The organism is Haloarcula mannanilytica (assembly GCF_005406125.1).
GTDB classification, from domain to species: domain Archaea; phylum Halobacteriota; class Halobacteria; order Halobacteriales; family Haloarculaceae; genus Haloarcula; species Haloarcula mannanilytica.
On sequence record NZ_BIXZ01000003.1, the window covers coordinates 223,326 to 305,109 of the forward strand.

The following is an 81,784-nucleotide window of genomic DNA, read 5'->3' on the forward strand; positions in this document are numbered from 1 at the left end:
GTCTCGGCGGAACCGTCGCGACTCGAACGTCGGTCACCGATCTAGAGACCAGAGTTGGCCCGAACCGCAGGCTTTCGGCCGTGAACGGAGCCAAGAGCTGCGATGAAACCATGTGTAAAATACCAATTTCCATTAATAACAATTTTATATAATGTATGTGAATGTCCCGACTGTATGTCTGATAGAGAGCCAACCGCGGCTGAAGAACGAATCATCGACGAACTAGACGCCGTATTACCGGGCGAATTCGACCGGCGGAAGTTCCTGCACGGCACCGCCGCAACGATAGGCGCGGCGATGTTCGCCGGGTGTTCCGGCGACGGCGGGGGCGGCGGTGACGGCAGCAGCGGAGGAAGTACTCCGACCGAGGCTTCCGGCGGCGGGACCACATCGACCGAGGCGAACGGCTTCATGGACGAGACGGATGCCGTCTTCACGACGCCCTGGAAGATAGAGCCGTCGTGGGGACACACGCACGTGGCCGAAGGACGAGGGTACTGGGAGGACGCCGGTGTTCCGAATATTGACGGTGTCCGTGGGAACGGCTCGGACACCGAGTCCCAGAACATCGGGACTGGTAACAAACCGATGGGCATCGCGTCGATGACCACGGCACTCAGCGTCTACCCCGAGACGGAAAACACCGAAGCGCTGGACATGAGCATGGTCGGTCTCGCCCGTGGGCGGCCGCTTCTCTCACTCATCTGGCGCAAGGACATGATGGAGAACCGCGAGGATATCGCCGGCAAGACGATCCTCGCCGCGTCCGGGTTCGCTGCGGCGACGATCCAGGTGTACCCGAACCTCGTTGGCGTCGATCCGAGCGAAGTGACGCTCCAAGAAGGGACCGAAGAGGTCGCCGCGCCGCGCCTCGCCAACGGCGAAGTCGCCGCAGTCTGGGGGTCCATCGACCTCCTACCCGTCTACCAGCAGGAGGTCGACGCAGAACTGGGCGTCACCCCACTGACGGCCTTCGGCGGTTTCCCTGGCTTCCCCATCTGGGTGAACAATAGCTGGTACGAAAACAAGGAGAACGCGCCCGAGTTCATGGGCCAGGTCATGACGGGCTACTTCAAGGCCCTGAAGTGGGGGCTGCTCAACCAGTCGGAGTACCTCGACTACCTCAAGAACGAGGTTAACCAGAACCTCCAGACCTGGACGGAAGACGAACTCACGGGCCAGCACGAGGTGAACTGCGCCCAGGCCGTCACGCTCAACATGAAAGACGAAGGCCTCGGCTACTTCACCGAGGACGGCGTCGCCAACGTGCTCGAAAACGCCGGCCCGGCGCTCGTTGACAATCCCGACGCGCTCCCGTCTGCAAGCGAGATAGTCATCTCGGAGCCCTGGGAGAACACAGAAAAGGTCACGTTCACTGACGAGGAGTGGGATCAACTCGGAGAGACAGCCGGTATGATTTGGGACCTATTCGAAGAGGCCGAGGCCAACAACTGAAAGTTCACCATCGATGGACCGACCCTCGCGCGGAAGTGGTCCGCGACCCGCCCCGAATCCCTTCGAGGCGGTGCATCGACGAGCGATTCGACGGCGGTGACGGCCGGAAACAAGTCACTCTACTAATCAGTTACGCTTATGTGGTGGGAAAAACCATCAACAAATAATAATGAATAACAAAATAGAACAGCAATCCAGAACCGACGACGCTGAGTCGGTGGATCACACGATTTCGTTCGACAGTGTCGACAAGGTATATGGCGCAGATGCAGTCGCAGAGGAATCCGTGGTCGCGTTGCAAGACATCGATCTGGACGTGGAACGCGGCGAGTTCGTGTCGGTGGTCGGCCCCTCCGGCTGCGGGAAGACGACGCTGTTACACATGGCTGCAGGCATCCTTGAGCCGACGGACGGCTCGGTCCAAATAAACGGGGTCGACGTACAGAGTTCACAGCACGAGCGCAAGGAAGTCGGCCTCGTCTTCCAGCATCCGGTCGCTCTCGAATGGCGGACGGTTCGGAAGAACATCATGCTCCCCGTTCAGATCCTGAAGGAAAACGGGGCTATCGACAAGGACATGAGTCACTACGAGGACCGGGCCGACGAACTCCTCTCGCTTGTCGGACTGGAAGGGTTCGGTGACGCCTACCCCAACGAACTGTCCGGCGGGATGCAACAGCGGGTCACCATCAGCCAGTCGCTGATCTACAACCCGTCAGTGCTCCTGATGGACGAACCGTTCGGGTCGCTGGACGCGATGACGAAGGACGAACTCAACCTCGAACTGCTCCGCATCTGGCGCGAGACGGAGAAAACCATCCTGTTCATCACCCATGATTTGGACGAAGCGGTGTTCCTCTCCGACCGAGTCGTCGTGCTTTCCCCACGCCCGGGTGAGGTCGCAGATGTCATCGACATCGATCTCGACAGGCCCCGGGGCGAGGACACTCGGGGCTCCACTCGATTCGTCGAACTGTCTGCTGAACTCCACCAGTACTTCAAGAGCCTGCAATGATCGGGAACGCCGTGCGAAAACTGGGCAACGGGATCACCGGCGGGGGTCGGTTCAGCTTCGACAACGACAGACTCACCCGCTGGGTGCTCTCCGGATTCGGCCTCGTCCTACTGCTCGCGTTCTGGGAAGCGGTTACGACGGTGCTGTCGCTTAACCCGAAGTACTTCCCCGGACCGATGGGTGTGGTGAACGAACTCATCCGCATCTGGCCGGCTATCGTCGCTGCCCTGCCGAACACGCTCTCGGCCGCGCTGGTCGGGTATCTGCTGGCGCTCGCACTCTCTATCGTCATCGCGATTCCACTCGTCGCCAGCGACCGCCTCCTGAACGCGCTGATGCCGTTCATCATCGGGACGAACACCGTCCCCCGTATCGCGATGACCCCGCTCGTGATTTACTGGGTTAGCTTCTACAGCGTCTCGATGCTCTACCTCGCGAACTACGTGATGGCGGTCTGGGTCGCGTTCTTCCCGATGCTGATCGCCGCCATCGACGGGTTCCGGAGCATCGACGAAGACACCGAGAACATGCTCGAAGTGTACGGCGCGACGACCTGGCAGGAGTTCAAGTACGTTCGGTTCAAGAACGGCCTTCCGTTCATCTTCGACGGCATGAAAATCGGATTCGTCCTGGCGATGATCGGAGCGGTCGTCGGCGAGTTCGTCAGTGGGACCTTCGGTATCGGCTCACAGGCCGCCTCGGCCATCGGCCGGACGAGCATCGCCCGGGCGTTCGCCATCGTCCTCGTGCTTGGGCTGATCAGCACCGGCGTGGTCCTGATTGTCTACCTGATCGAGAGTAAAATGATCTTCTGGCGCGAATCGTCGATTATGGGGGACGAGTAATATGTCGGGACTCTCCGAACGGCAGTTCGCGCTGGCCAAGCGGTGGCTCAAGCGCCAGTTCCCGACGCTGGTTACCGGCGTCCTGTTCATCGTCCTCTGGGAGGGTATCGCCCGAATCATCGGCAACAACCGCATCGTCGCGGACATCGGATATACGGTTAGTTCCCTGCAGGCGCAGGCCGATACTATTGTCGTGCGTGTCTCAGAGACGTTCTCCTCAGTCGTAGTCGCGTTCATCCTGGCAGTGGTACTGGGTGTCCTTCTCGGCATGATTATCGCCGAAATATACACGCTCAGGCAGATGACGATGCCGCTCATCATTTTCGCGTACGCCGTCCCGCACCCGGTACTCGCGCCGATGTTCATCATCTGGTTCCTCGTTGGCGGCAGCTTCACGCTGTTTACGTTCACCGGTCCGTCGGCGTACATCTTCCCGGCTATGACCGCCGCGGACGCGCAGATAGCCATCGGCATCAACGGGGTCAGTACGTTCGGTGCCTGGGTCGGCTTCTTCCCGGTGTTCATCAGCACTATAACCGGGATGAACGAACTCGAAGAGCGCTACCAGCACCTCGGGACGGTGCTCGGTGCGACCCGCTGGCAGATGGTGAAGTACTTCCGGTTCTGGCGGGCCCTGCCCAACATCGCGAGCAGCATCAAGTCGACGGTGCAACTCTCCATCGTTGGCGTCATCGTCGCCGAATTCATCGCCTCGTCTTCGGGTATCGGCTACCAGATCATCCTGGCTTGGAAGACCGGTGACCTGGGCTACATGTTCGGCGTCGTCCTGGTCATCATGCTTGTCTCGTACACGTTCTTCCAGCTCGCGGTCTGGACTGTGAAGTACGTGACCCCGCCGGGATCGACCACCTGACGCCATCGGCGGACCCCCTCGCTGAATCTCTCTGCGGGACCGTCACGGGCACGCTGGCTGCCGCATGGGAACCTTTAGGCCGGTGCGGGTCGACTCATGACCCATGCGGATCGACGTACACACCCACTACCTGCCGGAGCAGTTCGTTGACCTCTTGCTGGACATGGACACCCCCGTGGGTCTCGAAACGGACGGCGACCGGCTATATATGCGCCACCAGTTCTCCGGGACGGCGAGCGTCGCATCCGGAAACCGCATTCCGGTCAACGAGGGGTTTATCGACCTCGACGCCCGCCTCGCGTGGATGGACGCGCACAATATCGACCGAACGCTCGTCTCCGTCTCAACGCCAAACCCGCTGGCTTCAGCGTTTACGACCGACCAGTCGACGCGGCTTATTCACGCTATCAACGACGGCTTCGCGGACGCGGCGGCAGCCTCTTCGGACCGCCTCACCGGGCTGGGCATGCTCCCACTCCGGGACCCGGAGGCGGCCAGGGCAGAGGTCGACCGAATCGTCTCCACCTCGGGTCTCTGTGGCGTTGCACTCCCGACCGCCCTCCCCGACGGTAAGCTCTCTGCTCCCGAACTGAAGCCCGTCTTCGACGCCATCGACGACCATGACCTGACAGCATTCGTCCATCCACATGGCAACCGGCTCAGCGAGATGCTTGACGAGACTGAGTCCTTCCTCAACCCGCTTGTCGTCTTCCCCACTGATACGACACTCCAGGTCGCCCGGCTCATCTACGACGGCTTCTTCGATGACCACGATTTCGATGTTGTCCTCGCGCATATGGGTGGCGCCCTGCTCCATCTCGCCGGGCGACTCGACCGGGGTCGCCGGGAGATAGACGATCCCGCTGCGCGGCCCGACCGACCCATCATCGAGTACTTGCAGGAGTTCTACTACGATACCATCTCGTTTCACCGGCCCGCTTTCACCGCAGCGGTCGAAACGGTCGGCATCGACCACTTCGTGTTCGGGACGGACTACCCGTTCGACGAGGAGGACATCGACACAGCACTGGCCGACATCAGCGCCGTCGTCTCAGCCGAGGGAGACAGGGAGCGCGTGATGGGAACGACCGCGACGGACTTGTTCGACCTGTGAGCGCGACCGTGCAGGCATGGATTTTTACGGGACGAACTGGCTGCGGAGAAACTACCTGCTCCGTACTTGGTGAACTGAACGAAAGAAACGAACGCAACGAATAAAACGAACGCATTGATAGCAACGAGTGTGTTTACCTCAATGATTGTAACGAACAGTTGGTTTTAACTTCGTCGTAATCCTCTCACCGAGTGAAACGACCGCATCAAACGTGGCGAACTAAACGACCAAAACAACCAAAACGAACGAAACGAACACAACGAGATAAACGAAGACAATGGCCGACACCAATACCGCACGAATCACGGTGGCGAATCAGAAGGGAGGCGCTGGGAAGACGACTGACGTTATTCACACAGGCGGGGCGCTAGCTGCCCGGGGCTACGATGTCCTCCTGGTCGATATCGACTACCATGGGGGGCTCACCTGCTCGCTTGACTACGACGATCTGTACTACGATACCGACCGCACGACGCTGTTTGACGTACTCGATTTCGACCAGATGGAGTCGGTGAACGACATCATCGTCGAGCACGAGGAATTCGACATCCTTCCCGCGAGCGAGAAGCTCGCGAACAACAAGAACATCCAGACCCTGCTTGAAGCGCCGAAAAGTCGGGAACGACTGGAGATGACTCTCGACGAACTCGACAAGGACTACGACTACATCATCGTCGACACGCCGCCGTCCCTGAACGTCCTTACCGATAACGCCCTCGTCGCGACCGGGAACGTTGTCATCCCCGTCATTCCCGAGAAGCTCAACGCCAACAGTCTCCAGATTTTCGCAAAGCAGCTGAGCTCCCTCGAACAGGCGTACGGAGACATCAATCGGCTCGCGATTGTCTGTAACCGTGTCGAGCAGAACGCCGAACACCGCGACACTATCGAGGAGATCAAGTCGGCGTACTCACTCCCAGTGTTCGAGATTCCGAAGCGGACCGATCTCTCCCAGTCAATTGGCGAGGGGGTGTCCGTCTTCGGCTTCGGGAAGGAGAACAAGCGCGTCGAGGATGCACGCGACCTGTTCAACGATATCGCCGACCTGTTCGACGAGACGTTCGAGAAGACCGCGCCTGAAGAGGTGGAAGCATGACCGACGGTTGGGGCGACGCTTCCGGCATCGAGGGCAACTACGAAGAAGACGATGCGGTCGATTCCGACGAAACGAGTGAGGTGAGTGAAACGGTTGAAACCAGTTCATCGACCGAAACGACCGAATCGAGTTCAACGAGCGAAACGAGCGAAACGAAGACGAACATCAAGGACGAATGGAACGGGCGGACGATATACATACCCGACGATGTCCTCGACGAGATGGAGGATACCTACCTCGAATCCCAGCTGAAGCTCCGCAAGGCGGGCCAGGACGAGTTCAAGAAGAACCGCCACTTCTACCCGCTACTCGTGCAGTTCGGTGTTGAAGCGCTCTCTGAGGCGGATCCTGAGGAAATCCAGACGCGGCTTTCGGAACTCGGCGACGAATGATCTCGTACAGAACCACAACCTCGGCGGATGGAAATGATGTGTGCCGTTATTTCGACACCGAGTGTTGTTGACTAACTGGTCCGGATACCTGCACACGGTGGGAACTGTTTTGTCTGTCTCGAACAGGCGAGCGACAGCGTCAGCGATGGCGTCATCGGAGGACGAGCCGGTACCGCTGCGTGCTTAACTGGACACGGCCGTCTAAGGCGTAACAAAGCCGGATTGGAAAAAGATTTAGGGTGGCCTAAATAACGGACATCTTATGACGGCCGAGTACTCAGGAAAGCAGACGAAATGTACAGAGGATCAGCTGTCCGAGAACACAGTTGAGTACATCGCGTTTCTCACCCGTTCTGAACACCGTTTTCACGTGCTCACTCTGTTAGCAGACGGTGCCAACTCACGTGAGGACTTGCGCGACCGGTTAAACGTGGCTCGAGTCACCCTGAGCCGCATTCTCGGTGACCTTGCGGACCGGGAACTCATCTGCCGACGAAACGCCGATAGGAGCTACGAACTAACCTCTTTTGGTGAAGCCGTGCACCGGGACCTCGTTCGGCTTCAAGAAACGATCACGGTGGGGCAAACCTACCCCAAACTGATTTCGCGACTCCCGACCGACTGGTTCGACTTCGACCTCCGTTGCCTCGCCAACGGGGAACACGTCCATGGGGAGAGCCAAGACCCGCTTGCAGCCGCCCGTGTTATTGCCAACGCCATCAAAGGTGGTTCCTCGTGTGAGTCACTCGTCGGGACGTTCACTTCACTCCCAATGTATGGGCACGAACAGGCCATCCGGAACGGGACTGATTCCGAGGTACACGTTATATTCGATTCGAACGTTACTGAAACGATGCTAGAGGACGAGTCTCTGCACACGAAGTGGCGGGAAATCGAGTCCCAGACTGGTTCGACCGTATACTTCAGCCTCGATGAACCTGTCCCCTGCACTGTCGATCTCGTTGACGGCGAAACTGTGTTTTTCACCGTTGCTCGGGATCAAGAGACTGGGTTCGACATCATCTCGTGTTCCCATCCCGACGTGATAGCGTGGGCCGATCGGGTACTTGATGAGTACCGTGATCGTGCGGTGCCCCTCGCTGAACGGACACTCGACGTGGACGGCTGAGAGTGAACACCCCGTGTCATCCGTAACACACCGTGAATATCGTTCATACTGTGTCGAATCGAACAGCGAGAATCAATAAGTTGTTTTAGGGCATCCTAAAGAGCATGGCACATCGACGCCAGATACTCGCAAGTAGTGCTAGTCTCATCGCCACGGCTCTCGCCGGCTGTGCTGGAAATGCTGCCGATGGAACGGACAGCACGGACCAGGTGACGAGTACCGCAACCGACACTGGTACCGTCAACGGGACGGACAATCCCGAAACAGCGGCGTCTGACTCGACACCGTACACGGTCCAGATGGAACCCAACGACCCCTACACGTTTGAAGAAGTTCCGGAGACGTACGGTGTCGGTACCAGCCCCTTCATCGACATGGGGATGGCACTGGGCATCCACCCGACAGCGACTACCGGCCTCGAACGCGCTCCGCTGAAGTTCTACGACCTCCTCGACCTCGGGTTCGACGAGAGCCGAGTCACGAAGATCGCCAGCGACGCCGAGTCCGGCTACGATAAGGAGAATTTCTACGCCGCAGACGCTGATGTCTGGCTCATCTCCCGAAACAACATCGGCCGCTACGTCAACTGGGACGACTCCGACTTCGAGGACGTTGAGTCCCAGACGGGTCCCTTCCTCGGCACGACGCTTCGCTTTGCCCCGCAAGCCGCCGTCCAGGACGAACCGAATCCGTACACAATGTCCGAGGCCTTCGAGAAGGTCGCGGAGATTTTCCAGCGCCAACAGCAGTTCCAAGCCTGGCAGTCGCTCCACGACGACCTTACGAGTACTATCGAGGACGGACTCCCGCCGGAGGACGAACGCCCCACGGTCGCCGCCATTTGGCGCGGCGTTAGCCCCGACACCGGACGGTTCCGAATCGCGCCTCTCCACCGCCTCGGCAACAACACCAAGTCCTACTATCGCCTCGGCATGCAGGACGCCTTCGAGGGACAGTACCCGGACGGCCCGGTCGGCTACGAGGAACTGCTCCGCGCTGACCCTGATTACATCGGCGCAGTCGGCGCACTCACGTCCACGACACACGAGGAGTTCGTGAACACCGTCATCGAGCCGTTCGAGAACAACGAGGACGGCCAGCAACTCCGAGCCGTCCAGAACGGCAACGTCATCCGGAGTGGCGGCCAGTACATGGGTCCTATCGTCGACCTGTTCTCTACCGAGGCTGTCGCGAAGCAGGTCTACCCCGACGAGTTCGGGGAGTGGCCCGGTCCCGTCGGTGACGTTCCAGAGAGCGAGCAGCTCTTCGACCGCCAGCGCCTCATCGACATCGTCAACGGGGATCTGTAGGATCGATGGCGGAACTGTTCGACCGGCTTGCGGACCGCCAAGCCGCAGCCAGCCGTTGGTACACCGACTCAACGCTGGCGGGCGTCGCGCTCGGGAGCATCGCAGTGTTGGTCGGCGCGACACTCCTTCAGGTGAGCTTCGGTGCGTTCCCGCTGACACTCGGAGAAGCATGGGGTGCAGTCTTCGATCCCAGAATCCTGTTCAGCCTCGAAGCCTGGCGGGGATTCTTGCTCGGCGCTGACAACCCTGAGTGGTTCACCCAGCAACAGCACATCGTCTGGAATATCCGCCTGCCGCGTATCCTCGTCGGCGTGCTCGTCGGTGCGAACCTCGCTGTTTCCGGCGCGATCTTCCAGATTATCACCCGGAACGAGCTCGCCAGCCCATACATCCTCGGCGTCAGCGACGGCGCGGGGCTCGTCGTGCTGGTCGTCCTGACGGCGTTCTCCGAGGTACTCCCCCTCGTGCCCGTACTCGCCGCAATCGGGGGCGGAGCGGCGTTCCTACTGGTGTACGTCATCGCGTGGAAGAACGGAACGAGTCCCGTCCGGCTGGTACTGGCTGGCGTCATCGTTGGCACCGTCTTCGGGTCAGTTCAGCGTGCACTGTTCTTCTTTATCGACGACCTCAGCACTGTGATGTCTGCACAGGCGTGGCTCTCCGGGTCGCTGCTGAACACCGACTGGGCGGAGGTCCGCATTGCGCTCCCGTTTACCGTACTGGCGCTCGCGCTCGCGTTCGTGGTGACCAAGGAACTGGACGTGCTCGCGCTCGGCGAGGAGACGGCAGATTCCCTCGGTATGCCCGTCGAGAAGATGCGGTTCGCGGTCGCCGGCATTGCCGTGCTGTCGACGGCGGCAGCTATCGCGGTCGCGGGCCTCATCGGCTTCGTCGGACTCATCGTCCCGCACATGGTCCGGAACGTCGTGGGCGGCGACTCGCGGCGGCTCTTGCTCGGGTGTCTGTTTCTCGGGCCGGCGCTGCTGGTCGGTGCCGATGTCGGCGCGCGCCTCGCGCTCAACCCCATCCAGCTCCCGGTCGGTATTATCACGGGACTGGTCGGTGGTCCGTACTTCCTCTATCTGATGCGGACGACCGAGAATCTGGGTGAAGTGTGATGCAGGACAACGAGATGCCGCACAAGCGCGCATCGTGCGGTGAATCCACGGGTGCTGGCCCGGACGCGACGGCGTCGCGGACGGCTCTCGATGCGGACGAACTCGTCGTCGGGTATCCAACCGCCGACGAACCGGTCATCGACGGCCAGACACTCGCTGTCCCGGAGGGCGAGGTGACGGCGCTCATCGGTCCGAACGGCAGCGGCAAGTCGACACTGTTGAAAGGGCTCTCGAACCGACTGGAGCCCGAGGACGGCCGCGTCCTCTTGGACGGTCGGCGCGTCGACTCGTTCGAATCGAAGGAACTCGCGCGGAAGCTCGGGCGACTCTCCCAGCAGAACACTGCACCCGACACCATCAGCGTCGAAGAACTCGTCGAGCGCGGGCGCTACCCCCATCAGGGATTCTTCGAATCGCGGACCGAGAGTGACGAGCGAGCCGTCAACGAAGCAATCGCGATGGCCGGCGTCGAACACCTCCGCGACCGTGAGGTCGGCACGCTCAGCGGCGGGCAGACGCAACTCGTCTGGATCGCGATGGCAATCGCTCAAGACACCGACGTGTTGCTGTTAGACGAGCCGACGACGTTCCTTGACCCGCACCACCAACTGAAAGTGATGCAGATCGTGGAGACGTTGCGCGACGACAGCCAGATGACCGTCGTGCTCGTCCTCCACGATATTGCGCAAGCGGCGCGGTACGCCGACAACGTGGTCGCGCTCAAGGACGGCTCGATGGAGGCTCGCGGACCACCCGAGGAGGTGATCACAAAACAGCTCCTCGCGGATGTATTCGACATCAAGGCAACAGTCATCGAGACGGAGTATGGCCCACAGGTCGTCCCAATCGAACCACTGGATGACGACGAGTCCCAGTCCAGTCTTTCACGGTCCGAACGGACCGAATCACGACCTGACTCGCCAGACTGACAGTCGCTCGGTTGAGCGAAAAATTCTATGCTTATGCGACCGGAGTACTGCTCAGTCCCCTCCGACGTGAATCGAACTGGAACGGAGCACACGGAAGCGCAGAGTCAGTCAGTGACACAGGAACATATTATTTAGCTGAAAGTAGGCGCTAAGCCCCCTTCCTCAGCGAGCGCCGACCGAACGGGAGGCGCGAGCAGGGAGGGGATACAGCGCCGCACAGTTCTCATATACAATTCGGTGGCAGGACTACAGGCCCACGCAATCGCAATGTTCTTGCAGTGGGGTAGCATGGTATTGACCGAACCCAATGGAGTACGACCTCGACTCGGGAGCGCACTCGACGTATTCCCTGCACTACCACCTGATACTCACCACAAAGTATCGGCGCGGGGTGCTAACCGAGGAGCGAACCCAATTCATTCACGAGGTCATCAGCGGGTTCACGGACAACTACGGTGTCGAACTGACGAACCTCGATGGCGAGGACGACCACGTACACATCCTGTTCCGAGCGAAACCAACCACGGACCTCGTGAAGTTCATCAACACGGTCAAGGGCGCAACCGCCCGCCGTATCCGCAACGAGTACGCGGACGAACTGAAGACCGAACTGTGGGGCGACTCGTTCTGGAACGACTCGTACTGTCTCATCTCGACGGGGCAGGTCTCGCTGGATGTACTGAAACAGTACGTAGAGGACCAACGCGAGTAGCGCCATGTACTACGCCTATAAGTACCGTCTCAACCCCTCCGAAGTCCACCGTGAGGAGTTGGACCGCCACCGAGACATTTGTAGGCAACTGTACAACCACACGCTCTACCGCCTCAACGAGTACCAAGACGAACACGGTGAGATCCCGTCCATGACCGCACTTCGGTCGGAACTGCCCGACCTCAAGAAGTGGTGGGACGACCTCTCGGACGTGTACTCGAAGGTTCTCCAAACCGTCGTGGAACGCCTGTTCGACAACCTCAAAGGACTCTCGGCGCTCAAGAAAAACGGCTACGGCGTCGGTCAACTCAAGTGGAAGCCGCCACGGGAGTTCCGTAGTTTCACGTACAGTCAGTCTGGCTTCAAGCTCGACAAGAAGGGCGGTCAGACTGTGCTGTCGCTCTCGAAACTCGCGGACATACCGATTCGGCTCCACCGCGCCATCCCCGACGACGCCACGCTCAAGCAGGTCACGCTGAAGAAAGAGCCGACAGGTGAATGGTTCGCCACGTTCGGCGTCGAAATGGACCGTGAACCACCCGAACCGCCTGAGAACCCCGAGAAGTGCGTCGGTATCGACGTTGGGATTCTCAAGTACGCCCACGACACCGACGGTACGGCGGTCGGGTCCCTCGACCTGTCTGATGAACGTGAGCGGTTGGAACGTGAGCAACGGAAACTCTCGCGGAAGCAACACGGGTCGAACAACTACGAGAAGCAGCGACGGCGCGTCGCAGAGTGTCACGCGTCCCTCAAGCGCAAGCGCCGTGACTTCTTGCACAAACTCTCGAACTACTACGCTCGGGAGTACGACCTCGTGGCGGTCGAAGACCTGAACGTGAAGGGGATGATGGAAAGTCGGTCGAACAGCCGCAACAGGGCCTCTGCCGCGTGGCGAACGTTCCTCTCGTTGCTCGAATACAAGTGCGAGCGTGAAGGAACGCACTTCGTCGCGGTCAACCCGAGAGGGACGACCAAGGAGTGCGCGTCGTGTGGCGTTTCGACCGACAAGCCGTTGTGGGTCCGTGAACACTCCTGTCCCGCCTGCGGGTTTGAGGCGGACAGGGACGTGAACGCGGCGTGGAACATCCTTTCTCGCGGTCTACAAGATGTAGGAGTGGGATACTCCGAATCAACGCCTGTGGAGACTGGGCTCCCTGTGGATACGCCTGTATCTGCAAAGCGTGTCGTGGAAGCAGGAAGCCCTACCCTCACGGAGCGAACGGCGTCAGCCGTGAGCGAGTAGGGTAGGGTAGTTCACACAATTCAGGCGGCTTTCCACGGATTTATGGTTGTGATTACGGTGACCATTAGTTATGAGTAGTACTGGTAGCGCATCTACCGACCGGATTACCATCTCTACGGAGCATCCTTGGTATTTCGAATACAAGGGCGAACCAGTAATCCTCATTGGCGGGTTTGAAGACGATAATCCATTCCAATGGACCGGTGATGAACTGACTGAGGCGCTGGATATACTCGAGTCAAGCGGCGGGAACTTTCTCCGAAACGTTCTCTCATATCGTGATGACGGAGATGTCCCTCCTTTTGCGGAGGTTGAAGACGGAATATACGACCTCGATGAGCTGCACGAGGAATTCGAGGATAGACTTATTACTTTCTTGAAAGAGACACAGAAGCGTTACCTGGTTGTCCAGATTACGTTTTGGGATCAGTTCGACCATTACGGCCGGTGGTCGGATGTCCCGTGGAATCCGGAAAACAACGTGAATTATACACAAGCGGAGTCCGGCCTCCCCGATGAGTACGATGCTGAAGAGGGTGAGGTATCGACCTTCTATAATTCCGTCGCGGAGGGCAATGACTTCCTGCTGGGCTACCAGGAACAGTACATCGAATCGATCCTTGATTGCACGCTCCCGTTCGGGCACGTCATTTATAATATCTCCAATGAGTCGCGGACCCCTCAATCGTGGGAACGACACTGGCTTGAGTTTGTCCGATCATACGCCGAAGAACAGCTTCCCCAGGCCAGCGGTCGAACCCCTGAGCACCAACACGACGACGCTACCAAGACACACGATGGAATCGTTAACGTCACCGCGATGCGGATCAGCCCCGGTGAATCAGTGTCACGGGCGCTCGGGAATCCCGACCTGTATTCACACGTTGAAATTTCCCAGAACAATCAGAACGCCGAAGGGGCAGTTGGGCAACAGCACTGGGACAATATCCAATCCTGGCGGGCTGAACTCTACTCACAGGAAGCGGTTCGGCCACTGAGCAACGAGAAAATCTACGGCGGCGTCGAAGCCGAACAGGGAGATCATCAAAAGTGGGCTGCAGGGACGGCACAGGAGGCGATTGCACGCTTCTGGCGGAATCTAATTGGTGGCTGTGCGACCGCCAGATTCCACCGTAGTGACAGCGGATGGGGACTCGGCCTCCGAGATGTGGTCCAGCGACAACTTGCGTCTGCACGAATGCTACTCGATGAGGCTGATCTGATAGCAGCCACCCCGTCAAATAGTCTCCTTCGGGATAGAGATACTGAACACCTCGCTGAATTCGCCCGAGAAGACGATGAAGCGTACTGTGCCGCCAACAGGGATCGGGGAGAATACATCGTATACTTCCCATCTGGCGGTCGCGTCCCGTTCGATGCAGCCGACACGTCTGGGTCGTTTAGTGTCCGGTGGCTCGATATCGATACCGCAGAATGGGCCGGCAAGTCCAGTGCAAGCGTTGCAAACGAACAGATCGAACTTGAAACACCGTCAGAATCGGGATGGATAGCTGTACTCCGCGAAGAGTAGTTTACTAACGCAATTCTATCCCCACTCCTATATACTGGCAGATGCGACTATATTAAATCTAAATATTACGTAAACATCTTCGAATTGGATTACCTTATCGAAATAAGTAATAAACGCCGATTAAATATAGTTTCATCAATCTCGTTCATGTCAATAGTAGCCGCTCACTACCACTGGATATCTCTTACTACCGTTCGATAATTCTCTCTCACCGGATCTCGCTGCCAGACCGGCATACAGTACAGCAAAAAGAAGAGTGTTCTGAGCGATTTCTATTCTACGGTAAAGTCGTATGTACCGCTTCCAGCCGAAAGGACAAGGTCACCACTCTCGTGGTCTATTGACAGGATACCCTCAGGGGCCCCATCTGCGAGCGACACGCCGGATTCGACGACCGTGTGGTCGCCTGCGTCAGGAAGGCGGACCGTGGCGTCGGTGTTCCAGGGAACGGTCACTGAGAGTTCATAGGCACCATCACAGTCCCGCGTCCAGTCGACTATCAGTTCGCCGTGTGGGGTTTCGACGCTCGCTGACGCCCATTCGAGGTCGTCGACGAGGCGAGGCGCGATAGTCACGTGTTCCGTGGCCGGGCGGTCCTCAAACCGGATACCGCCCAGTACCTCGTAGAAGAACTCGGAGACGTGGGTAAAGGGCGAGTGGTTCAGTGAGTTCATCCCTGACCCGACGCTCTCGTCTGAGTCCCACCGCTCCCACATCGTCGTCGCACCGTTGCGCGCCATATAGACCCAGCCGGGCTGCTCCGGCTGACTGACGACCTCGTACGCGAGGTCAGCGTGGCCGTGGTTGGCGAGCGTCTGGATCAGCGGACGCGTGCCCAGGAACCCGGTTTGCAGTTTCCCGCCGTCTTGCCGGACCTTCTCGGCGAGGTTCTCGACGACGAGGTCTTCCTTCTCGTCAGGAACCAGACCAAGGAACAGCGGCACGGAGTACGACGACTGGGTTCCCGGTCCGTAGACACCCTCCTTAGGGTTGAAGTAGCGGTCGTTGAACGCCTCGGCCATCTCCTCCGCGTAGCCGCGGTACTGGTCCGCGTCGGTCTCGTTCCCGAGGACGCTGGCGATCTTTGCGAACGTGTCCACGACCTGGTACACGAAGGCGGTGTTGAACAGGTCATGAGGGAGCCCCCGCCGGCCGTCGATGTTCTCGAACGCGAGCCAGTCGCCGAACTTGCCGTAATCATCGGGGACGATACCGTCTTCCGTGACGGAGTACCAGTAGTCGACGTACTCGCGCATCCCCTCGTACTGCTCGCGGAGAATCCCTTCGTCGCCGTCGTGGAGGTAGCAGTACCACGGGACCATCACGCGCGTAATCGACCACGTCGGGTCGGCGGGGTCCTCGTAGGCTTTGTTCGGAATCACGTCGGGGACGTACCCCATATCCGACGCGACATCGCTGTGGTCTCTGGCCCACTTCTCATCGAAGCGGACTGCGTCGTAGTTGAACAGGAGCGACCGCGTCGAGATTTGAGCGTCGCCGGTCCAGCCAAAGCGCTCGTCGCGCTGTGGACAGTCCTCTGGGATGGAGTGGGTGTTACCGCGTAGCCCCCACACAGAGTTGTGCTGGAGTTGATTGAGGTCCTCGTTCGAGCAGGCGAACTCGCCTCGGCGGTCCATCGCCGTGTGAACGACCTTAGCCGTCACGTTCTCGGGATTCAGCTCGCCCGGATAGCCCGAGACCTGCGCGTAGCGGAAGCCGTGGTAGGTGAATCGCGGCTCGTAGATTTCGCTGTCGTCGCCCCGTGCGATGTACGTGTCACTGGCGTCAGCGGTTCGGAGGTCCGTCGTTGAGAGGTCACCCGCCTCGGTGAGCGTTTCGGCGTGGCGCAGGGTGATCTCGTCGCCCGTGTTCGGGTCCTCGATCTCGATTTCGAGCCAGCCCGTGAGGTTCTGCCCGAAGTCGAGAATCGGACCCTCCGGGTGATCCTGGACCTCGTCGACGTCGAACGTCTCGACGACTCGCATCGGCTGGATGCGCTCGGGGCGGAGTGTCCCACCCGGTTCGTCGACGACCGCCGCCGCGTCCCAGTTTGTGTCGTCGAACCCGGGAGACTCCCACCCGTCTGCTTCTTCGCGGGCGTCGTAGACCTCGCCGTCGTAGATGTCGTTCTCGGACAGCGGGCTCTTACGGGCCCGCCAGTCGCCGCTGGTCGCGAGTGTCCGGGTCGTCCCGTCCTCGAATTCGACCGTGAGTGTGGCCCTGGCGCGGGGCGCTCCGTCCGACACCCAGTAGGAACTGCTCTTTGCGAACCAGCCGCGGCCTATCCAGAGACCCAGCGCGTTTGTCCCCTCACTCAGCCTGTCGGTCAGGTCGTGGCTTACGTAGAGGACGCGATGCTCGTAGTCGGTCCAGGCGGGGTCGAGCTGTCGGTCGCTCACGCGCTCGCCGTTGACGTGCAGTTCGCCGTACCCGACGGACGCGAAGTGGATTCGCGCCGACGAGACCGCTTTCTCAAGTTCGAACTCCGTCCGCAACTGCGGCGAGGTAGATGCTATTCGAGACTCCGTGTGACCGTTCACGAGCTGTGCTCGTCCCCACGTATCGGACTCGTAAGACGACGACGCTTGGACGGTTCCATCCTGGGCCAGGTCCGTGTCGTCGTCGCCCTCGACGGTCAGCGCCGCGAGCGCGAAGCACTGCCAGGCGCTCGTTGCCTCCACCTTCCGGTCGTCGCTCCGGATGTGGGACTCGTCGTCCGTCGACGGCGTCACCTCGAAGAGGTCCGTGGCGACCACCCGGACATATCGACCCTCGGCGTCGAGGTCGGTGTGTGTTCGAGCCGAAACTTCTTCCTCAGTCGGGACACCGACGGGTTCTTCATCGGCTCTGTCGTCGTCGGCTGTCACGGTTGCGACGACGGTTGCGTTCTCGAAGTCAGGGTCGTCGGCGACCTCGATTCGGTACGCGTCGGGGAAGCCGAACCCCTCTATCGGGTTCTCCGACCACGAGATGGTCACGGCCGTGTCGTCGGGCGTTCGTACGACATCGACCGGACTTGATGGGTGGAGGGTGACAGTCGAAAGGTCGCGCCGCTCCCCGAGGTCTACCTGTACCCACTCTTCGCCGTCCCAGTCGCTGGGGCGCCACCGCGAGCGCCAGCCGTTCGTGTCGCCGCCGTCGGGCTGGTGGGCGATCCAGTCACCGCGCCAGTCTTCGGGCTCCAGTGCGGTCGAGAAGGTGGCCGGTTCGGCCCACGGCGTCTCGCCGATGTCTGTCCAGAGCTTCACTGACCAGTAGTACGTCTCGTCGGCTGCGAGTTCGGGTCCGTCGTGAACCACGTCCGTCGCGCGGTCCGAGTCGACGCGACCCGAATCCCAGAACGTCCCTCGTCCCTCGGCGACGGCATCGCGGTCGCGACTGACGATGACCCGGTAGGCCGTCTGCTCGGCTCCCCGCCGGTCGGTATCACAACGCCACGCGAACCGCGGCGTGCCGGTCGGATCGACGTTGACGGGATCGTTTTCGTACTCGACACGCAAGTCTGTCGGCGGACGTATTTGCTCCTCTCCGTCGGGTGCTGACATAGAATGGACCACTTTTCCGGTCGGCTTAATTCTTTGGCTCGCCCGCGCCGGATTGCACTGGTCTGGAAGGGTCGGTGCCGGTTCGAGAGCCGGAAGGAACCTTCATAATAGAAAAATCTTAATGCCTGCGTCATCAATCGAACTATATCCTATGGGACAGCTTAGCTTAGAGAACATCACCAAAGAGTTCGGCGACGACAACGAGACGATCGTCGCGGTTGACGACCTGGATATAGACATCGCTGACGGGGAGTTCCTGATTCTCGTCGGTCCGTCAGGCTGCGGGAAATCGACCACACTTCGGTGTATTGCGGGCCTCGAACAGCCCACGAGCGGAGACATCGTCCTCGATGGAACGCCGGTCACAGAGCGGAAGCCGAAAGACCGGAACATGGCCATGGTGTTCCAGAACTACGCGCTGTACCCGCACATGACGGCGCGGGAGAACATGGCCTTCGGCCTCAGGATGACGACTGACCTCTCGAACGATGAAATCGATGACCGCGTCATGGAGGCGGCCACCCTGATGGGCATCGAGGACCTCCTCGAAAAGAAGCCGGGCGAGATGTCCGGCGGCCAGCAACAGCGCGTGGCGCTGGGCCGGGCTATCGTCCGGGACCCGGAAGTGTTCCTGATGGACGAGCCGCTGTCGAATCTCGACGCAAAGCTCCGGACGACGATGCGAACTGAACTCCAAGATCTCCAGCAGGATCTGGATGTTACCACCATCTACGTCACGCACGACCAGACCGAGGCGATGACGATGGGCGACCGCATCGCAATCCTCAACGACGGGGAACTCCAGCAGATCGGCACCCCGGAGGAGTGCTATAGCGAGCCGGAAAACAAGTTCGTCGCCGGCTTCATCGGGTCGCCATCGATGAACTTCTTTGACGTATCACTCTCCGACGGCCGATTCGTGACTGATGATTTCTCAGTATCGCTCTCCGAGAGCGTCCGAAACGAACTGGCCGGTATTGACTCTGAGTTCGTCATGGGGATTCGCCCTGAGGAAATCCTCAGCGGAGAAGACGCAGTAGGCCACGAAGGAGCGTTCGAAGTCGATGTCAACGTCGTCGAACCGCTCGGAGACATCACGTACATCTACACCGAAATCAACGGTACCGAAGCCACGATCAGTGTCGACCGGAACACGGATCTCGAAGCTGGTGATCGTCTTACGGTTGCCTTCCCCGAAAGCGAGATTCACGTCTTCGACAGGACTGCGGGGGACGCCCTGATAACCCGTGGCGAACCCACCGAGGAGGATCTCGTATCCAGCGAAGCCGACTCCGAAACAACCGAGGCATAGTGTCTCCCTTTTAGTATCGTTCTCGTCCCACTGGACGGCCTCTGTTCATTCCTTTTATTCAGATAGTTAACGAGGAGTGGCAGTCTATACCGCCGGAGATACGTGACATGGGCCGTCCCGGAGCGGATGGCGCCTGGACGCCAACCGTCTCGGTGGACTATCCGAGACATTCTCTGGGACTCCCGGGGAAGACTCTAGTAGCCATTGGATGTCACTACACACCGACGTATGACCGCGGTGTGATCGGTATCCGAATCGTTCAGGCGTTACTGTAGTTCACGCCAAAAGCGAGGAACAGCCCCTCTTGTTAACCGGATTACTGTTTGTAAGAAGGAGTTAGTCAAGAATCGAAGACCGAAGTTGATCTCAGCCCTTGAGACCACCGACGACGAACCCGCGGACGTAGTACTGTTGCATGGACACGAACAGGATGACCATCGGGACGAGCGTGATGGCCGTCGCTGCCATCAGCGGTGCCCAGAGCGTGCTGGTCTGCCCTTGGAAGAAGCCAAGCGCAACTGGGAGATTGAAGAGTGCGGAATCACGCGCCAGGATCAGCGGCCAGAGGAACGAGTTCCAGACCGTGATGAACGTGATAATCCCGAGCGTCACGAGCGCGGGCTTCAGCATCGGCACGACAATGCGCCAGAACACGCCGAAGCGCGAACAGCCGTCGATGAGCGCGGCGTCCTCCAAGTCAGAGGGCAGTGTCTTGATGAATTGCCGCATCAGGAACACCCCGAACGCACTGTACGTGTGTGGCAGGATGATCCCAAGCCGCGTGTTCACGAGCCCGAACTGGTTGAACCACGTGTACACGGGGATGAACAGAATCATCGGCGTGATCATCAGTGTGGAGACAATGGCGAGGAAGGTGATATCCCGACCCCTGAACTCCAGGCGGGCGAAGGCGTACCCCGCGAGCGTGTCGATCGCGAGGATGATGAGCGTTGCCCCGCCGGCGTAGATGATTGAGTTAACGAAGAAACCGACAAACGGCTCGTCGAGTAGTGCCGTGTTCCCGACCCAGACGTTGGTGTAGTTCACGAACGACCAGGTGTCGGGAATGAGCTTCGGCGGCGTCACGGGCTGCCAGCCCTCGCCCATGAGCGAGATCAGGATCATCATGACGTATGGTCCGGCCGTCAGCAGCGCCAGAATCGACAGATACGCGTGCGCTCCGAGACGCTCGAGTCGACCCTGTAGTGTGTCGGCGCTCTCGAACAGCCGTTCGTGTTCGGAACTCATCGGACTGTCACCTCACTGTCGCGCGTATCGGTGTCGTGTGTTCGTTTCATTGGTAGTACTCCGTGTTACCCTGGAGCGGTTTGTACAACACTAGCGCCAGGATGGCCGTGACGAGGAACATCCCGATCGCGACCGTCGACGCACGGCCGAACTCGTTGTACGTAAACGCCAGTTCGTAGACGAGATAGGAGGGCACCATCGACGCGTTCAGCGGTCCACCCTGGGTCATGACGAACACCGTCGCGAATCCGAGTCGGGTTACCATGACCAGTTGAATGACGACCAGGAACAGCGTCGTCGGTTTCATCAGCGGCCAGATGATGTACCGGATGCGCTGATACTTGTTCGCACCGTCCATCGCTGCCGATTCCATGACCGACGACGGGAGCCCGGAGAGGGCTGCCATGTATATCAGCATCGAGAGCCCGAACGACCAGATAACCGACATGATAACCGACGGGATGGCCAGGCTCTGGCTCGACAGGAAGGGGATGTACTCCCCGATGACGCCGAGTGCCAGCAGCATCGAATTCACGATACCACCCTCGTTGGGGAACAGCATGAGCCGCCAGATAATCCCCCAAATGACCGGTGGACCGGCGACCGGGATGATGAACGCGATGCGGTACAGCGTGCTCCCACGGAGCTTCTCCCGGAGGAGCAGCGCCGCCGTGAACGAGAAGATGATATTGGTTGGTATCTTCACAGCGCCGATGAGCAGGACGTTCCTGACTGCCGTCCACCAGACGCCGTAATTGATCAGCCACCTGTAGTTCTCGAGGCCGACGAACTCCCCAGGCAGATTGAGGAGCGACGAACTCGTGAAACTCAGGTAAATGCCGAACACGAGCGGGAAGCCGAGCACGAAGAGGCCGATGGCGAGTTTCGGGGCCACGAACAGCCATCCCTCTATCGACTCCTGACGCTGTAGCGAGAGGTTATCGAACAGGGACCGGGTTCCGGTCGATCCCTCATCGGGTAGTTCTATCGACTGTTCTTCTGATTCTGAGGCCATATATGTGGGTGCATGTCGTAGGTAAAAGTAGTTTTGTTCCGAGCGCTACCGTCCGTGGTCAGTTCACGGGACCGGCTTGTGGCTCAGGCGCGTTGTACCCGATGCTCTCCGGGTCAACCTCGGTGTCGCCAGCCTCTTGGATGAGCTGTCCCCACCGCTCTTCTCCCTGCGTAAATCGCCCTTGCGGGTCGGAGTTGTTGCTCTGGGCCAACTGTTGGAGCACGCCGCCCATGGCGTCGTGGACGCGGCCGCTGCCGACGCTCTGTGGCGTAGTCGTGATGGGGTTGCCAGCGGCGTTCGTGGCGATGTCCGAGTACCGGTTCAGAATGGCTTCCTGTGCGGCGGGGAAGTCTTCCATCGCCTGGTTGACGCGTTCCTGCACGGCCAGCCCGCGTGTCTGCTCGACGAAGTCGGAAACGCCTTCCTCTTGCATGAGGTTGTATGACTCCCGGTTCGGGATGACCTGCGAGGAGGTGTTGAACCAGTTGTACTGGTTCCGGGCGTTGTTTCGGAATTTGATGAACTCGGCTGCCTCCTCGGGGTTCGCGCCGACTTCCTCTTTGAATGTGGTAAACAGGATCGTCGCGTTGACGATACTCGGGCCGTACACGGCAATGTTCTCGTCACCGTTTTTCGTCGGGTACGGGATGATCTCGAACTCGAAGTCAGCCTGGTCCGCGAACTCCACCCGCGAGAACGTTGTATGGTGGAGCAGACCGACCTGTCCCGAGCTGAACGGATCCTGCATCTCGAGGTGTTCGTAGGCCATCGGATTATTGGTCCAGCCGTTCTCGATCGGCGTCCCGAAGAGGGCGTTCCAGGCGTCGACCTCGGGGTCTGAGGCGGCCGTGAGAACCGTTTGGCCGTCCTTGTTTTCATAGCCATTCCCGACGAGACTCCCGGCTGTCCGAGAGATTTGTCCGATGAAGCTACTGCTCCACTCCTGGTTCGACACGGCATCGGACAGCCCGACACCGGTTCCGTTGACCGTTGTTCCGTTGACCTCAGTCCCGTTGATCTGCTCGACAGCGTTGAGGTACTCTTCCCAGCTCCAACTGCCTTCCGGCAGGTCACCCAGGCCCGCGGCGTTCCAGGCGTCGACGTTGACGTACATCAACCCCGGGCTGAGACCGCCGATGAAGGGAATGCCGACGACCCCTCCCCACAGGGACTCCTGGACGTTCATGTACGGATCGTAGAACTCGTCGAGAAAACTCTCGTCGACGTAGTTGTCGATGTAATCGTAGGAGGCTTCCTGCTCGATGGTTTCTCGGTCCTTTCCGGCGGGATCATAGTACTGGCGCGTGAATGTCCAAGCGACATCAGGCGCGTCGTTGGAGCCGATGGCCGTTCTGACAGCCTGTGCATGGTCACCGAACGGGTTGGTAACCGTTTCGACCTCGATTCCCTGTTCAGCTCCGGGGCCTTCGTTGAACGCCTCAACGATATCGTCTTCTCCCTGGTTCGACGGGTCCGTTGAGTGGGGCCACCGCCAGTACTCAATTGTGGTAACGCCGTCGGTATTGCCGGTCGTCGTCCCGGATTCGCCGTCGCCGCCCCCACTACAGCCAGCCAGTGCAGTCAAGCCAGTCGCACCGGTTGCTGCGATCATTTGACGCCGGGTCAACCGACCTTTCGATCGTTCAGTTCGTTCACTGGTCGTGCCGCTGTCTCCGTCGGACATATTCAGATTCTATACGGCAACCCACATAAACATACTCATTGATGATGTATATGGAACAGGTGTTCATAGCGTGTGTTCGCAGTCCTGATGCATCTGAACCGGTGTTTTCAAGCCCAAACGGACACTTTGAACGCCAATGACGACTCACAGAGAAACCGGGGCATCGTTGCGGTGGTGTGATCCATGAGCTACCGGCAGACAGTACGGAACACCGTGCAAACGGGGACCTCAAATTTCGTCGGTATCACGCTCACGAGCGCCGTGGTCAGTCTGACGGCCCTTCCGCTCGTCGCCACGATTCCGCTCGGGCTCGCTGCGGTCGTCGGCGGACTGTGGACATCGTGTCTCCTGTTGGGCGTCGCACTGGTCGGCTTATTCCAGTTCGCGCACACTGCCGCCGACCGCGGCGTTGGAATTTCTGCGTTCCCGCACCTGATTGGGGCAGCAAAGCGACCGCGCGTCGGGCTCGAACTCGGTGTGGGCACATTCGTGGTGGTACTCGGGGCGCTGATGGCCGGCCTTGCTCCCGACGGGGTGCGGGCGATTGCCGTCGGTGTCGCCCTGTCTGTCCTCGTGTGCTGGTACCTCGTCGTTGCATTAGCGGTCCCGGAGCTGGGCACTGGCGTGGCGTTCGGACCGGCACTCCGTGCGGGGGCCGACCGATTCGCTCGTTCCCCTACCACGGCTGTCTGGTTTCTCCTGCTCTCGACAGTCTGTGCGGCTGTTGCGGGTGCCACCGTCGTAACGTTACTTCTGTTTTTACCCGGGACGCTCGGACTCCTCGCGGCACATGTCGCGGCCGACGTTGCGAGTGCCGATGAACTTCAGACCACTGGTGGCGAAGCGGAGACCTAAACCGACGCGGAGGGGGCCGTCACTCGGTGTCGGTTTCGGCCGCCCGTTGGACAACTGCGGTACCGATAAAGAGAACGAATCCGGGCAGAACCACGGCAGGGGCGATAATTAGCGGGATCATGATGAGCGCCCAGCCGATGGCCTGGACGACGAGCCAGACAGCTGCGACCGGTCGCTCCAGAATGAGTCGGCCGCCATCACGGAACGATGCGCTGACGCTTTGCGGGTCCCCGTCCGACGCCCAACAGGTCAGTGCGAAGACAGCGAGTGTGAACCAACCGACCACGGCATACGCCCCCAGCAATATGACGCTCAGTCCGGGGACACCTGTCAGTGGATTCTGTGCGAGAACCAGTGCAAGAGCGGCCACAAGGAATGTTCCGGAACCGACCGCCGCTGCCATCTTCGGGCCGTCGCTGATTCCCTCCCAGAAATAGCTGGTTCCGAGCGACACCTCACGCTCCAGAACAACTGTTGCGATGCGTGCTCCGCCTACGCCGACTGCACCAAGCATGAACGATGATGTCCAGAGACCGACCAAGCCGCCGAACGCACCGGCTAGAAATATGCCGGTGAGAAACGGAAGTAGCGACACCGAAGTGGCAATGCTCACCAGAATGACGGCAAACGGATTGCGGATCGTGACCCGGACCGCCTTCACCACCGTATCGGCGTATTTCATACCTGTTTATAAGCAGTATACCGTATATATTCCGCGGTCGAGTGTGTCGGTACCGGCCACAGAATGGTCTGGTGGAATGGTGAAAAATCGACGATGTTAGTGCAGAATCTGCCAGTTTGGGCCAGTCGATTGCAGAATTTAGATACTACTTCGTCGTTGATTTGGTCGCTTCGGTGGATGTAACTCTCTACCTTGTCGTTCCGGTATAGACGGAAAAATATCATGGAATCGTGGGAGAACACTTGTCTGTGTCTGGAGATGGGCGTCTTATCGCATATATCGGTGCTACAGATGCCTCCACGACCAGTGACCGTATAGTACTATCTCCAACCATCCGATAATAGCGGATATATCTAGTTGGGGGCCATTAGGCCGACCAACGGGTTCGAGTGACCCATCGCGTATGTGCTATACGCTTGTTTCGGACCAGTTAGATCCTCCGTTGGGGCACTCCAGGAACTCACTATACGTTCATTGGGTTGTGTTCGATGCCCGAGAACGCAGCTGTAACTACATAGAAACAATAGTGGTATTATTATTCTATTTCGAGTAATGAATTTCACCGTCTATCCGGCAACACCGGATTGATCGATACACTAATTACTGGACTCCCGGATATTGTGGCAAAGCCAATTGGTTTTTGTCGCAGTCAGTCCCTTCTTCGAGTCTCTTATCGGTTCGGTCAGACTCTCTCACAGCGTATCACATTCAATCTGAATCGACAGATCCGCTAAATGTCTGCATCTGAACGTTGCTCGTCATTGTACAAGCCAAGAACCGATCAATATTCCGAACTGTCATGCTGGGTTTCATTAGCTAATATGTCTGATTCGGAGGCGGACATAAGTCAAATAACGAACGTACTAATGTTATTTGAATCTCCAATAATTCTCAGGCGTTCCTTCTGTCTCAGCCACTAACGGAAGTACAGAGACTGTTATATCCAGCCGGTGGAGCATTCTACCACAGCAATGTCACAAATATCAGCACCTCACAAAGCGGTTAGATAGAACGCCTGCTTGCTGAAGGTGTGTTCAAAACTCAACAAGCAGGCTGTGAAATGCACGAAGATCAACTCCGTAACTTCCACGTCAACCAACTTGACGAAGATGTTTCTCTCAGCATTGGCGACCAACAACGAAGCGTTTGCCTAGATACTCGCAGACAAACTCGACACGGACATGCAGGACCATTGACCCGACTGACATCGGGGGACGCAACGACCGCGCCGGTAACCCATTGTCCCGATACCGCGGACAACCCGCTGTTGTGCTGAAAAAATGGGGCCAGCCTGCTGTCGGTGACAGCTTCTCGATGCCCTCGAATGATCTGTGCCTAGAATATTGATTCGAAATCCCTTGTGACGCTGATTCGGTGAGTATTGTAGTTTTATTCGGTGCCTAGAGATATCAGAGAGAATATAAACTTATTCTTGGTTATTTCGTAAATATTAGTGAACCCGATACACTCATATTGGGAAATAACCGGCAGATGTGCACACAAAGGGAATAAGGAACTTACTAATTTCGATTTGGACACCTCTTATTCGGTAACTATACAGTTTAGAGTGGATATTTCACGGAAAGTAACGTTCAACTGGACAATATCTCGATCCCGGATTCGAATCGTACCTGTGCGCGTTATTTTGAAACGACCTTTCGGACGACATATGTTTCGTAGTCAATCACTTCTCCCCACATAACCGGGTCAGACAAGAGATGTGCTCGAACGGTGCCGCGGTTGCCCGCTGGTGCGGGCCGACCGCGGCCTGTGGTACGACTGGCCACTCGAACTGCTACACTGCGAGTACGAACGTGAAACGTGGGAGAAATCGGTCACTTATCGAAGCCTGGTTCGGCCCATTCAAATACCGAACCAGACGCTTCTGGTATCGATTTCCGTATCGCAGTTCCACCAACTCAACCAGATCGTGGCTCAAAGCCTTCGCCACACTCCATAATGCTACTCTCTAACCTTGACACCGTTCACTACATCACCGTCATACTTCTCTGTCCAAAGTTGAATGCCAAACTCGAGTTTCGTACGTCTCCACTCTTGAAGACGGTATAATCACAGTTTGACCTTCCACGAAGTACTTATCTTCACCGGAAGATGGGAGTGATATGAGTCGCCGTCCGTCCCTCACGCAGGCCCAGCGTACTCTCATTGCCACTGAGACAGTCAAACGCGTCACCAACCACCGCCATTCCCCGTGGGAGGTTAAGATACACCGTAGCCGGCCGAACAGACAATGAATCTCGCCCTTCGTCCGGTCTTACTCGCTGCCGCAGACTTCGGTGTCGGCGGCCTGCTCTACCAGCAGGTCTCTACGGCCCTTGGCGTCATGCTGGTCATTGCTGGGATGTTGGTCCTGTGTAGGGTCATGTACCAGGTGCTGAGCCATGGCAGCTCGGTGCTTTGGCGTCGTGTCCAGAGAGCTTCCGTCAGCATGACCTAAGACGCATGTCCAGCCACGTGGTCCTCTTTGCGATATTTGCATTCGTCTGGGCACTGGTGGCGTTCGCCATCGGTATTGACGCAAGCAGACGGGACCGCCACGGCGGCTTCTGGGCCGTTGTGACCTTTTTGACCGGGCTGTTTGGGCCCGTCCTCTATGGGCTGGTTGTCTTGACCACGAGTGACCCGACCGACGGCGGAGAGTCAGACGACGAACCGGACTCCGGGCTGGTTCGCGTCTGTCCCACCTGCTCGTCAAAGTGCGATCCTGCAAAGCACTACTGTGGTGAATGCGGGGATGAACTCGGTCCTGAGGACGAATCTCCGGTCGGACGGCGGCTCAAAACCGGCTCAAAGCGTTATTGTAGCAACTGCAAGTCCGAGGTTGATCACACGGCGAACACCTGCCCAAGTTGCGGGGCCGTTTTTTAAACGTTACTGAGACGTACACATTTGCTAATCAGGCACATGCAGACAACTACGGCTACGAGCATCCTGACGCATTCGTGGGTAACTCTTGGCGAATGTGTTATGATGACAGTGAGTGTGAGCGATTCGAGACTGAGGTGATGCCGACGCTGAAGGCGGAGGGACAGTGGCGGGGTGAGGCAATCGGGACTCGGAAGGACGGGACAACGTTCCCACAGGAGTTGTCCTTAAGTATGACTGACGACGGACGGGTAATCTGTATCGTCCGGGATATCACCGAGCGCAAGGAGCGCGAACAGCAATTGGCCAGACAGAACGAGCGTCTCGAAGAGTTTACGAGCGTCGTCTCTCACGATCTTCGAGGCCCGTTGAGTGTGGCAAACGGGCGACTGGAGTTAGCGCGTGAGGATTGTGACAGTCCGCATTTGGCCCAGGCTGGAGAGAGCGTCGAGCGAGCCATTGACTTGGTAGAAGATTTGCGTGGGCTCGCCAAAGAGGGGGCTAGCGTTGGAGCAGTCGAATCGGTCGAGTTAGCGGACGTTGTCGAAGAGGCCTGGGAGACCATCGAGACGAACGAGGCAACACTAACTATCGAGACGAATCAGAAACTGCCCGCAGACCGGAGTCGACTACGACAGTTATTCGAGAATCTCTTTCGAAACGCAGTCGAACACGGCGGTGAGGGAGTATCAGTCCGAGTCGGATGGCACGAAAGTGGGTTTTACGTGGCCGATGATGGCCCAGGGATCCCACCAGCTGATCGCGAGCAGGTGTTCGAAACTGGGTATTCGACGGCTGAGAGTGGGACCGGGTATGGATTGAATATTGTTTCCGAAATCGTAGCGGCACACGACTGGGAGATTACGGTGACTGAGAGCGATGCTGGTGGTGCACGGTTCGAAATTACTGGCATCCAATTCGCTGCTGAATAGATCATCTGTAATTAGCAGACAGTTATTATAAGCTACAGACGGATCCAGGACACATCAGGTCTCATACTGCTGAGTCGCATATTCCTCTATGCTCTCCCGCATTTGTTCGTTAGTATGGCGATCTCCGTGCTAGTCGCCCAACGCCAGACCTAGTTTGGTAGTAACTCACATACTTATGTATGGGTGACAAATATCTGGATGTCTATGACAGAGGAGGGCGACAGTATTCAGGTTCTCCATGTGGACGATGACAGGAACCTGGCTGATCTAGTTGCGGCTTTCCTTGCACAGGAGAACGAACGAATCTCGGTTCGGACGGCGACCAGTCCCGATGAGGGGTTACAGATACTACACGGGGAGTCGATTGACTGTATTGTTTCCGACTACGAAATGCCGTCTACGAACGGGCTGGAGTTCCTCCAGTCCGTGAGACAGCGGCACCCCGACCTACCGTTCATTCTGTTTACCGGGAAAGGGAGCGAAGAGATAGCCAGCCAGGCAATCTCAGAAGGAGTGACTGATTACCTACAGAAAGGCGGCACCGAGACGTACACACTTTTAGCGAACCGGATAACGAGCGCGGTCCGAGAGGCGAAGACACAGAAGTTCGAAACGGCTGTGAAACAGGAGCCGCTAACGCTGCTGGAACGTATTTCGGACGCCTTCATCGTGCTCAACACCGACTGGGAGTTCACATTCGTCAACGAGGCCGCCGAAGCCGTGTTCGATCTGCCGGCCAGTGACCTCATCGGCGAAGTGATCTGGGACCGCTTTCCCGAGGCTGTGGACACCCCATTTTTCGAGCACTATCACCAGGCAATGGCGGACGGCAATCCGCGAACAATAGAGGAGTACTTCGAGCCCTGGGACCGCTGGTACCGGGAACACCTCTATCCATCTGAGGATGGGTTATCGGTTCTCCTGCAGGACATTACGGAACAGAAAGAACGTGAACAAGAACTCGCACAAACCCGTGAGCGGATGCAACTCGCACTCGAACGGACGAATTCCATCATCTTCGAGATCGATTTCGATGCAAACGAAGTCATCAGGAACGGTGCCTACGAGCAGTTTTTCGATTTGGCCCCGGGCGAAGTGCCCACGTGGAAAGAACACATCTCCCAGGCGGTACATCCCGACGACAGGGAAGCGTTTCAGCAGTTCTATCAGCAGGTATCCGACGGGGTCCGGGAAGGCGGCGAGATCGAATACCGGACGAACCCGAAGCGGGGAGAGGTTCACTGGATCCGAGACGAGGTCCATATCATCGACACCGACGAGGAGGAACCACGACGGGCACTCGGTATTGCACGTGATATAACGGAGCACAAACACATCGAATCTGAACTCCGCCAGGAACGGAACCTCGTTGAGAGCATCGTTGAGACCAGCCCAGTCGGCATCGTGGTCGTCGACGCCGACGGTGAACTGTCGTTCGTAAACGAACACGCGGAGGAGATCTACGGCCGGACTCGCGAGGAACTCAACGAATTTTCCTACGATGACTCGCGCTGGGATATCGTCAACGAGGACGGTGAGCAGTTCGAAGCGGGCAACATTCCCTTCGAACAGGTGGTTGCGCGAGAGAAACCGGTCTACGACCAGGTCCTCGGGTTGCGTCGTCCCTCCGGCAAACGGATCTGGATGTCGGTCAACGGTGCGCCACGCTGGACCGAGACCGGGGAAATGGATGGAGCGATCTTTGCTATCGAAGACATCACCGAGCAACGTGAACTCGAAGCCGAACTCGAAGAGATATTTGGCCGCGTGACTGACGCCTTCTACGCGCTGGATGCGGAGTTCCGGTTCACACACGTCAACGACCGGGCGGCGGAACTGCTCCAGGCGTCCGAGGACGAACTGCTCGGGGAGCGGCTCTGGGACCAGTACCCTGATGCCGCCGAAATCGATGAAGTATGGGACGCCTTTCATATGGCGATGGAGACACAGGAGCCACAGAGCTACGATCTCTACTTTGACCCTCTAGAGTTCTGGGTCGAAGCGACCGTCTACCCCTCGGAAAGCGGTGTTTCAGTCTATTTCAGGGACAGCACCGAGCGAAAGGAACGCGAACGGAAGATCGAACGCCGTGAGCAGTCGCTCCGCCGCGCCTACGAGATTATCGCGGACCATGATCGGTCCGTCGCCGAACAAATTGAGGCACTGCTTGCGGTCGGACGGGAACTGCTCGGGACGGACTATGCGACGTTTTCACACATTGACGCCGAGCAGTACGAGTTCGAGGCGGTTGCTGTCGCCCCCGGTATTGATTTGGAACCTGGTGACACCACAGATCTCGTCGAGTTGCCGATCTGTGAGCGGGTGTTCCGAACCGAGCAGCGACAGGTCATCACTGATGTGGTCGAGGAGGCCCCGGAGCTAATCAGTCCCGTGTGGGACATCAAGTGCTATCTCGGCACACCGGTCGTCGTCGATGACGCGACCTATGGGACGTTTTGCTTCTATGAGAGGGAATCTCGCCCCGAGGGGTTCACCGAGTGGGAAATCACGTTCGTGGAACTGCTCAGTGATTGGATCGGATCAGAACTCTCGCGGGAACTGGCTACAAACCGCTTACAGCGCCAGAACGACCGTCTCGACGAGTTCGTCAGCGTCGTCTCGCACGACCTCCGGAATCCACTGAGTGTAGCCGAAGGCCGGCTTAGACTGGCGCAGTCGGAGTGTGACAGCGCACATCTGGACGAGATTGAACAGGCCCATCGGCGAATGGAGGTGCTAATCGATGACCTGCTGGTGTTGGCCCGGGAAGGCGAGAGTGTGACTGGTAATACCCCAATCTCCCTCCAGCAGATTGCACAGGACTGCTGGACGAACGTCCAGACAGCGAATGCCACAGTCAACATCGACGTAGATCGGATGATACTGGGCGATGAAAGCCGCCTGAAACAACTGTTCGAAAACTTGCTTCGAAACGCAGTCACCCACGGTGGCGACGATGTCACTGTGACAATTGGAGAGTTGGAAGACGGATTCTACGTCGAAGACGACGGGCCTGGTGTTTCCGAGGTGGCATCTGAGTCCATATTTGAGGCTGGATACTCCTCAGCAACGGACGGTACCGGGTTCGGGTTGAGCATCGTCAAACAGATCGTTGAAGCATACGACTGGGAGATTCGGGTGACCGAGAGCCCTGGCGGTGGTGCGCGTTTCGAAATCACTGGTGTCGAGTTTTCCGATGACAGACCGCAATAGCGGGAACAAGGCTTTTTAGCACACAAAGAGACTATTTATCCGTCAGTAGGAACGGTAGCTGAGCAGTTATTTCAGAACTCTCCTGAAGTAACGTCCGAGTAGGGATTGATGAGACACCGACTCATAACTGAACAGACCGACTCTCTCGTAGGTTGCGTATCTCAGAGCAAACACTGATGGAGGACCCAGAGATTTTTCTGATGGCTGGTTGAATGTTCGAATGTGGAAGTGACAAATAGACTGAAGGAGGCGAGTAAACAGGTCCGGCTTGTGAAGCAGGAAGTGGAGGACGACGGCGTTTCTCAGGAGCTTGAGGATGGGTTGGAAGCACTTCAAAACGCGTTGGAGGCACTTGAAGAGGACAACAATTGATTCCCAAAGTGTACTCTGAGACGAGGACTGTGCAGTACCTGCTTGGACCGTGCTGACCAATAAAAATGATAAATATAGCTACATATCGGGTGGGATTTTTGAATATATGGGTGACAAATACAGGGGGATAGGCAGCATGGATTGTACGCAGGTTTCTGGTTCCTACCCGGCCGTCAGTCCCACGTCTGGTTCAGGCCTGCCTCGCCACCTAACCGTTCGTACCGGTCCTCGTTCCCGCAGACGAACCGGAACCAGAATCGGGTCGATGGTTTCCGCAGTCCGTTACATCCCGTCTGTGTCCTGAGACACGATCAGATCGAATGGCGTGTCTGCCGGTTCGTCGTCCGGCGAGAGATAGCCCGCCGCGAAGGCTGTGTACACCTGCTCGCCTTCGAGACCCACATCGAAATCAGCCACTACGTCACCATCGTTGCTCTCAGTATCACCGCGGATCTGGACGGTGTAGTCGTTAGCCGGCACCTCAATCGTACCGGATTCCGTATAGGCGACACCGTCGAACAGCGCGTCACCGGTCGATTCGGCGGTCACGTCGACAGCCGGGGCGTCAGGGGAGACGTGTACCACGCGGAGTCGCGCGGTGTCCGCTCCCGGCGTGGCGTTGTCGTCTTCGAGAACGAGCGGTGCGAAGGCCTCGTCGGCCGCATCGCCGATTTCGCCGGCAGCCGCGATGGTGTACGCCTGTCCACTCTCGACAGTCACGTCGCCCTCGAACACCGACGCATCCGAGTCGCCGGCCGCGGTAATCTCGACCGTTCTGCCGCCAGCGGGGACCTCTAGATAGTCACTGACAGCGCCGAAGGGCACGTCTTCGAGCACGGCCGAGCCGTCGACGTAGATGTCCACGTTCGGGGCGTTCGGCGACATATGCGCCACTCGGACGCTTGCCGGTTGAGACTCGGTTTCAGTACCCGTGCTGCTGTCGCCCGTGTCCTGTGTCACGAGCAGGTCGAAGGGCGTGTCTGCCGGGTCGTCGTCCGGCGAGAGATAGCCTGCTGCGAAGGCAGTGTACACCTCGCCACCGGACAGGTTTACGTCGAACTCCGCGACAACGTCGCCGTCGTTGCTCTCCGTGTCGCCACGCACCTGCAGCGTGTAGTCGCCCTCAGGCACTTCGACGTAGCCGGAGCCGCCATACTCGACGCCGTCATACAGTGCGTCCCCGTTCGACGCGAGCGTCACGTCCACGGCCGGCGCGTCGGGCGAGGCGTGGACCAGGCGGACACGTGCGGTGTCGCCGCCGGGGTCGCTGTTGTCGTCCTCCAGTACAAGCGGTTCGAACGCTTGATCGGCGTTGTCACCGATTTCACCCACAGCTGCGATGGTGTACTCCGTGTCCGCTTCCACCGGAACAGGTCCCGAAAACACCGATGTATCCGGGTCGCCAGCGGCGGTAATCTCTACCGATCGCTCTCCCGCGGGCACGTCGAGGTATTGGCTCACCGCACCGAAGGGAACGTCTTCGAGGACCGCATCGCCCTCTACGTAGACATCCACGTTCGGGGCGTTCGGCGACATATGCGCCACTCGGACCGCCGCCGTTCCCGGCTCGGTCTCCGCTTCGGTCTGGGTCTCCGTTTCTGTCTCCATCGGTGTGTCCATACCACTGTCCGTCTCGGTGTCAGGCTCTTCGGCACCACCGCCACCGTCCCCGCTACAGCCAGCGATGCCGACTGTCACACCGGTCCCGATACCGAGCAAAATCCGTCGTCGAGTCGTGTCTGATGACATCCATCATCCACTCGGATTGTCAGGTAAATAGTACATTTCGTGAGTCTCTCTCAATTCTCTCTCAAATCCGCCTAGAGTGTTTGAAACCGCGGTCTATCCAGATTCGCCGAAACTGTTTTATCTCCTATTCTCAGAATTGTAAAGCATGGAGAATAGGTTTGGCACGCTGGAGTGGGGGGTGATTCTGGGACCCGAGCGTGAGCGCCGTACTCTACGACCGCGAACTTCCACTGGTGCGCCGTCTCGAGGCTGGCCTGCATGTGCAGACCGTATGTCGGTGGATTCTTGCCACCCGAACCGGAAGTGCGACCAGAATGGAGACGGTCCTCTGGCAAACGCTCGCAGGCACTCGCGGAGGACCCAACCGTGCCCGCGTGGTTCGCGCGCTGGCCGACCAGCCGCGAAACGCCAACCAACTCGCCGATGATCTCGACCTGGCATACAACACAGTCAGGTACCATCTTGATGTACTCGAAGACAACGGGGTCATCACCAGCAGCGACGCCGATTACGGCGTCATCTATCTCCCCAGCGAGCAAGCGAGAAACCACTGGGACACGGTCGAACGAATCCTCACACAGGTGGACGACTGATATGCACACGACACAACACTGCCAACGACCAACGGGAGCGAACCGACCACAGGAGCCCACAGTATGAGTCTCGTGTTGAACGGGGCCCGTATCGCCGCCGCAGTCAACATCCTGTTGCTAGGCGTCCTTATCACTATCTGGGCCCAGACCTACCGCGAAATCCGTGCCCCACTGACGCTGGGCTCTATTGTGTTCGCGTCGTTTCTGCTTGCGGAGAACGCCGTTGCCCTGTACTTTTATTTCACCGCCCCGGCGATGCCCGCGATAGCCGTCCAAGTGATGATGGTCCTCCAGATGCTCGAAACGATCGGTATCGGTGTGTTGACGTACTTCACTTGGAAATGATGTTCATGGTTCCAGTGTTTGAGCGATATCATGCCCCCATTTTAATAGATGCTCGTCAGTGTTAAATTTAGATATACATTGCACAGCGACAGGTAGCCCATCGATATTGTCTCCTGTCGGAATGGCGATTGTGGGGAGTCCAGCATGTGTCCATGGAAGATTCATTATTGGATCGCCTGTAGAGTCAATGCCCTCAGGGGCTGGTCCACAGGCACCTGGAGCAATCCAGATATCAATATCGTGGTCATCCATAATCCCGGTCAGGGACTCACGGGTCTCAATACGGCTGTTTCGGCCGACGGCGATCTCTTTCGTTGGGACACTGTACCCCTCAGTTATGAGTTCGGCTGTCTGATCCGCGTACTTTTCACCGTGTTCTTGATACCACTCATGATGTACCATTGCAGCTTCGGCAGCCATGAGTCGTTCGTGGTACTTGTTGATAGCCTTGATGTCAGGTAGCACAGAGACTTCCTTGACATCGTAGCCACTCCTCTCTAACCGGCTACAGTGGGTCCGGAAACGCTCAAGTCCGTCCGAACTAGCCTGCTGGAGATATGGTCCGTTTGGTATTCCAATCGTTGGCCGGTTCATTCCCTCGGGAATCGTTTGCCATTCCTCACAGAGTACGCTGGCGGCTATCTCGGCCCCGGCTACATCTTGCGTGAAGAAACCGACGTGGTCAACCGACTGTGACACTGGAATCACACCTTCAGTCGACACGCGACTGTAGCTGGGCTTGAACCCGACAATTCCACAGAATGAGGCGGGCCTGATGATCGAACCGATGGTCTGGGTCCCTAACGCGAGTGGACAGAGCCCCGCCGCAACTGCAGCGGCAGACCCACTGCTTGAGCCGCCCGGTGTGTGGTTCGTATCGTGTGGGTTTTTTGTTGGACCGGGTTCTGCGTAGGCGAATTCCGCCGTTACGGTCTTTCCGAAGACCAGGGCACCTGCTGATTTGAGCTGACGAACGACAGTTGCCTCCGGGCCAGTCAATTGTTCGGCTGGAAGCGATGAGTTCGCTCTCGTCTGAAAGCCCGAGGCGTGCATAATGTCTTTCACGCCAACCGGAATCCCATATAATGCCTTTTTTGACGAGCCTGTGTCCGGCAGCTGTTCCGCCTCGTTTGCGAGCCGGGACCACCTATCAGATTCGGGAAGCAGCGACTCAATTTTGGGTTCGATGGCCTCCGTTCGCGTTCGAAGCTCCTCCAGGTATTCCTCGACGGACAACGAATTATCTTGGAGCTTTGCAACTGTTTGCGCTAACTGGTTACTGTGAATCATCTACTGAGTACCTGTGACATCTGGGTTGATTTCTGCGTCCAATACGTTGGGGGAGAAATTAACATAATAACCACTGCGATGACGGCAAAAACGAACTGTTCTCTCTGAAAGTCCTGCCCCAAACCAGAATTGACCAAACCATATCCAATATCCGGCCAATTGAATACAGTCTCGGCGACATCCAAACCGCCGATAGTTATTGTCATGGTTGTTGGTTAGACCGTGATGACGGGTTAAACTGGCGTGTTTGCCGGTGCTCGCCATGCGTTCTCTCTTAGGTATCCTCTCATGCGATTGTAGAACAAGAAGTCTCGCCCATTGTCTCAATTACATTTGTTTGCGTAATCAGTGATGCGATAAGCGGGTATCACTCCACGAGTATGCTGAACATGACGATATCATGCATACTGTCTGCGTATTGGTCTGCAGACGTAGACGACGTACACTTGCCTGCATACAAATTCCATCAGTGTGGTGACAATGCGGACAATTTGGGGATGTTTGCTGGAATTGAGGGATGATTTACAGATATGGGTTCGATATACGGAAGACAGACCAAACCATTCGAAATCAGCGAATCAATTTGATGGCATTTGACATTACCTGGCCCGCGTACGGATGCCCTTTCCACGATAGCTACCATAGCCGACCGAATCGACAGCGGTACGTGCAGCGGCGTCGCCACCACATCCCCGACGAGATGATCGGCAACTCCCATTCGGGGGACTTGTGAGTGTCCTGCACGTACTTAACCGGGAGCTGGTGACGACCCATGGTACCACGTAGTCTCTCTAAATTGATGCCGAGTGACATCGGTTCGGGTAATCTCCAGCCGGTCGCTCCATGGAATCATGTTATCGAATGGACGCCAGGAATAATATGAGTACTGCTGTTATTGTGAATGATGTGGAGATTCGTATAGGTCAAACTAATAGAATTTTACAGTACCACTCGATTTCAGTATTGCTGAACGCATGGGGTCCCACTCCACGAATTGCTGATGTTCAGCGAGAGAACGATCCGGGCTTTGTGAGAAAAGCTCTCTGAATAGCACTCTTGGAGTGGTTTCGTCCGTTGAGAGATGCTAGTAGCGCCGCGTAGCAAGCCGGTGGTTAGAGTCAGTCTGACAACACAACGGAGGCCGCGCAGTTACTTTCACCGTCGCAAACGAACCCCTTTCGTAAATATGCACGAGCGTGTCGAATCGTCCGACTTCCTTTGAAAATCAGGGTATACCGAGAATGTGGTAACGTTTGCACTTCAGTTTCATCAGTTTTCCACAATAGTGAATACATTCCAGATAAACATCACTGTTTTCGTCTTTAGACGAATCTGTCGGACGTAGATGCAAAATCGGTATAAAAGTCGTTTATTAATAATGAATAATAGAAATTCGGAATTAATACAGATGGGATGTAGTGGAATAAGAGCCGAGTCGAACAATTAGACATGCCCACGAGGGCCGCGTCACGACATTCTCAGTTTTGGCGCCGTGGTTTCGGCAAATTGTTTCGTGATTAAATCCTCAAATCTTGATATGTTGGGTAAGGATAACGACCTTATTACAAAGGTTCGACATGGTATTCGATGAAAAATACAACTGGTTCTGTTTCGATCAGTACCACCGAATCGTATACGTCAGGCGAACCGCCTGATTCTACCGAACTACACTCCGGGCAAGCCCCTGACCCCGGCCAGAGGGAAGATTCGTAGCTGCTCCCCTCTGTGGTAGTCGTTAACATTATTAGCTACGGACGAGACAGTTTGGAGACACATGCGATACTATCGGGTAGCTACCCATGGAGGCCCCCGGATTATCGTCCGGACTACCGACACAGCGTACGACCTAACCAGTGTGAAGGACGATCTCACCTCATTTCTCGACCTCATTCGCGCCGCGAACATCACTGATAGCGATATCGACGAGGTTGCCGACCGACTCGTCGCGAAAGCGGACGAGGTCGACGTTGACGCGCTTGATGCAGATGTTACTATCCCTGTCGCCCCCAGCGAAATCTGGGCCGCGGGAGTCACATACGAAATCAGTGAGGAAGCCCGCGAAGCCGAGAGCGCGATGCCCGACATATACCGGGAAGTGTACCATAGCGAGCGCCCTGAGATATTCTTCAAGGCGACACCCAATCGGACGGTCGGACCGGGCGAGGCCGTCGGCATCCGCGGGGATTCCGACTGGGACGTGCCCGAACCCGAACTCGGTGTCGTCCTCTATCGCGGTGACATCGTCGGATACACTATCGGCAACGACATGAGCAGTCGCTCCATCGAGGGGGAGAACCCGCTCTACCTCCCGCAGGCGAAAATCTATGACCGCTGCTGTTCCATCGGTCCCTGCGTCACCTCGACTGCTGGGCTGGATGACCCGCACGACTTGGAAATGTCAATGACTATCAGTCGAGACGGCGAGCAGGTTTTTGAGGGGTCGACCACGACAGCTAACATGGCCCAGACCTGTGAGGACCTGGTCTCGTACTACAACCGACACAACGCTGTGCCCGAACTGGCCGTCCTGTTGACAGGCACTGCCATCGTCCCTGACGCATCGTTCACGCTGCAGGCTGACGACCACGTCAGTATCGACCTCGAAGCGATCGGGACGCTCGAAAACGATGTCACCGTTGTCTAGAATGTCTGTCGCCATTGGGACTTTTTCTCGGACCCCGACCTGAAAGAACAGCGATCAACCATACCAGCAAGGTTCTCACGTGGACGATGGGTTCAGAGCGGCGAAGCTCGATAGCTAAATCGGTCCATAAACGCTTTGTGGACTGCCTGTGACCGCTTTCGTATGTCGAACACCGGGGTCGTCGGCTATCTCGAACAGCCCGAATCGACCGAACTTCAGGAGTACGAGCTCCCGACGCCGAAGGACGGAGACCTACTCACAAAGATTGTTCGTGCGAACGTCTGTGGTTCCGAACTCCATATCTGGCGCGGCGAACACCCGCTTATTCGAGACGGCGCCCTTGGTCACGAGGCGCTCTGTCGGGTCGTCGAGACTGGCGGGGAGGTACGGGATAACGCCGGCCAGGAACTCGAAGAAGGCGACCTTGTTGTTCCGGCCTACTTCGCCACGTGCAATGAGTGTGCGCGATGTGGCCGCGGCCAGCACCAGTACTGCGAGAACGCCTACAAGTACTGGTCGCGTGCCCCCGAGGAATGGCCCCACTTTCACGGCACATTCGCGAGCCATTACTACATACATGACGACCAGTACGTGTACAAGGTCCCCGAAGATGTCGATGAGACGGCGGCCGCGGCGGCCAACTGTGCGCTCTCACAGGTACTCAACGGCCTCGACGCTATCGAGGTGACCCAGGGCGACACCGTTGTTGTTCAAGGTGCCGGTGGCCTCGGCCTCAATGCCACGGCTGTCGCCACAGAGCGCGGTGCCGAGACCATCGTCATCGACGGCGTCGCCAACCGTCTGGACCGCGCCGAGGAGTTCGGTGCCGACCACACCGTGAACCTGACCGAGTTCGAGACGGTCGAGGCACGGGAGGAGCGCGTGCTCGAACTGACCGACGGGCTTGGCGCCGACGCCGCCGTTGAGGTAACCGGCGTCCCGGCGGCCATCGACGAGGGATTCCAGTTGCTCGGTAACGGCGGGCGCTACCTCGTCATGGGCAACATTATCCCCGGAAAAGAGGCGACGATTGACCCGGGGAAGGCCGTCCGCAAGTCCATCGAGATGACGACCATGATGCGGTACGCGCCGTGGTACCTGCAGGAGGCTCTTGAGTTCCTCTCCGAACACGGCGACGACTATCCCTTCGGTGAGCTAGTCGATGCTGAGTACCCGCTTGCTGATCTGCAGGACGCGCTCCGGGATTCGGCGAACCGCACCGTGACGCGAGCCGCACTGATCCCTGAGTAGGCGACCGCCGTGGTCACACGGTAATTTAACCCCTTGTGGTGCAACTACTCTGGCATGACAGGGGCCACGCACTCGGTCTGTATCGTCGCCGACGACCTGACTGGTGCGATGGACACATCTCAGGGATTCGCCGTCCGGGGGTACGGCACCTCCGTCGTCGCGGTACCACCGGAGCAACCGGACCAATTGGACCAGCCTCCCGACTCGCCGATACTCGGCGTTAACACAGACACGAGGTACGACGACGCTGCGGCCGCAGCCGATGTGGTCACCGAGGTTGTCAACGCAGTCCCGGCGGAGACAGTATACAAGAAAGTCGACTCGACACTCCGGGGCAACGTGAGAGTAGAGACCGATGCTGCACTCACCGCGTCGGGTGCCGATCTGGCACTGGTCGCCCCTGCCTTCCCGGCGGCCGGCCGGACCACGCGGGACGGGGTCCACTACGTGGCTGGGACGCGACTTGAGGAGACGGAGTACGCGGACGACGAGAAGGGGCCGTCATCGCCGAAACTGACGGCCGTCTTCGAGAGCGACGACAGGGCCGTCGAGCAGATTTCGATTGATGTCATCGAGTCCGGTCGCGACCAAGTCGCGGCAGCACTGACCGCCGCGGTCCAGCGACACGACCGGCCCCCAGTCGTCGTCTGCGACGCGCAAACGACGGAGGACTTGGCCACGATTGCCGACGCCGGTTCCGATCTCGACACGCTCTACGTCGGCAGCGGTGGCCTCGCCGAACACGTCGCCGTGAAAGGCGTCGCTGGCCGGACATCCCAGTCATCAACTGCGGTCGGGCCGGGCTCGCCACTGGCCGTCGTCGGGAGCGTCAGCGCGACCACGCTGGCCCAACTCAAACAGGTCCCCGCAACGGCGGTCGTCGAACTCGACCCAATCGACCTCTTGACGGAGCCGGCCAGCGAGGAGGACGCCAGCCGGGCGGCAGACCGCCTCGCCGACGGACGACCGGCCGTCCTGACCGCAGCCACGGACCGAGAGACTGTCGAACGGACCGTCAAGGAAGGGGAAGCCCGCGACTTGGAGCCCGGCGAGATTCGCAAGCGAATCGCGTCTGGCCTGGCGGCGACCGCCGCTGCAGTCGTCGAATCCCAGTCGCCGTCCGGGTTATTCTACACCGGTGGCGACGTGGCAGTCGCCGGGCTCCGGTCCCTCGATGCGACGACTGTGACGCTAACTGGTGACGCCGTCACCGCCGGAATCCCTGTCGGTCGTCTCGCCGATGGCGCGGCGAGCGGAACGCCGCTGGTCACGAAGGCAGGCGGGTTTGGGTCCGAAGGGACGATTGTTAACTGCCTGGAATATCTCTCGGGAAACGATGAGTGATTCAGGACCAGTCGTCGGGATTACAATGGGAGATCCAGCGGGGATCGGCCCCGAAGTAATCGCCAAGGCGTACCCGAAACTTCGACAGAACAGCCGACCGATAGTGATTGGCGACGCATCCGTTATCGCAGACGCCATCGAAGTCGTCGATTCAGCCCTCGTAGTCGAATCTGTCGGGTCCGTCGACGACGCCACGTTCAGTGCTGAAACCATTCCCGTCCTCGACGCTGACAACGTGGACACGCTCGTCCGCGGCGAGGTCCGCGAGGAGTACGGCGCGGCAAGCCTCGAGTACGTCGAACAGGCGATCGAACTGGCCAAGGCTGGCGACATCGACGCTATCACGACCGCACCGATAAACAAGCAGGCGACGAAGCTCGCCGGCAGCACGTACGCGGGCCACACCGGCATGCTCGCCGATTACACCGATACCGAGAACTACACGATGATGCTCGTCGAAGACGAGCTGCGCGTCACGCACGTGAGTACGCACGTCTCACTGCGAGAGGCGTGTGACCTCGTTACGACGGAGAACGTTCTCGAAACCATCCGTCTCACTGCCGAAGCGCTGCGCGACCTCGGCATCGACTCGCCGTCGGTCGGCGTCGCCGGCCTGAACCCTCATGCGAGCGACGGCGGCTTGCTCGGTGACGAGGACGCCGCCGAGATCGAACCGGCCGTCGAGAAGGCCCGCGAGGACGGCATCGACGCCACCGGGCCGGAGTCGCCCGACACCGTCTACGTCCGGGCGGCCAGTGGCGAGTTCGACTGTGTCGTCTCGATGTACCACGACCAGGGCCACATTCCGATAAAGATGCTCGGCTTCGCCGGCGGATCAGCCGTCTCGGGTGTCAACGTCACCATCGGCCTCCCGATCATCCGCACGAGCGTCGACCACGGCACCGCTTTCGACATCGCCGGCGAAGGAATCGCCTCGGAACAGAGCCTGCTCGATGCTGTGGATGTCGCCGTCGAGATGACCGATACCGGCCAGTCCGACTGATACAGATTTTGTAGCAATTTACCGGTCTGTACTGAATCTGGGTCGAAACTATCCGGGAACAGTCCGTCCTGATTCGGTGGGTGTATTTATATTGTTGTCTCGACTGGACAGTCGTATGTCGGACTCGGAGCGATTGAACACAGTGACCGCAGACTCGGACCCGTTAATCGGTAGCTGGGCCTCTATTCCGCATCCGCTTACAGTCGAGATGGCTGCGAGCGCGGGCTACGACTTCGTCGTCATCGACGCGGAACACACGCCGATGTCGTTCGAAACGATGGGGGACATGCTACGCGGTGGCGACGGCGAAATTGAGACGCTGGTCCGTGTCCCGGACGACGACCCGACCACGCTAAAGCGGACCCTCGACCTCGCCCCGGACGGCATCCTAGTCCCGATGGTCGAGACGCCCGCCCAGGCCGAACGGATCGTCGAATCCAGTCGCTATCCCCCAGAAGGGGCCCGCGGAATCGGACCCGGACGATCGACAGGATATACGATGTCGCTGGGCGAGCATCTCGAAGCAGGCGACGACTCGTTCGTCAGGCACGTCCAGCTGGAGTCCCAGCGAGCGGTGGAAAACGCTGCTGATATCGCCGCGGTTGAGGGCATTGACGGCATCTTCATCGGACCGCTAGACCTCTCGCTGTCGATGGGCTGTTTCGGCCAGTGGGAGCACGAGGAGTTCCTCGATGCCATCGACTCCGTTCTCTCGGCCGCGCGGGCGGCCGGTGTCACGACCGGGACCCTGGCAACGAACGACACTGAACGGGAGCAGCGGCTGGACTGGGATGTCGACTACGTCGCATCCGGCGTCGATCTGATGCATCTGGCCAGCGGCACGACCGAGGCCCTAGAACACAGCCGCGAACTGATCGAGAAGAATCGGTAGCCCGTTCGATACGGCACCGCGTCAGGCCCTACAGGAGCATACTGATCCGGACCGACGACCCGGTTGCACTTACTCGACGCGGTGAGTCGGTTCGCGCCCCTCGATGATGGCCTCCAGGTCCGCGGCGACGATACGGGCGCCGTTGTACACCGCGTCGCGAGTCGAGCCGGCGGTGTGGGGCGAGAGCCACACGTTGTCGAGGTCGAGGAGCGGATGTCCCTCGGGGATCGGTTCCTCCTCGAAGACATCGAGCGCGGCCCCGCCGATAGATTCCGACTGGAGGGCCTCGACCAGCGCGTCCGTATCGACGAGGCCGCCTCGGGCCGTGTTGACGAGCAGGGCGTCCTCTCGCATCTGCTCGAACGCCGCCGCGTCGAGCATGTGGTGGGTGTCGTCAGTCAGGCGCGCGTGGATACTGACCACGTCGGCCTTCTGGAGGACTTCGTCCAAGTCTGCCGGCGTCGCGTCGTGTTCGCGCGTGGTCTCCTCGTCGACGTACGGGTCGTAGGCGAGAATCTCGGGGCCGAATCCGGTCCAGCGCTGGGCGACCTTCCGCCCGACGTTCCCGAATCCGACGACGCCAATGGTGAGGTTCGTCACGTCGCGCGGAAGCCCCTGCGGGTCGAACTCCAGGTCCCACTCGCCGCGCCCCGTCGTCTCGACGAAATGTGGTATTCGCCTGTGGACCGAGAGTGCGAACGAGACAGCGTAGTCCGCGACGGCGTCGGCGTTTCGGCCCGGTGCGTGGAGCACGGTTACGTCGTGTTCGTCGGCGGCCGCCGTGTCGACGTTCTCGGTGCCACCCCGAGCTGCTGCGACAACCTCAAGGTCCTCGCCCTGTTCGAACACTGCCCGAGAGACGGGGGCCTTGTGGACGACCAGGAACTCGATGCCGTCCAGGTTCTCCGCGATAGCGCTGGCATCGTAGTCACCGGGGCCGCGGGACTCCATGTCCATCGTCACGTCGCGGAACTCGGCGGCCGAGACATCGCCTTGCCACTCCATCTGCTCGAACTCCACGCCGTGTTCTGTGAGGTAGCCGGCGGATTCGTACATCGCCGCACTGGGTTGCTGTGGGTCGCCACAGAGGAGACAGCGTTTGCTCGCGTCAGTCATTCGTGTACGTCCTCTCGCGGTGGTCAATTAAACGTTTCCAGGTCGGTCGTATCGCCGACAGTGCGCTCTCGAAGGTTTCGCGCCGGTCGCTGTAGAGGGCCGCTGCGTCCGGATCCGGTTCGTGGTGCCGGGCCACCGAGACCATCCGGTCGACGGCATGCTCGTGGTCCGGGTGAACGTCGGCCGCGATAGCACCGCATATCGCTGCGCCGCGAGCGCCGGTCTCTTCCCCGGCGGGAACGAGCAGCGTGGTGTCGACTGCGGCGGCGAACACGTCGCTCCACACCTCGCTCCGGGCCCCGCCGCCGCCCAGTCGCACGTCGTCGACGTGGACATCCGGCGTCAGGTCCGCGAGGCCAGCGCTCTGGGCGATGGCGACGCCCTCGTACACGGACCGTAGCATGTCGGCCCGCGTGTGCTCGCTGGTCAGGCCGTAGAACCCGCCGCGGTCGTTCGGCTCGTCGGTCGACCCGTCCAGGTAGGGATGAAAGAGCAGGCCGGATGCACCCGCCGACACGTCCGCTGCAACGCGGTCGTATATCTCGTAGGGGCTTACGCCCTCGTCGCTCGCCTGCCTCTGCCAGTCGTGACCGAACTCCCGGACGAACCAGTCCAAGCAGGCGGCCGCCGAGCGGAGTCCCTTGTAGCGGATATAGCCGCCGTCGAGGTAGCGGCGCGTTAGGCCCAGTTCTTCGTCGGAAACCTTGTTCCCCTCCTCCGGCCAGGGGTCGTCCAGCACGACGATGCTCTGGCCCCACGTGCCGAGGATGAGGACAGCCTGTCCGGCCGCGTGGGCACCCGTCCCCAGCGCCGTCGCTCCCACATCGTGGAGTCCGGATGCGACGGGGGTTCCCTCGCTCAGTCCCGTCGCTTCCGCGGCAGCCCGGGTCACGGACCCGCACGTTTTCCAGCTCGGAACGACTTCGGGCAAGACATCTGGGGAAACATCCAGGTCGAGCGCCGCGAACACGCCGCGGTCGTACTCGTCGTCGCCGACACCGTAGAACACGCTCCCCTCCATCTCGTCGGTACAGACTCGGCCTGTGAGATTGAACTTGAGATAGTCCTTGCAGAACAGGGCGTGTTCGATCCGGTCGAGCGAAGCGGGTTCTTCGCGGGCGAGCCACCCCAGCAGGCTCAGGGGGTCCGCGGCGAAAGGAGCGTATCCGAGACGTTCGCGCATCCGGTCGGCGGTGCCGTCCCGCTCCCACTCCTCGGTGAGCCCGGCGGCGCGGCTGTCGGTCGATTTGATCCCAGGCCTGACCTGGGTCCCTGACTCATCTAGCAGATAGAGACCGTGGCCGTGGCCGGCGACGCCGACTGCTGTGATGTCTTTCGAGTCGACGGACTCGTGGTCGAGCGCCTCGCGGACCGCCTCGGTAGTGACTTCCCACAGGTCCGAGAGCTGGACTTCCCGGTGGTCCGGGGCGGGTCGTTCCGTCGGGGTCTCGCGGCTTCCGACCGCGACCTCTTCGCCCTCCGGGGTGAACAACGCAGCCTTGGTCGCCGTCAGTCCGGCGTCGATTCCGAGTATGAGCTCGCTCATCGAGACGCTCCGTGCGGAAAGAGGCTCTCCCCCGCGCTTCCGGCAGTCTCGGCCAGTTCGGCGTGCACAGTCGCGATCCGCTCCCGGACTGCGCGGCCGACGACCTGCGGGTTGAACCGGCTCTTGTCGGGGGCCCAGTCGGCGTCGGCGAAGAACGTCGCGCGGTCGTCGGCGATCCCCTCCGGCGGGATGATGGCGTCGGCGTTGTCGTGGTAGAACTCACAGGCCGTGCGGGCGTACTCGTACTGGTAGCGCGTGTTCGTGTTTAGCTTGCAGACGCCTGTTTCCATCAGCGCCGATACTTGCTCGGGGGTGAGGCCAGAGGAGCCGTGCACGACGAGGGGGACCTCGAAGCCGTGTTCGCGCAGGGCTGTGTGGATGTCGGCAGCGAGGTCGACGCGGAGGTCGAGGTCGACGCCGGCCGAGACACCGTGTTCGGTCCCGATGGAGACGGCGAGGAGGTCACAGCCGGTCCGGTCGACGAACTCGACGGCCTCCGCCGGGTCCGTGTAGAACGCCTCCTCGGTGGTCTCACCGCTTTCGGTCCCGGCGATGGTCCCGAGCTCCGCTTCGACGAGCAGGTCCTCATCGCGGTCGTCGATACGGTCGACCACCGCCGCCGTCCGTTCGACGTTCTCCTCGAAGGGGTACGCTGAGGCGTCTATCATCATCGAGGAGGGGTGGCCCGATTCGATGGCGGCGTCGATCAGTTCTTGGTCGTCGGCCGCGACGTGGTCGACGTTGAGAAAGACCCCCACGTCCAGTGATTCGCTCAACGTACGCACGTGTGCCTGCATGATTTCGAGCCCGGCTGCAACGTCGCCGTTACCCAGATACTCCGCAGTGTCACGTTTGATCTGGAGAACGATGTCGGATTCGGCTGCCACCGCTCCATCGAGTAGGCCCTGCATAATGTCGGGATGCGTCGTATTGCTCGCGACGAAACCGTAGCCGTCCCGAGCCGCCCGTTCATACACCTCACTGAGTTGGTTGCCCCGATAATACGGCATGAATGCCGTTTCTCCCAAAGGGACAATAAGGTTTGTCGGCTCGCTCGTTGGTCGGGGGGAGACAGTCGGCTGTCACAACAGTTGCTTTTCGCACAAAGGATTAATCTGTCCTCCTCGCAAGGAACTTGTATGGCCGTGGACTCAGACGCCGAGGCGCGCCTCGACGATGGCGAGCGAGGGAAATGGACGATGACTGACGAGGACGCGCGTCAATACGTCCGTGGCGCTGTGGACGCGACCGTTTCGCTCGTCGAGTCGACATTCGGCCCGGCCGGTATGGAGAAGCTCATCGTGACGGAGGACAAGCAGAACCGCAGAGAACGGGTCCGGGTCGGAGACGCCGGACGAATCTTCGACGCCATCGAGCGTATGGACGGCTTCGCTCACCCCGTTGCCGCTCTGTTCGTCGACGGCGCTGACGGCATGCAGAGCGGGTTACACGACGGCACGTCTACCGCGGTGTTACTGGCAGGTGCATTCCTGGACGAAGGGTTCGAACTCGTCGACCAGGGACTCGCACCGAGCAGCGTGGTCGTTGGGTACGGCATCGCTCGGGCTCGCGCTGGGGCGGTCCTCGACGACCTTGCCCGATCAGTCGAGCCGGACGACCAGGAGACGCTCGCGGATGTCGCCGCGACGACGATGACGACGAACCTCGAATCGGCGGTCAGGCAGGATCTTTCCCGACGGGTGGCGTCGACGGTCACGCAGCTTTCCGCCGGACGAGACGACGGCTGGATAAACACCGACCACGCGAAGATACTCTCCCAGCCCGGGGCCGAGAGCGAAGTCGTCGACGGGCTGGTGCTCTCTCGTCCCACAGACGCGGGACCGAACGGGTGGGGAATCGACGAATCCATCGATGACGCGACCATAGCGATCTTGGACCGGGAGATCGACTTCGAGGAGACGGCCAGCGTCCTCGACGGTGGCGAGGGCGTGACGTTGTCCTCTCCGGAAGCAGCAGACACGTACCGGGCCCAACTCTCAGACAGAATTGAATCGACTGCTGAGACCCTCGTCGCCCGCGGCGTTGATGTCCTCGTCTGCCTGGAGAAACTTGACGAATCAATCGTCAGACCATTTGAGGAGGCGGGAATCGCTGTCGTCGACAAGGCGACCTACCCCAAGGAAGACGTCTATCGGCTCGCGGAGGCCACCGACGGCACAGTCGTCTCTAACCTAAGCGAACTCACGGACGAGCGTCTCGGGCGGGCCGAACGGGTGGGCCAGCGGACGGTGGGCGAAGAAGTGTGGACTGCTTTCGAGGGCTGTCCGGGTCCGGTCCTCACGGTCGTCGCGAGCGCGTCGACGGCCGAGGAGGCGAGGCGGCGAGAGGAGGCGCTCGAAGACGCGATTGAGACCACGGCTATCGCATTAATGGACGGCCAGCTCTTGCCCGGAGCAGGTGCACCGGCCGCGGCTGTCGCGACCGAAATACGCGAACATGCGACGGAGGTGACTGGACGAGAGCAACTCGCAGTCGAGGCGTTTGCCGACGCACTCGACTCTATCCCTGCGACGCTCGCCCGGAACGCCGGCCACGACCCGGTGGCCGCAGTGGCGGCTCTGCGGACGGCACACGCCGCCGACGGTCGCTCTGCGGCGGGGATTGACCCGCAAACGGGCGACCCGGTCGATGCCTGGGACGCGGGCGTCGTCGAGCCTCGACGGGTGTTCTCACAGGCTATCGAGACTGCGGCCGCCATCGTTGAACAGTTGCTTACGATTGATACAGTACTGTATCCGAATGTAACGTTACCGGGCTACACGCCGCGGTCGGAACGTAACTAGGAAAACCTACGGGGGCACTATCAGGCGTTTCGTCCCTGGCCAGGTGGCGTTTCCTGACCCTGTGCCGTCGTTTCTTCCGGCTCCACGTCGTCGTCGCTGAGGTCCACTGCCTGTAGTCGGTCATCAATGCGAATTAGCTGCGTCGCGAGGTCCGTCGCGGCCGTGAGTATCGCTTTCTTGATCCTGACCGGTTCGACGATGGGATCGTCTCCCAGCACGTCCGCCGTCGTGCCGGCGAGTGCGTCTACCCCGACTGAATCTCGTCCTTCGGACCTGGCGACACGCAACTGGACGACTGTCCGTCCACCGTCGAGCCCCGCCGTCTTCGCGAGTGCGCGCGGGACTGTCATGAGCGCCGTTCCGAACGCCTCGGCGGAGAGCTGTTGACGCCCCGTCAGTGATCGAGCCTCCGCTTTGACTGCCTGTGACACTGTCGCCTCCACGGCACCGCCGCCTGGGATTACGCGACCGTCCCGGACGGCCGCTGCCGTCGCGGCGATGGCCGTCTCTACCGAGTGTTCGAACGCGGTGACTGTCCGCGGGTCGGGGGCCCGGCAGAAGAGGGTGTGTGCCGGTTCGCCCGCGTCCGATTTGATGACAGTCATGTCTCGGCCGGCCTTTCGCTGGACTGTGATAGCACCTCTGCCCAGTACCGACTCGGAGACCTGACCGAGCGTCGGGACGACAGTCGCACCTGTGGTCCGGGCGATTGCCCGGAGTTCGTCAGTATCGACGCGCTGGATGCCGAGTATTCCCTCGGCTGCCAACTGTGTCTGGACCCGTTCGTTTATCGCCCGTTCCGTGATTATCGCGCCACACCCGGCGTCGATAGCGGCCCGGAGTTGCTCGGTGAACGCCTCGGATTCGTACTCCGCGATCCCCTCTCTGTCCTCGAAGGAGTCGGCTTCGAAGACGACCCGACGGGAGACGTCACCGAGCTGGCTCCCCACATGTGGGACATCAACGCTGGAGGAGAGGACCGCGATGCCGTCGCGTTCCAGGGAACGGGGCATGGATTCGAGGATTGGGCCACGTTCAAGGACCACACCGTTGAGGAGCTCTGTCTCCGCGATTGCTCCGCCGGACCGTGAGACGACGCGGACGCTATCGCTCGCATCTGCTCCCACGTTCTCGACGACGTTCGCGACCTGTGCGGCAACGGACTGGCGGACCTGGGGGTCACGCGTCCCCGTGAGGGCAGTCTTTGCGACGGCTTCGGCTCCGAACGAAGAGAGCGGGTGCGCCGTGTGCTCGATAGCGTCGAGGGCACTGTCGAGTCCGTCCCGGTACCCCTGTTCTATTGCAGACGGATGGAGCCCCTGTTCGGCCAGTCCGTCCGCCTCATGGAGCAACGCACCAGCGAGCGTAACGACAGTCCCGGTTCCGTCACCGTATCGGTCTCCGAAGCCAGAGGCCGCAGTCTGGAGCAGCGTCATGGCCGGATCAGTGATGTCGAATCGTTCGAGTAACTCGGTCGAGGACGCGGTCGCGGTCACCGTTCCGTCCTGCTGTACCAGGAGCTTGTTCGCTCCGAACGGTCCGAGTGTTGTCTGGACGGTGTCGGCGACGGTACGCACGTTGGCGACGAGCTCATCGTTAGTCACAGTATGGCATGGTGCGTTTTGGAAACAAATAAATTGTCGCACGCCATTCCATTTTATTCTGACGTAACTATCTGAAATCAGGGGGCAGGTTTATATCTTCAGCCTGCTGATAACTGACTGGCATGTCACATAGTAACAAGCATGACGAACCGGAACCATCTCAGTCGACGGCTGATGACAGCGGTACATCACGTCGTGACTTCGTAAAGCTCACAGGTGCAGCGAGCGCCGGCGCTCTCGGTGGCCTCGCTGGATGCAGCGGTGACGGCGGTGACGGCGGCGGCGACGGCGGTGATGGCGGCGACGGCGGTGACGGTGGCGATGGCGGCGATGGCGGTGGCGACGGTGGCGGAAGCGAAACCGTCTCGGTGGAGTTCCTCTCGGCTAACGCTGCCGAAAACGGTGATATCCAGGACCACTTCAACTCCTCGATGGAGGACTTCGCCTCGAAGAACGACGGGTACGAGGTAGACCTCCAGACCGCATCCTATGGTGACATCTCGCAAGCGATGTCGTCCCGCGTCCAGAACGGTAACCCACCTGCGCTCGGAGAGTCCGGTGGTCTCGGTCTGCAGTTCTATCGGGAGGACCAGTTGGTCGACCACGCAACCTTCATGGAGGGAAGTGACTCCTTCCCCGACGGCCTGTCGCCCGCGGGCCAGCAGGTCGCCGAGTTCCGTGACGACTACTGGGCGGTGGGATCTATTCGCCACACGAACAGCAACCTCGGGATCCGGCCCAAGACATTCTCACAGGCTGGCGTCGAGAATCCGATGGAAGAACTGAAGACGTGGAGCCAGTTCTACGATGTCCTGCAGACGATCGACGAGGAACAGGACATCATCGCCTACGAGGAAACCGGCGTCCCGGGTGATCTTGAGTCGTACTGGGGCTACGCTCGGACGGCGTACGAGGACGGGACAGACCCGTGGATCCGCGGTGAGGGGACTGACCCAGATGTCGTCATCGCCAACGAGGACATGGAGGAAGACCGTCAGAAGACCGACGGGATGATCAAGGCCTGTGTCAACCTTGCAGATGAGTTCAGCAGCGACGAGGCCGCAACGCGTGGCGACGAGGACATCCCGTCGCTGATGCTCAGCGGCCGGGTCGCCTCGTTCACCTACGCACTACCGACGGCCAATCGCTGGTACTCCGTCAGCGAAGAGGCCCAGATCGGCTGGAACGACGGCGAGGGCGACTTTATGCTGTTACCCAACCCCCAGCTCGACGAGGAATTCGGCGAGGCTATCGGTATCGACGACCTCAGTGGCCATTCAGGTCAACACGGTGGTCACGTGTGGGGGCTCGAACAGGCCCACACCATCTTCCGGGACGCCGGGGACCAGCAACAGGAAGGCGCCTGGGCGCTCACGGAGTACCTGTGGGAAGACGAGGACTTCGTCCTCCCCGCGTGGGGCGAGCACTACGAGGCCGTTCCGGGCATGCAGTCGATGCTCGACCCAATGCTCGAGGAGTACGACCTCCCGCAGAACTTCCAGCAGTCGATCGAAAACCAGTCCGAGTATGGTGATCAGTACAGCAACACGGGCGGCCCCTGGGACGTGTGGCCGACCGATCCCATCCGCTGGACCGACATCAACGAGACGATCAGCCAGGCCATCGCCGGCCAACACAGCGCCGAGGAGACGCCCGGAATTGTCCGCGATCGCGTGCTCACTCGACTCGAAGAAGAGAACAATTAACGACGGCTAACTCCGGTCGAGTCGACTGCTACCGGCCGGATCGATCGCAACGCGGTTTATTTTTTGCCGACCCCGGTCGCTCTATTGACTGCCATTCCGTTGACCAGTGATGGCGCCGTCCCTTCAGTGTCTGACGGGGTTCCGATGGGCAAAGCTTTATTCTATCGGCATTGGTTCACATTATCATGGCACAGGAGCAGGCGCGCTCCCGGGAAGAGATCCGTGAACGGTATGGTCTCGACGAGGAGACGTTCATGGATCGACTTCGGGAGAATTGGGCTGGATACGTGTTCATCATACCGACGTTCATCGCGTTCACCGGCCTGTTTTACTATCCGATACTCCGGGGCGTAACGATGACGTTCACAGACACACGACTGGGTGAACCCGGCCAGTTCGTCGGGCTCGAAAACTATATCTGGGTAGTGACGAACGACCTGTTCGTCTACGCGTTCATCCTGACAATCGGGTTCGTCGTGGGAACGACATTCCTGCAACTGGGGCTTGGGTTGCTCGCTGCGTTACTGTTGAACGAACTACGTGACGTCGCCAAGGACTGGATTGGGGCCCTGATCATGTCGCCGTACTTCTCCGCCCCACTCGCCGGTGGTGTTGTCTGGATGTGGTTCCTGGACAACGACTTCGGCTTCGTGGTGAAAGCATTTGGCATCGTCGGGGTCGACCCGCCGTCGTTCCTCGCGACGGGGATGTGGCCGTTCATCTCGCTTATCGTCGCCCAGACCTGGCACGACTACGCCTACTCGGCGATTATCTACGCGGCCGCCATTGCGAGTATCCCGAAAGAACAGTACGAGGCCGCCGCACAGTCCGGCGCGAACCGGCTCCAGCGGTTCCGGGACGTGACGGTTCCGCGGCTCCTGATCCCGACAATCGTCATTCTCTCACTGCGGACGGCGTGGAACATCGCCGAGTTCTCACAGCCGTTCGCACTGACTGGCGGTGGTCCCGGGACGAGGACGATGATACTCAGCATCCTGACCTACCGCGTCGCGTTCGTCAACAACAACTTCGCCAGGGCATACACCATCGGCATGGCGATGGTCCTGCTGTCGATGACCGCGGCGGTCATCTACGTGAAAGCAATCGACGAAGAAGAGAACCTCTACGTGTAGTGATACAGTATGATCAATGAAAACAAACGCTCACGTGTACTCCTGTACGCCGGCATCATCGCGTTCGCACTGTTCGCCATCGTCCCGTATTACTGGGTGATTCGGACATCGATCCTGACCAATCTCGCAGCGATCAGCCAGGATACCGGGTTCATTCCCGCGATAGGCGAACTCACGCTTGACGCGTACACGCAGATCTGGAATCGGTTCGCGTTCGCGACGTACTTCCGGAACAGCATCATCGTCTCGGTCGCTGCGACGATCATCTCGCTGTTCTTCGCAATTCCCGGAGCCTACGCGTTCGCTCGACTGGATTTCCCGGGACGGCAGGCCCTGTTCTACACTGCCGTGTTCACGATCATGTTCCCGTGGATCGTCCTGACCATCCCGGTGTACGAGGTGTTCTACTTCCTCAGGCTGGTCAACACGCTCCCGGGCATCATCATCGCGCTGTCCATCTTCGTCCTGCCACAGAATATCTGGCTGCTCCAGGGGTTCTTCAGACAGGGGATACCCGAGAACATCGAGGAAGCCGCCCTCATCGACGGCCACAACGAACTCACGGCGTTCCTCAGGATCGTCTTGCCCCTGAGCCTGCCGGCGGTCGCGGCGGCGGCCCTGTTCGCCTTCCTCACCGCGTGGAACAACTTCCTCTGGGTGTTCGTGCTGACCACGGACGAGGCAACCAGGACCGCCACCGTCGCCATCTACTACATCCTCGGGAGCGACGTGCTCCGGGAGTGGAACGTGTTGATGGCGTCGCTCGTCCTGCTGGTCGCACCGCCTGTCGTCTTCTACGGCCTCTCGCGCCGGTACGTCGGCGCTGGGCTGGGAGGGTCACCGGGTGGGTAACTGGAGCAGGACTTCTGGATGATGCAGGGTGAAACGAGAGCCAATAAATAAACCGCGCGGTTACGAAATCAGATTAGGTGATACCATATGGCACGACTCGAACTCGACGAGGTAACAAAGGTGTTCGACACGAAAGCAGAGACGATTGTCGCGGTCGAAGAGCTCGATCTCGACATTGACGACGGCGAGTTCATCGTCGTCGTCGGCCCCTCGGGCTGTGGGAAATCGACGACGCTCCGCATGATCGCCGGGCTGGAGACGGTCACGGACGGCGAGATACGACTCGGTGGCGAGCGGATCAACGAGAAATCGCCGAAGGACAGAGACATCGCGATGGTGTTTCAGTCCTACGCCCTGTACCCGCACAAAACGGTCCACCAGAACATGGGGTACGGCCTCCATCTCAGTACGGATCTCGACGACGAAGAGATCGACAGACGCGTTCAGGAGGCCGCCGATATGATGGGGATCGCGGACTTGCTGGATAAAAAGCCCTCCTCACTGTCCGGTGGGCAACAGCAGCGTGTCGCTACTGGCCGCGCAATCGTCCGCGAGCCCTCGCTGTTCCTGTTCGATGAACCCCTGTCGAACCTGGACGCGAAACTTCGCAAGCACATGCGGACCGAAATCTCGCGGATCCACTCCGAGGTTGGCATCACGACGGTGTACGTCACCCACGACCAGGAGGAAGCGATGACAATGGCCGACCGCATCGTCATCCTCAACAGCGGGAAGCTGCAACAGATCGGGCCACCGAAGGAAGTGTACCACGAGCCGACGAACTACTTCGTCGCGGACTTCATCGGGTCGCCGTCGATGAACTTCCTCGATGTCGAACTGGAACGGAATCCCGACGGGTCCGGCACGATCACGAGCGAGGACTTCAGTTACGATGTCAGCAGTCGGCTGCTTGAGCCGATCGACGCCTCGACATCGGACCTGATATTCGGCATTCGTCCGGAAGATGTCCGCATCGACCCGCAGGCACCACCCGAAAAGACCGTCGAGCTCACCGTCGACGTGGTCGAAATCGTCGGTTCGGACAACTTCATCTATCTCGACCTGGCCGGCAAGGAGTTCCGTGTCCGGACGGAATCCGAGGTGGAACCGGCAGAGGGTGATGTCGTCAGCGTCACGTTCGATGAGGACGACATCCACCTCTTCGACAGCCATACTGAGGAGGCACTTGTCCACGGGTATTCCGACTCGAGCGTCACACCACAGGTCGAAAAGTCCGATTCAACGGCGGACTGACCGGCGCGAACCCAGACCTGCACAGCGTCCGTCGACTTACGATTACGACTCATGATATACACTGTTGCCCTGATACCAGGTGATGGAATCGGCACCGAAGTCGTAGCCGCGGTTAAACCGCTACTTGACGACACGGCGGAACGTGCAGGCTTCGAGATTGACTACACGGAGTTCGATTGGGGGAGCAATCGGTATCTTCAGGAGGGGTCGATGATGCCGGACGACGGCGTCGACCAGCTCCGCAAGTTCGACGCGATACTGTTGGGCGCGGTCGGCCATCCTGATATCCCCGACCACGTGACGCTCCGCGGACTGATGTTACCTATCCGCAAAGAACTCAATCAGCAGATATGCAAGCGACCCACTGTGCTTCGGGAGGGTGTCCAGAGTCCGCTCCGTGGATACGAGGGTGGCGACATCGACTTCGTCGTCTACCGGGAAAACACCGAGGGCGAGTACGCCGACGTGGGGGGACGCGAACACCGCGGGTTCGAACACGAGGTGGCGGTCCAGAGCGCGGTGTTCACCCGCAAAGGAACCGAGACGGTCGTACGCGAGGCGTTCGAGGCGGCCGCCGAGCGGGACGGGAAACTGACGAACGTGACGAAATCGAACGCGCAGGCCTACGGGATGGTTTTCTGGGACGAAGTCGTCGAAGAGGTCGGACAGGAATATCCGGAAGTGACTGTCGAGCGCTTGCTCGTTGACGCCGCCGCGATGGACTTTGTACGGCGACCAGAGGCGTTCGACGTGGTCGTCGCCTCGAACCTCTTCGGCGACATCCTCACCGACCTCGGCGCTATCATCTCGGGCAGCATGGGACTGGCACCGTCGGCGAACCTCTGTGTCGAGGGGGACGCCCCGTCGATGTTCGAACCGGTTCACGGCAGCGCCCCGGACATCCAGGGGCAGGGTATTGCCAACCCGCTTGCGACGGTACTCTCGGGAGCCATGCTGTTCGATGATCTCGGCGAAGTTGCCGCAGGCGACCGCCTCCGCGAGGTTGTCGATGAACAGTTGGCCGACGCCTCGGCCCCTCGAACGCCGGATATCGGCGGCGACGCCAGTACTGACGATGTAGTTATGGACCTCCGCGCCCGCCTATAACCCGTGCAACTCCCGACTCGTGAGGAGTTCGTCCAGCGAGTCAGGCGGTTCGACCAGAGGAAACTGACCCGGTTTGTCGCGGACCTGTACGAGGCACGCGGCTGGACCGTCGAAACGGTCGATTGCGGGAGGCTATCGTTGCAGGCGTCTCAGGGGACCCCCGGCGAAACGCTCGATGTTCGTGTCACGGAGGGGTCCCCGACGACCCGAATCGACGCCGATAGAGTCGTGGTCGGAACGACGACAGACATCGAACGGGTGCCGGACGACGCCCGTGTCGTCGACGCACGAGAGCTACACGGGATGGCGCTGTACGCCATCAACCGCGACCAGCGCCGCAAACTCCTGGCCGACCACTTCGAATCTAGAGCCTTTGTCGAGAGCCGCTCTGTGCTCCACCGCATCACAGCCCTGATACCGGCCCTGCCATCGTTCCCTACAAGAGCTGGCAGCGTGGCTCTCGTCGTCATACTCATGGTTGCCAGCGTTGCACTGGTCGCGACAGCCAGCTTCGACCGCTCGCACACCCCAGACAGGGACGCCGAGCCGACAGTGACACCGGTATCGGTGAGTCAGTCCCTGTTCGAGGCGTCGACGGACACCGGTACTGCAACGCCGGCGTCTGTGGCCTGTCCGCGTGCACCGACCGACGCTCACCCGGCCTCGTTGCGGCCCGTCCCGGTCGATGCAGCACTCAGTGTGGGACTCGAGGGCTGGGAAGACGTTCGGCAACTCAACGCCAGTAGGTTTCAGGGACCGGACGAGCTGACAATTCCCTGGAGGCCCGACGTTCGGCACGAATCTACCTACCGAAGCCCGCGAGGAACGACAATAACGCTCGTCATCGACCAGTGGTCGGACCGCCAGTCAGCTGTGAAAGCAGGGGATGCCCTGGCGAACAACTATCCGACTGCCCTGGTCTGGGGGCGGTACACGTTCGCAGTCGTTTTCCCTGATTCTCCGTCCGACTCGACGAACGCCAACGTCGACACGAACTCGCTCCTCTCCGAGGTCATCCATCCCGAGCGGGGGAAGCTGGGTTCGGATTGCGTCGATGCGCTTACCGTGCCGAGCACGTAGCTCGATTCTGGAGGTTTTGGAGAGGTTGTCAGTAGCGAGTAACCGGGGGAGTCGGCTAGGTGCCAGAATTGGTACGGTTCGCGGAGGCCCGTAACTGGTCGCTGAGACGGGTTAGCGGGTCCGTGTTCTCGAGTGCCTCGTTGTTGGCCCGTTCCTCCAGGGCGGTCGCCACGTTGCGTTCGGCCGCCGCGAGCTGGACTCGGATTCGCTCGGCCCGCTCGGCCTGGGCCGGCGTGAGCGACTCGTCTTCGACCGAGGCGAGCAGCGACCGGGCGTCATCGGACGCCGCCAGTGCATTCTCACCGTGCGCCGCGATCCGTTCGGTGTCGTTGCCGCGCCACCGAACCTCGGTCGCGGACTCGTTCACGACTTCGACGAGGAACGCTGCCTTCGATAGCTTCACATCCGTCTCGGAGACGCGGGGATCGAGGCTCCCGCTGGCGTCGAATCCGACTATGACGGCTCTCTCGGCTGGGTTGTACGTATCGGTGGGGTACGCTGTCGTGGTCACCGCGTGTGTCCCGAAAAGGAGCATGGAAAAGACGAGTATGCCGAGGAACACGCGTGGCGCCCCGCGAACGGGTTCCATTCCGTCAAACGGGTTGTTCCGCGTCCGCTCGAAGGACAGTGAGTACGCGTCGCTCACAGTATTTGCGAGGAGCTTCGTGCGCTCGGACGCCCCGGTGACGACGACGCGGCCGGCCGCCGTAACGCGGACAAACGAGTTGTGGAAGCCGCCATGGAGAACCGTCAAGCCCGGCCCCTCCTCGAAGGAGTCCCGCTCCACTGAATCGTATTCCTCGTCGGACCGAAGCGCCGAATGCACCGCTTCCAGGAAGTCGATGGAGTCGTCGACGGCCGACGTGGAGACATAGACGGACCCCTGTTCGGAACTGAATCCCTTGTCAGTGTCCGCGAATCTGAGTCGGAGCGATTCGATAGCACTCTTGGAATACGCGAGACCGAACGGGAGGCCTGCCGCCACGACGCCAACGAGGACCGCAGGAGCGAATTGAAGCACTGGGCCGTCATAGTGGACCGCTGCCCAAAGGGCAAGCAGGACGACTATGCCGCCACCACCCCAAGAAAGAGCGCGTAGCTTGTTCATTTCAGCCCAGGAACGTCTTTTTCAGCTTCCCGACGATCCCCGTCCGCCGTGCCTTGCTCTCGGCCTCGCAGACTGGCCCGAGTTTATCCCGTAAGTCTTCGTGACTCTCGAATCGCTGTACATCGGCCCTGTGCAACAACTCGGAGAGCATCATGGAGTTTCCGTCTTCGTCGATGACGATATTCGCCATCGGCTGCCGTTCCTCTAATCGACGCGAGGTCACTGGATAGGACCAGCCAGCTTCGGTAATGAGCTCGTGGACTGCATCTGGTCCATGTGTCATACTCTAACAGTTGCGATTGTCGCCAATAAATATACCGTCGATGGGACGTACGGAGGCGGGGCGTCTCCGAATACGACGCCGACCGAGCGCGACAAAAGGTATATTTCCCGTTCGGCCGAGTGGACACGTGTATGCCACGCGATAGTACGAGTCCGTTAGCCGGACAGACGGCGTTGGTTACGGGTGCGAGTTCAGGTATCGGTGCTGCGACGGTCAAGCGACTTGCCGAAGACGGGGCTGATGTCGTCCTCGCCGCTCGAAGCGAAGACGAACTAGAATCAATCGCATCGGACGTATCGGCAACGACGGACGCCGAGACGCGTGTTGTCCGGACAGATGTCACGGACCCCGACCAGGTAGCGGCAGCCGTCGAGGCGACTGTCGAGACATTTGGATCGTTAGACATCGTCGTCGCCAACGCCGGGCTGGGTATCGACGAATCCGTCGAGGAAATCTCTGACGAGTCCTACCGGCTGATGATGGACGTAAACGTTGACGGGGCCTTCTACACCGCCCGGGCCGCCCTGCCACACCTCCGCGAGGGGGACGGTTCGCTCGTGTTCGTATCGAGTTTCTCCGGCCAGTATCCGCGGCCAAAGAACCCCGTATACGCGGCCACCAAGTGGTGGATCCGCGGGTTCGCACTGAGCCTCCAAGGTTCGGTCGGCGGGGACGGGATCGGTGTCACACAGATCAATCCCACCGAGGTCCGGACCGATTTCGGATCAGAGGACGACAACCCGATGAACGAACGCTTCGAAGAAGGCGAGGTGACCGAGCCGTCGGAGGTCGCGGACGCTATCGCCTTTGCCGTCGCGCAGAACCCGCCGACGCACATCAACAGCATCGACATCTATCGACGGGACAAGTTCACACACTTCTAAGGTAGGGTAATACGACACGCAGGTCGCCAGGTTCGCCTTAGGTCCCGTACGGATCGGAAGGCAACGTGCCGTCGTCAAGTTCGAGTTCCCGGAGTTCGCCAACGGTGACGGACTCGTGATCTTCGAGCTCGTCGGCGACTGGCTCTGAGACGAACAATCGGCCGGGCTCCATCGTATTCGGGATCCGTGCAATCCGCAGTTCTCCGGGGTCGGGTGTCCCGGTAATCGACGGCGCCAGTAGTAACGCACTTTCGTCGTCCGGGACGATCAGCGGAATCTTCGCCCGTTTCGTCTCTCCGCTCGTGGCGATGTTAACGTAGGTGTCACCGAGATCAAGGTCGCCCACGAGGTCCGAATGGACCATGTCAGCGAGACCGATACCGAGTCCGTTGCCGTGGGACGGCGGCGTCAGCGAGCGGACGTAGATACGTGTATATTTCGGTCGGTCTGGCTCCCGTTCCCCCTCGAAGTACGTCCGTCCGATGACATTCGTATCCAGCCCAGTTCCGCTCACTTCCTTCCCCATCTCGTCAACGATGAGCAGGTCCAAGTCCTCGACCGGGAGCATCGGAAGTTCCTGGTAGGCGCGTTCCAGCAGTTCCGATTCCCGTTCGAGTATCCGCTCTGTCGGGATTCCCTCGACATGTGTTGCTCGGTCGTGTGCGTTCTCGACAAGTGCGATTCCGCCGACGATCGGGAGTTCGTCGAACAGGATCGTTGCCCGCTCGCGGATTTCCTTGCCCATATCGCCTCGCAACCCCGCATTGTGCATCATCTCCGCCCCGTTGTGTTTGCCCATTCCAATGACTGCCATCTTGCAGAGTCCGGACTCAATCGTATCGGTGAAGTCCGTGTGGGGTTTGACTCGGTTGGCAATGAGGATGGCATCGGCGTTGGCGGCATGGGCGTCAACGTAGACTGTCCGTTCCTCATCCTGGCCGACTTCCACGGTCGCCATCGACGAGCGAACGGGACACCCCAGCGAGTCCGGCGTCATCCCAAGGTCGGCGAGGACCGCTTGTTGCCCGTCGGCGGTCGCACCGCCGTGGCTCCCCATGGAGGGGAACACAAACGGCTCGTATCCACTGTCCTGTAACGCTTCGATAACGCCAGATATCATCGGTGGAAAGTCATGAATACCGCGGCTCCCGGCTGTTATAGCGATCTCCGCACCACGTTGGAGTGAGTCAAGCGCTGGGAGGTCGTCGACGGCCGCTCGTCCCGCGGCTGTCACGTCTGCGATGCTCTCAGTCTCCCACTCGACTGCCGCAGGCGCGAATCGGGGCAGGTCCTCCCGGACTGCGTCGTTGGCTGCCGCGAGTCGTTCCGGATCCGGAACGCTGAGTGGAATCTTCGACATATGTTTACTGAGGCCCAAGAGGCACTAAGCCTTGTCTGTTAAACCAGAGAGACCGGATAAACGTCCGATTGGCGGTTTCTCGGAATCCACTCGATTGTTCCCATCTTCAGACCCGTCGGATAGCTTTCGACATGCTCGCTGTCGAGTGACGAGTGTGGCTCCAGGATGACTTGCAGCGTTCCTATCAGTTCGTCTTGGGGTTGCCGGCCGAATATCGTGGGTAAGTCATACGACTCGATGATGTCGAGTCCCCTGAGTTAGATACCTATATAATGATATATAGTCTTATAGGAGGGAAAAGTTCACAATCTAATAGTATGATTAATTTGAAGCAATTGTATGACACTCATCTGAAAATGCCGAGATTGTTGTTCCGGCACTACCCAAAAATATCTTGAAAAACCGTACGTCGAGAGGGATCGATACCTAATTGTCGACAATTGCTGAATACAACAGGAGTAAGCTCTCAAATCACACATCGTTTAGACCCCTGATCGGTGGTCGTTTTTCTCCCGGTTTGAAAAGTACGTCACAGATTCTCACCAATAATGACAGTTTATATCTATGTAACGCTCTCTGTTAGGAATTGTTCGAATGCATGATCTGTCATTGTCGCTCTAGGGCTCAATACAACGGTATCGAAACCGTCAGCATTCCTATCAAAAATCAGATAATTTTCCGAGTCCGCGGCGGTTGGATTCCGGCTCGGTAGGTCATGTCAGTCGTACATGTGGACGCTCCCAGTTATCTCTGGTGCCATAGCAGACTATCCGAAACTACGGGAAACAGACGGTTTTACCGATGGTTTCATTTCACTGTGATGGGTATTGGGCTGTGGTATGGTCGGACACACGAAGTACGACTTCTGGGGCGAGACAGCTGTCATCAAGATTTCCGTGGATATCGAGTCCACTGCCGAAATTGCCACGCCCGTCGACCGGGCGCTTGGGGTGTAAACGTGGCCACTATCGACCACATCGAGACAGTGGAGTTCGCCTATCCGCTCCCGGACGTGGGGACGCCCCCAGGAGGATTTGACATCGTCTATGACCCCGGATTGACGATGGAGCGACACCTGTTCGCGGTGCGGGTGACCTGTTCGGACGGCCTCGTCGGCGAGTACATCGGAAGCAACTCTCCAGGTGCCGCCCAGATCAATATGATTGCGGAGTACCTCGTCGGCAAGAACCCACTTGAGCGGGAGCGTCACTGGAGCGAAATGAAGCGCGCACTCCGAAAGTACGACCGGATGGGGATTGGCCCCCTTGACATCGCCCTGTGGGACTACGCCGGCAAGAAGTACGACGCCCCGATTCACGAACTGCTTGGTACCTACCGCACGCGACTCCCCGCCTACGCTTCCACCTACCAGGGCGACCACAGCGGTGGATTGGACTCACCGGCAGCGTACGCCGACTTCGCCGAGGAATGTCTGGACCGCGGCTATACGGGGTACAAAGTCCACGGCTGGGACGGCGACTGGCGTGACACAGACCTGCTGGAAAAGACCGTCAGGACAGTCGGTGAGCGTGTGGGAGACCGGATGGAACTGATGGTTGACCCGGCCTGTGACCTCACAACGTTCGCCGAGGCCGTGCAGGTGGGCCGGGCTTGCGACGACCACGGCTACTACTGGTACGAGGACCCCTACCGGGACGGGGGTATCTCTCAACACGCACACCGTAAACTCCGACAGACGCTATCGACGCCGCTGCTCCAGACCGAACACGTGCGCGGACTCGAACCACACATTGACTTCGCGGCCACGGAAGCAACGGATTTCCTGCGTGCGGACCCGGAGTACGATGCCGGAATCACCGGCGCGATGAAGATTGCTGCCGCGGCTGAAGGACTAGGACTGGATGTGGAGTTTCACGCGCCGGGGCCTGCCCAACGTCACTGTATCGCCGCAACACGGAATACCAACTACTACGAACTCGCGCTGGTCCATCCCGACGCGCCGAACACGACGCCGCCGGTGTACGAGGGCGGTTACTCCGACGATGTGGACGCTATTGCTGCTGATGGCACTGTCCCTGTCCCCGACGATCCGGGGCTGGGGGTCGATTATGACTGGGAGTACATCGAAAATAATGCCCTCGGCCGGCGGACCTACGATTAGAACCTCAAACACCTAATTGACAGACTGGCAGACCCCTCAAATATAATATACGACCGTGATGTACCGGATGGCTGTTTCGACCTGCAGTATCTCGACACGGATGGCACCGATTTTGAGCGCCTGCTGAATCTCGGTTCCGTTTTTGATCTTGACGTAGCTGATAGAATCGGCCTTGCACGCTGTGCCGCTGTACACATCGCGACGGTCAGTGAATCGTATACTCGTCGCAGATTGTGAAGTCATTAATCCACCCCGCCTTTCATTTCGGAATCAAGCGACGAAGTCCAGCCGACTCTCTTAGCGCTCTGGACCCATTTGAGTCGGGTTTACGTGTGCATACTGAGCCGACCCCGTGCTTATGAATCTATTGAGTACAACCGTGTCCCGAAGATATGGGCGTGGCGTCGTCAGCAAAGAACTCCAAATTGCAGAGTAATAACAGATGCATCTTTGTTATACTCACAGGTATCGAGAGAGCTCGGCTTGTTAACACGTATTTTCGGTAGAGCGGAACACTACGACACATGCGCCTGGAGAGATTTGGATTTATTCAGCGTGAGCGGCGACCCAAGCAAGTGATGAAGTTTGGTAGTCAGATCGATCTGGCTATCCTGTCAAATTTAAACTCTATATCTTCTTTTGATAGTTTATTATCGAACGTTTGTCATCGGTCCCCCTCCCTGATAACGACCTCTTGGATACCGTCTCGGAGCGTCTTCTGTTCAAGCTGGCGTAGTGTTTCGGCGCTCGCGTTAACTGTCGCGAAGTGATTCCCTGCGAGTTCGCCAGCCTGACTCTTGAAACAGGTCGGCCCACAGGGGAGCAGTATCTCCGCGTCGTTCCGATATCCTGGATAGAACAAGAGGTCGCCACGTGACGGGTACGTCGTGTGGTTTTCCCGGGGGAGGTCCGGGATGTCAATCTCGTCAATGTTGATCCACGTGGCGATACCGCTCCAGCGGACGTGCATCAGTTCCGACCGGAGCGGTAACATCTCACGGAATACGCTCACGGTTTCTGGGGCTCGTTCTTCGTGCAGTTCGGCTGTGTACGTCGTATTATCGGTCTGAATCTCGATCATTGGTCGGTGTCGTGTTGGTCGTCGTTCGATGCTAACAGCGCGAGACTTGCAGCGAGAATGTGCGTCGCCACAGCACAGTCTGACCATTCAGCCCACTCTTTGGGTGAGTGTGAATAGCCGCCCGTAGACGGGGCGAACAACAGCGCCGAATCGGTCACATTGGCAACCTGCATCGTGTCATGGCCTGCACCCGAGTGGAGCGTAACGGTCTCGGTCCCATGCCGGGATGCGGCTGTTTCGACGGCATCTCGCACGCGCTCGGAGAGTTGTGTCGGGGCAATGTCATAGGGGATTTCGAGTGACGTTTCGACGCCGCGTTCACGTTCCAGTTCGTCCAACGAGTTCTCGACGGCACGGACTTGGCGGTCAATCTCCAGTTGATCGACGGACCGGAGGTCGAGACGCATCGACACGCTCCCCGGAACGACGTTGACTGCGTTCGGTTCCGGGGTGAGGCGACCAACCGTTCCGACTGCCGTCCCAGTCCCCGTGGTAGCGATCTCATTTGCCGTCTCCTCCACGTCGAGTACGAGCTCACTCGCCGCGACGAGTGCATCTTGACGAGCCTGCATGCTCGTCGTCCCCGAGTGGTCAGCGCTCCCGTCGATAGTGGCGTGCCCACGCGTGGTACCGGTAATATCGGTCACGATGCCCAAAGGAACGCCCGCATCTTCGAGGTGACCTCCTTGTTCGATATGGAGTTCGATCCAGGCGTGCCATTCGCTTGCATCGAGACGGCCTGTGCCGCGAAACCCAGCCTCCTCCAGTGCCGTTCCGAGAGGGACATCTCCATCGGAGAGTTCCAGGGCATCCTCGACCGATAGTTCCCCGGCGGCGACGGACGAACCGAGAACGCCGTCAGCGAACCGCGTCCCTTCCTCGCCGGTGAACGAGACGACTTCCAGCGGGCGTTCGATGCTTACGCTGCTGTCCCGAATGGCACGGACGGCTTCAAGCGCGGCGTAGACGCCGAGGAGACCGTCGAATATTCCCCCTCTCGGCACGGAGTCCAGGTGGCTCCCCGCTACGACTGGCGCAGCGTTCGAGTCACTTGTGGACGGCGTCCAGCGACCCGCGATGTTGCCGACAGCGTCGATTCGAACGTCGAGACCGACCTCCTCCATCCGGTCGACGAGGTAGTTTCTCGCCCGCACGTTGGCATCGTCCATCGGAAGGGCAGTCCGACCACGTCCGGTTTCGGTTTCGACGCTGCCGAACTCACCGGTACGCTCGATGTCCGCTCGAAGCGAATCGGCGTCAATCTCAATCGGCCTGGCCATTACGCCATCCCTCCCTGTGGATCCCATGTCGGAACGTCGCGGGCGAGGTACTCCCCACGCGGGCTCCCGACGACGCCGGTGTCATCAGCGACAAGCCGACCTCTGAGATACGTTTCTCTGACTTTTCCGGTCACCTCTCGTCCGTCGTATATCGAGTAGTCCGCCAGAGAGGCGTTGTCTGTGGCCGAAATTTCGTAGGTCTCCGACGGGTCGAACACGACGAAGTCCGCGTCGGCTCCGACAGCGAGCCGCCCCTTCTGTGGCAGGCCAAACGTCTGTGCAGGGTTCCTCGAAAGGACACGAACGAGGAACGAATAGGGGAGTCCACGGCGGTTTATCGCCTCGTCGTGAAACACCGGGAGCGCCGTCTGGAGGCTGTTTACACCGAACGGGCAGTCCCACCAGTTTTCGACGGTCTTCTCAGCCTGCGTCGACGCGACATGGTCCGTCGATACGACATCAAGCGTCCCGTCCCGAAGCGATTCGAACATCGCTTCGACATCATCCGCAGTTCGAAGCGGGGGCGACTGGAGCGCCATCGTCCCCTGTTCGGCGTACGCGTCTTCGGTGAGCGTCGTGAAGTGTGGACACGTCTCGCCGCGAACCCGCGTTCCGTCCTCACGCGCTGTCGCTAGTTCGTCTACAGCCGCCCGCGAGGTCGTGTGAATGCCGTAGTACTTGCAGTCAGTCTCAGTCGCCAGCGAAACGGCATCCGACAACGCCATCGCTTCCGCGTAGTCGGGGCGCGAACCGGGATAGTCCGTTGGGTGTCCGCGGTCAGTTCGGCGACGCTCCGCAGTCAATGCCTGACACACCGAATCGTCTTCGGTGTGTAAGACCGCGACCGCATCGAGGTCAGCCAGACGTTCGAAGGCAAGTCGAAGGAACCCGTTGGAGACGCCGACATCGTAGACAGTGAAGAACTTGAACGACGGAACACCCGCCTCGACGACCGCCTCGAACTCGTCGAAGACCGTGCGGTCTTCGGCGGTCACCGTCGCATGCAGTCCGTAGTCGACATATGCCTCTGACGCACTCTCACGCTGGCGGTCAATAGCGTCGAGGAGCGACCCGCTGTCGGCCCATACTGACCCATCGGCATCACGTTCGCGTTCACCGGTCCAGGTCTGCCACGCGAAATTGATGACGGTGGTGACGCCACCGCGGGCCGCCGCTGCCGTTCCGGTCTCGTAGGTGTCGATAGAGTTGAACCCGTTTATGTGAACGTGTGGGTCGACAACGCCTGGCAGAACCATGTTTCCCGCCACGTCGAGCGTGTGCTCCGCGTTGGGAAGATGCTGTTCGTCACCGATAGCAACGATGGTCCCGTCTTCGACGGCGAACCCCGCCTCTATAGTTCCCTGCGCCGTGGCGAGTGTTCCGCCGACGACACGGAGGTCAGCTCCCATCGGACTCACTCCCAACCGGTTGCTGAGCGCGGAGTCGCTCGAACCCATCTGCTCCGTCTTCGTAGGCGATACACCGAACGTCTCGGTCGTCTACGTCGTACTGATCTGGATGTCTCATTGCACAGTCTTCGGTCGCATGCGGGCACCGCGGATGGAGCCGACACCCCGACGGCATGTTCCGCGCACCAGGTACTTCACCGTCCAGCGACTCGCTGTCCGGTTTGAGCGCTTCCTCTTGCTGAGATGTGACGGGAATCGACGACAGGAGCGACCGCGTATAGGGATGTTGAGGGTCCTCGAAGATCCGGTCGGTCGGTCCCTGCTCCTGTATCTCACCGAGGTACATCACAGCCGTTTCGTCCGCGAAGTTCCGCACGAGCGAGAGGTCATGGGTGATGAACAGGTAGGTGAGGTCGAATTCCGTCTGAATGTCTTCCAGCAGCGAGATGATTTTCGCTTGTACGCTCACGTCAAGCGCACTGGTCGGTTCGTCAAGCAACAGTAAGGACGGTTCGACGGCCAGCGCACGGGCGATGTTCACGCGCTGTTTCTGGCCGCCACTCAGTTCGTGGGGGTACTTGTACAGGTACTCGTCGTTGAGGCCGACCCGCTCCAGCATCTGCCGGACCCGCTCTTCGCGTTCCGACTTCGGAACCCCAGTCGCCTTCAGCGGGACCAGCAGCGACTTTCGGATCGTCCGACGCGGGTTCAGACAGGAGGTCGGGTCCTGGAACACAAGCTGTATCTCCGAGCGCATCTCGGCCAATTGCTGTCGTATCGGATCGGTAATATCCTGTCCGTTGAACCGGATGAGCCCATCAGTCGTCTCGTGGATGTCGATTATGGTCTTGGCGACCGTCGATTTCCCACTTCCGGATTCCCCGATCAAGGCGAGCGTCTCGCCTTCGTCGATGCTGAAGGAGACCCCATCGACAGCCTTCGCCGGCGGATCAGACGAGAACAGGCCCTCCGCAGGGAAGTGCTTTTTCAGGTCTTGGACTTCGAGTACTGGCCCGCTCATTGGTTGCCCTCCGCTGGCTCCGGCGTCGGTTCGTGCTCTGACAGCCGGCGCTTCGTTTCCTGGAGCGTCGGAACCGGCCCGGAGTCACCGTCTGAGTGACGAATACAGGCAGACCTGGCCTGCTCGCCAAAGGAAACGTCTGCCGGTTCGCTGGATCGACAGCTCTCATCTGCGTACGGACAGCGGGGATGGAACCGACAGCCCATCGGTGGATCCGTGTATTCTGGAACCGACCCGCCGATGCCGCCCGCCATCGATTCGCCGGAGAGTCGAGGGATAGACGCGATCAGTCCCTGCGTGTACGGGTGGTGTGGCGCATCAAATATCTCCGCAGTCGGTGCGGTTTCGGCGATACGGCCGCCGTACATGATGTAGACGCGGTCGCTCAACCGTCGAGCGACACCGAGGTTGTGAGTGATCATCAGGATGCTCATGTCCCGCTCCGCGATGAGGTCTTCGAGTAGCGAGAGGATTTCATCGTGGACGGTCACATCAAGCGCAGACCCTGGCTCGTCAGCGATGAGCAGATCGGGTTCGTTCAGCAATGCCTGTGCGATAATCGCTCGCTGTCGCATCCCGCCGGAGAGCTCCGAGGGATAGCTGTCCATGACCGACTCAGGGTCGGGCATTCGGACTTCTTCGAGAAGCTCAAGCACTCGTTCACGGGCAGCCGACCGGTCCGTCGATGAGAAGCGTCGACGGAAGTAGCCGAGGATCCCCGTATTGCCGTCCCCGCCGAACTGCGCCGTGTCGGTGAGTTGCTCTCCGATAGTGAAGACGGGGTTGAGGCTCGACAGCGGATTCTGGAAGATCACGCTGATCCGGTCGCCGTTTAGTTCTCGTCGCTCGTCATCCGGGAGTTCACGAAGGTCCTGTCCGTCGAACTCGACAGTCCCGTCGACGTGTGCTGGCGGCTCGTTGAGCAGTCCAGTGATGGCTTTGGTCGTCACGGATTTGCCACAGCCGGTCTCGCCGGCGATGGTCACGACTTCGCCGTGTTCGACCGTCAGGTCGACACCATCCACGACATCCGCGTAGCCGTCGAAGCCCTCGAACCCGACCGAGAGGTCCCGGACAGAGAGCAGGGGCGCAGCGTCGCTCATTGTTCGACCTCCACGTCAAAGAGGTCCCGCAGGCCGTCACCGAGCATGTTGAACCCCATCACGAGGACGAAGATCGCAAACCCCGGGAAAATGCTGATCCACCACTCGGCGGGCAGATACTGGGTGCCGTCTGCGACCATCGTCCCGAGCCCCGGTCTGGGCGGCTGGACACCGAGACCGATGAACGACAGCGATGCGCCCGTCAGGACGACGATGCCGGCGTCTAACGTCGCTTTGACCAGCAGTGGCGAGAGACAGTTCGGCAGTAGCTCACGGAAGAGAATGTGCGTCCTGCTCGCGCCAGCCAGTTCTGCGGCCTGCACATACTCTTCGTCGGAGAGGCTTGCGGCCAGTCCACGGGCCAGTCGCGCGTACCACGTCCACCACAGCGACGCGATGGCGAACATCGCAATCTCTAGGGTCGGTTCGAAGGCCGACGCGATGGCGAGTGCCAGTACGAGCGGTGGGAGCGCAAGGAACGTGTCCGTGATCCGCATGATGATCGTATCGACCCACCCGCCGGCGTAGCCGGCCACCAGACCAAGCATCACGCCGACTGGGACACCGAGTCCCAGCACAACTGCGACCAGTAGCAGGGCGATACGGTAGCCGAAGATAACGCGGGTGAGGATGTCGCGGCCCGCACTATCCGTCCCAAAGGGGTGGTCGAGGGACGGCGGGTGATAGGCGTTCGCGAAGTCCGTGAACGAGCCCACTTGCTCCGGATACGGCGCAATATAGGGCGCGAACACGGCCGCGAGTGTGATAGTGACCACGATTACGAGTCCGATGACGCTCATCGGCTGGTTTGCGAACCGGCGATACGAACGGTACCACAGTTCCCGACGTGCCGGCGAGACGATTCGGTCAAGCCCGGACGTATCGAACGAGAGAGTGTCGATGCTCATGCGCTCTCACCTGCCAGACCGATCCGCGGATCGATGTAGCTCGTCAGCAGGTCGACGACGAAGTTGACCACGACGAACACGAAACCGACCAGCATCGTTACGCCGACGACGGCGTTCACGTCTGAGGTCAGCACGGACTGGACGCCGTACTTCGCGAGCCCGGGCCACGAGTAGACGATTTCAATGATGAACGCCCCGCTGAGCAGCCACGCGTACTGAAGCCCGAGAATGGTCAGCGTCGGTACAAACGCGTTCTTCAGCGTGTATTTGTCGGTAATCATCCACGTCGGCAGGCCGTAACCACGCATCGCCTCGATGTAGTCCTGGCCTTCGACATCGATCATACTGGAGCGCGTGATACGGATTATCTGCCCCATCCCGCTAAACGACAGCGCAAGCGCGGGTAGCAGGATGTGTGACCACGCGTCGACGTGTGCTGCAACCGACCCCGACAAGAGCGTATCGACGAGCATGAACCCCGTGGCGCGGACGACCTCGTCGCTGTACGCTGAGGAGAGCCGTCCCGTGATCGGGAACCAGTTGAGGAAGTACCCGAACACGAGCTGGAAGACAATGCCGATGAAGAAGCTCGGGACGCTCACCGTCGAGAAGGCGAAAAACCGGGTCGCGTTGTCGAGTATCCCGCCGTGGTGTTTCGCGGCGATGATGCCCAGCGGAATGCCGAACACAACCATGAACGTGAACGCGAGCGTGATGAGTTCGAGCGTCGCGGGGAACTTCGTCACCAGATCGTGCGCCACGGAGTTTTTCGTCTGAAGGCTCTGGCCTAAATCGCCGACGAGGAGCCGACGCATGTAATCGACGTATTGGAGTGGGAGTGGCTTGTTGAGGCCCATCTCCGCGGCAAGTTCCGCTACCTGCTCGTCGCTGGCCATCGCTCCGAGTGCCATCCGAGCCGGGTTCCCCGGTAGTACCCGCGAGATGACGAATATGAGGACTGACAACCCGAGTAGGCTGACAGTCATCCCCGAGAGGCGACGCAGTATCTGTCCTATCCGTGGCATTACACTTGGTGAAGGTCTCTGAACGTGTATTCGAAGCCCTGTGCCGGCCGAAGCGTGAGCCCCTCGACGTCGTTCTGGAAGCCGATTGTCTTCACGGTGTGGTACAGGTGCATGTCACAGTACATGCCTGCAAGCTTGCTCTGAAGCTGTTTGTAGATCTCGACGCGGGCCTGCCGGTCCGGCGTTTGGCGCGCTTCCTCGATGAGGGCGTCCACTTCGGGGTTGTCGAGATGTTCCATGCTCATCCACGTGTTCGCCGCGTCGGAGTGGAACTGGTTGTAAAACATCGAGTCCGGTGACGGGTACGTCGGGACGTAGAACACCTGACTCGTGTGTGGCGTGTCCTCTACTGTGGTGGCCATCTCCGTGATGGTCCCCCACGTCTGGGGATTCAGTTCGACGTTGATGCCGATGTCCGCCATGTTGTCTTTGAACAGCAACGCGATGCGTTCCTGGAAGGCATACGAGGAGGTGAACGTGTTCTTGATAGTGAGTTCACCCTCCGAGTAGCCGGCGTCAGCCAGGACCTGTCGCGCTCGCTCCGGATCGTACGACGGCTGCATCACATCGCTCTTGTGTGCCCCCCACGTGGACGGCAACGGTCCCTGGGCCTTCTTCATATCCGGTCGAATCTCGTTGACGACCTGTTCGTAATCGAATCCCCAGGCCATCGCCTCGCGAACCGCGGGGTCGTCAGTCGGTGCCTTTTGCGTGTTGATTTTGTTATACAGCAGCCCGAACGTCGGGATTTTTTCGACCCGTGCGTTCTCCATCTGGTCGATAGCACTGTACGTTTTGGAGTTCTGGTACTGTCCGGTCATGTCCAGTTCCCCGTTTTTCATCAACGTCTGCACGGTGGAGTTTTCCGTGATTATCCGGACCTCGATAGAATCGAACGATCCGTTCGGGAACTGTTTGAAGTAGTCGTCGTACTTGGCAAAAGTGATCGAATTGCCACGCGAGAACTCATCCAGTTGGTAGGCACCGGACCCAGCGTCGTTGTTGTTGATGTACGCCTGTCCGTAGTCGCCACGTTCACCGTAGTCGCCGTCTTCGAGATTCTCCATGATCGTGTCTTTATCCACGACGAATACGAGGACCATGATGGGGAGGAACGGCGCGTACGAGCGATCGAGTTCGAACGAAATCGTCTGCTCATCCTCGACAACGATATTTTCCTTGTCGAGGACGCCGCTCAGTAGCGATGCGTACCCCTGGTTGAGATCGAGGAACCGCTCAGTCGTGAATTTCACGTCTTCGGCCGTAACCGAATTTCCGCTGTGGAACGTGGCGTCGTCCCGTAGCGTGAACGTGTACGTTTGACTGTCCGAGGAAACCGACCACTCCGACGCGAGGTTTGGTTGGATCTCCCCGTCGCTATTTGGGAAGACAAGCGGGTCGTAGAGGTTCACAAGGGCCATCGCCTGCACGTAGTCAGTCCCCTTCGCTGGATCGATGGTACCGAGTCGTTGAGAGATGTTCGCCACGAGCGTCGAGCCGTCGCCGGCACTGGCCGTCTGTGACTCGTCGCCTTCGGATGACGTACCGTCGGCGGTCGACCCTGACCCGGACCCCCCTGCACAGCCGGCTAACCCGGCGGCCCCAGCCGAGCCGAGTGCGGCGAGGAACTGGCGGCGTGAGCCCGCCGATATGAAGTCAGACGCGGATATCTTGTCCGAGGGAACGCGGTCGTTTTCGATATCGTGGGTATCGGTCATTTTCGGACTCCGTCTGGTTGGTTGGTCTGTTCTGAATTGCACAGTACTTGCTCGAATACTTGGGCATACAGTCTCATTTTCGAGTCATTAAACTCGATCCGTTACTTATTCAAAAGCCTTTCCCTACATACATCATAACTGCTTCAGGTGGCAATAGGTGAGTGTATACCTTAATCACCCTACCATATCATTAAATACTGAGCTAACCCTAGTCGGTTCAAAATATACGAACAGTGTATCCCAAGCCACGGATGTGATTTGTCCACTGATTCGACTGAAGAGTGCCTTAACACAGCGATATTCCACAGATAATTCGAACTATGAATTGTTTACCGGAGTTTTGTTCAATATATGCGAACATATAAGACAGTGCGGTAAAAAGATAGCAATATGCCCCAAACCGGTGACAAGGACGGGCCTCGGACGCTGCAGACCGTCTCAATGGCTTCTCAGGTATTGATGACTCTCAAAGAGCTAGATGGGGCCGGCGTGACAGAACTCGCGACCGAACTTGATATCTCGAAAAGCACTGCCCACATACATTTGACCACACTCGTAGAGAATGGGTTCGTCGTGAAACAAAACGGCCGATACGAACTCGCGCTCAAACTGTTCGCGGTCGGCGAATACGTCCGGAGCCAGAACCCATTGTATCGACATGGAAAAGATCAGGTGGACGAACTCGCAGATAAAACGGGCCAATACGTCCACATTGTCACCGAAGAGAACGGCCGTGCTATCAACCTCTATCAGGTGAAAGGTGATACGAGCGTCAGCGGAACGTATCAGACGACAAAACCTCAGCAACGTGATTACTTGCATTATACAGCCTCGGGGAAAGCAATACTCGCTTACCTGCCCGAACAGCGTGTCAGGGAGATCCTCAACCGCCACGGGTTACCTGGACGAACAGCGAACACCATAACCGATTCCGAGGTGCTATTTGAAGAACTGGAAAATATCCGTGAGCGTGGGTACGCATATAATGATGAAGAAGAAATCGAAGGGTTCCGCGCGATAGGTGCACCGCTCCAAACACCTGACGGCGACGTTCTGGGTTCACTGAGCGTCTCCGGACCCGCGAGTGTTCTGCAGGGGGAACGCTTCGAAGAAACTCTCCCAGAAGAAGTCATTAATTCGGCAAACATTATCGAAGTCAATATCAACATGAGCAATCGGTCATGAGTCCACCAAACCGTTCGGACATTTTGAACGCAATATCCAACACTGAACGGGGTGGTTTCAGTTCAACCCACGCTCCAAGACCTCCACCGATGGGAATAACATATGTACTCATGTTATATCCTGCCAAGAAAAACAACTACAGCTTTCATTTCCATATCAATACTTTAATACGCCCATATCGGAATCTACAGTGGCAGAATATCTAATACTATCTCGAAATATGAGGTGTATAGCTCCAGATACCCACCAACAACTTTGTATTAGGGGTTTTAATTATTTTGGCTCTGTAGTTTCGATACACTGCGCTGGATTTTACGGATATCGGACGCTCCGGCGGAGGTTGTAGACGGTGGCTTTGAGGATGATTTCACGGAATTCAAGCCACCAGTTTCGCGCACGCACGGCACCGCAGAGCGTGCGCTTGATGCTTGAGAAGACAGTTTCAGACATGGATCGCTGGTGGTACCGATCACTGTCCATGCGGGCGTTATGAGCGTCATCGAGTGAGTTGAACAGACGGTGTTTAATCAGCGGGCGGATGCCGTTTTGACGGAGTTCGTCACGGAAGGCTTTCGCATCGACCCTTTGTCAGCAGTGAGGCTCCGAAGGTCGCCCGCGTTCCGGTGGGTGACTTGCGGGCCAATCTTGGCGTCGTGTTTCTTCGAGATAGTCGAGTGGATGTCGGTGATATACAGCGTTTCGAAATCCACCAGAGCAGTCACTTTCAACGCCCGGACGCGGTAGTCTGTGCGGTTAGCGTAGTGTCGGCTTGGCTGGTCCCGATCAAAGCCAGTTGCATCAATCGACGCGTGGCCAGTGCGTTCCTCGGCCGACACGCCGAGAAACGCACGCCACGTCTTGGTCGGAATCCGTTCAAACCAGGTGCGGAGAACCGTATAATGAGGAAGTCGTGTGAGACCAATTTCTTCCAACACACCGGGCATTTCACTCAGCAAATCAAGCGTGACACGGTAGGATTTTGCCCGCTCGATACGGAGCGAATGGGGCGTCAACATCGCCCATTCGGCAAACCCGCCACCCCCTTCGGGGTCGGCGGGTTCGTCCGGATTAGCAACAACTGATTTAGACTTAGCGACCGTAACACGTGTGAAAAGGCGGATTTCGGATATCAAACTAATCTGCCTCTTCGCTTTCTACGGCAATAACGCAATCGCGGCGCTCTCGCCTAACGAAACTACAGAGCCGAATTTTGAAGACTGTATTGTTCACTCGAAAGGGTGGTGTGTGAATCGGTTTGATTCTTCACATGAATCTGTGGTGTGTCCCAGACTCTAGTTCACTTGAACGGATGGTGTGTATCTACCCCTTCACGTGAAAGAGTGCTGTGTATCCATTCGGTTCGTCATAGTGGTGAGTCGCTGACTCCGGAAACGGTGGATCTGGGCAACACGAAGATCGGCTACTTCGCTATGCTTAACGGGTTCCAATTGGAAGCTGAGTTTCTGACCCAGAAACTCGCTGTGGGGTTTTAGTACACATCAACCAGTATACATAGGTAGCCGCCAGTCGGAGGCGGTCCCCGAAAAGTATCCGACACACCTGCTTACCATCGCCCACGCCCGTTCCCCGCTTGGGGCTGGAGCCGACCGAGTGCCTCTGACATGCCCCCTCACGCGCTCCATCCCCGTACTCGTCCTCTTGTTCCTTCGCTGTACTCTGCTGTGGTCGGCTCACTCTTTCAGCAGAGTTCCGTGTAAGGACTGTCGCTTTTGCTTATTTCTAGACGAAAGGGACTTCTCTCAGAGACAACTCACAGATTGCTGTGAGATTGAAGGGAGAGGCCAGCCAGCTACCATCTGGGACTACTCTGGCGCAACGACATCTTCACACGTTGGACACTCTGCTCAGATGCCTTCTGTCCTATCATCGCGTTCGTATTCAACCAGAATCCAGGCCGTTGTAATACGCTCGTCGCAGTTTGGACACCGACCGAGACTCTGTGTGTCATCTGGCATGGAATGTGAATGAAAGGAAGTGTGACGGTATTCTGCCCACGCAAAACATGAACGTCGTTCCGAATAAGTGTTTATTGCGCTTTGCACATTGGCGATTTTACATGTATTTGATCGAAATAGGCAGTAGAAGCGGTCTGACAACAGGGTACGGACGGTCAGATGATAGTGACTCCCCGACGGGAGTCACGATCTCCGCCAACTGTCCAGTCACATTGGCATAGCGAAGACCGACTGGCTATTCGTCTGGTTGCAAGAATCCTTACGAAGACTATGTCTCGTGGCGGTTCTTGAGATTAATATGTCATACTCTCAACGTGCAAAGCTGAGTCTATTAGAGACCTGACGTTCAGTAGCTAACTGAACAGATTGCATATCCGGTTCTCATCCAAGGAGTACCAGTCCGGCAGCACCAAGCACTGCGAGAGTCACACCCACTAAAATTAGCATACTAAATGATCTGTGCTCACCGCCTTCTTTCCATCCGTTGTGAAATGCACTCCTGTTGCGAATGAGATTGGTCCCAATCAAAACGAGTAGGCTCCCTCCCCATGCAACAACGACTGTCATGGGCCCGTCCAGGGCAACGGTCCCCACGAGCATTTGACTGCCTCCGACAAGTAGCGCAATCACACCGCCGAGTTGTGCTTGTGTGAAACGTTGGAAGCCTGGAATGGGGCCCACCGACTGCGTGGATCCAGGGTCGGTACTCATACACTCATCCAATCAGTCGGTCAACATAAATCTTAAGCTGCGGTGAGCAGACACAGCAAGCCGCCAGCTCAGAGCAGACACCGCAGTGACTGTCTCCTCTATATCCAGCATGCAGATTCTGTCAGGTTCTGAGGGTTTCAATAGAGCCGGTTCGGTAGTAGCCCCCAGTGGACGTTAACGAGGTCGCTGAGGCTACATCTGGCACGATCCAGTCCCGAGATTCAACCCAAACGATTCGACGCGAGAAGCTACGACAACGCGATCTAACCGTGGTTCGTGGGTCAGTGTCACAGCAGATAGCGAGATTACCACCGCCGATATCGAAATCTCAATCGGTCGGGTCGAGACCAATAGTCAGCATTCAGTCTCCAACTTCAAGATTGGCCGGAAAGCGAATCCGGATGATGCCGCATATCCACCGCATGACCCTGATTCGATCATTGCCGAGATGGAACTCGAAGAAGGCGATGAGTTCTGGCGCGTGTACGAACGCAAACCACAGACTGCGGACCCTGACGAGAACCTTGCCGGTGGGTTTGTGCACGGAGATCCACGCTCCAGTCGGCAGAAACGCCAGAGCAGGTTCTCGATCGGTTAGCACTACTTCGGTCTGAATGGCAGGATTACAATTACGTGGGGAAGGTAGAGGTGACTGACGAGTTTGTCGAAAACAATCAGATCCGGGTCCAAGTGAGCACAACTCGCCGCCAAGCGAGTGACGTCAGTAACGAAGCTCAGCCGGGTGGGGGCACTCAGTACCTTCTGCAAGACGATCTTGACCCTAACACTCAGGGCGTAACTTGGGAAGCGGTTGAAGAACTCGAATTATTTGTGAACTGACCACAGCACCTTTCGCTTTCACTCAACAACTGACAAGAAGAATATTGTATTTGACTCAGAATATAGTAGTTGTCATGGAGTTCAACGAAAATAAGTTGATTATTGACGACACAGCTATCGGATTCCGAAGTAATGTTGGTGACGTTCTAGAAATTAACGAACTCATCTTCGTTCGGTTGGTCGTTCTGCCCGACGAGAGTGACCCAACGAACGTGCTTGCATTCGACAAGGACGGGAACAAGGTCTGGGAGATTGAATCACCTCCCGAAGAGCGGGAACAGCGATCTTACAAAAGTTTGAACCTCGTGGACGGAAACTTGCGAGTGACCAACTGGAACGGATACAGGTACCGGGTCGATGTGGATACTGGGGAAGTTACCGAAACTGGCTATACGCGATAATTCAGACGGCTCGTGTATCGCTCCCTCTTTTCGTTCGTCAAGCCATTGCCCTGAACTGAACAAACTCCGCGGGGAGGGTGTAAGACCACTGATCAAACATCGTGAGTCCCGACCCATCGATCACGCTCACAACGCGCGGATCGATGGGCCTCGATACCCCAACGGGCGATGTGTGAAACCGTCTTTTCAACTATCAGGCGCACGCTCGGACACCCCAGAAGGTCTACGATCTGAATACCAAGCAACGGAAGCTCTCAGCCCGATACTTCCGAGATGCCGACCTTGGCGGTCGCTCCCCGTCGGAACTGGAAGCTGCCGGGAAGCTGATGGCCGAAAACAACCCCAAGCAGGTCTCACGGATGCTGCGTCGGATGGACGATTCGGGGCAGCAGGCGTTTCTCGATCCTGACATGGACCCGGCGGTGCGGCGGAATTTGTACGACGGGTGGAAAGCAGGTCGGTTGGTGTCGGCAGGGGATGCGGCCGCGACAGCACGTAAGTACAAGCGAGTCGATGGGAATGTCAAACTCGATTCGGACATAGATATTGACGGGGTTCCCAACCGTCCAGGGATCACCAAGAAAGAACAATTCCGTGCAATACTAACCCACGATTCACCTCGCGTCCGTAATACTTGGATGCGGACGGTCAGTGCAGAAGGTATCGATCAAGCCGATATCGATCTGGCTCTCAACCGTTACTACTCAATACGAAGATCGGTCATACGCCCTATCGGTTTTTGACAGGTAAAAGAGCGAATCGGCTAGACGGCAAAGCTACGGACCCTCACAAAGATGGCTCGATCGCAATCGAATTCGAACCCAGTAGTCAGGATCAATTATACAGAGTCACTTCTGGCCGTCCAGAGGGTGAGTTTCTGGTTAGGAAATCGAAATTGAGTCGACTAGAAACGCGAATGGAAGTAATGAATCGGTTAGCACTCAAAGAGGGTTGGGGAGATTACGACTCCGTGTCAAAAGTTCAGATAGGCAGGAGCGAAACCGCACGGATACGCGTGAGTACAACGTCAGAAGTGGTGGACGGCACCGTTGAAGGTGATGCAATTACCCGAGATGGTGGCTTCACTCAATATCAGATTGTAAGTGGCAGAATTGAGGATGATTGGAGTTGGGCATCCCCTCGCGGTCTTCAGAAATGGCTGAAAGAAAATTAGGGCCTTGTTTAGACGCCTGAATTCATGCGTTTGAGCGGTCGAGCGCTAGTTCGACGTTTCTGACAGCACACTTGAGAACGAGTTCGCGGAACTGTCCGAACCAGGTTCTCGCTCGCACGATCTCGCCGTATTTGCGCCGAAGCGCGAAAAACGTCGCTTCGATGTTTGACCGTTGATGGTACGTCGTATCATCAAGCAACACATTATTTGCGACGCCGTGCCAGCCGAACTGGCGGTGCTTGATCACGGGATTGATACCCTCAGACCGAAGCTTGTGACGAAGTAGCTCCCAATCGTAGCCTTTGTCGGCGGTTAAAACGCTCAGTTTGTCTAGGTTTCGTGTGAGGGGCTGCCAGGCAATCTGGGTAACGTGCGGTTGTTTCATCGAGCAATGTATATCTAGAATCGCACCAGTTTTGCAATCGATCAACGCGGACGTTTTCACCGCTCTGACGGTGTAATTCGTCCGTTTTGCGTAGTGTTGGCTCGCCGCGACGCGATCCATGCCAGTTGCGTCGATTGCCTGGATTTCGCCGGTGTCTTGCAGCTCCGCCGAGAGTTGTAGAAGTCGCCGCCAGACCGGCATTTTCAGCGTCTGCATGCGCGCATAGACGGTGGTAAAATCGGGCAACTCAACCGGGTCTAGACCGAGAATCCGATCGATACGCGGCATCTCGTATAGAACGTCCAGCAGCTGTCGATACGGCAGATCAAGGTAGGTTTTGAGGCCGTGAATCGACACGATCACCCAGTCGGCGTAGCCGCCGTCACCGCGCCGTAATGCGGGTTTCGCGTTTCCAACGACGGCTTTTTGAGCGAGCGTTACGTTTTTTTCTCGTGAAGCGGGCTAGCTTCGTCAACACAACCAAGCCTACCCGCTTCACTTCCTAGTAAGTTAGATATTTAGCGACAGCTACTAGGAATACGATACTAGTTCAAGAGGCTCTGAGCCACGCTATTTCGAACGTCTAAACAAGGCCAAAATTAGTTATGTCTGGTGGGATTACTGCTGATACATGAGTGAAATTTCGCATGCCGGGAACACCCTCAAAATCGGGAATGAGGACATTCACTTAAGATCTGAAATAAAAGAGGTTACTCAGCTTCCGAACAAAATTTTAGTAACGATAATGGCTGACCCGGACGATAGGCCAGAAACCCTATCAAACATTGTTTGCTATTCATATAACGGTGATTTTCTCTGGTCAATTGACGTGCCAGATAGATCCGCAAGCTATGGCGAACCATCTTATAAGGGCGTTGTAGTGGAGGACGGAAACGTATACGCCTACAATTGGAACACATACAAGTACCGAGTAGATTTGGACGATGGAAGCATCGAAGAGTTACACAAGGCGGGTAAGTGAGAGACACCGAAAAATTGGCCATCTATTGAATAGCTTTTCTTGGCTGTGGTGAATCACCAGATATCGCTTGATTTCGTGGTTTTAGAGACTGCTTGATGTTGTGAACCATACACATCAGGACGAGTTCACGAAACTCACCGTACCAGGTTCGCGCACTCACGGCGTCGCCGAGCGTGCGCTTGATCGTCGAGAAGACGGTTTCACACATCGCTCGTTGGCGGTATCGAGGCCCATCGATCCGCGCGTTGTGCGCGTGATCGATGGGCCGGAACTCACGATGTTTGATCAGTGGTCTTACGCCCTCTTCGCAGAGTTATTCACGCAACTCCATCAAATCTTAGCATTTATCTGCAGCGAGGCTGGCGAGACTCGCGCGCCAATTCGATGCCGGGACGGTCGAAAGTCGGCATATCGATGAGCTCACCGACCTGTTGGACAGCGGTGACATGGACGAGGCTGATCTGCGACGGTTCTCCGAGGTGCTCGATCAGCGGGGGAGTGATCCACTGATCGAAGATTCTGTCGATGCTGATGATCTGTTGGATGTTGCTCAGAAGGGCGAATTAAGTGAAACTCGGCTCGTGACAAAAGACCGCGATGGTGAACTTATACGATTGCAGTCCGGTGACACTGATAGTGGCCTGGAACATATCGAGGGACGTCATGTCAATGGGGATATTGTCCGCCGACAACAAGCCAATGGAGAGGACACTGGTGCCGCTTCGCTCTTCCCGACTGGCCGCAAAATCGAGGTTGACGGGAAAACGAACGAGTTGCCTGATAAAATGGACGACAAAGACGTAAAAGAGCTGATATACGAAACGGTCGAAGAGGGGTCAAAAGATGCTGGGCGTGGAGATCGAATACAATATACACTTCGCTCTTGTGAAGCACGTTGTTGATTTTCAGAGGGCAGCGTCGAGAGCATGTTTGAGCGCTTCGTCACCTGGTTTTCTGTAGAGTTCGCAGCGGAGCTGAAAGGCTCTAAGATACGGCGTTAGCTTA

65 protein-coding genes and 6 pseudogenes are annotated in these 81,784 nt (G+C 58.6%); 42 read left to right on the top strand and 29 right to left on the bottom strand.

Features of this window, described 5'->3' with window-relative positions; translation table 11 throughout:
- The first annotated feature begins 174 nt into the window (after positions 1–174).
- The 14 genes from Harman_RS21240 (at position 175) to Harman_RS11805 (ending at position 14,766) form a co-directional block, all read left to right on the top strand.
- A complete protein-coding gene (locus Harman_RS21240; RefSeq protein ID WP_160140683.1) occupies positions 175–1,455 on the top strand; it encodes an ABC transporter substrate-binding protein in 1,281 nt (426 codons plus the stop codon).
- Positions 1,456–1,624: 169 nt separating this feature from the next.
- Complete coding sequence (locus Harman_RS11745; protein ID WP_137683984.1) at positions 1,625–2,470, top strand: ABC transporter ATP-binding protein; 846 nt, start codon at positions 1,625–1,627, stop codon at positions 2,468–2,470.
- Entirely contained in the window at positions 2,467–3,315 is an 849-nt protein-coding gene (locus Harman_RS11750) for an ABC transporter permease (protein ID WP_137683985.1), read from the top strand. Before Harman_RS11745 ends, Harman_RS11750 begins: the two co-directional genes overlap by 4 nt.
- A 1-nt stretch (position 3,316) precedes the next feature.
- Positions 3,317–4,189, top strand: coding sequence for an ABC transporter permease (locus Harman_RS11755; protein WP_137683986.1), 873 nt, complete (start codon positions 3,317–3,319; stop codon positions 4,187–4,189).
- A 103-nt stretch (positions 4,190–4,292) separates the two neighbouring features.
- The gene (locus tag Harman_RS11760; protein ID WP_137683987.1) at positions 4,293–5,303 is read left to right on the top strand and encodes an amidohydrolase family protein; all 1,011 of its coding nucleotides are present in this window, start codon (positions 4,293–4,295) and stop codon (positions 5,301–5,303) included.
- A gap of 277 nt (positions 5,304–5,580) precedes the next feature.
- Positions 5,581–6,399: a ParA family protein gene (locus Harman_RS11765; RefSeq protein WP_137683988.1), complete on the top strand. Its 819-nt coding sequence runs from the start codon at positions 5,581–5,583 to the stop codon at positions 6,397–6,399.
- Positions 6,396–6,791, top strand: coding sequence for a hypothetical protein (locus Harman_RS11770; RefSeq protein WP_137683989.1), 396 nt, complete (start codon positions 6,396–6,398; stop codon positions 6,789–6,791). The genes Harman_RS11765 and Harman_RS11770 overlap by 4 nt, the downstream gene beginning before the upstream one ends.
- Before the next feature lie 262 nt (positions 6,792–7,053).
- Positions 7,054–7,920, top strand: coding sequence for a helix-turn-helix transcriptional regulator (locus Harman_RS11775; protein ID WP_137683990.1), 867 nt, complete (start codon positions 7,054–7,056; stop codon positions 7,918–7,920).
- Positions 7,921–8,024: 104 nt separating this feature from the next.
- Positions 8,025–9,230: an ABC transporter substrate-binding protein gene (locus tag Harman_RS11780; RefSeq protein ID WP_137683991.1), complete on the top strand. Its 1,206-nt coding sequence runs from the start codon at positions 8,025–8,027 to the stop codon at positions 9,228–9,230.
- A 5-nt stretch (positions 9,231–9,235) separates the two neighbouring features.
- Positions 9,236–10,348, top strand: a complete 1,113-nt coding sequence (locus Harman_RS11785; protein ID WP_137683992.1) for a FecCD family ABC transporter permease — start codon at positions 9,236–9,238, stop codon at positions 10,346–10,348.
- Positions 10,348–11,277, top strand: coding sequence for an ABC transporter ATP-binding protein (locus tag Harman_RS11790; protein ID WP_137683993.1), 930 nt, complete (start codon positions 10,348–10,350; stop codon positions 11,275–11,277). Before Harman_RS11785 ends, Harman_RS11790 begins: the two co-directional genes overlap by 1 nt.
- A gap of 307 nt (positions 11,278–11,584) precedes the next feature.
- Complete coding sequence (gene tnpA / locus Harman_RS11795; protein WP_137683994.1) at positions 11,585–11,989, top strand: IS200/IS605-like element ISHmu6 family transposase; 405 nt, start codon at positions 11,585–11,587, stop codon at positions 11,987–11,989.
- A gap of 4 nt (positions 11,990–11,993) precedes the next feature.
- A complete protein-coding gene (locus tag Harman_RS11800) occupies positions 11,994–13,235 on the top strand; it encodes an RNA-guided endonuclease InsQ/TnpB family protein (protein WP_137683995.1) in 1,242 nt (413 codons plus the stop codon).
- A gap of 70 nt (positions 13,236–13,305) precedes the next feature.
- Positions 13,306–14,766 (top strand): DUF6298 domain-containing protein, encoded by a 1,461-nt coding sequence (locus Harman_RS11805; RefSeq protein WP_137683996.1) that lies wholly within the window; start codon positions 13,306–13,308, stop codon positions 14,764–14,766.
- A gap of 272 nt (positions 14,767–15,038) precedes the next feature.
- Here the strand turns inward: Harman_RS11805 and Harman_RS11810 are convergent, their stop codons facing one another.
- On the bottom strand, positions 15,039–18,311 hold the full coding sequence (locus Harman_RS11810; protein ID WP_137683997.1) for an alpha-L-rhamnosidase: 3,273 nt from the start codon (positions 18,309–18,311) through the stop codon (positions 15,039–15,041).
- A 151-nt stretch (positions 18,312–18,462) separates the two neighbouring features.
- Here Harman_RS11810 and Harman_RS11815 point away from each other — a divergent pair, with 151 nt between their 5' ends.
- Positions 18,463–19,623, top strand: a complete 1,161-nt coding sequence (locus Harman_RS11815; protein WP_137683998.1) for an ABC transporter ATP-binding protein — start codon at positions 18,463–18,465, stop codon at positions 19,621–19,623.
- A 366-nt stretch (positions 19,624–19,989) separates the two neighbouring features.
- Here the strand turns inward: Harman_RS11815 and Harman_RS11820 are convergent, their stop codons facing one another.
- From Harman_RS11820 to Harman_RS11830, 3 genes are read right to left on the bottom strand one after another with little or no spacing between them, the layout of a single operon-like run.
- On the bottom strand, positions 19,990–20,871 hold the full coding sequence (locus Harman_RS11820) for a carbohydrate ABC transporter permease (RefSeq protein WP_137683999.1): 882 nt from the start codon (positions 20,869–20,871) through the stop codon (positions 19,990–19,992).
- A 46-nt stretch (positions 20,872–20,917) separates the two neighbouring features.
- A complete protein-coding gene (locus Harman_RS11825) occupies positions 20,918–21,886 on the bottom strand; it encodes a carbohydrate ABC transporter permease (RefSeq protein WP_137684000.1) in 969 nt (322 codons plus the stop codon).
- A 58-nt stretch (positions 21,887–21,944) separates the two neighbouring features.
- Positions 21,945–23,570 carry an ABC transporter substrate-binding protein gene (locus Harman_RS11830; protein WP_137684001.1) on the bottom strand — a complete coding sequence of 542 codons (1,626 nt, stop codon included), beginning with the start codon at positions 23,568–23,570 and terminating at the stop codon, positions 21,945–21,947.
- A gap of 183 nt (positions 23,571–23,753) precedes the next feature.
- On the opposite strand from Harman_RS11830, the gene Harman_RS11835 reads away from it, so the two are divergent.
- Positions 23,754–24,425, top strand: a complete 672-nt coding sequence (locus tag Harman_RS11835; RefSeq protein WP_137684002.1) for a hypothetical protein — start codon at positions 23,754–23,756, stop codon at positions 24,423–24,425.
- Between the two features lie 19 nt (positions 24,426–24,444).
- Here Harman_RS11835 and Harman_RS11840 read toward each other — a convergent pair whose 3' ends face one another.
- Positions 24,445–25,107, bottom strand: coding sequence for a hypothetical protein (locus Harman_RS11840; RefSeq protein ID WP_137684003.1), 663 nt, complete (start codon positions 25,105–25,107; stop codon positions 24,445–24,447).
- A gap of 2,463 nt (positions 25,108–27,570) precedes the next feature.
- Here Harman_RS11840 and Harman_RS11845 point away from each other — a divergent pair.
- From Harman_RS11845 to Harman_RS21245, 4 genes are all read left to right on the top strand, one after another.
- Positions 27,571–27,996 carry a zinc ribbon domain-containing protein gene (locus Harman_RS11845; protein ID WP_137684004.1) on the top strand — a complete coding sequence of 142 codons (426 nt, stop codon included), beginning with the start codon at positions 27,571–27,573 and terminating at the stop codon, positions 27,994–27,996.
- Positions 27,978–28,925 (top strand): sensor histidine kinase, encoded by a 948-nt coding sequence (locus tag Harman_RS11850; protein WP_160140684.1) that lies wholly within the window; start codon positions 27,978–27,980, stop codon positions 28,923–28,925. The genes Harman_RS11845 and Harman_RS11850 overlap by 19 nt, the downstream gene beginning before the upstream one ends.
- A gap of 204 nt (positions 28,926–29,129) precedes the next feature.
- Complete coding sequence (locus Harman_RS11855; RefSeq protein ID WP_160140685.1) at positions 29,130–32,138, top strand: PAS domain S-box protein; 3,009 nt, start codon at positions 29,130–29,132, stop codon at positions 32,136–32,138.
- Positions 32,139–32,360: 222 nt separating this feature from the next.
- Positions 32,361–32,510 carry a hypothetical protein gene (locus Harman_RS21245; protein ID WP_160140686.1) on the top strand — a complete coding sequence of 50 codons (150 nt, stop codon included), beginning with the start codon at positions 32,361–32,363 and terminating at the stop codon, positions 32,508–32,510.
- Positions 32,511–32,792: 282 nt separating this feature from the next.
- Here the strand turns inward: Harman_RS21245 and Harman_RS11860 are convergent, their stop codons facing one another.
- The gene (locus Harman_RS11860; protein ID WP_137684007.1) at positions 32,793–34,259 is read right to left on the bottom strand and encodes a DUF4397 domain-containing protein; all 1,467 of its coding nucleotides are present in this window, start codon (positions 34,257–34,259) and stop codon (positions 32,793–32,795) included.
- A 314-nt stretch (positions 34,260–34,573) separates the two neighbouring features.
- On the opposite strand from Harman_RS11860, the gene Harman_RS11865 reads away from it, so the two are divergent.
- Both Harman_RS11865 and Harman_RS11870 read left to right on the top strand, forming a co-directional pair.
- Positions 34,574–34,852 (top strand): ArsR/SmtB family transcription factor, encoded by a 279-nt coding sequence (locus tag Harman_RS11865; RefSeq protein WP_137684008.1) that lies wholly within the window; start codon positions 34,574–34,576, stop codon positions 34,850–34,852.
- A gap of 63 nt (positions 34,853–34,915) precedes the next feature.
- Positions 34,916–35,197 (top strand): hypothetical protein, encoded by a 282-nt coding sequence (locus Harman_RS11870; protein ID WP_137684009.1) that lies wholly within the window; start codon positions 34,916–34,918, stop codon positions 35,195–35,197.
- Between the two features lie 3 nt (positions 35,198–35,200).
- On the opposite strand, the gene Harman_RS11875 is transcribed toward Harman_RS11870, so the two are convergent.
- Positions 35,201–36,487: an amidase gene (locus Harman_RS11875; protein ID WP_137684010.1), complete on the bottom strand. Its 1,287-nt coding sequence runs from the start codon at positions 36,485–36,487 to the stop codon at positions 35,201–35,203.
- Entirely contained in the window at positions 36,484–36,693 is a 210-nt protein-coding gene (locus tag Harman_RS22135) for an ABC transporter permease subunit (protein WP_137684011.1), read from the bottom strand. Before Harman_RS22135 ends, Harman_RS11875 begins: the two co-directional genes overlap by 4 nt.
- 1,568 nt (positions 36,694–38,261) lie before the next feature.
- Between Harman_RS22135 and Harman_RS11885 the strand changes: the two genes are divergently transcribed.
- The 5 genes from Harman_RS11885 (at position 38,262) to Harman_RS11905 (ending at position 43,621) form a co-directional block, all read left to right on the top strand.
- Entirely contained in the window at positions 38,262–39,131 is an 870-nt protein-coding gene (locus Harman_RS11885) for a fumarylacetoacetate hydrolase family protein (RefSeq protein ID WP_137684012.1), read from the top strand.
- Between the two features lie 162 nt (positions 39,132–39,293).
- Positions 39,294–40,382 (top strand): zinc-binding dehydrogenase, encoded by a 1,089-nt coding sequence (locus Harman_RS11890; RefSeq protein WP_137684013.1) that lies wholly within the window; start codon positions 39,294–39,296, stop codon positions 40,380–40,382.
- 54 nt (positions 40,383–40,436) lie between these two features.
- Positions 40,437–41,726, top strand: coding sequence for a four-carbon acid sugar kinase family protein (locus Harman_RS11895; protein WP_137684014.1), 1,290 nt, complete (start codon positions 40,437–40,439; stop codon positions 41,724–41,726).
- A complete protein-coding gene (gene pdxA, locus Harman_RS11900) occupies positions 41,719–42,729 on the top strand; it encodes a 4-hydroxythreonine-4-phosphate dehydrogenase PdxA (protein WP_137684015.1) in 1,011 nt (336 codons plus the stop codon). The genes Harman_RS11895 and pdxA overlap by 8 nt, the downstream gene beginning before the upstream one ends.
- A 115-nt stretch (positions 42,730–42,844) precedes the next feature.
- On the top strand, positions 42,845–43,621 hold the full coding sequence (locus tag Harman_RS11905; RefSeq protein ID WP_137684016.1) for an HpcH/HpaI aldolase family protein: 777 nt from the start codon (positions 42,845–42,847) through the stop codon (positions 43,619–43,621).
- A 69-nt stretch (positions 43,622–43,690) separates the two neighbouring features.
- Here the strand turns inward: Harman_RS11905 and Harman_RS11910 are convergent, their stop codons facing one another.
- From Harman_RS11910 to fba, 3 genes are read right to left on the bottom strand one after another with little or no spacing between them, the layout of a single operon-like run.
- Entirely contained in the window at positions 43,691–44,737 is a 1,047-nt protein-coding gene (locus tag Harman_RS11910) for an NAD(P)-dependent oxidoreductase (protein WP_235007197.1), read from the bottom strand.
- Positions 44,730–46,283: an FGGY-family carbohydrate kinase gene (locus Harman_RS11915; protein WP_137684017.1), complete on the bottom strand. Its 1,554-nt coding sequence runs from the start codon at positions 46,281–46,283 to the stop codon at positions 44,730–44,732. The genes Harman_RS11910 and Harman_RS11915 overlap by 8 nt, the downstream gene beginning before the upstream one ends.
- A complete protein-coding gene (fba, locus tag Harman_RS11920; RefSeq protein WP_137684018.1) occupies positions 46,280–47,293 on the bottom strand; it encodes a class II fructose-bisphosphate aldolase in 1,014 nt (337 codons plus the stop codon). The genes Harman_RS11915 and fba overlap by 4 nt, the downstream gene beginning before the upstream one ends.
- A gap of 129 nt (positions 47,294–47,422) precedes the next feature.
- On the opposite strand from fba, the gene Harman_RS11925 reads away from it, so the two are divergent.
- Entirely contained in the window at positions 47,423–49,087 is a 1,665-nt protein-coding gene (locus tag Harman_RS11925; protein WP_160140687.1) for a TCP-1/cpn60 chaperonin family protein, read from the top strand.
- 20 nt (positions 49,088–49,107) lie between these two features.
- Here Harman_RS11925 and Harman_RS11930 read toward each other — a convergent pair whose 3' ends face one another.
- Positions 49,108–50,691, bottom strand: coding sequence for a TCP-1/cpn60 chaperonin family protein (locus Harman_RS11930; protein ID WP_137684020.1), 1,584 nt, complete (start codon positions 50,689–50,691; stop codon positions 49,108–49,110).
- A 122-nt stretch (positions 50,692–50,813) separates the two neighbouring features.
- Here Harman_RS11930 and Harman_RS11935 point away from each other — a divergent pair, with 122 nt between their 5' ends.
- The 6 genes from Harman_RS11935 (at position 50,814) to Harman_RS11960 (ending at position 57,823) form a co-directional block, all read left to right on the top strand.
- Complete coding sequence (locus tag Harman_RS11935; RefSeq protein WP_137684021.1) at positions 50,814–52,397, top strand: ABC transporter substrate-binding protein; 1,584 nt, start codon at positions 50,814–50,816, stop codon at positions 52,395–52,397.
- Between the two features lie 185 nt (positions 52,398–52,582).
- On the top strand, positions 52,583–53,530 hold the full coding sequence (locus Harman_RS11940; RefSeq protein WP_200830884.1) for a carbohydrate ABC transporter permease: 948 nt from the start codon (positions 52,583–52,585) through the stop codon (positions 53,528–53,530).
- A gap of 9 nt (positions 53,531–53,539) precedes the next feature.
- Positions 53,540–54,382, top strand: a complete 843-nt coding sequence (locus Harman_RS11945; RefSeq protein ID WP_137684022.1) for a carbohydrate ABC transporter permease — start codon at positions 53,540–53,542, stop codon at positions 54,380–54,382.
- An 87-nt stretch (positions 54,383–54,469) separates the two neighbouring features.
- On the top strand, positions 54,470–55,636 hold the full coding sequence (locus Harman_RS11950; protein WP_137684023.1) for an ABC transporter ATP-binding protein: 1,167 nt from the start codon (positions 54,470–54,472) through the stop codon (positions 55,634–55,636).
- Positions 55,637–55,687: 51 nt separating this feature from the next.
- Positions 55,688–56,743 (top strand): isocitrate/isopropylmalate dehydrogenase family protein, encoded by a 1,056-nt coding sequence (locus Harman_RS11955; RefSeq protein ID WP_137684024.1) that lies wholly within the window; start codon positions 55,688–55,690, stop codon positions 56,741–56,743.
- 3 nt (positions 56,744–56,746) lie between these two features.
- Positions 56,747–57,823: a hypothetical protein gene (locus Harman_RS11960; protein ID WP_137684025.1), complete on the top strand. Its 1,077-nt coding sequence runs from the start codon at positions 56,747–56,749 to the stop codon at positions 57,821–57,823.
- Between the two features lie 55 nt (positions 57,824–57,878).
- Here the strand turns inward: Harman_RS11960 and Harman_RS11965 are convergent, their stop codons facing one another.
- The gene (locus tag Harman_RS11965) at positions 57,879–58,931 is read right to left on the bottom strand and encodes a CPBP family intramembrane glutamic endopeptidase (RefSeq protein ID WP_137684026.1); all 1,053 of its coding nucleotides are present in this window, start codon (positions 58,929–58,931) and stop codon (positions 57,879–57,881) included.
- A 1-nt stretch (position 58,932) separates the two neighbouring features.
- Entirely contained in the window at positions 58,933–59,214 is a 282-nt protein-coding gene (locus Harman_RS11970; RefSeq protein ID WP_137684027.1) for a hypothetical protein, read from the bottom strand.
- A 131-nt stretch (positions 59,215–59,345) separates the two neighbouring features.
- Here Harman_RS11970 and Harman_RS11975 point away from each other — a divergent pair, with 131 nt between their 5' ends.
- Entirely contained in the window at positions 59,346–60,098 is a 753-nt protein-coding gene (locus tag Harman_RS11975) for an SDR family oxidoreductase (RefSeq protein ID WP_137684028.1), read from the top strand.
- A 37-nt stretch (positions 60,099–60,135) separates the two neighbouring features.
- Here the strand turns inward: Harman_RS11975 and Harman_RS11980 are convergent, their stop codons facing one another.
- A complete protein-coding gene (locus Harman_RS11980) occupies positions 60,136–61,449 on the bottom strand; it encodes a DUF362 domain-containing protein (protein WP_137684056.1) in 1,314 nt (437 codons plus the stop codon).
- Between the two features lie 967 nt (positions 61,450–62,416).
- On the opposite strand from Harman_RS11980, the gene Harman_RS11985 reads away from it, so the two are divergent.
- Positions 62,417–63,580, top strand: a complete 1,164-nt coding sequence (locus tag Harman_RS11985) for an enolase C-terminal domain-like protein (RefSeq protein ID WP_235007199.1) — start codon at positions 62,417–62,419, stop codon at positions 63,578–63,580.
- Positions 63,581–63,616: 36 nt separating this feature from the next.
- On the opposite strand, the gene Harman_RS11990 is transcribed toward Harman_RS11985, so the two are convergent.
- The 9 genes from Harman_RS11990 to Harman_RS12030 form a co-directional block, all read right to left on the bottom strand.
- A complete protein-coding gene (locus Harman_RS11990; protein WP_137684030.1) occupies positions 63,617–63,823 on the bottom strand; it encodes a hypothetical protein in 207 nt (68 codons plus the stop codon).
- Between the two features lie 421 nt (positions 63,824–64,244).
- Positions 64,245–64,661 carry a DUF3830 family protein gene (locus Harman_RS11995; protein WP_137684031.1) on the bottom strand — a complete coding sequence of 139 codons (417 nt, stop codon included), beginning with the start codon at positions 64,659–64,661 and terminating at the stop codon, positions 64,245–64,247.
- On the bottom strand, positions 64,658–65,941 hold the full coding sequence (locus tag Harman_RS12000) for a M20 family metallo-hydrolase (RefSeq protein WP_137684032.1): 1,284 nt from the start codon (positions 65,939–65,941) through the stop codon (positions 64,658–64,660). The genes Harman_RS11995 and Harman_RS12000 overlap by 4 nt, the downstream gene beginning before the upstream one ends.
- Positions 65,941–67,350, bottom strand: coding sequence for a dihydroorotase (locus tag Harman_RS12005; RefSeq protein ID WP_137684033.1), 1,410 nt, complete (start codon positions 67,348–67,350; stop codon positions 65,941–65,943). The genes Harman_RS12000 and Harman_RS12005 overlap by 1 nt, the downstream gene beginning before the upstream one ends.
- Positions 67,340–68,371, bottom strand: a complete 1,032-nt coding sequence (locus tag Harman_RS12010) for an ABC transporter ATP-binding protein (RefSeq protein WP_137684034.1) — start codon at positions 68,369–68,371, stop codon at positions 67,340–67,342. Before Harman_RS12010 ends, Harman_RS12005 begins: the two co-directional genes overlap by 11 nt.
- Positions 68,368–69,474 (bottom strand): ABC transporter ATP-binding protein, encoded by a 1,107-nt coding sequence (locus tag Harman_RS12015; protein ID WP_137684035.1) that lies wholly within the window; start codon positions 69,472–69,474, stop codon positions 68,368–68,370. The genes Harman_RS12010 and Harman_RS12015 overlap by 4 nt, the downstream gene beginning before the upstream one ends.
- Positions 69,471–70,382, bottom strand: a complete 912-nt coding sequence (locus tag Harman_RS12020) for an ABC transporter permease (protein ID WP_137684036.1) — start codon at positions 70,380–70,382, stop codon at positions 69,471–69,473. Before Harman_RS12020 ends, Harman_RS12015 begins: the two co-directional genes overlap by 4 nt.
- Positions 70,379–71,407 carry an ABC transporter permease gene (locus Harman_RS12025; protein WP_137684037.1) on the bottom strand — a complete coding sequence of 343 codons (1,029 nt, stop codon included), beginning with the start codon at positions 71,405–71,407 and terminating at the stop codon, positions 70,379–70,381. The genes Harman_RS12020 and Harman_RS12025 overlap by 4 nt, the downstream gene beginning before the upstream one ends.
- Positions 71,407–73,125 (bottom strand): ABC transporter substrate-binding protein, encoded by a 1,719-nt coding sequence (locus Harman_RS12030; protein ID WP_137684038.1) that lies wholly within the window; start codon positions 73,123–73,125, stop codon positions 71,407–71,409. Before Harman_RS12030 ends, Harman_RS12025 begins: the two co-directional genes overlap by 1 nt.
- Positions 73,126–73,515: 390 nt before the next feature.
- On the opposite strand from Harman_RS12030, the gene Harman_RS12035 reads away from it, so the two are divergent.
- Complete coding sequence (locus Harman_RS12035; RefSeq protein ID WP_137684039.1) at positions 73,516–74,310, top strand: IclR family transcriptional regulator; 795 nt, start codon at positions 73,516–73,518, stop codon at positions 74,308–74,310.
- A 312-nt stretch (positions 74,311–74,622) separates the two neighbouring features.
- Here the strand turns inward: Harman_RS12035 and Harman_RS12040 are convergent.
- Positions 74,623–75,443 (bottom strand): annotated as a pseudogene (locus tag Harman_RS12040) (IS5 family transposase).
- Between the two features lie 735 nt (positions 75,444–76,178).
- A pseudogene (locus tag Harman_RS22260) lies at positions 76,179–76,286 on the bottom strand (DUF7837 family putative zinc-binding protein); the annotation flags it as partial.
- 1,625 nt (positions 76,287–77,911) lie between these two features.
- Between Harman_RS22260 and Harman_RS12045 the strand changes: the two are divergent.
- The 3 genes and pseudogenes from Harman_RS12045 to Harman_RS12055 all read left to right on the top strand — a co-directional run bounded on the left by Harman_RS12045 (position 77,912) and on the right by Harman_RS12055 (position 78,981).
- Positions 77,912–78,238: a hypothetical protein gene (locus Harman_RS12045; RefSeq protein WP_235007200.1), complete on the top strand. Its 327-nt coding sequence runs from the start codon at positions 77,912–77,914 to the stop codon at positions 78,236–78,238.
- A gap of 61 nt (positions 78,239–78,299) precedes the next feature.
- Positions 78,300–78,463 (top strand): annotated as a pseudogene (locus Harman_RS12050) (IS5/IS1182 family transposase); the annotation flags it as partial.
- 101 nt (positions 78,464–78,564) lie between these two features.
- The gene (locus Harman_RS12055; RefSeq protein ID WP_137684040.1) at positions 78,565–78,981 is read left to right on the top strand and encodes a hypothetical protein; all 417 of its coding nucleotides are present in this window, start codon (positions 78,565–78,567) and stop codon (positions 78,979–78,981) included.
- A 453-nt stretch (positions 78,982–79,434) separates the two neighbouring features.
- Here Harman_RS12055 and Harman_RS12060 read toward each other — a convergent pair.
- A pseudogene (locus tag Harman_RS12060) lies at positions 79,435–80,296 on the bottom strand (IS5 family transposase).
- A 132-nt stretch (positions 80,297–80,428) separates the two neighbouring features.
- Between Harman_RS12060 and Harman_RS12065 the strand changes: the two are divergent.
- The gene (locus Harman_RS12065; protein ID WP_137684041.1) at positions 80,429–80,779 is read left to right on the top strand and encodes a PQQ-binding-like beta-propeller repeat protein; all 351 of its coding nucleotides are present in this window, start codon (positions 80,429–80,431) and stop codon (positions 80,777–80,779) included.
- Positions 80,780–80,801: 22 nt separating this feature from the next.
- On the opposite strand, the pseudogene Harman_RS12070 reads toward Harman_RS12065, so the two are convergent.
- Positions 80,802–81,146: pseudogene (locus Harman_RS12070) on the bottom strand (transposase); the annotation flags it as partial.
- A gap of 79 nt (positions 81,147–81,225) precedes the next feature.
- Here Harman_RS12070 and Harman_RS12075 point away from each other — a divergent pair.
- On the top strand, positions 81,226–81,681 hold the full coding sequence (locus Harman_RS12075; RefSeq protein WP_137684042.1) for a hypothetical protein: 456 nt from the start codon (positions 81,226–81,228) through the stop codon (positions 81,679–81,681).
- A 3-nt stretch (positions 81,682–81,684) separates the two neighbouring features.
- Here Harman_RS12075 and Harman_RS12080 read toward each other — a convergent pair.
- Positions 81,685–81,784: pseudogene (locus Harman_RS12080) on the bottom strand (IS1595 family transposase); the annotation flags it as partial.

What these genes read in the sequence shown, in the direction of transcription:
- Harman_RS21240 (WP_160140683.1), top strand. Translation starts at nt 175, where the DNA reads ATGTCTGATAGAGAGCCAACCGCGGCTGAAGAACGAATCATCGACGAA.
- Harman_RS11745 (WP_137683984.1), top strand. Translation starts at nt 1,625, where the DNA reads ATGAATAACAAAATAGAACAGCAATCCAGAACCGACGACGCTGAGTCG.
- Harman_RS11750 (WP_137683985.1), top strand. Translation starts at nt 2,467, where the DNA reads ATGATCGGGAACGCCGTGCGAAAACTGGGCAACGGGATCACCGGCGGG.
- Harman_RS11755 (WP_137683986.1), top strand. Translation starts at nt 3,317, where the DNA reads ATGTCGGGACTCTCCGAACGGCAGTTCGCGCTGGCCAAGCGGTGGCTC.
- Harman_RS11760 (WP_137683987.1), top strand. Translation starts at nt 4,293, where the DNA reads ATGCGGATCGACGTACACACCCACTACCTGCCGGAGCAGTTCGTTGAC.
- Harman_RS11765 (WP_137683988.1), top strand. Translation starts at nt 5,581, where the DNA reads ATGGCCGACACCAATACCGCACGAATCACGGTGGCGAATCAGAAGGGA.
- Harman_RS11770 (WP_137683989.1), top strand. Translation starts at nt 6,396, where the DNA reads ATGACCGACGGTTGGGGCGACGCTTCCGGCATCGAGGGCAACTACGAA.
- Harman_RS11775 (WP_137683990.1), top strand. Translation starts at nt 7,054, where the DNA reads ATGACGGCCGAGTACTCAGGAAAGCAGACGAAATGTACAGAGGATCAG.
- Harman_RS11780 (WP_137683991.1), top strand. Translation starts at nt 8,025, where the DNA reads ATGGCACATCGACGCCAGATACTCGCAAGTAGTGCTAGTCTCATCGCC.
- Harman_RS11785 (WP_137683992.1), top strand. Translation starts at nt 9,236, where the DNA reads ATGGCGGAACTGTTCGACCGGCTTGCGGACCGCCAAGCCGCAGCCAGC.
- Harman_RS11790 (WP_137683993.1), top strand. Translation starts at nt 10,348, where the DNA reads ATGCAGGACAACGAGATGCCGCACAAGCGCGCATCGTGCGGTGAATCC.
- tnpA (WP_137683994.1), top strand. Translation starts at nt 11,585, where the DNA reads ATGGAGTACGACCTCGACTCGGGAGCGCACTCGACGTATTCCCTGCAC.
- Harman_RS11800 (WP_137683995.1), top strand. Translation starts at nt 11,994, where the DNA reads ATGTACTACGCCTATAAGTACCGTCTCAACCCCTCCGAAGTCCACCGT.
- Harman_RS11805 (WP_137683996.1), top strand. Translation starts at nt 13,306, where the DNA reads ATGAGTAGTACTGGTAGCGCATCTACCGACCGGATTACCATCTCTACG.
- Harman_RS11810 (WP_137683997.1), bottom strand. Translation starts at nt 18,311, where the DNA reads ATGTCAGCACCCGACGGAGAGGAGCAAATACGTCCGCCGACAGACTTG.
- Harman_RS11815 (WP_137683998.1), top strand. Translation starts at nt 18,463, where the DNA reads ATGGGACAGCTTAGCTTAGAGAACATCACCAAAGAGTTCGGCGACGAC.
- Harman_RS11820 (WP_137683999.1), bottom strand. Translation starts at nt 20,871, where the DNA reads ATGAGTTCCGAACACGAACGGCTGTTCGAGAGCGCCGACACACTACAG.
- Harman_RS11825 (WP_137684000.1), bottom strand. Translation starts at nt 21,886, where the DNA reads ATGGCCTCAGAATCAGAAGAACAGTCGATAGAACTACCCGATGAGGGA.
- Harman_RS11830 (WP_137684001.1), bottom strand. Translation starts at nt 23,570, where the DNA reads ATGTCCGACGGAGACAGCGGCACGACCAGTGAACGAACTGAACGATCG.
- Harman_RS11835 (WP_137684002.1), top strand. Translation starts at nt 23,754, where the DNA reads ATGAGCTACCGGCAGACAGTACGGAACACCGTGCAAACGGGGACCTCA.
- Harman_RS11840 (WP_137684003.1), bottom strand. Translation starts at nt 25,107, where the DNA reads ATGAAATACGCCGATACGGTGGTGAAGGCGGTCCGGGTCACGATCCGC.
- Harman_RS11845 (WP_137684004.1), top strand. Translation starts at nt 27,571, where the DNA reads ATGTCCAGCCACGTGGTCCTCTTTGCGATATTTGCATTCGTCTGGGCA.
- Harman_RS11855 (WP_160140685.1), top strand. Translation starts at nt 29,130, where the DNA reads ATGACAGAGGAGGGCGACAGTATTCAGGTTCTCCATGTGGACGATGAC.
- Harman_RS11860 (WP_137684007.1), bottom strand. Translation starts at nt 34,259, where the DNA reads ATGTCATCAGACACGACTCGACGACGGATTTTGCTCGGTATCGGGACC.
- Harman_RS11865 (WP_137684008.1), top strand. Translation starts at nt 34,574, where the DNA reads ATGGAGACGGTCCTCTGGCAAACGCTCGCAGGCACTCGCGGAGGACCC.
- Harman_RS11870 (WP_137684009.1), top strand. Translation starts at nt 34,916, where the DNA reads ATGAGTCTCGTGTTGAACGGGGCCCGTATCGCCGCCGCAGTCAACATC.
- Harman_RS11875 (WP_137684010.1), bottom strand. Translation starts at nt 36,487, where the DNA reads ATGATTCACAGTAACCAGTTAGCGCAAACAGTTGCAAAGCTCCAAGAT.
- Harman_RS22135 (WP_137684011.1), bottom strand. Translation starts at nt 36,693, where the DNA reads ATGACAATAACTATCGGCGGTTTGGATGTCGCCGAGACTGTATTCAAT.
- Harman_RS11885 (WP_137684012.1), top strand. Translation starts at nt 38,262, where the DNA reads ATGCGATACTATCGGGTAGCTACCCATGGAGGCCCCCGGATTATCGTC.
- Harman_RS11890 (WP_137684013.1), top strand. Translation starts at nt 39,294, where the DNA reads ATGTCGAACACCGGGGTCGTCGGCTATCTCGAACAGCCCGAATCGACC.
- Harman_RS11895 (WP_137684014.1), top strand. Translation starts at nt 40,437, where the DNA reads ATGACAGGGGCCACGCACTCGGTCTGTATCGTCGCCGACGACCTGACT.
- pdxA (WP_137684015.1), top strand. Translation starts at nt 41,719, where the DNA reads ATGAGTGATTCAGGACCAGTCGTCGGGATTACAATGGGAGATCCAGCG.
- Harman_RS11905 (WP_137684016.1), top strand. Translation starts at nt 42,845, where the DNA reads ATGTCGGACTCGGAGCGATTGAACACAGTGACCGCAGACTCGGACCCG.
- Harman_RS11910 (WP_235007197.1), bottom strand. Translation starts at nt 44,737, where the DNA reads ATGACTGACGCGAGCAAACGCTGTCTCCTCTGTGGCGACCCACAGCAA.
- Harman_RS11915 (WP_137684017.1), bottom strand. Translation starts at nt 46,283, where the DNA reads ATGAGCGAGCTCATACTCGGAATCGACGCCGGACTGACGGCGACCAAG.
- fba (WP_137684018.1), bottom strand. Translation starts at nt 47,293, where the DNA reads ATGCCGTATTATCGGGGCAACCAACTCAGTGAGGTGTATGAACGGGCG.
- Harman_RS11925 (WP_160140687.1), top strand. Translation starts at nt 47,423, where the DNA reads ATGGCCGTGGACTCAGACGCCGAGGCGCGCCTCGACGATGGCGAGCGA.
- Harman_RS11935 (WP_137684021.1), top strand. Translation starts at nt 50,814, where the DNA reads ATGTCACATAGTAACAAGCATGACGAACCGGAACCATCTCAGTCGACG.
- Harman_RS11940 (WP_200830884.1), top strand. Translation starts at nt 52,583, where the DNA reads ATGGCACAGGAGCAGGCGCGCTCCCGGGAAGAGATCCGTGAACGGTAT.
- Harman_RS11945 (WP_137684022.1), top strand. Translation starts at nt 53,540, where the DNA reads ATGATCAATGAAAACAAACGCTCACGTGTACTCCTGTACGCCGGCATC.
- Harman_RS11950 (WP_137684023.1), top strand. Translation starts at nt 54,470, where the DNA reads ATGGCACGACTCGAACTCGACGAGGTAACAAAGGTGTTCGACACGAAA.
- Harman_RS11955 (WP_137684024.1), top strand. Translation starts at nt 55,688, where the DNA reads ATGATATACACTGTTGCCCTGATACCAGGTGATGGAATCGGCACCGAA.
- Harman_RS11965 (WP_137684026.1), bottom strand. Translation starts at nt 58,931, where the DNA reads ATGAACAAGCTACGCGCTCTTTCTTGGGGTGGTGGCGGCATAGTCGTC.
- Harman_RS11970 (WP_137684027.1), bottom strand. Translation starts at nt 59,214, where the DNA reads ATGACACATGGACCAGATGCAGTCCACGAGCTCATTACCGAAGCTGGC.
- Harman_RS11975 (WP_137684028.1), top strand. Translation starts at nt 59,346, where the DNA reads ATGCCACGCGATAGTACGAGTCCGTTAGCCGGACAGACGGCGTTGGTT.
- Harman_RS11990 (WP_137684030.1), bottom strand. Translation starts at nt 63,823, where the DNA reads ATGACTTCACAATCTGCGACGAGTATACGATTCACTGACCGTCGCGAT.
- Harman_RS11995 (WP_137684031.1), bottom strand. Translation starts at nt 64,661, where the DNA reads ATGATCGAGATTCAGACCGATAATACGACGTACACAGCCGAACTGCAC.
- Harman_RS12000 (WP_137684032.1), bottom strand. Translation starts at nt 65,941, where the DNA reads ATGGCCAGGCCGATTGAGATTGACGCCGATTCGCTTCGAGCGGACATC.
- Harman_RS12005 (WP_137684033.1), bottom strand. Translation starts at nt 67,350, where the DNA reads ATGGGAGCTGACCTCCGTGTCGTCGGCGGAACACTCGCCACGGCGCAG.
- Harman_RS12010 (WP_137684034.1), bottom strand. Translation starts at nt 68,371, where the DNA reads ATGAGCGGGCCAGTACTCGAAGTCCAAGACCTGAAAAAGCACTTCCCT.
- Harman_RS12015 (WP_137684035.1), bottom strand. Translation starts at nt 69,474, where the DNA reads ATGAGCGACGCTGCGCCCCTGCTCTCTGTCCGGGACCTCTCGGTCGGG.
- Harman_RS12020 (WP_137684036.1), bottom strand. Translation starts at nt 70,382, where the DNA reads ATGAGCATCGACACTCTCTCGTTCGATACGTCCGGGCTTGACCGAATC.
- Harman_RS12025 (WP_137684037.1), bottom strand. Translation starts at nt 71,407, where the DNA reads ATGCCACGGATAGGACAGATACTGCGTCGCCTCTCGGGGATGACTGTC.
- Harman_RS12030 (WP_137684038.1), bottom strand. Translation starts at nt 73,125, where the DNA reads ATGACCGATACCCACGATATCGAAAACGACCGCGTTCCCTCGGACAAG.
- Harman_RS12035 (WP_137684039.1), top strand. Translation starts at nt 73,516, where the DNA reads ATGCCCCAAACCGGTGACAAGGACGGGCCTCGGACGCTGCAGACCGTC.
- Harman_RS12045 (WP_235007200.1), top strand. Translation starts at nt 77,912, where the DNA reads ATGGAGTTCAACGAAAATAAGTTGATTATTGACGACACAGCTATCGGA.
- Harman_RS12055 (WP_137684040.1), top strand. Translation starts at nt 78,565, where the DNA reads ATGGCCGAAAACAACCCCAAGCAGGTCTCACGGATGCTGCGTCGGATG.
- Harman_RS12065 (WP_137684041.1), top strand. Translation starts at nt 80,429, where the DNA reads ATGAGTGAAATTTCGCATGCCGGGAACACCCTCAAAATCGGGAATGAG.
- Harman_RS12075 (WP_137684042.1), top strand. Translation starts at nt 81,226, where the DNA reads ATGGACGAGGCTGATCTGCGACGGTTCTCCGAGGTGCTCGATCAGCGG.